Origin of the sequence: Altererythrobacter lutimaris (genome assembly GCF_013371495.1) — a bacterium.
Lineage (GTDB): Bacteria > Pseudomonadota > Alphaproteobacteria > Sphingomonadales > Sphingomonadaceae > Erythrobacter > Erythrobacter lutimaris_A.
Genome location: NZ_JABWTA010000001.1, coordinates 285,249 through 398,150 on the forward strand (window position 1 = coordinate 285,249; position 112,902 = coordinate 398,150).

Sequence of the window (112,902 nt, forward strand, 5' to 3'; positions counted from 1 at the left end):
TGTTCCTGGCGAGCGACGATGCTGTATTCGTGAACGGAGTGAACTTGCCAGTCGATGGTGGGGTGACAGCCTCCAATGGCCAACCGAACTTCTTCGGTGGGTAGTTGCCTACTGCGTTTCTGGTCATCCAGCTGGCTTTCAACACTGAGAATTTCGTGATCCAGCGGAACATGCGACCCGCATTTGCGGGCGTTCGCCATACCTGGATGACGCGGGTCGTGCTGTGAAAAACGAATCGCATTCTGGACAGTATGGTTAAATCAGCGGTTACTTTTGGCGGTTTTCGTCAACTAATCAGGTTAGCTGACTGATGATGGATTAACCAATGGAGCGCCTCTGGACCGATGCGGGCCCTTCGAGAGTTCAAAAAAATTATTTTTTAACAGAGCCTTAGAGGATCATTTTGTCTGGCGAGAGAAAGGAATCGCAGACAATCGCTGCTTCCAAGCAATTTTTCATTAACCGCAGGAATTAGCATCGTTGAAACTGGTTTTAGCACGCATTTGGCAAGAGTTTGGTGGCATTTTCTAACGATTGAATAGTGCATCGATTGGTAGAACCATGACACAACGTAGAACCGGAATCCTGTCACACCTTGCTCGCGATAGCCGCGGCAACACCACGCTTATGGTGGGTGCAGCCTTGCTCCCGCTCATGGCGCTGATCGGTGGTGGCTTGGACATGAGCGTGTCCTACATGGCCCGCGCGAAGCTTCAGAATGCTTGTGACTCAGCCGTACTCGCTGGCCGCCAATCGATGGAAGGCACCGACTGGAAGAACAAGAATAAGCAGGAAGCGCAAAAGTTCTTCGACTTCAACTTCCCGGGTAATGCCTATGGTGCCCGCAATACGAAGTTCGATATCGATCAGAATGCAAGTGATTCCCAAGAATTGATTGGCACTGCGAGCGCGTCAATCCCGACGTCGATCATGAAGATCTTCGGCTACGACACTATCGAGATTGCTGTGTCTTGTGATGCCAAGCGCGAGCAAGGCCACAACGATGTTGTGCTCGTACTCGACACGACTGGTTCAATGAATGACGCACCGTCAGCGGGCGGCGCTTCCAAGATTTCTCGCCTCCGCACAGGCGCCTCTGGCCTTTATCGTGCGCTTGATGATGGTTCGAATTCGGAGACGCGTTACGGGATCGTTTCCTACTCGCACACTGTCAATATCGGCCGATCGCTTCGCAATCGCGATTTTCTCAAAGAACAAGAGTACATCAACTTCTGGTGCAACAATGGCTGGTGTTATTACAACACCAAGCAAGTGCACATCAACAACTCGTCCTGGAACAATGTGACGGGCGATGATCAGGGCAACCTGCAAGCATTCCGCACTAGCGGAGACGCATGTATCGAAGAGCGCTCTACAGTGGGCTATGGCGACTCAGGCATTGAGATCAAGGACTACATCAAGGATGACGACATCGATCTCCTGCCGGCTAATGCCAACGATACAAAGCTGCAGTTTGGTCGCTATGACCCAGCCATTCAGGAAGGCGAATCCCAGTCAGGCTGCCCGTCTGAATCGTCGAAACTACAGAAGTATGCGGACGAAGCCTCTTTCAATGCGGCTATCAATGCAGCTACGGCACGGGTAACCGGCGGTACGTATCATGACATTGGCATGCTGTGGGGCACGCGCTTTATCTCGCGCACCGGCTTCTTTGCATCAGAGAACCCTGACGACATCAATGGAATCCCGGTTCGTCAGCACATCGTCTTCATGACTGACGGTAAGCTGGACACTGGTGGCCGTCTCTACTCGGCGCATGGGATCGAAGATTTCCAGGCGCGCACGCAGGGCACGGGAACCCGCAGCCAGAAGCACATTGACCGCTTCGCATCGGTCTGCGCCCGCGCCAAATCTCGTGATGTCACGGTCTGGGTTATCGCGCTCGATGTGACAGATATTGCGGATATTAAGCCTTGTGCAACTAGTGATGACCATTTTTACACGAGTGACGGGTCTGATCTTGAGCAAGTGTTCGAGCGGATCGGTCAGGGCATTGGCAATTTGAGGCTGACACGATGATTGCAACCTTGGCGAACATCATTCGCGGCAAGCGCAGCGAAGACGGATTGGCGGCGACCGAGTTCGGTTTGATCGCCATTCCGCTCTTCATCATGCTGCTGGGCGGAATGGATCTTGCGCACCAGGCTTACTCGCGAGCGCTATTGCAGGGTGCGCTCAACGATGCCGCTCGTCGCGCATCGGTTGAGGATCCAAGCTTCACAGCCGCGGGATCAACTCTGGAAGAGCGGATCAAGAACACCGTTACATCCCAAGTGAGCTATATCGCGCCAAAGGCAAGTTACAACGTCAAGATCAGCAACTATTTTGATTTTGCCGGGGTAGGTAAACCAGAAAAACTTCTGACGGATGTCGATGGCAATGGCCAGTACGATGAAACTGACGGCGATTGCTTTGAAGACCTGAACGACAATGGAAGTTACGATCTGGATGCCGGCCGGACAGGTGTCGGCGGCTCGGATGACGTTGTCTTCTACGAAGTGACGATGAGCATGCCGCGCCTGTTTCCCATGGCAAATCTGATGGGGCTCGACGACACGATGGAGACCACAGCGGAAGCTGCCATTCGTAACCAGCCCTATGCGACACAAGCTGTTGTCCCGACCGTTTGCGGAGAACCGGCATGAGCTACAAGTTTCTCAAGCGATTGCATGATGCGCGCGAAGGTGTCGCGATGGTCGAATTTGGCCTCGTCGCGCCCATTCTCTTGCTTATGATCCTTGGCGGTCTTGAAGTGGTGAATTATGCATTGTCGCATATGCGGATCAGCCAAATGGCAATGACGGTTGCAGACAATGCCGGCCGCGTCCCAACAAGTATCGACGAGGCGAACATCTATGAGGTGTTTGCTGGTGCTCAGGTGATCGGAGAACCGCTCGAATTCAAGCAGAACGGCCGTCTGATCCTGTCCTCTGTCCAGCTCAACAATGGCAATGGAAACAACAAAGGTCAGATGATCAACTGGCAGCGCTGTTGGGGCGATCTAGCGGTTGAGCCAGCCTATGGTAAGCAGAATAAAGGCCGCAACGACAACAGCCTGAAAGATGGCGTTGGCAAGCCTGGCAAGCGCATCGGTGCATTGGAAGGCACAGCGGTTATGTTCGTTGAAGTGACCTACGACTACCAGCCACTGGTGGCGGGTGACTGGATCCCGACGCAGCAGATCAAGTACGAAAGTGCTTTTAATGTGCGTGGAAGGCAGAACCTCAACATCACCAATGCGCAATCTTTGGCTGTAAACGACTGCACCTGATTGATTGCCATAGACTCCCGGTCAGTCATCGGTCACTGATCGGGGTTTCTTTCAGCCAACAATCGAAAAGCATCACACGATCCTTGACAATAGCTATTTAGCAAATTAGCTAAATAGCTATGACGAGCGTGTTCGAAGCCCTGTCTCATCCAATCCGGCGCGAAGTGCTGGAGCTGCTGAAGAGCGGCGGAATGACTGCTGGCGAATTGTCGGATCGCTTCGATGTTTCGAAGCCCACTATGTCAGGCCATTTTTCCAAGCTGAAGGCTGCCGGGCTGATACTCGGCGAGAACGATGGTGGATCCATTATCTACACGCTTAATCTGTCCACGCTCGAAGAGGCGCTGATGGGCTTCATGTCGCGCGTTCGACGCGAAGAGGACGCAGCGCCGGACGAAGAGCTCAAAATGACAAGGAAGAGTGATTGAAATGAGTTTTAGAGGCCTCTTTTTTGGATCAATGGTCGTCGTGGCAGCTATGGTCGTGTTTGCATTCATAGCTGAATCGCGCCTGCCAGCCGGGACCGAGCTGCCAATCCATTGGAATGCAGCTGGTGTTCCTGACGATTTCGCACCTGCGCTGCAAGCGCTGTTGCTTTCGCCTGCCATCCTTGCTGGAGCGTCTGTGCTGTTTTGGCTGCTTCCTTCACTTGAGCCGCTTCAGAACAAGCTCGAAGGCTCTGCGCCGCTGCTCAAAGTGAGTTGGCTGGGCATCATTCTTCTGATGTGCATCTTGCAGGCCGTTGTCGGTCTGCCTGCGTTTGGCATTGAGATGCCGATCAATGCAGTGTTGCTCGGGGTAGGGCTGCTGTTCCTGCTCATCGGGAATGCTTTGCCAAAAAGCCGTCCCGGTTTCTTTGTCGGCATTCGTACGCCCTGGACTATTACGGACACTGACAACTGGATTGCGACGCATCGTTTGGGTGGCAAGCTCTTCATGCTGGCGGGGGCGATCATTGCAGCCCTATCGCTGGTCCCCGGCATCCTCGAAATGACGGCGGTGGTCGTTGTCACGGCCGTCCTCTTCGCAGCCTTCGTGCCGCTTGTTTACAGTTGGTGGTTCTGGCGTACCCGCGCCAAGACTTCTGGAGGAGACCGTCCATGAGAAAAACACTGATGGGCGTCGCGATGGCGTGTCTCACAGCTTTGGCAATGCCCGCGCCGGCATCGGCCGAGGAGTTGAGTGTCACGCATGAGGGGCTTTCTGGCGCGCTCAAGGGTACATTCCTGCAGAGCGACGTGTCCAATGCACCGGCAGTGCTAATCATTCCCGGATCCGGCCCCACTGATCGCGATGGCAATAGCCCGCTTGGCATCAATGCCGCGAGCTACAGACTGCTCGCGGAAGGGCTAGGTGAAGCAGGCATATCAAGCCTTCGCGTCGACAAACGCGGTATGTTTGGCAGCTCGGCTGCGATCGACAACCCCAACAATGTGACGTTTGATGCATACATCGCTGATACGCTCGCTTGGGCGGAAACGCTGGCAGAGCGAACCGATCAGGATTGCGCCTGGCTCCTCGGGCACAGCGAAGGCGGTGTGGTCGCGCTGGCAACCGTCGCGAGCAGCACAGATGGGATCTGCGGAGTTATTTTGGCTGCGTCACCCGGGCGCCCGGTTGGTGACCTCTTGCGTGAGCAGTTACGTGCAAATCCGGCCAATGCACCGTTGCTAGGCCAAGCTGAGGCGGCGATCTCAGCATTGGAAGCTGGCGAGGACTATGACGCGACCAATCTGCATCCAGCCCTGGTTCCGCTGTTTGGCGCTCAAACCCAAGGCTTCCTAAAGAGCTTCATGGCGTATGATCCTGCAGCGCTTGCCGCTGAATATTCAGGGCCACTGTTGATCCTGCAGCCGGACGAAGACATTCAAGTGGCAATGGCCGACGGGGCCGCGATGCATACAGCGCAGCCGCAATCAAAGCTTGTCGTGCTTGAAGGCGTCAATCACGTGCTGAAGTCAGTGCCCGCAGGCGACCGTGCGGCCAATTTGCAGACCTACGCCAATCCCGATTTACCGCTCGCTGATATGGTGGTTCAAACCATCGCGCGCTTCATCGAAGCGGAAGGCTAAGTCTTACGCTGCTTCCTTCTTGCGCTTCGCTTTCTTGCGCTCATGCGGGCACAAGAGAGCTTTACGCAACCGAATGGATTGCGGTGTCACTTCGACCATTTCGTCATCGTCGATGTAAGCGATCGCTTGCTCCAGGCTCATCCGGCGCGGCGGGGTAAGACGGATAGCGTCATCCTTGCCGGAGCTACGGATATTGGTAAGCTGCTTCGACTTCAGCGGGTTCACTTCCAGATCGTCTGGCTTGGCATTCTCGCCAATCACCATGCCTTCATAGACTTTCATCTGAGGTGCGATGAACAGTTCGCCTCGATCTTCCAATGCGTTGAGTGCGTAGGCGACGCTTTCGCCATCGGAGTTCGAGATCAATACGCCGTTGATGCGACCTTCGATCTGGCCTTTATATGGCCCGTACTTTTCGAACAGACGGTTCATAATGCCAGTACCGCGCGTATCGGACAGAAACTCGCCGTGATAACCAATCAGGCCGCGGGAAGGGGCTGAGAACGTGATGCGCGTTTTGCCTTGGCCGGAAGGGCGCATCTCGGTGAGATCTGCTTTGCGGCGCTGCATCTTCTCGACAACGGTGCCGGAGTGATCATCATCCACATCGATCACAACCGTTTCATACGGCTCCATGCGCTGGCCGGCTTCCTCTCGGAAGAGAACCTTTGGTCGGCTAATGCCGAGCTCGAAGCCTTCGCGGCGCATCGTCTCAATCAGCACCCCGAGTTGCAATTCGCCGCGACCTGCGACTTCGAAGCTGTCTTTGTCATCACTTTCTGTGATGCGGATGGCCACGTTGGTTTCCGCTTCGCGCAGCAAACGGTCGCGGATCATACGGCTGGTAACCTTGTCGCCTTCGCGGCCCGCAAGCGGGCTGTCGTTAACTGCAAAGCGCATCGCCAGCGTTGGAGGATCAATTGGCTGTGCGGCAATTGGCTCGGTCACCGATGGATCGCAGATCGTGTTGGCGACGGTCGCCTTTTCCAAGCCTGCAAGTGCGATGATGTCGCCAGCCTGTGCGCTTTCAACAGGTACACGGTCGAGCCCGTCAAAGCTCATCAGCTTGGTCGCGCGGCCAACCTCGACCACATTGCCGTCCATATCAATAGCGTGGATCGGATCGTTGACCTTGAGTGTGCCGGACTGAACGCGGCCGGTAAGTACGCGGCCCATGAAATTGTCACGGTCAAGAAGCGTCGCAAGGAAGCTGAACTTGCCAGATGTGTCGAGGCCGGGGGCAGGGACGTGCTCTGTTATGAGCTTGAACAGCGGTTCGAGCGAGCCGTCACGTGCGTTCTCGTCTTCGCTTGCATACCCGTCGCGGCCGCTTGCAAACAGTGAAGGGAAGTCGAGCTGCTCGTCATTGGCATCAAGCGAAGCGAACAGGTCGAACACTTCGTCCAGCACTTCTTGCGGGCGGCCATCAGGGCGATCAATTTTGTTAACGACCACGATGGGTTTAAGGCCCAAAGCGAGCGCCTTGCCGGTTACAAACTTGGTTTGCGGCATCGCGCCTTCAGCGGCATCAACTAGCAGGATAACGCCATCGACCATGCTGAGGATACGCTCGACCTCTGCGCCGAAGTCAGCGTGGCCCGGTGTGTCGACGATGTTGATGCGCGTTGTCTCGCCGCCGTTTTCCCACTCAACGCTTGTACATTTGGCAAGGATGGTGATGCCGCGCTCTTTTTCCAGATCGCCTGAATCCATCGCACGCTCTTCCACGCGTTGGTTCTCGCGGAATGTGCCTGACTGGCGAAACAGTTGATCGACCAGAGTCGTTTTGCCGTGATCGACGTGCGCGATAATCGCGACATTGCGAAGCGAAGACATGAGTACAGAAGCCTTTGATACTGCCCAAAGACACCAGCTGACGCTGCGTCAGGGCCGGGGAACGACGTGTTGCGCCGCACAATTTTGCGCGCGCCTAGCGTAATCCTTGGATATTCACAAGGTTTGGCGGTGTGACTCGCTTGCCACACCGCCGTGGCAGCGAAACGTCACCTTTACGATGATTCTTGTACAAATACGGCAGAATGCTAATTTATCAGGTGTTCGGTTGAGCATGAAGGCGTTCTGGGGACGTCGCTTTACCGATTTACTGTGAGAGGAGATCACATGCGTTTTTCTTTTGCCGGCTCTGCCGGTTCACCCCGTTATGCCCTTCTTGCCGGCGTAGCGGCTACAGCCATGTCTGTTCCATCTGTTGCATTTGCACAGGACGAAGCCAGCGATGTTGCGGCTGAGGAAGAGGTCGAGGAGTTTGACAATGTCATCGTTGTGACCGCGACGAAGCGTGAGCAGACATTGCAAGAAACCCCGATTTCTGTGTCGGTCACAAGCGGCGAGACGCTTGAGCAAGCGCAAATTCGCGACGTGCTCGACCTCCAGACTGTTGCTCCTTCACTGCGCGTTAGCCAGCTGCAAAGTTCGTCGAACACCACATTCTTTATTCGCGGTTTCGGCAACGGCGCCAACAACTTCGGACTAGAGCCGTCTGTCGGCGTGTTCATCGACGGCGTTTATCGCTCGCGCAGTGCAGGCGCACTAAGTGACCTTGCAAACGTCCAGCGTATCGAGGTTCTGCGCGGCCCGCAGTCAACGCTGTTCGGCAAGAACGCGTCTGCTGGTGTTATTTCAGTAGTTACCCGTGAGCCGCAATTCGAGTTCGGTGGCAGCGTAGAAGCGAGCTACGGCAATTTCGACGCTCTTATTCTCAAGGCAGACGTAACTGGCCCGCTTGGTGACAGCGTCGCCTGGTCATTGGATGGTTCGTACAACCGCCGCGATGGTTATGCGAATATCGTGAATCTCGACGAAGATTTGTCTGACCGTAATCGCTGGAGCGCTCGCGCTCAGCTGCTTATTGAACCATCGCCAGACCTGAAGGCACGTATCATCGCTGACTATGCGAAGATTGATGAAGTTTGTTGTACGGTTGGGAACATCCTGAATGGTCCGACCGGAGCTGCGATCTTTGGTGTCGGTGGTGCGATCGATCCTGAAAATCTTTTCAGCTATGACACATTCTTGAGCCAGGCTCCCAAGAACACCGTCGACAATTACGGGATTTCAGGTCAGATCGATTGGAACGTCGGCGCGCTTTCTGTCACGTCGATCACTTCTTATCGTAAGCTTGAGAACTTCTTCGATCAGGACATCGACTTCACCAGTGCGGATCTTGCTAGCGAATTCCGCGATCAGGACGTGAAGACCTTTACGCAGGAAGTTCGTGTTGCTTCTGACTTTGACGGACCCTTTAACTTCCTGCTTGGTGGCTACTTCTTCGACGAGTCGATCGAGCAAGAAAGCGAGATCGCAACCGGTGGTGATTTCCGTCAGTATGGTGAGTTTCTTGCCGCAGCGGCAACGGGCGACCCGACGTTTAGCTTCAACACGATTGAAGGGGCACTTGGCCTAGCTCAGGACAGCATCTTCACGACGCCGCTCCTGACTAGCGAGGACTACTCGATGGAGAACCAAGCTTGGTCGATCTTCGGTACGTTCGATTTTGAACCATTCGATGGGCTCGTGCTAACAGCCGGCTTCAACTACACCGATGACAAGAAGGATTTCGCGCTCAGTCAGACGTCATTTGATCCTCTGGCGAACGTCAACCTTGTTGATGCGTTCATTACGATTGCAAGCGGCGGTACAATCACAACGCGCGACCAGTTCTTGGCATTGCCGCAGGCGAATCAGGACGCATTGGCTGCAGGCGCACTCAATCCGCTTGTGAACCCGTTCCTGGGCTTGGCCGACTTCCAGTTCCAGCCTCCATTCCTCAATTTGCCAAATGCGATTGAAGATGGCCGGACACGCGACGATGATTTCTCGTACACGCTGCGCGCAGCATACGATCTGTCTGACCGACTGAACGTCTATCTGAGCTACGCAACGGGTTTCAAGGCGAGCTCTGTCAACCTTTCGCGTGACAGCCGTCCGGCATTTGGTGATTTCATCCCGGGTCCGATCCCGACCAATCCATTGACTATGGATCCACTGAATGCGGTTCTGGGCGGGAGTAACTTCCTTGCCCCATCTTCGCCGATCACTGATGCTGGCCTTCCGATCACGAACCTGACCACAGGATCGCGTTTTGCTGGGCCAGAAGAAGCGACAGTCTGGGAAATCGGCCTGAAGGGCAACCTCCCGGGCGTCGGCTTCAACCTCGCGATCTTCGATCAGGAACTGGAAGGCTTCCAAGATTTCCTGTTCACGGGCACTGGCTTCCAACTGACCAACGCTGGTAAGCAGTCCGTACGTGGTTTCGAATTTGATACGACGATCACACCTGCTGATCCGTTGGTGCTGACCTTCGCAATTACGCACTTGGATCCGCTGTTTGACGAGTTCGTTGACGGTCCTGCTGGCGACCTTTCGGGCACCCGCCCCGCGGGTATCCCAAGCTGGGCGATCTCGACCTCGGCGACATACACGCACGAGTTCAATTCTGGTGCTCGCCTGATCTCACGCGTCGATTACAACCATGAATCGAACGTGCAGATACTGACGGCAGTTGGCGGCTTTGGCTCGCTTGAGAACAACGCGGCAATCGCTCGCAACTACACTCGTGAGATCAACCTTGTGAATGCGTCCATGACGCTGGCCCTCAATAATGGTCTTGAGCTTGGCCTCTGGGGTCGTAACCTGTTCGACGATCAGTACATCTCAACGATATTCCCGAGCGTTGCACAAGCTGGATCGATCTCGGGCTATCCAAGCGTTCCACGTACATATGGTGCGCTCGTCCGCTTCAAGTTCTAAGCTTGAGCAACAAACCTTAGATAAAGGGGTCGGTGAAAACCGGCCCCTTTTTCGTTGTAACGTGTAGTTTTATGTGGTGCATTGCTGTCGCAATCACTGGAGGGAGTGTTTCAATGGAATATGGCGGTTTCTGGATCAGAGTGGGGGCTTATCTCGTCGACTTGGTCATCATGATCATCTTTATGAGCATTGTTGGCTTCATCTTTGGTGAGAATATTTTTGACACGACGTCTGCAGCATCTGTCTCCTACGGCGCGACCGACCTGATCGGATTGATCGTAGGTATTGCCTATTTCGCTGGCTTTGAATCGTCGAGTTGGCAAGCAACACCTGGCAAGCGCGCGCTTGGCTTGATCGTTACAGATTCCAGCGGAGGAAGGATTTCTTTCCTGCGTGCCCTTGGTCGCTACTTTGCAAAAATCCTCTCCGGCCTGATCCTGTTTATCGGATACATCATGGTCGGGTTCACGGAGCGCAAGCAGGGCTTGCATGACTTCCTTGCCAGCACGCTTGTCATCAAGGGGCAGCCAGGTACGGCAGGGGTAGATCCGTCAGTCTTTTCCTGAGGATTACCGGCTAAAGTTCGCGTAGCGCGCGGTTCGGTTTCGCTCTCAGCAATGGGAGCGAACCGGCCAGCGCAAAGCCGACCACCAATGTGAGGCCAAATCCGAGGACAGCGAAGACTTCGCCCCAATTGGGCAGCCAGTCGAACTCGAACAGTTGGGTCACGATAACCCAGGCCAGCAGGGTTCCAAGACCCAGAGCTACGCCTGCCAAAAGCAAGGCGAGCAGACCGTATTCCAGTAATTGCATGAGCAAGACCTGTTTGCGGCTTGCACCGAGCACACGCAGGATGACCGTGTCATACATGCGCGCAGCGCGCGCGGCAGCGATGGCTCCCAAGAGCACAGCTAGGCCAGCCAGCACCGCAACGGATGCGGCAGCTAAAGTCGCCAAGGCAACTTGCTCCAGGATAGTGCGTGCTTCCTTCAGGACTTCGCCCACTTCGATAACGGAGCTTGAAGGGAAAGCGCGAACGAGATCGCGCAACAATGTCCGGTCTTCCGCGCCCGGCGTCAGTTCAATCGTCGCCGCAAGGTTATGCGGTGCGTCCGCCAGCGCATTGCGGCTGAACACGAATACATAGTTGAAGCCCATGCTTTCCCAGTCGATCCGGCGCAAGTTCTCGACCCGTGCTGTGCGTTCGACGCCAAGGACGCCGACGGTTATGTAGTCGCCGATTGCAATGCCTGCAGCGGCTGCGAAATCCGCATCGAGCGAGACCAAAGGTTCACCAGTATGTTCGGCAGCCCACCAATCACCTTCCGTCAGCACATTGCCCATCGGAAGCTCGTCTGCATAGGTGAGGCCGCGCTCACCGCGTAGCGCCCAGGCATTGTCAGGAATGCGATCAAGCTCGGACACGCGTTGCATATTGTCTCGCGGGCCATAGGCAAGGACAGCGCCCCGCAGTGTAGGAACAGCGCGAATGTCCGCTTCCGGCAGCTTATCCAGCACCAACTGCTCGAACTCGGCCTGACGCTCAACCGGGATATCGAGCACGAAATAGTCAGGCGCCTGTTGAGGCACTCGCTGCTCGATATTGCCGTTGATCGCGCTTTGTACAGCGGCGAGCAGGACAAAAGCGGCTAGCCCGAAGCCCAGCGCTGTAACTAGTGCTCCCGTTGGCGCACCAGGGCGATGCAGGTTCGCCAGCGCATTGCGGAGCAGCGGATTGCTAGACCGGGGCAATCGCGTCGCCAGATCGCGGATCGCGACGCCGATTGCAGCCAGCAGAGCGAGCGCAAATGCAGCACCGAGCAGGAAGCCAGCAGATAGACGCACATCAGCTGTAGTGGCCAAAGCCAGCGCGCAAATCGCGCCTATGCCCGCGAGCGTCCAAGCGAGCGCACGTTTGTCACGGCCCAGAGGTGCGACGCGAGCACGCATCAGCGCCATGGCTGGAAAGCTGCGGGCGCGTAGCAAGGGCGTTGCAGCAAAGGCGAACGCTACGAGCAAACCATAAGCTGCAGCGAGCACGAGCGGTCCCGGTTCGATCACCACGCCGCGCTCTACAGGCAAGAGTCCTTCCAAGGCGACCGCGAGGACAGGAGTGACACCAACACCGACGAGCAGGCCTGCGATCGTGCCAACGGCGGCCGCCGCAGCGATCTGAAGCGCGTAGATCCGGACGATGTCGCCGCTCTTTGCGCCTAGCACTTTAAGCGTTGCTATGCTTGTTCGGCGCGCTTCCAGATAGGACGCGACACCGCCGCCAATACCGATGCCAGCGATCACAAGCGCGGCAAGCCCGACCAGCGTGAGAAAGTCGCTCATTTGCCGAACAAAACGGTCAGCACCGGGCGAAGCGCGGTCGCGTGTGCGCGTGTCCAGGCCGCTTTCCGGGAATTGTTCTTCGAGAGCTTCTTCGACGGCTTCAGGTTCCTGTCCGGCATTGTCGAATGCTACGCGCACTTTGCTTTCGTAGAGCGAGCCTGGTGCCAGCAGGCCTGCGCGAGCCGGCACTTCTTCGCGGACAATAACGGTAGGCCCAAGCTGGAAGCCTTCGGACAAACGGTCCGGCTCATTGTCGATCACACCTGCGGCTTTCAGATCGACAGTTCCGACTTTGAAAGTTTCGCCAACACCAATACCAAGCCGGTCCAATGCGCTTTGTGCGACCCAAGCTTCGCCGGGGGAGGGCGCGCCTGCTTCGCTTCCGTCTGCTAGCGTGAGAACGCCGTAAAGCGGCCAATTGTCGTCGATGGCTTTCAGTTCGATCGGTGCAGCACCGTCTGCGGTAGTTGCCATGGCTTGCATACGCGTACCGGTGGAAACGCGGCCCAGCGCTTCCAAGGCGGTCATTTCCTCGGTTGAAAGCGGGCGCTGCCAGACTTCGACTTCCAGGTCGCCGCCGAGCAATTCCTGTCCGCGATCCGAAAGTTCGCGTTCGATGGCTGCTGTCAGCGAGCCAATCGCTGCAAGCGCTGCTGTGCCTAGAAATATGCAAACCAGCAGCAAGCGCAGCCCTCGAAAGCGCGCGTTCAGATCACGCTTTGCGATGCGCCAAGCGCCGCTCCATGAGAGAGTTGTGCTGCTCATCAATGTTACGCCGCGTTGGCTGCGGTCGAGCCGGTTGTAGCTGTGTCAGAGACAATCTGTCCGTCAGCCATGGTCAAAACGCGCCCGCAGCGTTCAGCCAATTCAGGATCGTGCGTGATCACAAGCAATGTCGCGCCGCTTTTCTTGCAGCGGCCGAACAGGAGTTCGATGATCTCGTGGCCGGTTGAGGTGTCCAGGTTGCCCGTGGGCTCGTCGGCAAAGATGAGTTCGGGGCCTGGTGCAATTGCACGGGCAATGGCGACACGCTGCTGCTCGCCGCCCGAGAGCTGGGTCGGGTAGTGGTCGAGCCGGTGGCCAAGCCCAACCGCTTCCAATTCGGCTGCGGCTCGCTCGCGCACGTCTCTTGCGCCATCCAGCTCCATCGGCGTCGTAACGTTCTCCAGCGCGGTCATGGTCGGCAGCAAATGGAAAGCTTGCAGCACGATGCCGATGCGTCCGCGCCTCGCATAGGCCAAGCCATCTTCATCCATGCCTGCAAAATCGGCCCCAGCTACGGTTAATTCGCCGCTATCGGAACGCTCTAGGCCTGACAGAACGGACATGAGCGAACTCTTGCCTGAGCCGGATGGCCCCAGCAAAGCGACGATCTCGCCTTTGTGAATGTCGAGGTCGATGCCTCGCAGCACTTCAACCGGTGCAGCGCTGCTACCCAGAGTCAGAGTGAGATTTCGGGCACGAATGGCGATTTCAGGGCTTGTCACAATATCCCAATGTCATAGGGCGGGGAGATCGAACATGAATAGCACCATCAAGCTACGATGAAACGAGGCTCGCAGATGCAGAACAGGCTTTGGTCGATATGTGTTGTAGGAGCGCTTGCTCTATCCCTTGCCGCGTGTGGTTCCGATGCTCCGGAAAGCTCGCCGGGTGAGGCAAGCACAGCAGAGCGTTCGGTTACGAACGATTCCGAGCTGCCGGAGGTTCCCGTCATGGGGCCGGAAAAGCGTATCCTTGCCTTCGGCAACAGCTTGTTCGCAGGCTATAATGTCGCGCCTGAAGACAGCTATCCATCAAAGCTCCAGCGCGCGTTGAGAGCGCAAGGCATCAACGCGCAGGTCTATAATGCGGGGGTTTCCGGCGATACGACCGCAGCGGGGCTGCAACGACTGGCATTCGCCTTAGATGAGCAGGAGACAAAGCCAGATCTCGCTATCATAGAGCTAGGTGGCAACGATTTGCTGCGAGGTCTCTCGCCTCAGCAATCGCGCGAAAATCTGGCTGCAATGATCGAAGAGCTGCAGTCACGCGATATTGAAGTGCTTCTGATGGGCATGCGCGCGCCGCCAAATTATGGGCCGGAATTCCAATCCGCGTTTGACGGGATGTATGGTGAGTTGGCGGAGCAGTATTCTGTCGATCTCTATCCATTCTTCCTGGAAGCGATCTATCAAGAGCCTTCGCTGTTTCAGTCCGACCGCATCCACCCGACCGAGGACGGGATCGAGCGCTTGGTCGAGGCGACGCTGGAAACTGTGAGCGCTGCTTTGCCTCAAGACAGAGAGTAAGACCTAGAGTCGCTCGACGGTTCCGCCAGAGACACGCCATAAGGCTGCTTCTTCCATGATGTCGGCAAAAGGCGCGGCTTCCGTACCCGTGAGCCAGATTTGCGCTTTGCCCGCGCGTAACCTGTCGAACAAAGCTGTGCGCCGCACCGGATCAAGGTGCGCTGCGACTTCATCTAGAAGCAAGACGCCCGGCCGTCCGGCGACTGCAAGCACGGAATGCGCGAGCGTAATTGCAATCAGCATCGCTTTCTGCTCGCCCGTTGAGCATGACGCAGCGGGCTGGCCAGAGCCTGCCATGATCACTTCCAGCTCATCGCGTTGAGGTCCGGTCAGCGCGCGCCCTGCTGCTCGGTCTCGCGCGCGGTTCTCTGCCAGGGCTTGGGCGAGAGCGGTTGCGTCGTCTGGTCCGCCCGGCCTGTAAGCAAGTACCGGCTTGGCAAAGGGTGCATCAGGCAGGGCCGAGAGTTCATCACTCAGCGCTTCGATCAAAGCGCGCCGCCCCTCGGCTACGGATGCTCCATGTTCGCCTGCTTGTCCTTCGAGCGCGTCAAGCCAAGTCGCATCACTGGTGCGGTTTTGCTCGAGCAGTTTGTTGCGTTCGCGCAGGGCAGTCTCATAGCGTGAGGCATGGCGGGCATGTTCGGGTCTGATCGCGAGCGTCATGCGGTCAATAAAACGCCGCCTTGCTCCCGCGCTATCAGTGAACAGCCCGTCCATCGAAGGCGTCAGCCAGCCAATCGCGAGCCAATCCGCGAGGCTGGCGGCTGTGCTTTCCGCACCGTTCACGCGCACCAAGCGGCGGTTGGCGCGCTCTGCTTCGACATAAGTCCCGATCCGCGCGCTTTCATGGCCTTGCTCCTTGAGGCTCGCACCAACAGCAAAGCCGCCAGAGCCATCAGGACCAGCAATTTCAGGCAAGGCTGCCCGCCTTAATCCTCGTCCTGGCGAGAGGAGCGACAAAGCTTCGAGGATATTGGTTTTTCCCGCCCCGTTCTCTCCTATCAGGAGGTTGAACTGCGAGGTTTCCGTTAGCGCGGATTCCCGGTGATTTCGGTAGTGAGAGAGTGTGATCCGGTCGAGCGCCATGCTGGCCATTCTCCTAGCAGGCGATGCGATATTCGCCATGCCCTGGTTCCGCGAAATCCTCAATCCTGATATGTGGTGAAAATTCCCGAATATTGGCGTTCATTAATGTGGGGTTTATCTTCCAGAATCCCTAAATAATTGAAAACGTGTATGTTCTCAGTTTTGGCACACCTCCTGCAGTGTATTTGGCAACCGGCAGGAACAACCCGCCGGGGCAAGACAAACTCTAAACTGAAAGGTTCACAATCATGTTCGTAGCTTCTGACAACGCCAACAAAGCGACCGCAGCAGTATTCTCACTGGCTATTTCAGCAGTCTTCTTTGCAATGGCCATCGTTCCAGCAAGCCCTGGCGTATTCGTCGCCTAAGCTTCCTCTGAAACACTTCAAGTAAAGGTTCCCCCGACCATGTTTAATTCAGACACAGCCTCTCGCCTTTTTGCAGCCGTCGGCGCTCTCGCAATGTCAGCTGTCGTATTCGCAACCACCATCATCCCGGCATCACCCGGTGTGGAGTTCCTCGTATGACCAATTCACCTATCAAACCGAGTGGTAATGGCACCCCGGGATTTCACCTGGACAAGACTTATGGAAAAATCTTCGGTGTATGTGGCGGTATCGCTAACTATGCCGGCATCGACCCAATGTGGGTCCGCATCGGCTTCGTCGTCGGCGCATTTGTAAGTCTCGGCACGGCCGCATTGGTATACGGCGCGATCGCATTGATCGCTGACTAAACACGCAGCATCAGAAAAGCGGATCCCGGTTTTTTTGAGCCACAGTCTAGTCCGCTGCGTGTCAAAATCGAAATAACCGGGAGGGGCCATTTGGCCCCTCTTGTGATTCTGGAGCGGCTACAGTCGAATAGCCGACAAGTCCGCCATCACATGGCGCTAATGCCGCCATCCAGTTTGAGCTCTGCTCCTGTCATGAAGCGGCTTTCATCACTCGCAAGATACAGCACTGCATTTGCGATATCATTCGGTTCCCCCACGAATTTCAGCGGGATTTGCCGCGCGAGCTTTTCGAGCAAGACGTCCTTCTCCAGCCCAGAATGCTTGGCTGTGCCATCGAGTATTGGCGTATCAACGAAAGTCGGATGCACGGAATTACAGCGAATCTGCATGTTCTTCTTCGCACAATGAAGCGCGATCGACTTTGACAGCATCCAGACAGCAGCCTTGGAAGCATTGTAAGCAGGCATGGTGTCGCTTGCGATAAGGCCGGCGATTGAGCTGATATTGACGATAGAGCCTGGGGCATGCTCACGCATCAGCGGCAAGGCTTTCTGGCAGCCGTGGAAGATCGAATCGACATTGACGGAAAAGCAGCGCTTCCAGTCCTCGAAGTCACAAGTTTCGATGTTGCCTGCAACGCCTATCCCGGCATTGTTGACGAGTACATTCAAACCGCCAAGCTTCTCGCGCGCAGCATCAACCGCTGCCTCCCAAGCGGCCGGATCAGTCACATCGTGCTGAATGGAAAAGGCTGTTCCGTCGCCCAAAGCTTCATTGATCAACGATGCTGTCTCTGCGGCGCCGTCGCCATTGATGTCCGTGCACAGCACTCGGGCGCCTTCTTGTGCGAGCAGGCTCGCATGCGCGCGGCCCAATCCTTGCGCCGCGCCTGTTACGAAAGCGAGTTTGCCGCTTACCCGTCCTGCCATTTCCTCAATCCTCTTCGATAAATCCAGCTGTCAGCAGCATGGCGATACGTACATCCACCGCATGCCCCTTCGCGCGCCAGTCCGCAACGAATTGCGCTAGCGAATTCAGCGGAATGCGGTGGACAGTTATGTTTTCGCCTTCCAATCCGCCGCCTTCGCTCACCTTGTTGAGGCCACGGGCGCGCAGCAAATGAAAGCTTTCCGAGACCATGCCGGGCGAAGAGTAGTATTCGCCCAGATCGTCCATATGCGTCGCGCGATAGCCGGTCTCTTCTTCCAGCTCGCGCATCGCTGCATCTTCGGCGGCTTCGCCTTCGGCTCCGTCATCATCGCCGATCAGCCCGGCAGGAATCTCCAGCGAGACTTTCCCAAGCGGCACGCGGTATTGCTCGACGAGAATGACATGGCGGGACCCGTCAGGATCGGTGTCGATAGCTAGGATAGCTGCTGCACGAATGCCGCGCGCACGGCTCACATATTCCCAGCGGCCGCGTGTCTTCGCGGTAATGAATTTGCCTTGCCAGCGGACCTCCTCTGGCTTGTTGGCATCAGGATCACTCATGGCAGCGGCGTTTAGACTTCAATCAGGCGGTCGGGCAACTCATTCTGATCGTCTTCTTCGCGGGGGAATTGCTCTGACAGAACCTCACCCACATCGCGCGCACCCGCTGCGAGCCCTTCAGCGATTTCGCCGCGCCTGATGTGCTCCAGCATGTCAGCCATCGCTTGGCCCCAAACCTCGGCGTTTACTTTCTCTGCAATCGGCTCGTCCGCCACGATTTCCGCGCGGTGTTCGCGCATCGATAGGTACAGCAATACTCCGGTTCGGCCATGCGTGCGCCGTTCTGCGCCAACCTTAAAGTGGGTGATCGCGGCGTCATGCGCGCGAGCGGTCTTCACAGGGGAGGGGATGAGCGCGAATTTGAGCGGTTGCCAGAGCTGCACGGCCCATGTGAGCGCAAAACTGATAAGCCCAAGTCCGATTGTCATGCTCGCAAGCTGGCCGGTGGTCCATTCATGTGCCCAGCCGCCGAAGATCGGTCCAATCACCAGCGTATCCCACAGGCTCATAAAGGATTGAGGGAAGAGCGCGAACAGGCTCATCACAGTAAACGAGACAGTGACTGCCCAGACGAGCGCTACATCTGTGTAACCATCGCTCCGGTCTGCAAGGACAGTGACGATTTCACCGCTGGTCTTCAGCTCGGCAGCTGCAACAGCGTCTGAAACGATCTTGTGCTGATCCTGATTGAGATAGCGTCCCATCGCCTACCAACCTCCCGAGGCGCCGCCGCCACCGAAACTGCCGCCACCGCCGGAGAAACCTCCGCCAAAGCCGCCACCAAAGCCGCCGCCTCCGCCGCCCCAGTCATCACCGCCGGACATGGCGCCTCGCACGATGGCAGAGCCGACTTCCCAAAGGATGATGTCGCCGACCGTGTCGCCAAAGTCGCGCCCGCGACCGCGATAGCGCCTTTTGCGGCCTCTACCGCGCAGCATGGGCAGGATGAAGAAAAAGAAGAAAATCGCGAACCAGAACAGCGCGCCAATTGGGAAGCCACCATCTTTGCTGCGTTGCTTGCCGGCGTCTTGCGCGATAGCGCGCGCTTGGTCTTCGGGAAGCTGCAATTGTTGAATGATGGCATCTGTACCCGCGACAATGCCGCCGGGATAATCGTCAGCGCGAAAGCGCGGGACGATCTGGTTTTGGATGATCAAGGCAGACAACGCGTCAGTTAAATAGCCCTCAAGGCCATAGCCGACTTCAATGCGTACCTTACGCTCATTTGGAGCAACAATGAGTAGCGCACCGTCATTGCGCTCTTCATTGCCGATGCCCCACTCCCGTCCTAGCCGATAACCGTAATCGCCGATCTCATAGCCTTGCAGGTCGGACACTGTAACGACGACAAGCTGACGCTGAGACTCGTCCTCTAGTATTGCGAGCTTTGCAGTCAGTTCCGTTTCCTGCGTTGGCGTGAGCAAGTCCGCTTGATCCACGACTTGTCCTGTGAGCTCAGGAAAATCCTGCGCTGACAGTGGCGTCGCAAGTAGGGCCGCAAGAGCTGCGGCGAAAATTACGAGGGAACGCAGCACCGCTCAGTTCGACGTCATGTCGAGCTGCGGTGCTTCCTCAGCGCCTTCAGTGACCGACGTGTACGGCTCCAGCGGCTCGGCGCCATGGATGATGTTAGCGCCAATCGTGTCCGGGAAGGTGCGGATGGTCGTGTTGTACTGACGGACCGCTTCATTGTAGTCGCGGATGGCCACAGCGATGCGGTTTTCTGTGCCTTCGAGTTGGCTCTGAAGTGTGATGTAATTCTGTGTGGACGTGATCTGCGGATAGGCTTCAAAGCTTGCCAGCAGACGTCCGAGACCCTGACTCAGCTGCCCCTGTGCGGCGGCGAATTCCTGCATTTTGCTCGCATCGCCAAGGTCGTCAGCCGAGATATTGACGCTAGTCGCTTTCGCGCGTGCCTCAGTAACCTCAGTCAAGATTGCGCGCTCATTTTCCGCCGCGCCCTGAGCAACTTCAGCAAGGTTAGGGATGAGGTTTGCGCGGCGCTGGAATTGCGCCTCGACATCGGCCCATTTAGCCTTCGCGTTCTCTTCAGCTGCAGGGACAGAGTTTATCCCGCAAGCGGACAATGTGAGCGAAGCCGCAGCGACGAGCACGATGCGGCGGACAGCGGTAAACATAAGCGAATTCCCCTCAAAATTTCGGATGCGAACGTTGCGCAAAGCGACACGACCTGTGTTAGCAATATAGGTCACCCTTGTGGATATTCAAGGTGCTGAAAGTCTTGGCAAGTCTGCCAAGGAATGCAATTGTCGGACGTCTTTTGGGAAGAGAGTGAGGGACCCATGCTTACAGAATTCAAGGATTTCATTGCCAAGGGCAACGTCATGGAGTTGGCGGTTGCTGTTATCATTGCAGGTGCATTCGGCGTGATTGTCGCGTCGATGACGTCAGACCTGATCATGCCGCTGGTTGGCGCGATCTTTGGCGAAGTTGACTTTAGCGACAAATATATCGTGCTGAGCGGTGACATCGAAGCCGGCATGAGCCTGGAAGCTGCGCGTGAAGCTGGCGCGAACGTCCTTGCCTGGGGCGCGTTCCTAACATCGGTGATCAACTTTGTGATCCTCGCCTTCATCATCTTCTTGCTGGTTCGCTATGCCAACAAGGCGAAGGCCGCAATGGAGAAGCCGGAAGAAGCACCTGAAGAGGATGCAGGTCCGACGGAGATAGAATTGCTTCAGGAAATCCGTGACGCATTGAAGAAGTAGGTGTCTGGGGGTGGTCAAATCCACCTCAACCACTTTCACTTCACATTAAGCGGGCAGGGCCTATATAGGTCCTGCCCGTTTTTGCGGGCTATGGCGATAAATTGCGCTGTGTAATAGATGCAAGGGACCCGGGGGCAGTACCCGGCGGCTCCACCATAAAGCCCGGAAATCGAACGAGAAATCCGGGCCTCATGAAGGGGCCGAACTAGGATCGACCTGTGTTGAAAAGCAGTGTTTTTGCCCGGGCTGAGTAACCCGTAAAACTGTTCAAAACTCATAAGTGCAAACGATAACGAAGCACTCGCTCTCGCAGCGTAATGTGACGGCCTAACGGCCTGAATTTACAAAGCTAAAGCGCGGTTGGACCCACCGGGCAACAGAAGCGGATTCCGGGGCTCCGGGGGTAGCTAGCAACAGAAACCCCCACTTCCACTTCGCGCAAATTCCGCCAAATCGGCCTGCAAACCGCACTTTGCTGCGCTTCCTGTGCTTACGACCCATGATGGTCGTTGCGCGCCGGTTCTCGCAAAGCACTTTTTTCGGTTCGATGTGACGAAATTTTTCTCGAAGTGGCCATTCACACCGCGACGATGAACTCCACGCCCAGTCGGGTCTGGATATTGCGCTTTTCCAGATCGCCACCGATCGCTTCACCGTTTTCGAACGCTTCGAGATTGGCGTTGGTTTCGCGGCGCAAAAACACTGCAATGTCTGCTTCTCTTTCAATCGCGAAGGGAAACTCATGCCAAGTGCCTAAGTCGAGCATCACGCCCGCGTTCCCGTCGAAAGTGAATGCGCGAACGGCGTCCACATCGGGTACATTCTTCTCATTGGGTGGCGCGACCACAAGATGAAACGCCTGGCCGTTGACCGGCATGAACACTTGCGTGTGTTTGAAGTGCCGCTCCATCCAAATAACACTCAACGGGCGAATGTAAGTGCGAGCAACGGAGATGGTCGCTTCCTCGTCTGTGACCATACCTGGAATGTCCCATACCGCGACCGCATCGTCATAGAACTTGGTGCCGCGACCGGCACTTTCATCGGGACGGATCAGCTTGCCAAATGGAGCGAAGTTGTCTTCATTGGCCGCTACCGGCTCGAGCGTGATTTGCTGTAACGTCATTGTGAGGAAGAAACGCGGCGAATGCCGATCGCGTTCCTCGGCTTAGTTTTGAGCGTCTGCTGCCTCCGCCCGCGCGCTCTCTTTCGCTTCCTGCTCATAGCGCAAGGCATCGAGAATTTTTGCGCCTCCGAGGAAAACGGCGCCTGCAGTGAGTGCAAACAGCACCCAGCCAATCTTGCCGGGATACTCGACCGTATAATGCGCGCCGCGCGTCATCGCGCCAAGGGCCAGCGCGTAGATGATCAAATACGCTTCCCAACGGTTCTTGATCACAAACAGCCGACCAATCTTGCGCAGCATACCCGTCCTTTCGTTAACGATTTGTCCTGCAAACCCCATGCCAAGAACGGTTTTCTGCGGGGTTCGAAGGTTAACGAGGGATCAAGTGTAAAGCGGACCGACGTGGTGTCTAGCGCATTAACCAAGTTCCGTGAGATCGAGCACTTCTAGCAATGCAAAACGTGCGTTGCGGATGGCTTGATCGAGCGCGGGCTGACCAAGATCATCGGGGTCGATATGTTCGGGCCAATGCGCCGCAATGATGGCTTCCATTGCGTCCGCTCTGGCCTCGCTGAGTAGGAAGCGTTGATCGACTTTTGAAGGATCGCAGACCACTCGCAGGCGAAGGCAAGCCGGGCCGCCGCCATTGGCCATGCTCTGACGAACATCGACTGGCACGACTTCGCGGATAGGCCCATTAGTTGCAAGCATGCCTTCAAGATAGCTCCACACACGGGCGTTTTCGCGACATTCTTCCGGCACCACGAGCGCCATGCCGCCCTCCGGCCTCGTGACTAGCTGGGCGTTGAAGAGATAGCTCGAGATCGCGTCAGCAAGGCTCACCGCACTGTCTGGGACTTCGACCACTTGCAGCGCGGGAAAGGCCTCGCGGATCGCATCATATGCGGCCTGACGATCCGCAAAAGCAAGCTCGTGCGCGAAGATCGTGTCGCCATTGGCTACCGCCACAACGTCGTTGTGGAAGGCGCCAGCTTCGATGGCGACAGGGTTTTGCTCGATAAATACCGTTTTTGCCGGGTCTAGGCCGTGGAGCCGCGCAACCGCCCGGCTTGCTTCAATGTGCTGACGTGCGGGGAACTTGCCGCTGCCACGCTCGGCGAGCGAACGACCGTAAACGAACACTTCCACGCCCTGCTGGTCATGATCGGTGCAAAGCCGCATATGGTTGGCCGCGCCTTCATCTCCGAATGTGTCGGGTACAGGGTGATGCACACTGAAATGCTCGTCATCTGCAAAGGCAAGATCGAGCATGCGTTTCGTGTCCGGCCATTCCTGGGCGCGGTGCACCATTGTGACCAGGTTCGCAGGCGTCAGATGACACCTGCCGTCTGCTGTATCGGGCGCCGGGCTGACTGTCGCTGCATTCGCGGTCCACATGCTGCTGGCTGAGTACGCCGCTGCGAGCATCGCTGGATTGTTCTCTGCGCCTTTGCCAAGCTGCTCGAGCAGTGCGCCGTTGGGGCGAGGCAAGGGCAACAGAAACCCTTGATGGCCAAAGCGTGCAAGATTGCCGCGCATCTTGGCAAGGCCCTGCAATGCAGCCGCGCGCGGATAGCTCGTCTGGCCCTGGTGCTTCGCGCTTGCCACATTACCAAGGCTCAGCCCGGCATAGTTGTGGCTCGGCCCGACAATCCCGTCGAAATTGATTTCAACCAATTTGCTCAACGTGTGACGCTCCACACTTTGTCGCCGGTCTTCACATCGAGGAGATCAGCGGCGGCTGAATCAACTGCAATTGAGCCGTCTGCGTTAATCGTTCTTGCGCCGTAGCAAGCGCGGAAGTCGGACAGCTTTCCGCAAGCCAAGATTGCCCGTTCGCCTTCCTGACAATCAACGTCCGAAATTGTGAGCTCTGAGGACTCAGCGACGCTCTTCACGCTGTCAGTGGGTGCGATCATGGTTGGGCCGCCATCGAAAATGTCGACATAGCCCTCATAGCGAAAGCCTTCGTTCTCCAACATCCGCATGGCTGCCCGGCCAGTTGGGTGCGGCACGCCAATCACACTGCGAGCATCATCGTCCAGCATGGCGATATAAACCGGGTGCTTGGGCATCAGGTCCGCGATAAACTGGTTGCCGTTGATCGCGTTGAAATAGTCTGCGTCCTGGAAGCTCATCCCGAAGAAACGCCCTGCCACGCCGTCCCAGAAAGGCGATCCACCGCGTTCATCGATAATCCCGCGCAGCTCTGCCAGCACCCGGTCGGCAAAGCGCGTGCGGTGCATAGCGATGAAAAGGTAACGACTGCGCGCCAGCAATAAGCCAAGCCCGCCGGCGCGTTCATTGGGGTGCAGGAACAGCCCGCCGACTTCGCTTGACCCTTCCAGATCTGTCACAAGGCTCAGCAGTTCGGCGCGGACTGTCCGGTCGAGCTCCTGACTGTACTGGGTGAGTGTGTTCAGGCGATAAGAATAGAACGGCCATTGCTGTCCGACTTGGGTCATCAATTGGCAAGTGCCGCGGATTGCGCCGGTTTCTGCATGCTCAAGCACAAGGACGAATTGCTCATCGACGAGCTCGTCAGCGGTGTTGGCAAATGCGTCTTCCGCGCGCTCCAGCTTGCCGCCCAAAGCCTTGCGATCAGCTGGCAGATTGGTGAACCCGCCGCCGGTCAGCTTCGCCATCTCGTAAAGCGGCTCAAGGTCTGAGGCGCGAGCGGCCCGCAGTCTGAAACTCATAGTCGAAAACTCAATGCATCTCTCCCTCAGCGATGCGATGGATGACGAGGGCGGATAGCCGCGCACGTTCAGCAAGGCTTGGCACGATCAAAAACTCTTGCGGGCTGTGAATTGAGCCTCCGCGAACCCCCATCGTGTCCACCACCGGCACACCGCATGCCGCAATATTGTTCCCGTCGCAAACCCCGCCGGTCGATTGCCAGCGAATATCCTCGCCAAGCTCTGCGCCGCAGCTTTTGACCAGATCGAACAGCCGCTGCGCTTGCGCATCGACGGGCTTGGGAGGACGCGTGACTCCACCATGGAGATGGAGCGAGACGTCATGCTCGGCTTCGATAGCGGCGATAGCTTCGCACAATTGGGTTTCGAACATCTCGGCGGCTTCGGGCGCTTTGGGACGAATGTTGAACCGCAACACGGCATGGTCAGGCACGACATTGTTCGCTGCGCCCCCTTCGATCTTGGCCGGGTTGATGGAGATGTCTCGTGATTGCATTCCCTTTAACCGCACCGCCAGGTCCGCTGCAGCAACCAGCGCGTTGCGGCCATCTTCTGGATTGCGACCCGCATGAGCGGATTGTCCAGTGACGATCACCGAGTAATTGCCGCTTCCGCCGCGCGCATGGGCGAGCGTTCCGTCAGGCAAAGCGGCTGGCTCATAAGTCAGCGCTGCGAGCTTCCCTGCCGCGAGCTCTTCAATCAGTGATGCGCTTGCGAGCGATCCCGTCTCCTCGTCCGAATTGAGCATCACATCATAGCCAATCGCAGACGCGCCTGGAGACTGCTCGAATGCGGAAAGCGCATGGAGGATTACTGCAATCCCGCCCTTCATGTCCGCAACGCCGGGACCATTAAGCACATCGTCTTCGAGCCAGGTTTGATCCTGAAAGGAATGATCCTTTGGAAAGACCGTATCCATATGGCCGGTCAGCAGGATGCGGCGATTGGCCTGCGGGCGCACCCTCATAACCAAGTGCTGGCCATGCGGCTTTTCGAACTCGCTTCCATCCGCTGCGATCGCTGTGACAGGCGCAGGATCGACCAGCTCAAGCTCTCCTGGCAGGGTTGCGAAAGCGTCTGCCAGCACGGTGGCTTGCTTGGCCAGTCCATCAAGATTGGCAGTGCCAGTGTTGATTGCACACCAGTCCTGCACCTGGGCGAGCATGGCGTCATTATCGATAGCTGTGAGGAAATCCGGTTTCATTGGCAACGATCTCTAGCGGGGCGCACCGGCTTTACCAACCCCGCACAATGAGGGGCGTTGCATTTGGTTCGATCGTTGGCCATAGGGCGCTTGTCCTCCTCCCCAGGTCAGCTATCGCAGACAAGAATCCCAATCGGGATAATTTGGAGTTTGAGGACGTATGAGCACTAAGATCGACCGCGCTGGCATTCAGATTGATGCGCCGCTGGCTGAGTTTCTTGAAACCGAAGTTCTGACCCCGCTTGGCCGCGATGTGAGCGCATTCTGGACCGGCTTTGCAAAGCTGCTCGCCGACTTCGCGCCGCGTAACCGCGCGCTCCTGGAAAAACGCGAAGATCTGCAGGTTCAAATAGACGCGTGGCACAAGGAACGCCGCGGAAAGCCGCTCGACCAGAGCGAATATCAGGCTTTCCTTCGCGAGATTGGCTATCTCATACCAGAGCCTGCGGACTTCCAGATCGGCACGGAGAATGTCGATCCGGAGATCGCGACGATGGCCGGCCCGCAGCTGGTTGTGCCCGTCCTCAATGCGCGGTTCCTGCTGAACGCGGCGAATGCGCGCTGGGGTAGTCTGTATGACGCATTCTACGGCACTGACGCGCTGGACGCGCCGCCAGCACGACCCGGAGGCTATGACGAGCAACGCGGCGCTGCAGTGATCAAGCGTGGCCGCGAATTCCTCGATTCAGCGCTGCCGTTGGTCGACCAGAGCTGGGCGGATATCGAAGGTGACCACGATGGAAAGCTGCAGGATGAGAGCCAGTATGTCGGCAAGACCGAGAAGGGCTTGCTGTTTGTAAACAATGGCTTGCATATCGAAGTTGTGTTCGATCCGGACAGCCCGATCGGCAAGACCGACAAGGCCGGGATCGCCGACATCAACTGCGAAGCCGCGCTCACGACCATTTGCGATTGCGAAGACTCGGTCGCGGCGGTCGATGGCGAGGACAAGCTGCTCGCTTACACCAACTGGCTTGGCGTCATTCGCGGCGATCTTGAGGAAAGCTTTGAAAAGGGCGGACAGACGCTGACGCGGAAGCTCGCAGGTGACAAGACCTACACAGCTCCTGATGGCAGCGAGCACAGCCTGATGGGACGCAGCCTGCTGTTCGTGCGCAATGTCGGCCATCTGATGACCAATCCGGCAATCACGCTGGCTGATGGCGGCGAAGTGCCAGAGGGCATCATGGACGCGGTCTTCACGTCGGCGATCGGCGCGATTGATGTCGAGGGCCATGCGAAATATGGCAATTCGCGCCACGGCAGCATCTACATTGTGAAGCCCAAGATGCACGGGCCGGAAGAATGCGCTTTCACCAATGATCTGTTCAATGCGGTGGAGGATCTGCTGAGCCTTTCGCGTCACACGATCAAGGTCGGCGTGATGGACGAGGAACGCCGCACGTCCGCAAATCTTGGTGCATGTATCGAAGCGGTGAAGGACCGTATCGTTTTCATTAACACAGGCTTCCTCGACCGCACGGGCGACGAAATTCATACCTCGATGGAATCGGGTCCAATGATCCGCAAAGCTGAGATGAAGACCAGCGAATGGCTTGCGGCATACGAAGCGCGCAATGTCGGCATCGGCCTGCGCCACGGCCTTTCAGGCAAAGCGCAGATCGGGAAGGGCATGTGGGCCGCGCCCGATTTGATGGGTCAGATGATGGTGGAGAAGATCGGCCATCTGCGCGCAGGCGCCAACACAGCATGGGTGCCATCGCCGACAGCAGCGACGCTTCACGCGCTGCATTACCATCAGGAAAATGTGTTCGAGCATCAGCAGGGGCTGGGCGATGTGCCAGGTCTCGACAAGCTGCTGAATGTACCTCTCGCGGCTGGCACGAACTGGTCGGAAGAGGAGCTGACCGAAGAGCTCGACAACAACTGCCAGGGCCTTCTCGGCTATGTCGTGCGCTGGATCGATCAGGGCGTAGGTTGCTCCAAAGTGCCGGACATCAATGATGTGGGCCTGATGGAAGACCGCGCGACTTTGCGGATCAGCTCTCAGCATCTCGCAAATTGGCTGCACCACGGCGTTGTGACACGCGGACAGGTGCTCGATGCTCTGAAGCGCATGGCCGCCAAAGTCGATGCGCAGAATGCAGGCGATCCGTTTTACGAGCCGCTGCTAGAGAATCCGGATGGCGCGGCGATGACGGCGGCGAAAGAGCTGATTTTCAAAGGTGTCGAGCAGCCGTCCGGTTATACCGAGCCGTTGCTCCACGCTTGGCGCCTCAAAAAGAAGGCCAGCTGACGGGAAGGGCGCGCTTTCATGAAGAGACGAGAGCGCGACCCCTTTTCCAACAAACTTGACAGTGTCACCTACAAAAAAATGCCTTTTTGAAACCTTTTCCTGTGATTTCAGCTATTTGCCAAATCCAACAAAGTTGACACTTTTCCTATTTTTTCAAAACTCTGCGTGTTTTCTCATATGCAAAGTTGCGGGAAATCGACGGTTTCAAAGAGCGCAGGCAAGCTAGCCGGACACGCTTCTGTAGGAAATATCGGCTAAGGCGGCGCGCATGTCGAAAAAGGCACTCAACTTCTATCTGGTCCTGCTGGCCTCGCTGATTCTGTTCGCGCTCAGCCCGTTTGCGTTTCTGGGCGGGTTGCTGGTTGCTCTGCTGCTGGTCGTACCTTTCGGTTTTTTGCTGAAGGCGCTCGGCTTTGAAGTGAAGGGGCAAACCTTCGATGAATATCTTGCCATCGCATTCTTTGCGGTGAGCCTTGTCCTCGCGGTCACTGCGCTCTGGCAGTTCTATCGCGCTGCTTCTGCTTGGGATGCGAAAGAGTTTGAAAGCGGTCGCGCTTCAATCGCAAGCGGTGCAACGCTCATCACCCTGCCGATCCTGGTCTATCTCTTTTACCATGCCTTGCCGGGGATTACCTGATTGGCTGCATGAGGCAGGAAATATCGGGAATTGGGGTGGAAAGCGGACGTTAGCGTTGATCCAATTTGTGTTCGACAGACTTCTCCTTTTGGCGTGCTAGCTTTCGGAGCCGATTAGCACGGCGCTTGAGCCATTTGGGGTCATCTGTGTTCTCTGGATCAGCAATGCGTTTCAGATACTCATCTGCTAACTCATCCAATTCCTCGAAAGTATAGCTGCCCATGCCATAGAGGCCGAACAATCGTCCTTGCTCTACTTTTGGCATAACACACTCCGATCAGACTGATATTCTGACATATCGAATGCTGGCGAACGTCTCAAGCTGGGGTGGAAAGCGGACGTTGCGCAGGGTCGCGAACTCCAATAGTTTTTTCCTATGGAAGCTAATATCCACTTGCACCTGAAAATGGCCATCGAACCGTTTGCGATGACGGCAGACGAGCAACGCGAATACTATTACTCGAGCAATCGTTTGCCTCCGTACGACATGGTTGTGTTTGCGATTGGTCAAAAGAATTTTTTTGAGACTCATCTGGCGAAGGCTAACGCCGACCGTCGGTTGGGAGAAATTTATGAAGACTTTCAAAGACTATTGGCACGTCTCCCGGCAGAGCCGCATGAAATGTGGGACCTCGCTGGACGAGAACATCAAAACTGGGACAGTGTGAGGATCACAGCACAAAGGTTGTTACGCAGACTTGAAAGAATTTAGGTCCGCAATTGGGTCGTTAGCGGACGTTACGAAACTGCTCGCGCGATTGCGATAAATTCCTCCACGCTCAGCGTTTCTGCGCGGCGCGTTGGATCGATGCCGACAGATTCCAGCGCAGCGAGCGCCTCGGGCATGGCCTTGAGGCTCTGGCGCAGCATCTTGCGGCGCTGGCCAAAGGCAGCCTTGGTGATCGCTTCCAGCTTGCGTGCTGAAACCCCTTCAGGCGCTGCGGTCGGCTCGACATGGACTATCGCGCTCATCACCTTGGGCGGCGGGGTGAAAGCGCTGCGATGGACTTTCATCGCGAGCTTCGCAGTAGAACGCCACTGTGCCAGCACAGCGAGCCGCCCGTAAGCAGATGTGCCGGGCTTTGCGACGATCCGCTGTGCCACTTCCTGCTGAAACATCAGAGTGAGCGAGGACCATTGCGGGGGCCAGCTTTCGCCGCCCAGCCAGTCCGTAAACAGCGCGGTCCCGACATTATAGGGCAAGTTCGCGACAACCGCGAACGGCTCGCCGCCCATCAGGTCGCCATGGTCGAGCTTCATTGCGTCGCCTTCGATCACCCGCAGCTTGCCGGGATAAGCCTCTGAAAGTTCGGCCAGCGCAGGCAGGCAGCGTGTGTCCATTTCGATCGCCGTGACACGTGTGCCCGCAGCGAGCAGGGCTCTGGTCAGTCCGCCGGGACCAGGACCGATTTCAAGCACGGCCTGATCATTCAGATCACCCGGAATCGCGGCAATCCGCTCCAGCAATTGCGCATCAAACAGGAAGTTTTGCCCCAGCGCCTTGCTTGCCGAAAGCCCATGTTTTGCAATGATTTCGCGTAGCGGAGGGAGGTCAGGCATCAGTCTCGCGCCGCGCCGCGCATTCGCCCGCCATTCGGATCGCGGCGATCATTGCACCGGCATCGGCGATGCCCTTGCCGGCGATGTCAAAGGCTGTGCCGTGATCGGGGCTGGTGCGGATGATCGGGAGGCCCAAAGTGACATTGACACCTTCATCAAACTCCAGCGTTTTCAGCGGGATAAGAGCCTGATCGTGATACATGCAGATCGCTGCATGATAGCGTACGCGGGCGCGCGGCGTGAACAATGCATCGGCGGGGAAGGGACCCGTCGCATCGATCCCCTCTTCGCATAAAGCCTTGATAGCAGGCGCTATTATGCGATCTTCCTCATCGCCGAAACGTCCGCCTTCCCCTGCATGCGGGTTGAGCCCGGCAAAGGCGAGGCGAGGGCGTTCAATCCCGAAGTCACGGGTAAGTGCAGCCGAGACGATCCGCGCCTTGTGGCAGATCAAATCGTGATTGAGCAGCGACGGCACTTCAGACAGCGCACAATGCACAGTGAGCGGCACAGTGCGCAGACTTGGGCCTGCCAGCATCATCACCGCATCGCGTGAAGGCAAATCGCAGACATCTGCGAGGAATTCGGTTTGTCCCGGATGGGCAAATCCAACCTCCGCAAGTTCAGCCTTGGAAATAGGCGCTGTCACTAGCCCGGAGGCGATCCCGCAACGGGTGAATTCTGCCGCCTGGGTCAAAGATGCGAGCGCCAGCCCCGCGCCGTGCTTGTCAGGCGCGCCAGGCTCATACGGGCCATCCTGTCCTGCAAGCACCGGTAAGCCGCTGGCAAAGGCGCGCTCGGCCTCTGCCGGATCGGCAATTGTCACGATATTGATGTCCAACTCGCGCTGCCCTGCTGCCGCGCGCAATACGTCCGCGCCGCCCACGACAAAAAAAGGCTTCAGCTTCTCGCGATCCTTGGCCGCAAAGGCGCACGCTATGATCTCCGGGCCAATCCCGGCAGGATCACCCAGCGATAGCGTGAGCGGGCTCAATTATACTCGATATAGGCGTCGTTGCGCAGATCGCGCAGATAACGCTGAGCACGCTTGTTGATCCGCTCGTCTTCTTTCTGTGCCATCAGCTCGTCAAAGCTCGGGCCGGAATAGTCTTGCGGATCATCGCGGCCGCACAGCATCAGCACGCGCACACCTTCTGAGATTGAGCCAAACGGCTGCGTAGCCTGACCGACCTGCAATTGCAGCACCAGGTTCTGCAACTGGTCAGGTAGCTGGCGGATCGGGATCTGGTCATTGGTCACGACATCTGCATCCATGGCAGCCGCTGCTTCGTCGGCATCTCCACAGCCGCGCATGGACTGGACACCAGTAACGAACTCATCGACCCGCCGCGCTGCGATTTCCTCTGTCACATTGGCAGGGAAGGTGATGGAGATCTGTTTAAGCGAAGCAATCGCATCGCGTGGATCAGCCATCATCACCTGACGCTTGTCGATCAGATAGAGAATGGAAAAGCCTCCGGGGATCGGCACAGGGCCGACCAGCTGACCGGGCTGCATTTCCTGCGCAACCGTCGCGAGTTCCATCGGCAGCTGACCAAGACGCACAAAGCCCAGCTCACCACCGACCGATGCGGTCGATGCTTCCGAGAACTGACGCGCATAGGCCTGGAACTGGCCGCCCTGACGCAATTGCTCGACAATTTGCTGTGCAAGCTGCAGGCGTTCTTGCTGGTTCTCAGACGTGGCTGAAATATAGATTTCGCCGAGATTGTACTCGTCTGTGCCGCGCGATTCCTCGAGCCGCTTCATCGTCTCGTTCACTTCCTCTTCGGAAACGTTGACGAAGGGCGCGATATTGCGACCGAGAATGTTCTGCCAGGAAAGCTCGCCATGGATCTGGCGCTTCAAAGACTCAGGCGAAGATCCGATGCTACGCAGATATTCATCCATCCGCTGCGTGTCTTGCCCGAAATTCTGAGCCGCGACGCGAGCATAGGTTTGCTCGATCTGTGCGGTCTCGACAGGCATTTCCTGCGCCTCTGCCGACTGAATTTGCAAGGTTTCATCAATCAGGTTGCGCAGAACGCGCTGACGCAGCTGAACCAGCTCAGCCTCTGTGACTTGCCGCTGACTGCTGGAGAGCAGCAGAGCAAGACGATGATCAACATCAGTGCCAGTAATGACATGGCCGTTCACGATCGCAGTGGCCGTGCGCGTATTCGGATCGTTCTCGCCGATCACATTGACTTCATCCGGCAGGCCCAGTGGATTGGGCTCTGCTGCTTGCTGCGCGGAAGCGGCAACGGGAGCGAGTGCCATGCTGACAACGGCCAGAGCTGTCATGCTAACGGAAGCAAAACCGGTCGAAAAACTCTTCAAAATCACGTGTGTATTCCATTTGCGACGCGTAGCTGCGCCAGATCCCGCAAACTCTTTGGCGAAAAGACCCTTAACGCTGGCTGAGTTCAGCGGTGCAGATAGCGGCAATTACGCTCTCTGCCAACGCTCAGCGTGCTTAATTACCCAGCCAATCGGGAAGGTTATCGGAAGCCGAGATTGCGCAGCCTGAAGGAGAGCTGGAAGGTGTCTCCACGCTCAGCATCACCTGCCGTTGTATAGTCGCGCCGCCAAGTGAAACCGAACTCCAGGCAATCATCGGCATAGGCGATACCGAGGCGCGTGCGAATGGGCTCAAAACCGTCGGAGCCGAACAGCGGGTCTTCGTTCTCGTCCGTAAGGTTGAAGACCCCGGAGCCAAACACCGACCAGTGACGCGCAAAGGCAAGGCGACCTGCGGCCCGAAGCTCTTCGCGATCCTGCAAATCCTCAACGGTTTGAATGTCACGATTCAAGCGTAGGTAGCCGACTTCGACATAAGTCCGTGTGCTGCCAACCGTGGCGTCGAACTCATTACGGCGGATTGCGAAGTTGTCTTTGTCCAGGCGGTAGCGGTGCGTGAGCTTCACCCGGTCGCGAAAGCGGACTTCAGTGCGGCCGACAAAATCGCTGACGCGTTCAGAAAGGCCTGTCCCGTCCGGCAAAAGAGCAGGGTCTTTATCGAAACGGTAAGATTGTCCCAGCGTCGTTTTGACACGCCAGCCCGGGCGCTGCAATTCCCAGTCAAATCCATAAGTCAGGCGAACGCCGTCTTCCACTCGGTCGTAGCCCGGAAACCGGTTGAGCGCGAACAGGTTGGAGTCTTCCAAATCGATGGCGCGAGCATCTTCGTTTGGAATATCCAGGTTCTCGATAGCGGGGCTTGCGACCAATTGAACGCGTGGCTTGAAGACCTGCGTACCGCCGAATGCGCGGCCGACAAACGGCCATTCCACATCCACAGCGCCAATCGCGATGCCGCGCGTTTCCCAGCCGGGATTGCCGCGATAGATGGCTGTCGCAGTGAGCTCGTTTTCATCGGAATGATAAACGTCGCCGCGCGCAATGGCCGTCAGCGTTACCACCTGACCCATGCCCGTGAGGCGCTTCAAATCCCATTTTGCCCCTGCAAAGGCACGTTTGGTGTCCTGGCCTTCATCTCGCTCAATCGCGAGCGTATTGACCTGCAGTTCAACTTTCCCGCCCAGCAGCGGATCGGGCAATCGGCGACGATAATCGAGCACCGGTAGTGCCAAAGGAACCTGGCCTTGTTCTTGCCCGAGCCGCAGCGTTTGTGTGGCCCAACCGGCCAGCGAGAAATAGGAATTATCGTCGATCCGCTCGAGATTGACGGTCGAGCGCAAGCGGTCATCGCGGCTGATGTCATAGCGGCGCAGGAATGTACGGTCGCTCGCGAGCCTCACGGAACCTGTGAAGCTCCAATTGGGATCGAATTGGAAGCGGCCATTGGTGAAGAGATAAGCGCGCAAGTCGCGTTCGGTCGTCGGGTTTCCGGTGAAGCTCGAGATGCGCCGGCTGTGGGTCGCATAGCCGGTGATCTGATAGGCGCCTTTCTCTGTCAGATGGCGCCATTCTGCTGAAGCCATTGGCGCGGCATCACTGTAGACGAAAGCGCTCAGCGTTAGATCGCGATTATCCGCCATGCGCCAGTAATAGCTGCCGCTGACTTCGACGCCGTTCGATTCAGAGAAACGCAAATCGGGCACCAGAAAGCCGGAGATTGCGCGGCCGTCAGTGCGTACAGCCAAGCCGGGCAGTGGCAGGATACGCGCTCCGAACAGCTCCAGCACCGCGCCATTGAAGCGCACGCGATTATCGGCGGGGTCATAGATCACGCGGCTCGCTGTAATACGCCAGCTCGGAGTTTTGTCGCAGCCATCAGCGTCTTTGACTGCACAAGCTGAGTATGCGGCATCTGTCAGCACGACAGTACCGTCTTCGCCGCGCTCGCCCGAGCGTGCAGCGAGCCGACCTCCCGCGCGCAAAGCCAACAGCAAGTCGTTCATCGCGCCTGTTTCAAATCGGTCGGTAAGCTCTATCTGGTCTGAATAAAGCTGGTTGCCATCGGCATCGACGAGCCGGACATCACCTGTGGCTGTGATGAGGCCCGCCTTGCGATCCCAGCGGACCTGGTCGGCGCGTACGGATTGGTCATCGCTGGACAGCAGAACATCGCCGCTTGCAATCACGACGTCGTTCTCAGCGTCGTAGGCAAGCTCGCGCGCTTCGAAATCGATGGCCCTTGTATCGTCCGGCTGCTTGGTGTCAGACGCAAGTGATTGCGTTTCCTCGTCAGTGACTATCGGAACGGGCTGAATATCGGGTGCCGGCCGGCCATAAGTGGCCTGATTGCGCTCAAGCTCGAATTGCGCTTCTTCCTCGGGTGAGAGCACGGTGTCTTGCGCAAAAGCAACGCTGCCTTGCGATGCGAGAAGAGAGGCTCCGATGCCAAGAACAACCCGTGGAGCACACGGAATGCGCAAGCGGGCGGACAAAGCTTGCATGCGTGTCGGCGCGGGTCGAAGCATGACTTGCCTATCGCACCGCTCGCGCCTAATCGCAATCGCCATTACCCGGTGCGCGTTTTTCGTCACCAACTGATCCCCAGCGCTGCAGCGTCAGCGCATAGATTTAGCGGAGTTCTCATGCAGATCACCTTCGGCGCGTCAGCCCCTGAAGATTGCCAACTTATTGCGCACGTTGTGAACCAGGGCGAAACGCCTGTCGGACTGGAAGGTGCTTTGGCGGAAGGCGCTGTGGTAGCGCGCTTCAAAGGCAAGCCCGGCCAGGTCTTTGAAGGCTTCGTAACGCGGGACGATGTGACGTACCGCATTGCGCTCGCTGGTCTGGGTGAAGCAGATTCGGACGACCGCACCGCCAATCTCGAGAAGGCAGGCGCAGCGCTAGCTGCGAAATATCTGCGTTCTGGCGAGAAAGCGATGGCGCTTTCGCTGGCAGGTGCGGGATTGTCAGCCGATGATGCAACGTCAGTTCTGCTGGGCTTGCGCTTGCGCAGCTGGCGGCATGATGTTTATCGTACGAAGCTCGCTGAAGATAAGAAAGCGACGCTTGAGCATGTCGCAGTGACCGCTTCACCTGATGGCACATCCACCGCATGGGTCGAGAAAGCTGCGATCGCTGAAGGCTCCGAATTCACGCGCATGCTTGTGACGGAGCCTGCCAACAAGGTGTATCCGGTGAGCTTTGTCGAGAAATGTGTGGCTGCGTTCCAAGGCACAGGAGCCGAGCTGACCGTGCTCGACGAGGATGTGATGAAGCAGCTGGGCATGGGCGCTTTGCTGGGTGTGGGGCAGGGCTCGCGCCAACCCTCGCGTCTGCTCGCAATCCGCTGGAATGGCGGTGGAGATGAATCCCCGACTGTTTTTGTCGGCAAAGGCGTCACCTTCGATACCGGCGGCATTTCGATCAAACCTGCGGCAGGCATGGAGGACATGAAATGGGACATGGGCGGTGCAGCGGCAGTCGCTGGCGGCATGCTCACTTTGGTCAAGCGACAAGCAAAGGCCAATGTCGTGGGCGTCGTCGGGCTCGTCGAGAATATGCCCGATGGAAACGCTCAGCGTCCTGGCGACGTCGTAACGTCAATGAGTGGGCAGACAATCGAAGTTATCAATACCGACGCAGAAGGCCGCTTGGTCTTGTGCGATGCTTTGCATTGGGCACAGGAGAAATTTGCTCCGAAACGCATCGTGGATTTTGCCACGCTCACCGGCGCCATCATCATTTCGCTCGGCCATGAGCATGGCGGCCTGTTCGCGAATGATGATGACCTTGCCGATGACTTGCTGAAAGCGGGCAAGGATAGCGGCGACAAGATGTGGCGGATGCCGATTGGTCCTGCTTATGACAAGCTGATCGACAGCCCGATTGCCGATATCAAGAATGTCGGGCCGCGCGGTGCAGGTTCAATCACTGCCGCGCAATTCCTGAATCGCTTCATCAAGAAGGGTACTGCCTGGGCGCACTGCGATATTGCGGGCATGGTATGGGCGGACAAGCCCGGCGCGACGTGGGACAAGGGCGCTACAGGTTTTGGCGCACGACTGATTGATCGCTTTGTTGCAAACACGCTTGAGGGGTAATTTTTAGTTTTGCTTCAAGCGCCACCGTTCGCGTCCGCTCACTCGGCTTCCGCGCCAAAAGGCGCGACGGGCAGTCGCCCTTGCGGGCCTGCGGCCCGTATCAGCGCTGACAGTTGGAATTGAGCAATGCCGCGGATGCGTAAGAAGTCGGAACTGCCGACGAAGACTTGCGCATCCTGCGGCCTGCCGTTCACTTGGCGCAAGAAATGGGAGCGCGACTGGGACAATGTTCGCTATTGTTCAGAGCGATGTAAGCGGAACAAAGGGGCGTCGGACTAAGCAATGCTTCAAGTAGCCAAGCGGTAGGCAAACAAAATGCGCGTGGACTTCTATCAGCTGAGCCGCGATCCGGTTGAACGGGTCACAGTGATGCTCGCGCGGCTGGTGCTCAAGTCAGGCAACCGTTTGCTCATCGTCAGCGATAATCCGGGCCAACGTGCTGTTATCAGCCGCGAGCTTTGGAGCGCCGGGCCCGAGGAATTTCTGGCGAATGGAGAGGCAGAGAACGCTGGAGCAAGCCAGCAGCCCATCCTGTTGTCTGGCGAAATGCAAGCAGCAAACTCCGCCAGAATGGTGCTCTTTGCCGATGGCAAATGGCGGGAGGAAGCGACAGACTTTGATCGCGCTTTCCTGTTGTTCGGTCCGGACGAGACTCAGGCCGCGCGCGATTTATGGCGCGGTCTCGATGGGCAAGAGGGCGCTGAACGCTTCATTCACAAGCAGGATGAAAATGGTCGCTGGCAAGCGGGCAGCTGACACGAAGACTTGCCCCTTGTGACCATCGGCGCTAGGGGCGCGCGCAACAATTTTTCTACCCCCAATTTCGCAAGGAACTTATACCATGGCGGTTACCCGCACATTCTCGATCATCAAGCCTGATGCAACAAAGCGCAACCTGACCGGCGCTGTCACGAAGATGCTGGAAGAAGCCGGCCTTCGCGTCGTTGCTTCCAAGCGCATCCATATGAGCCGTGAACAGGCTGAAGGCTTCTATGCGGTCCATAAGGAACGCCCTTTCTTCGGCGAGCTGGTTGAGTTCATGATGAGCGAGCCGGTTGTGGTGCAGGTTCTCGAAGGCGAAGACGCTGTTAAGCGCAATCGCGACATTATGGGCGCGACTAACCCGGCTGAAGCAGAACCCGGCACGATCCGCAAAGAGCATGCGCTGTCGATCGGTGAAAACACCGTGCACGGTTCAGACAGCGACGAGAATGCGAAGATCGAGATCGACTTCTTCTTCAAGCCCGAAGAAATCGTCGGATAAGCTTTTAACCACCCGTCGCGAGACGTTTTGAAGGGCCTGCTGCGGAGATCGCAGCGGGCCCTTTGCTTTTAAGCGCTTAGCCAGCGTCTCTGAACTGGTCGAGCTGCGCCGCATGACCTTTGTGCGCGCCGTTCTCGCTTTTCTGCATTTCAGCGCGCATGGCGCGCAGCCCTGTGTCATTGAAGGGCAGGTCTAGCGCAGCATACAAATCGCGCATTTCGCCTTCCCAGTCCGCGCCGAGATGCTCGAAATCGATCATTGCGACAGGGCCGGTCCAATCGGCGAGCGCGGCTTCCAGACGCTGATCGCGCAGCGCAATCTTGCGGCGCCATTCCTGCTCGATCCAGCCGAGATCCACGCTGTCTGACTGGATCACCATCTGGTTTGCGACGAGCGAGACGGAGCTGCGCCATGTTTCCTCGCTGCAACGGCGTGACACGACCAGCCGTGCTTCAGGGAATCGTTTCAACAGAGCAGGCAAGTCTTCGGTGAATTGCGGGACCTTCAGGATGCGAGGCCGCGCGCCATGCCCGTGCTGCCCAGCATCGGTGCGCAGCAGGCGCTCAAACTCGGCATAGATCGGCTGTGCATCGCGCGCTTCGCTAAATGCCAAATAACTCGGAATACGCCATTGCGCTTCGTATGCAGAGTGATCGAACGCGCTCGCCAGCCAGCCCAATTCCTCATCGGCGCGCGCCGCGCCAAAGGGATGAATGGTGTCGAGCCATGGATCGAGTTTGCGCGCCATGAACAGTTTGAAAGTGCCGCGTAAGGGGCGGAAGTCCGGCTTCTCCGGAACGGGGTGCCAGCTGTCGCAAAACCGCGTGGCGCTATGCGCCGGGTCCGCCGCCAGAAGTCGGTGAATGCGCGTCGTACCGCTGCGCATCTGCCCCAATACAATGATCGGCGGGGCAATGTCGGTCTTCGCAAGCTCGGGTTGTTCGCGCCACAGCTTGCCCAATGCGAAGCGTTGCTGAATGGCGCGCGTGATCAGGCCATAGGCAAAGGCCTTGCCCACCGCGTTCAAGTCCGCTTCTTTCACAACCGCATCGACCAATGCGTTCAATCGCAGGCGGAAGTCTTCGACATCCTCCTCACTGCGTCCGGCGATTTCATGTTCGAGCGAGAAACCCTTTGAACCGCGACGAACCAGCTCGTCAGGATCGAGCGGGGGAGGGGGCATCCAGCCCTTGTCCCACCCTGTATCGAGAAAGCGGGCGAGGCGATCGACCATTGGGGCTCTTGCGAGTGGATGCGGTCTTGCAGGGCGGCGCGGCGGGATCATCAGAACATGTCGGCTGCGTCTTGCAGCTTTGTCAGCCGCTTGGGCGCGACGCTCCGCCAACTGCGGGCGAGCCAATAATCGACTTGCTCCCAATCGAGGCCCGGCGCATTCAAGACAATGCCGATCCAGCCGCTCGGACCGTAGAATTTCGGACTGTAGAAACGCTCCGGATCGCCTTCAATCAGCGCAGCTTGCTCGTCCGCGCCGCTTGTCTTGACGAGCAGTGCAGTTGCGCTTTCGCCGTGATGCCGGTCGCTGAAATAGGCGAAGTACTTCCCGCTTTTGCCCGCTGTTCGCCAACCCGGTGCACCGTGGCTTGCGCGCTCTTCAACCTCGGGCAACTGCATCGCCCGGCGGCGCACTTGCTCCAGCAGGAAGTCCGGATTGCTGCTGCGCGAGACATAGTCGGCCACCACGCGCGGGTAGAGTTGATGCTCGGCGACTTTAACGCGTTCCGCCAAGGCATCTGCAGTATCGCCATCGCGGATAGCGACCTTGATCTGGCCGAGCACTTCGCCGGCATCGAGTTCGGGTGTCACCAGATGGACGCTCGCCCCGCCATGGCTGTCACCAGCGTCGATGGCGCGATGGTGCGTTTCGAGACCTTTATACTTAGGCAGCAGCGAGGGATGGATGTTGAGCATCGCGCCATGCCAGCGCTCGACAAACGCGTCGGACAATATTCGCATGTAACCTGCAAGCACGATATATTCCGCGTCTGCGTCGCGAACGGCCTGTTCCATGATCGCGTCATGCTCTTCGCGAGACATGCCTTTATGAGAATGCGCGAAAGTCGTGATCCCTTCGGTCCTGGCGAGCTCTAGCCCGCCCGCCTCGGGACGATTGCTGGCGACGAGCACCACTTCGTACGGCGCATTGTCCAATCGGCTGGCATAGAGCAGCGCGGCCATATTGGTGCCGCCACCGGAGATGAAAATCGCAACCTTTGCCTTGCTATCAGGCAAGATGCGTCGCCTCCCAATCGGCTTTCGCGCCCCAGGTACCTTGCGATCCGCGCACAGTGCAGCCTCGATCGCCGCCTTGGATTTCGCCGACGGTGAGAACGGTTTCGCCCGCATCTTCGAGCAATTGGGTTGCGGTCGAGACCCGGTCTGGCGCCACCGCGAGCACCATTCCGACGCCGCAATTGAACGTGCGCGCCATCTCACCAGGCTCGATATTGCCTTGCGCTTGCAGGAAAGCCATCAGGCGCGGCTGGTCCCACAAGTCGGCATCGACATTTGCATGCGCGCCTTCGGGCAGCACGCGCGGGATATTCTCCAAGAGGCCGCCGCCGGTAATATGCGCGAGCCCATCGATAAGACCCTCACGAACCAGCGGAAGCAGACTCTTCACATAGATGCGCGTGGGCTCGATCAGCGCATCGATCAGCAATGTCTCCGGATCAAACAGGGCAGGGCGATTGAGGCGCCAGCCTTTGTCCTCAGCCAAGCGCCGAACAAGCGAATAGCCATTGGAGTGAACCCCGGACGAGGCAAGGCCGATCAGCGCATGACCAGGTGCGACTTTCTCGCCCGTCAGCTGTTCGCCGCGCTCCACCGCGCCGACACAAAAACCCGCCAGGTCATAATCGCCTTCCGCATACATGCCGGGCATTTCGGCTGTTTCGCCGCCAATCAGCGCGCAGCCAGCTTGCATGCAGCCTTCTGCAATGCCGGCAATGACCCGCTCGGCAATGCCGTTTTCCAGTTTTCCGGTCGCAAAATAGTCGAGAAAGAACAGCGGCTCCGCGCCTTGCACGATCAGATCGTTGACGCACATTGCGACCAGATCAATGCCGACGCTGTCATGCTTGTCATGGTCAATCGCTAGCTTCAGCTTGGTGCCGACCCCGTCATTGCCAGCAACCAGAAGCGGATCCTTGTATCCTGCCGCCTTGGGATCGAAGAAACCGCCAAATCCCCCGATCTCTCCATCAGCGCCAGGCCGCATAGTCGCTTTGACCAATGGACCAATCGCTTTGACCAATGCATTGCCAGCGTCGATAGAGACGCCCGCGCTTTCATAGGTGTAGCTCTCTGGGGGAGGATTGTTACCGGTCATTATTCTTGCACGTTTAGCCTTTCGCGCTTGGAATTCCACTCAGCATTGGGCAAAAGAGCGCCGGTTTTCCCCGATGTCCATGACACTTACACTCCTTCCTTCAGCAACCCACCACTCAAATCGAGTGATTGTGCTGTTTTCAGCAGCGCTCGCAACGTGTGCTTTGCTTGTTCTTGGGCTGGCTGTGTCAGCGCAGGTCGCAGGCGATCGCGGGATCGCACCGGTCGCCAGTAGCAGCGATATCGAAGTGCGCGGCATCAAAGTCGATCGTCGGGGTTCAAGTGGCGCTGAAGCACGCGAGGAAGCCTGGCGCAGCGCACAGCGAGAAGCGTGGAGCAGGCTCAATGGCCCGTCGATCTCCGACAGCCAGCTTTCCGGGCTCGTGTCCGCAGTTATCATCGAAGAGGAGCGCATTGGCCCTAGACGTTACATCGCAACGCTCGGTGTGATCTTCGACCGTGCCCGCGTCGCGCCATTCCTTGGCGGCGCGCAAAGAGGGCGCGGATCAGCACCGATGCTGCTTTTGCCGGTAAGCGTGAGCGGAGGGGCTTACACGATCTACGAAGTGCGCAACCCCTGGCAGCGCGCATGGGCAGAGTTCCAGCCGGGCAATTCCCGGATCGAGTACGTTCGTCCTTCGGGCGTCGGCGGCGACTCTCTGCTGCTCAATTACGGACAGGTCCAGCGGCGTAGCCGGGCATGGTGGCGCGCAATCCTTGATCAGTTTGGCGCAGCAAGCGTGCTGGTGCCGGTTGCAAAGCTTGAGCATCAATGGCCTGGCGGACCGATCCGCGGCGAGTTCACGGCACGCTATGGCCCTGACAGCGAAGTCCTCGACAGCTTTACCATGGTGGCGGAGAATCCTCAGGAACTCCCGGGAATGCTCGGACGGGCGGTTGCTCAGTTTGATACGATTTTTGAGCAAGCCTTTGCAGACGGAAAGCTCCGCGCTGATCCGACACTAGATGAAGGTGGCGGATCGATGGATCCGGCGCTTGCAAGGTTGATTGCGATTGGACGCGCTCTGGAAGCACGCGACGCTGCGATTGAAGCTGGCGCGACACCGGAGCCGACGACGACCATTGCGCCAGCACAACTTCAGACGCACGTTGTTCAGTTCAGCACGCCTGATGCGGCGTCTTTTGATGCAGCCTTGAGCGGCGTGCGCGCGGTTCCGGGAGTTCGCGGTCTGTCCGTCACCAGCACCGCCATCGGCGGGCAATCCGTCATGTCCGTGAACTATGCGGGCTCTCTAAACGAACTTGCAGCTGCCCTCAGTCAGCGTGGCTACACCGTCCAACAGGGCGCAAGCGCGATTGCCATTAGCCGCTGAGGCGCTCTAAGGCGGGTTGATGTCGCAGATTGCTCTGCCTTTATCGATCGAAGGTTCCTCGCAAGCCGCCAATATTGTGATTGGTAATGCTAATCGCGCGGCGATCGACGCGTTGTCTGATCCTTCCAGCTGGCCATTTCGAACGGCTGTGCTTGCTGGTCAGCCGCGGTCTGGCAAATCACTGCTCGGCAAATGGATGGCGGCACAAGGTGTGACGGTGATCGACGGTGCAGATACCTTGCCTGAAGATGACGTGTTTCACCGCTGGAATAAGGCGCAGGAAGACAGCTCTCCACTCTTGCTGATTACTGACAGCCAGCCTTGGGAGATTGCGCTCCCAGATTTGAGATCTCGCCTTGGCGCTGCCTTGCAGCTTGAGATTGGCGTGCCGGATGACGAAATGGCAGCGCATCTGATTGCCAGTTTTGCGCTGCAAAGAGGGCTCGCGCTTGCTGATGGCGCAGGTGATTATCTTGTTCCGCGCGCACAGCGAAGCTTTGCGGCTCTGGAACAACTTGTCGCTGCAATCGACCGGTTAAGCCTTGAACGAAAGGCACCTGCTACCATGTCGGTCTGGAGGGACGCCTTGGATCAAACCCACGGTCCAGAGCAAGCTCGCTTGCTTTGAACTGCGATTGGTGGGAGTAGAATGCCATGTTCAACCGGCTCAAAGCCTATCTGGACTCAATCCGCGCGCGCGATCCCGCGCCGCGCTCTCGCTGGGAAATCCTCCTTTATCCAGGCGTTTGGGCGGTCTTCCTGCACCGCGCCGCGCATTGGCTTTTCGATGCCAAGCTCTATTTTCTAGCGCGCCTCATCAACCACTTGTCGCGCTTCCTGACCGCGATTGATATCCATCCTGGTGCGCAAATCGGCCGCAATCTGTTTATCGATCACGGCTTCACAGTGATCGGAGAGACTGCCGAGATTGGCGATAATGTCACGATTTATCAGTGCGTCACGCTTGGAGGCACCAATCCCACAAATGGCATTGGCGGCAAGCGGCACCCCACGCTGGGTGACAATGTGATTATCGGTTCCGGCGCACAGATAATTGGCCCCATCACCGTAGGCGAAAGGGCGCGAGTGGGCGCAAACGCTGTGGTAGTGGAAGATGTGCCTGCCGGCGCGACCATGATCGGCCTCAAGGCACGCTCGACGCTCATTCCGGCAGAGGAGTGGGCGAAGGAGTTTATTCCTTATGGAACGACAATCGAGTGCGAGGATGCAGAGGGCAACCGCATTGACTGTCTCGAAAAAATGGAAGGTGAGCTGAATTCGCTGAAGGCCGAGATCGAAGCACTCAAAGCGTCCAGGAATCCGGTTCAACCTGATCCTTTGAAGCGAAGCGGGGCCGCTGACTGATGGCCTCAGGCTCTTCGGCTGGATCGACCGGCTCAGTCATTGCCTTTCCGGGACGCGCACCCAATCAGGTCGGCTTTGCGCGCGACGAACTACAGCGCATTCTGGACCTTTACGGACGCATGGTCGCGGCAGGTCAATGGCGCGATTACGCTATGGATTTCACAAAGGATGCCGCTGTCTTTGCCGCCTTTCGCAGGGCTGCTGAGCGCCCGCAGGCGCGCGTCGAGAAAAGGCCGTCACTTCGCAATCGCCAGGGCATGTGGACACTTTACGGCGAGCATGGCCAGGTGCTGAAGCGCGGGCATGAACTGGCCGGCGTGCTCGCGCCGATGGAGCGACGGCTGGTGAAAGCGATCGAGGATTAAGGACAGACCTGAACGAGGGAGCGGTCTTTTTTGAAGCGCCCTCCTATTCGAAGACTTGAGCGTTCATCGCGCCATTCTCATGTGCTGATGTGATTGTTCGTATGATCCTAATAAGAAGTACCGCCGAGACGGCAGTCACGACCAATCCGATCGCATTTAGAGCAAATCCAGCTTGAACCATTCCGTTGGAGTCTGAAGTAAGCATTGGGTCCGCAACCGTCGGGGCGATATATCCAAAGAGCCATGCGCCCCACCACCTTGCAAGCAAGGCACTGTCGTCGCCTTTTATTCCGTCATGCTCTCCGTGACTGACGGTCCAAAGCTCTTTCATAGCGCGGAATGGCATGATGAAGTTCGCCAAAGGCACAAAGTACCAGCCAACCGCCCAGCCAGGCGTGAATTCGAGCGCGAAGCCGGCATCTTCCAAACGCTTATGCGCTCGATGGATCCACATTCCGACGCGTATCATCGAGCCAATGAAGACAACGAGGTAGCCAAGATAAAGGAAACTGACTGCGGCGCTGGGAGCATCAAGCTCGACCGCATCCAAGTTCACCATACCGAGCCAATGCGCTAACTCTCCAAGAACCAGAGTCCCAGACATCGCCGCTACTAACCAGCATGCAAATATCGCCGATTGGGCCTGACGCTTCAGAACCGGTAAGTCGTCCACCTTTGGCTCCTAAAGAAAAGCCCCGCTCGCAATGAACGGGGTTTCTCACGCGAAAGCAAATGCTTTCGAGTTGTGTGACGGGAATCTATCCGCGCGCAGAGCCCGGACCAGATCCGGTCACTTTCTGCATCGCGGTTAGGATCGCGCCGGATTGCTCTTGGCCGCTTTGCGGAGCCTTCAAGTTAGAGAACTCGCTGATCTTGGCCCAATTGGCAGCGAAGCCTTCAACTGTACGCTCGCCGTCGGGCAGCCAAACCGCATCGTTCATGACAGTCCATGCGCTGTGGAAGCCGCCGGCGCCTGCGCCAACGATGGCATTGGTCGGTGCGTCTTCGCTGACGAGGAACAGCGCAGCAGGAACCACGTTGACCGGGTCAAACAGCTTGAACGCTTCTTCCGGGAAGAGGTCTTCAGTCATGCGCGTGCCTGCCACCGGCGAGAGCGTGTTGACCTTGATGTTGTACTTGGCGCCTTCGAGCTGAAGCGTCTTGGTAAGGCCGGCAAGGCCGAGCTTCGCCGCGCCGTAGTTTGCCTGGCCGAAATTGCCGAACAGGCCGGTTGAAGATGCGGTCATCAGGATGCGGCCATAGGCCTGCTCGCGGAATAGCTCCCAGCATGCCTTGGTGGCAAATGCAGAGCCGGTAAGGTGAACCTTGAGAACAAATTCAAAGTCTTCCGGGCTCATCTTGGCGAACGTCTTGTCGCGCAGCACGCCTGCATTGTTGATGAGAACGTGTACGCCGCCCCATTTCTGCTTGGCGTCAGCGACCATCTTTTCCATCTGGTCGAATTCAGTGACGGAACCGCCATTGGCCATGGCTTCACCGCCCATCGCTTCGATCTCGGCCACAACCTGTGCAGCTGCGTCAGAGGAACCGGTGCCATCGCGCGAACCGCCCAGATCGTTCACGACGACTTTGGCGCCTCGACGCGCGAGCTCGAGCGCATATTCTTTGCCCAGACCGCCGCCTGCGCCGGTCACGATGGCTACTTTATCTTTGAAATCGATGCTCATGGGGGCTCTCCAAAACCTTCCGTTTACGTAAATGTGGCCGCTGGGTGGCATTTTGTGTGCTGCATTGCAACAGCGCTGTTGCCAAGGCGCTATGCCGTAGGGTCAGAATACCAATTCTAAAGCCTCTGCAAGGCAGGAATGAGGCCGGACAGCGAATCGATAACGGCTTCCCCGCCGAGTTCATGCGGCGGCTTGTCGCAATAGCCATAGGCAGCGACCACGACCGGCACGCCTGCAGCTTTCGCTGCTTTCACATCGTAGGAGCTGTCCCCAATGAACACGAAGCGCCCGGCGGCGCAGGCCTCGGCAGCCTTCAGGACTGGATCGGGAGCAGGTTTGGCTATGAACGCTCCGTCGGCGTCTTTGCCGAGGCTGTCACCACCGATGACGGTCACGAAGCGATCGACTATGCCCAGCTGGCCTAGGATGTCTCGCGCGAAGGCTTCGAACTTGTTTGTGACCACTGCAGTCTTCACGCCAGCCGCATCAAGCGCTTCAAGTACTTCCAGCGCATGCGGATAGGGCTGCGTGTGGACCGCGTTGTGGTCGGAGTAATAGCGCAACATGGCTTTGTAGAGCTTGCGGAACTCGTCGTCCGGCATCCCGCCCTGCGCTTCGACTGCGCGCGCAAGCATGATCTTTGCGCCGCCTCCGATCAAATCCTTGCTACTGTCCACTGGCACTTGGTCAAACCCGCCAAGCTCCAGCGCGTGGTTCACTGCCGTGCCGAGGTCGCGAAATGTATCGAGGAGAGTGCCGTCCAGATCAAAGCCGACGGCATCAAAAGGAATAGTGTCACTCATCGCGCTGCTGGTGACGGATGCGACTTCAAACCGCAAGCATTTGGTGGCATGGCTAACCACTATGAGTAAAACACGAGAATTTGCAGCGATCATTCTGGCAGCGGGCAAGGGCACGCGCCTGAAAAGCGATCTGCACAAGGTCCTGCATCCAATTGCAGGCCGCCCGATGATCGAACACCTTCTGGCTTCGGTTGCTGAGCTTGGTCCGGCGCGCACGATTGTGGTTGTCGGTGACGAGCGCGAGCAGGTTGAAACGCAAGTTGGGACTCGCGCGGAGTGTGTTCTGCAAGAGCCGCAGCTCGGCACGGGCGATGCGGTGGCGCAAGCCAAAGATGCTTTGAAAGGCTTTTCCGGCGATGTGCTGATGCTGTTCGGCGATGCGCCATTCATCAAAGCGGAAACGATGCGCGGCATGCTTGCGCGCTTGCAAGAAGCGGATGGCCCCGCGGTCGTGGTGCTCGGGTTCGAACCTGACGATCCGCTGCAATACGGACGCGTCATTACCCGTTCGGACGATACCATCGAAAAAATGGTCGAATTCAAGGATGCGAATGAAGCGGAACGTGCGTGCCGCTTGTGCAATTCCGGTCTGATGGCGGCGCGCGCGGACGAGCTGTTCGAGCTGCTTGAGCGAGTGGACAACGACAATGCGCAGGGCGAATACTACCTGCCTGACATCGTAAATGTTGCGGTCAAAGACGGTCGCAAATGCGCAGCCGTGCGCACCGATCAGCCCGATGAAGTGGCAGGCGTCAACAGCCGCGCAGAGCTCGCTGCTGCCGAAGCGCAATGGCAAGCTTTCAAGCGCCGCGAAGCGATGGATGCGGGCGTTACCTTGCGCGCGCCAGAAACGGTGTTTTTCAGTTGGGACACAGAGCTCGAGCGCGATGTGGTCGTCGACCCGAATGTCGTCTTCGGACCAGGCGTAAAGGTCGCGCAAGGCGCTCATATCAAAGCGTTCAGCCATCTCGAAGGCGCTAGCGTTGGGCCAAATGCGCAGGTCGGCCCATTCGCAAGGCTTCGTCCCGGTGCTGTGATGGAAGACGGCTCTTTCATCGGCAATTTTGTCGAAATGAAGAATACGACCTTGGGCGAAGGCGCAAAGGCAAGCCACTTGTCCTATCTCGGTGACACAAATGTAGGGGCAGGGGCCAATATCGGCGCTGGCACGATCACGTGCAATTATGATGGCTACTTCAAATACAAGACCGAGATAGGTGAGCGAGCATTCATCGGCTCGAATTCCGCTCTAATCGCGCCGGTAACGATCGGTGCGGATGCGATTGTCGCAGCAGGCAGCGCGGTAAGCCGCAATGTCGGTGCAGGCGAACTGCGCATGGTGCGGGCCGAGCAGCTGGTGAAGCCAGGCTGGGCCGACCGTTTCCACGACACGATGAAGAAGAAGAAGGCGGCGGAGAAAGCAAAGAAAGAGAGCGAGTGAGTTATTCGGTTTCGGTCACTTTCAACGTATAAGCTATCACCTCGCGGTAGCCGCTCTCTGCACGGCCAAGCTCTTCGTATTCGGTTTCCAGCAACTCACTGAGCGCCTCTTGCACCTGCGCATTTTGCTGAGTGAGCGCGCGCGCCGAGGTGACAATCACGGGTGGACGATCAGCGAGAATGATCAGCGCTTCTCCCGATTGCGACGCGCCCAATGCCGCGTCATTCTCCAGCGCATTGTTCAAGTGATCCGGGTAGATGAAGCGCGTGGGCAGACAGCTGCCTGTCATGGAGTAAAGTGCGGTCGGCCCGTCGTGAACCCACAGACACTGCGGCCCACCGACTAAAGGCTCGATCTTGGTAGCCAATTCCTGAAGCGATGCTGTCTCTTCGCGCGATGTCTTCCAGTCTGCCAGCGGACCGAGCAACCAAGCGGTCCCGGCAATCGCCAGAACCAATGGCACGGCATTGGCAGGCCCCTTCTTGTCGAGCAGCGGTAGCGCAATCAGAATGACGGGCGCGACCAATGCGCCGAAGTAATAGAGGTAGACTGTTCCCGGCATGAACACACTCGCAAGCGCAGCCAGCGTCCATCCCAGCATCAAGGTGTAAAGCGCCGGATCGCGCATAGGCTTGCCGCGAAAGGCGAGATAAACGCCAGCCAAGCCAAGCCCAGCCAATGGAAGCAATCCAATCTGTACATTTGGCAGGAAACGCCCCGCGCTGGCGCGTTCGAAGAAGCTTTCGAAATTGGCGAACCACCACGCATCAAAATGTCCAGCACCTGCATAGAGCGTGCCCACAAGGACGGTCGACAGAACGCCGAGCGCTCCGAACGCGGCTGCCATCGCCGCCAGCCTTGGCAAACCGAAGCCGTGCTTGTGCAACTGCCACAAAGCTACGAAACCGAAAAACAGGCATTGCGGCAGCACAGTGTATTTCACTTGTAGCGCGAGGCCCCCGATCAACATCGCAGCGAGCGTCCGGGTGCTATAATGGGCGGCCGAGCTATCGAGCACGAGCCACGCCATGGCTAACATCATCGGCGCGTGGAAGACCTCGCTCTGGCCTGAGAAACCGCCATAAACAGATATAAGGATGACGTAGAGCAGCGCTGCGCCTGTTGCGGTGATCCAGTCGACTTGGCTGCGCGCAATGCGGTATGTGATTGCGGCGCCAGCTGCCGTGAACAGTCCAGACAAGATCTGGAACCCATACGGCGCGGGCGCGATCCATTCTCCAGTAGCAAACAGCGCGAACAGGCCAAAGGGTTTGCGATCCCACAGCTCGACATAAGGTAGGTCACCTTGTGCAAGAGATCCGCCAATCAAGGCGTAGAGCTGTTCGTCCGTTGTCGCTGCCGGGTTGCCCCACCACAACGCACGCGTCGCAATCACTGCTACGAGCAAGACAATCGCCACCACGACCACTCCAGCGGTCCCGGGCGCTCCACTACGCTCGTCAGCCTGATACATCTGCGCTAATCCCCCGCTGGCGGCTTCTGCCGCGCAAGCCTTGAGAAATCACAAAGAGAAGCGAGAGCGCGCTTGTCAATTGCAGGTGAAGATCAATCCTCAGAGGAATCGTGCTGGCTGTGCAATCGGGGTTTTGAGACGCTCATCCAGTATCACCATCTCGTGCCGAAATCGAAGAAAGGGCGAGAGACTGTGCCGGTGCATCCGATTTGCCATCGCGCGATCCACAAGAACTACACCAATGCGCAGCTTGCTCGTTTCGGACGGGATCGCGAGCGTTTGCTGGATAACGAAACGCTGCGCAATTTTGTCGAGTGGGTCAAAGGCAAACCCCCCGACTTTCACGCGCCAACCCGCTGACAAGGAGTGCGCTCTCAGGCATCCGGGAACCAATTGCACCCGTAACTGCTGATGTATGAAACAGCAAAGGAGCAGCAGAATGGGCGCGGGTAAATGGGTTGCAGCAGGACTTGGTATGGCTGCTTTGGGCGGTGCTGTGGCCTTCGCGCAGTATCGCAGCATTGAAAAGCCACCTTATGAAGCGCTCGTAACCGAAGAAGCGTTTGAGCTGCGCGATTACGAACCCATGATTGTCGCGGAGGTTACGCATACAGGCGACCGCCGCAGAGCGATGAATGCGGGTTTCAGGCGGCTTGCAGCCTACATTTTTGCAGAAGACCGTCCTGGTGCAAACAAGGACAAGATCGCGATGACATCGCCAGTCATTTCCGACCGTCCGGACAATGCCGTTGCTGAGGATGAGAAGATCGCGATGACATCACCGGTGATACAGGATGGTACTAGTAGCGACACGTGGCGCACGCGCTTCGTGATGCCGGCGAAGTACACGATGGAGACGCTGCCGCAGCCGCCTGCCGATGTCACACTGGTTGAAGTTCCGGCGCGCCGGATGGCAACGATTACCTTCAACGGGTTTGGAGAACAGCGCGATCTCGTCGCAATGGAACTGATGCTGCGCGAATGGATGTCGGACAAGGATTTGCAGCCGGTCGGCGATGCCGAGTTCGCCTTCTATGACGCACCCATGGTGCCAGGTCGCTTGCGCCGTAATGAAGTCATGATCCCCGTTGCGAGCGACTGAACAAGCTCGCTTCGGGGACCCTGTCTCACATCAATCAAGCCTCTTCGAGGCGGCGGCGATCATGCGCACCGACAGAAGGGGCTTTCGTCTTGTCGACTTCCGCTTCCCAGCTGCGAAACTCACTCTGGCTCAAAAGATAGCGCCAGCGGGCTTCGTCAAAGCTGATCAGTTTGTCACGTACAGCATGCACGACTTCGGCCTTGCGAGCCTTAGACCAGTGAATGTCATGCGACTTGGGAAGGCCTGCCTTCTTGATGGCCTCAGAGACTGTAGAATTACGCGGGTACGCCATTTCAAACTCCTGTTTTTCATCACGCTTTGGTCCCCCGTCGTGAGAAAAACTGGGTTTCGAAGGTTAATTCCGACTTTCCATTCATGCTTAATTTGAGGTTAAACATGCAGTCCGTGCAGGCGTTGCGATGAACTGAGTTGGTCGGTGATTATCGAGGCGACCTGCATCAGGCCGCCTCGATTAATCGTTAATTGACAAGGCTTTACTCGGCTGCCTCGCTGGCCGAATCCGCCTCTGCAGGAGCGTCGATCAGTCGCTGCTTCAGATAGACATATTGCAAGGCCTGAAGCTTCGCGCGCTGCTCGTTATCAACGCCGCCAGAGTGTCCGCCAGTCATGTCTTCGAAGTAGTAATAAGGCTGTCCCAGCTCTTTCAGCTTCGCAGCACCTTTACGCGCATGAGCCGGATGTGTTCGGTCATCGGCAGTCGAAGCCCACAGGAACGGGGTGGGGTAGTCCACCCCTTCCACGATCTTCTGATACGGCGAATAGCCTTGGATCCACTCATTCTGCTCAGGAATGCGCGGATCGCCATATTCGCCGATCCATGAAGCGCCGCGCCCGATCAGGTGATAGCGCAGCATGTCAAACAACGGGATCTGGACGATCGCAGCGCCAAACAGGTCCGGACGCTGCGTAAAGGCTGTGCCGACCAACAGGCCGCCCTGGCTGCCGCCCATAATGCCCAGATGCTTTGGCGAGGTGAAGCCTTTGTCCACCAGGTCTTGTCCCACAGCGATGAAGTCATCCCATGTGCGCTGCTTGTTTTCGCGGATCGCGGTCTGGTGCCACATCGGTCCGAACTCGCCGCCACCGCGCATATTCGCAAGGACGAAGGCATTGCCTTTCTCAAGCCAAAGCTTGCCCGTAACGCCCATATAGCTCGGCAGGCGTGGGACCTGGAAACCGCCATAGCCGGTCATCAGCGTAGCAGTTGAACCGTCCATCTCCATGCCTTCAGGCTTGACGATGAAATAGGGAATCTTGGTCCCGTCAGCGCTGGTTGCCTCATGCTGCTCGACCGTCATTCCAGCTTTGTCAAAGCGGCTGGTTTCCTGCTTGATTGCAACCGGGTCGCCGCTTCCATCAGAGTAGAACAGCGTGGTGGGATTGAGGAAATCCGTCGCAGTGAACATGATGTGGTCAGATTCGTCGGACGAAGCTGCGATGCTAAGCGTAGCATTGTCAGGCAGCGCAACTTCGCTTTGCTGCCATTCGCCATCTTCAAAATCGAACTTCACGATTTTGCCGACGACATTGTCCAGCATGCTCACAAATAGCGAGCTGCCTGTGGTTGCCGCACCGCGCTTGGTTTGGCGATCACCCGGTGCCCAGACAAGAGTTTTGGTTGCGCCATTGGGATCGGCCTTGAACGCATCGAGATCGACAGCCACCAGGCTGTCAGCCGGGAAAGTGCCATCGGCCGTTTCCCAGTCAACGTCGGTTGAAAACAGCATCTGTCCGTCGATGATGCCGTAAGGCGAGGCTTTCAATGGAATGTCGAGACGCAGCCATTCGCCTTGATGCTGCCAATAGTATTCAGTTTCATGGAAGCTGACCGCACGGAAGGCGGACATACCATGCACAACTGATTTGTTGTCGCGCAGGAGGCTCGCACCGGACCATACGTCTTCGCGCGTTCCGCGGAAGATTTCCTCTGCTTCATCAGTGCTTTGACCGCGCTTCCACAGACGCGTGGTGTAGGGATATTCGCTCTCTGTTTGCAGCTCTTCGCTGAAGTTGCGCGTGACGAGCATGGTGTCTTCATCAACCCATTGAATGCCGCCTTGGCTCTCAGGAAGTTCGAAACCGCCTTCGACGAACTGCTTCGTAGCGGAATCGAACTCGCGCAATACGGTCGCATCCTTGCCGCCGTCCGAAAGCGCGATCATGCACTTGTTCATCGCAGGCGGCAGGCAGGTCGAGCCCTTGTAGACCCATTCACGCCCTTCTTCTTCTGCAAGCTTGTCGACATCGAGGACAAGCTCCCACTCGGGATCATCGGTTTGATAGCTTTCTAGAGTCGTCTTCCGAACGATACCGCGCGGATTGTCCTTGTCCTGCCAGAAATTGTAGAGCCCGTCCGGACGGAAGCTCACATAGGGCACGCGATCTTCGCTATCGAGGATTGCAAGCGCTTCGTTCTTCAATTGCTCAAAGCGCGGATCGGCTTCCATGACGGCAAGCGTACGCTCATTCTCGTTTTCAACCCAAGCGAGCGCTTCGTCACTGCGCGCTTCTTCCAGCCAGATATAGGGATCCTGTTCCGGGCCGGGGACGAGCGTCTCGGTCATAGGTGATGTCTTCTCTTCGCTGTGATCGTCGGCAGATGCGCCAGTGGCTGCGGTCATTGAGATGGCTGCCGCAAGAGCCAGTGTCGAAACCAGTTTCAAAGGTCCTCTCCATGGGGGATTCGTGGATAGGAATACCATGGCGATTTGCGCCTGAAAGTGAAGTGAATTCGGGTCGATCTGCTCACCGGAGCGCGTATGTTGGATACGCATGTTACACAGTCCTAGAGAAGAAAACGCGGGGCGAAATTCAACACTCGAGAAAGCGGGTGGGGAGAGGCGTGGTTTCAAAGGCATGTCCTCTAATTGACATGCGCTGTTTGAGTAGGAAAATTCGGTCTTAGCTGGCGACACCGGGGAAGGTCGCAAGATAGTCGCGATATTCTTGCGGCAGCTCAACAGGCTGGAAGGCACCGCCATAGCCGAACACGAAGGTTATGCCGAGGAGCGGGCCAATCGCTAGCGCCGGGACTTGCCAAGGACGCGGTCTGCGGAAATGCATTGCAGCGAGCAGATGGCTCGCAATGGCGGTCACTGCGAGCACGTAGTAGGGGGTGAAACCGTATTTGAGCGGCGCCAGGACCACTGTGCCGGCGGCCCAATAGAAATTTGTGTCGAGGCCCACAAAAAGCCGCGTGATCACAGCAGCGCTGGTGTGCAGGATAATGAAGAACGCAAGATACGCGCCGCTCGCGAACTGCACCTTGTGCCACAAACCTTTGCGCACCCTTTTGCGGATCAATGTGAGGAGCCGAATGCCGAGCACAATCTGCGTGGCCAGAGCCATCACCAGCGCGATCTCAACCAGCGGGAATTGATAGACAGGGCGGGCTAGGTCCAGAGCCGCCGCGTGTGCCTGTGCGCCTCCCAATGCGGCGAAGTGGGTGGCGAAATGGACAACGATGAAGATGAGGATGAACCCAGCGAGAATGCCATGCGCGCGTTTGGCAGCGGCGGCTGAATGGCTGCGACTACGTGGGGCTTGTGCAGTGCGGGCTTCCATGTCACTTCTCCTAAACCGGATGTTTGTTATCCGGATAAAGAATATCCGATTAAGGAGTCAAGCGTGCAAATAGCCAAAGGTGTTGAATGGACCGCGCATATATGCACCTTGCTTGCGTTGCTGCGCGAAGGGCAGGGCCTGAACGTTGACGCGCTTGCGGAGTTCTTTGAAGTCCCGTCCGCCTATCTTGCAAAGCAGATGCAATTGCTCCGTCGTGCCGGGATTGTGGAGTCAGTGCGGGGGAAGGGCGGCGGCTATCGTCTTGGACGGAGTGTCGATGCAATCACTTTGCTTGATATCGTGACGGCAATTGAAGGGCCGATGCCCGCCTTTCGCTGCACGGAAATTCGCCAGAATGGGCCTTGCGGCTTGAAGCGATCAGACTGCAAGCGGCCTTGCGAGATCGCCGCCGCTTTTGCTGTTGCTGAGGATGCCCATCGCGAGGCTTTGGCTGCAAAGACAGTCGCATCGATCATGCAGGATGCCGCGATCAACTCAACACCTGAACACATGATGGAAATCGCCGAATGGGTGCAGCGACAGACTGCCTAGAGGCCCCCTGAATCAAAAAGGGCGGCTCGTTTCCGGGCCGCCCTCTTGATGTTTTGTATGAAGCGTGAGGCTCAGCCTTCGACATGCTCCGCAAGGACTGTCAGGCCATTTTCGCCGACTTCGGCAAAGCCGCCGCGCACTTCAATGCTTTCCGGCTCGCCGCCTTCAGTCTTGTAGACCTGCACCGCACCGTCGCGGATGGTCGACATGAAAGGCGCGTGGCCTTCAAGCACGCCGAATTCGCCTTCCGTGCCAGGGACGACGACCATGTGGACGTCTTCGCTGCGCACCAGCTTGGCGGGCGTTACGAGTTCAAAGTGCAGTGCCATCGGCCTGTTCCTTCGCGTGCCTTAAGCGTCTTCAGCCAGTTTCTTGGCTTTTTCGACTGCCATGTCGATGCCGCCAACCATGTAGAAGGCTGCTTCAGGCAGATGGTCATACTCGCCGTCAACAACCGCCTTGAACGACTTCACGGTGTCTTCCAGCTGTACGAACAGGCCCGGAATGTTGGTGAAGACTTCTGCGACGTGGAACGGCTGGCTGAGGAAGCGCTGGATCTTACGCGCACGCGCAACGGTCAGCTTATCTTCTTCGGACAGCTCGTCCATGCCGAGAATGGCGATGATGTCTTGCAGAGACTTGTACTTTTGCAGCGTTTCCTGGACGCGGCGAGCAGTCTCATAGTGCTCCTGACCAACGACGCCCGGCTCAAGAACACGGCTTGTAGAATCGAGCGGGTCAACCGCAGGATAGATGCCGAGCTCTGAGATCGCGCGCGACAGCGTGGTCGTCGCGTCCAAGTGAGCGAATGAAGTTGCAGGTGCAGGGTCGGTCAAGTCATCGGCAGGAACGTAAATCGCTTGAACCGAAGTAATCGAACCTTTGGTGGTCGAGGTAATACGCTCTTGCAGGTTACCCATGTCCGTCGACAGTGTTGGCTGATAACCCACAGCTGACGGGATACGGCCGAGAAGTGCGGACACTTCTGAACCAGCCTGCGTAAAGCGGAAAATGTTGTCGACGAAGAACAGCACGTCTTGGCCTTCCTGGTCGCGGAAGTATTCTGCCATCGTCAGACCGGAAAGAGCAACACGAGCACGTGCGCCTGGAGGCTCGTTCATCTGACCGAAGACGAGAGCCACTTTTGAGCCTTCGCTGGTCGCAACGCCGTTTTCGTCCTTCGCGATAACCTTCGCGTCAAGGAATTCGTGGTAGAGATCGTTACCTTCACGGGTACGCTCACCAACGCCTGCAAACACGGACACGCCGCCGTGACCTTTCGCGATATTATTGATGAGTTCCTGAATAAGCACGGTCTTGCCAACGCCGGCACCGCCGAACAGGCCAATCTTGCCACCCTTCGCATAAGGCGCGAGCAAGTCGATGACCTTAATACCGGTGACAAGGATCGATGCGTCGGTCGACTGATCAACGAAGGCAGGCGCTTCAGCATGAATTGGAGCGGTCTGTTCAGCGCCAATCGGGCCGAGCTCGTCGATTGGCTCGCCCACGACGTTCATGATGCGGCCGAGAGTCTTCGGGCCTACGGGCACAGAAATCTGCGCGCCGGTGCTCACGACTTCCTGACCGCGAACGAGACCGTCCGTGCCGTCCATCGCGATGGTGCGAACGGTGTTTTCACCAAGGTGCTGCGCAACTTCGAGCACGAGCGTGTTGTCGCCATTCTTTGTTTCAAGTGCAGTCAGAATTGCCGGCAGTTCACCTTCGAACTGCACGTCGACGACAGCGCCGATGACTTGGCTGATTGTGCCATTGGTCGTCTGGTTGAGTACGGGAGCGGTGGCCATGTCTTTCAGTCCTACCTAGCGGGTGTTGTGTTTGTTACTATGCGTCTGCGAGCGCTCACGCGCCCTGCTTGCAGACAGTGTCTGTGTCGGTCAGCGTCCAGTCGGCCTCACCTGCAGTGAGAACAGCTTTGTGACGCAGGAATTCATCTTCGCCGAGGCCGTATTCGCACACGACATCAGGCGAGCCCATGCCAGCGCGCTTGCACACAGCGGTGTTGACCGGCTTGAGGCCCGGGCAGCTTTCCGCGAGCTTGCCAGTGAAATAAGCCTGATCAGGTGCTGGCAGACTTGGTGTCGGCTCTGGCTCTGGCGTTTCAACCGGAGCAGGCTCAGGAGCAGGCTCTTCGCCGCAAGCAGCGGTGATTGCGAAAAGGGGGAGCAGGGAGAGGGCGAGTTTCTTCACGGGGATTTCCTCGTTAGGGTTACAGCGCCTCAGCGCCGGCAATGATTTCGATAAGTTCAGTGGTAATCGCGGCCTGGCGGCTGCGGTTGTACTGAATGGTGAGCTTGTTGATGAGGTCGCCTGCGTTGCGCGTGGCGTTGTCCATTGCAGTCATCGAAGCGCCTTGCTCCGATGCTTCACGCTCAAGCAGCGCGCCGAACAGCTGCGTCTTCACATAACGCGGGAGCAGCTCTTCGAGGATTTCCTCTTCGCCAGGCTCGTACTCGACAACCGCATCGCTGCTTTCTGTTTCCTCAGGCGAGGGGACAGGGATGAGCTGTGACGTTGTCGGTGTCTGGACGAGTGCAGACTGGAACTTCGGGGCGACGAGATGGGCGACATCGAACGCGCCCTCTTCGAACATTGCGACAAGCTCGTCTGCGATCGCATCAGCTTCATCGAAGCCCGGCGTCTTCACAGTCGATGTATCGAAATGCTTTGCAATGCTGTCAGCATAATCGCGCTTGATCGGCGCGCGGCCTTTCTTGCCGACGAGATAGAACGCAACCGTCTTACCCTCAGCAGAAAGCTTCTTCGCTTGAAGCTTGGCTTCCTTGACAATGTTCGAATTCAGGCCGCCGCACAAGCCCTTGTCCGTGTTGACGACGACCAGAAGATGCTTCTGGTCAGAGCCGGTGCCAGCAAGCAGCTTAGGTGCGCTATCGCCGGAAACCTTGCTTGCAAGCGAGGCCATCACAGCGCTCAAGCGCTCTGCATAGGGACGCGCAGCCTCTGCCGCAGCCTGAGCACGGCGCAGCTTTGCTGCTGCAACCATCTGCTTGGCCTTTGTGATCTTCTGAGTCGATTTGACTGAGTTGATCCGACCTTTGAGTTCTTTAAGCGAGGCCATTTCGGCTCCTTAATTGGCTCTTGCGTCTCAGGCGAACTGCTTCGCGAATGCTTCGAGAGCGGCTTTCGTCTTGTCTGCCGTCTCGCCTTCGAACTTACCGCTTTCGCGGATGTCCGTGAGAACATCGCCGTGTTCGCTGCGGAAGAAGGCAAGCATCTGCTCTTCGTAATCGGTGACTCGGTCAACCGGCACAGCATCGAGGAAGCCGTTAGTACCCGCATAGATCGACACTGTCTGCTCTTCGAACGGCATTGGCGAGAACTGAGCTTGCTTCAGCAGCTCTGTCAGGCGCGCACCGCGGTTCAGAAGCTTCTGCGTTGCGGCATCAAGATCGGAGCCGAACTGCGCAAACGCTGCCATCTCGCGGTACTGCGCCAGGTCCAGCTTCATCGAGCCGGAAACCTTCTTCATCGCCTTGGTCTGAGCGGCACCGCCCACACGGCTAACCGACAGACCCACGTTAATCGCAGGACGGATGCCCTGGAAGAACAGGTCGGTTTCAAGGAAGATCTGGCCGTCAGTGATGGAGATCACGTTGGTTGGAATATAGGCCGACACGTCACCCGCCTGAGTTTCAATGATCGGCAAAGCGGTCAAAGAACCGTGCCCGTTCTCTTCATTCATCTTCGCCGCACGCTCAAGCAGGCGTGAGTGAAGATAGAACACGTCACCCGGATAGGCTTCGCGGCCTGGAGGACGACGCAGCAGGAGCGACATCTGACGATAGGCAACAGCCTGTTTCGAAAGGTCGTCATAGACGATCACGGCATGCATACCGTTGTCGCGGAAGAACTCGCCCATGGTGCAGCCGGTGTAAGGCGCCAGATACTGTAGCGGAGCAGGCTCAGAGGCGGTTGCGGCAACCACGATGGAATATTCCATCGCGCCATTTTCTTCGAGCTGCTTTACGATCTGAGCAACGGTCGAACGCTTCTGACCAACCGCAACATAGATACAATAGAGCTTCTTCTTCTCATCGCCCGAAGCGTTTGGACCCTTCTGGTTAATGAAAGTGTCGATTGCGACAGCGGTCTTACCGGTCTGACGGTCACCAATGATGAGCTCGCGCTGACCACGACCAACTGGGACGAGGGCGTCAATCGCCTTGAGGCCGGACTGCACCGGCTCGGATACGGATTCGCGCGGGATGATGCCCGGCGCTTTGACTTCTACGCGCATGCGCTTGTCGGCGACGATCGGGCCCTTGCCGTCGATCGGATTGCCGAGAGCGTCAACCACGCGGCCGAGCAGGCCCTTGCCAACCGGGACGTCCACGATGGTGCCGGTACGCTTAACGCTGTCACCTTCCTTGATCTCCGCGTCAGAGCCGAAGATCACGACGCCGACATTGTCAGCTTCGAGGTTCAGCGCCATGCCCTGAACACCGTTCGCGAACTCGACCATCTCACCAGCCTGGACCTTGTCGAGGCCGTGGATACGGGCGATGCCGTCACCAACGGAGAGAACTGAGCCGACTTCGCTGACTTCAGCTTCAGTGCCGAAATTGGCGATCTGGTCCTTGATGACCTTGGAGATTTCTGCGGCGCGGATTTCCATGATTGTGGTTCCTTTAAGCCTTCATGGCCTGAGCAAGTGAATTGAGACGGGTGCGGATCGAGCCATCAATGCGCTGCGATCCAATGGTGACGACGAGGCCGCCCAGCAGGTCAGGGTCGACTTTGCTGGTGAGCTTCACCGTGCGGCCCTGACGGGCGGTAAGTTTATTACGAAGCGCTTCGAGCTGGCTTTCGCTAAGCGGATGCGCGCTGGCGACTTCTGCGCTGACTTCGCCGCGCTGTGCCGCCGCGATCATCTGGAATGCGGCAATCACGTCCGAAAGCGCAGAAAGCCGGCGGTTCTGCGCGAGCACGCCGAGGAAGTTCTGCGTGAGCTCGCTAAGGCCGAGATGTTTTGCAACAGCGGCGAGCGCTTTCTCTGACTCAGCACGTGATACCTTCGGGTTCGTGGTGAGATGCGCAAGCTCAGCCGATTCGGCGAGCGCGCTCTTTAGAGATTCAAGGTCCGATTCGACTGCAGTCACTGTTCCTTGCTCGGAAGCAAGATCGAACAATGCCGAGGCGTAACGACCTGATAGGCTAGCCTGAATACCGGCGGAAATATCCACGCGCTTTATGTCCTCTAGGATCGAAGAGAGTAACGATGCATCGCTTAAGCCAAATGGAGCGAGTTGGACTCACCCCGGCAAAGCTGGCGCGCGCCTAGCATCGGCCCCTGTATAAGGCAAGCCGAGTCCGTGGCGTTTTACGAGAGCAATGTTTCACTATCTGCATCTGTGCGCTATTGTGCCTCAAAGAAAGCGCGGACAGCGCTCAGGGAGAGGATCAAAATGCAACTCACACCCATGTCGCCGAAATGCGGCGTAGAGATTTCCGGCGTTTCGCTCGCATCATGCAGTGATACAGAGATGGAAGCAGTCAAGCAGGCCATTTACGAGCACGGCGTTGCGGTCTTTCGCGATCAGGAATTTACGCCGGAAGATCACATCACTTTCGGCAAACGCTGGGGCGGGATCGATGTGAACAACTATTTCCCGCTGCAAGAAGACTTCAACGAAATCGCTGTGGTGAAAAAAGAGCCGGACCAGCAGACCAACATTGGCGGAGCCTGGCACACGGACCATTCCTATGACCAGATCCCTGCGATGGGCTCTGTTCTCGTCGCGCGCGAGCTTCCCCCGTCAGGTGGCGACACAATGTGGGCGCATATGGGTGCGGCTTACGATGCGCTCTCCGACGAGTTGAAAGCAGAGATCGAAGGGCTCGAAGCCTTCCACACCGCCGACCATGTATATGAAGAGGGCGGGCTCTACGCGCAGACAGACATGGGCGATTCCCTGCGCGGTCAGGATCTGAAAACCGGTGCTGTGCATCCGGTTGTCATCCGTCACCCGCATACGGGTCGCAGGCTGCTCTATGTGAATGGTGCTTTCACGATCAATTTCGTCGGCCAGACGCGCGAGGAAAGCCTGCCGCTGCTGCAGAAACTGCTCGATGCGGCTGTGATGGAAGACAATCAGTGCCGCTTGCAATGGAAGCCGGGTACGATCGCGATCTGGGACAACCGGACGACGTGGCATAATGCGATGAACGACTATCAAGGCCATCGCCGCGAGATGCACCGGATTACTCTATCGGGTGAGGCGCTGGCGGCCTGACATTTACTCCTCAGCTGCTAGCGGCGTCGCAGCTGTAACTTCACGCGGGGCACACGCGTAGACCAATCGTTCGTTCGGGCGGTTCGGCAGCATGGACGTAATGGCCTGCTGCTGATCGCCAAGCGAGAGCGCGGCATCTGTCACACCACATACCGGAGGCTCGTAGCTCGAGCGCGCCTCGCGCACGCTCTCCATTTCGGCGCGGCCAAGCAGGTAGCGATCCGTGCGGAAAGTCCGCGTTTCTGGATCGTAGCGATTGATGGCGACGGCGTTCTGATCCTCAGGCACCAGCACGCGGCTCCATTCGCCATTCAATTGGCCATATTGCGTGCGACCATTGACGCAACCATCCGCCGCCCAGTCGAATTCCACATCATCGGTACGCGCGCCTGTCACGCGGCTGCGTTCAGGCACGAAAGAACAAAGCAGAGTGCCATCGCTCGCTTGCTGGGGAGGGCTAGCGGGATCATCGGGCGTTGCCTGATTGAGCTTGATCGCGACAAGTTCGTCGATCCGGTCGATCCCGGGCCGCATCAACCATGCGACAATCGTGCCTCCCAACGCAATCAGCGCAATGCCGAAGGCCACTTGCATGGCCGTGCGCTGATCTGGCTTCTCGCGGTAGCGCAAGCCGATGAAGGCCGCGCCGATCCCGGCTAGCAGGCACAACATTGCGAGTGCCATCAGGTTTTCGCGAGCTTCCATAACCTCGAGCTGCGCTTCAAGCAGTGCGCGTGCACGAGCTTCGCGCAGCTCCGCTTCGCGTGCGGCCATGCGCTCGCGAGCCTCCGTGCGCTGTTGCTCCAATCGATAGCGTTCTGCGAGATCGACTTCAGCAAGGCTGCGACATTCGGTTCCGCTCGGGCTGATTTCGACTTCGTTTTCGCGCAGGAACGGCAGCAATTCGCCCAAAGATACCGCGAAATAGAATTCCGCATCCGATCCATCGGAGTCTGCTCCGAAAGAATTCACGCCGACGACGCGGCCGCACGGGTCAAGCAGAGGTCCGCCAGAATTACCGCGCGCAATCGGAGCGGTATGAAGGATCGTATCAAACTGGCGGCTGGGACGCGCGCCGGACAAGAACCCGCGGCTTTTTACTGGTGGCTGCGAGCGGAAGATGTCACCAATGTCTAGGCCTTGTGCGCGGTCGACATTCATGGGGTAACCGACCGCAGAAACTTCGCCCAAGTCTCCGGTGACGCCTGCTGCAAGCGTCAGCGGAGGCAAGCGCAGGCTGCCTTCCGTAATCTCGACCAACGCGAGATCATTGCGGGGGCTGACCGCCGCTGGTTTGCCGTAAGCGGCTTCTGCGCCGTCGGACGGGACAATCCCGATCCGCAGCGTGTCGTCCTGCATAGCCTCGCGAATAACATGCGCGTTCGTGACAATCATTGTCGGCGTGACGGCGAAGCCGCTACCATGGCTGACGGGAAACACTTCTGTGCCATCTGTGCCGATGATCACAACGCGTACGACTCCACGCGCCGCTGCGTCAATGTCGGCAGGCTCTGCCTTGGCAGCGAGCGGCATCAGCAACGCAGTCAGCATTGCGAGAACTGTCAGAAATCTTCCCATTGCGTCGGCTTTATACAAAGGCTTGCGCTTTGGCCGCAAGCTTCGGGATGCAGTCATGCGCAGGCTTCGCTAAAGAAACTTGCATGAACGAAGTTAAACCCTTGGATGAAGCAACCGCATGGCAAGCTGTCTTACTGCGCGACCGCAGTTTTGACGGGCGCTTCGTGACTGGCGTGCTCACAACCGGAATCTATTGCCGGCCGAGCTGCGCCGCGCGCCATCCTGCGCGAAAGAACGTGCGTTTCTTCACAACGGGTGCGGAGGCGAGGGCAGCAGGTCTGCGCGCGTGCAAACGATGTCTGCCCGACGACGTCGGACGCGATGAGGCCGCGGTGCTTGCGGCCATCGCTGAATTGCGCGACGGCAAGGGACGGGCATCGCTCGCGGAATTGGCAGCAATTACAGGCTATTCCCCGACACACTTCCAACGCGTTTTCAAGCGCGCGACAGGCCTATCACCTGCAGCTTATGGGCGCGCCTTGCGCGAAGAAAGAGCGCGTGCAGCCCTGTCTGGCGGTGAACGGGTGAGCGATGCGATTTATGATGCGGGGTATGAAGCGCCAAGCCGCTTCTACGCTGATATGGAAGGGAAACTGGGCATGCAGGCGAGCGACTGGAGCAAAGGCGGGGCAGGGATCACTATCCATTGGACGGTAGTGAAGACTTCGCTGGGCGCAATGCTGGTCGCGGCGACAGACAAAGGCGTGTGCTGCCTCAGCTTCAATGAAGGCGAAGAACAGCTGCTGGCCCGTTTTCCCAACGCGGAACTGGTGCAAGGCAGCAAAGCTTTCGCTGAATTGCTCTCGCAAGTGATCGCAGCAGTCGAGCAGCCTCAGCTCGATAATCGGCACATCCCGCTCGATGTGAAAGGGACTGCCTTCCAGCAGCGGTGCTGGGAAGCCTTGCGAAAGATTCCGGCTGGCGAGACGCGCAGCTATGGCGAGCAGGCCGCGATGCTGGGCAATCCGAAGGCTAGCAGGGCGGTCGGCAGTGCGAATGGCGCGAACAATATCGCGGTGCTCATCCCCTGCCACCGAGTGGTCCCGGCGAGTGGCGGCGTGGGTGGCTATGCCTACGGACCGGCGATCAAAGCTGAATTGCTCAAACGCGAGGGTGGAGAATACTCATGATCAAAGACGCGTTCGCAGCGCTTCATACAGGCGCTGATCCGCTTGTGCTGTTCAACATTTGGGATGCAGGAAGCGCAAAAATCGTGGCTGAGGCCGGTGCGACGGCAATTGCAACAGGAAGTCTCTCTTTGGCCGGTGCTCAGGGATTTGAAGATGGAGAGCAAATCCCCTTCGATGTTTTGCTTGCCATTGCCGAACGGATCGCGGGAGCAGTCCGATTACCTCTCAGCGTCGATATCGAGAGCGGTTATGCCGATAATCCTGAATCGCTCTCAGCGAATGCACAGGCGCTGCATCAAGCAGGCGCGGTGGGATGCAATCTGGAAGACCAATTGATCGGTAGCGAGGCTTTGCGAGAGCCGGCTGAACAGGCTGAACGAATTGCGGCGGTCGATGAGGTCGGCCTCTTCGTCAATGCCCGCACCGATCTGTTCCTCAGACACCTCATGAGGGGTGATGATCCCAATCAGGATGAATTGGTTGAATCGGCGATCGAACGTGCATCGCTCTATCGTGAAGCTGGGGCTGGCTGCCTGTTTGTACCCGGGCTGAGCGATCCCGACCTTATCGCGCGCTTGTGTCGGGCGGTCGACCTGCCGGTCAATGTCATGCGATTGCCCGGCATGATCTCAAATGCCGATTTGGGAAACCTAGGCGTTGCCCGGATAAGCTATGGACCAGGTCCGTGGCGTGACGCCATGCGCGGACTGGCTGATGCCGCGCATGATGCACTGAGCAGCTAATTGCTCGACGATAAAAAGGAGCGCTCGAGACCTAAGCCTCAAGCGCTTTTCCCAATTCTAATATGAGCAGGTCTCAGAGCTGGCCCAGCATATGCTCAGCGCTGGAAACCTTGAAGTCGCCTGGCGCTTCAACGTTGAGCTGCTCAACCACGCCGTCATTGACGACCATGGAAAAACGCTGGCCGCGCTTGCCCATGCCGAAGCCTGAGCCGTCCATGGTGAGGCCAACCGCCTCTGCAAAATCGGCATTGCCGTCTGCCAGCATAGTGATGTCGTCAGAACCAGCTGCCTGATTCCATGCGCCCATTACAAAAGCATCGTTGACGGCTGTGCCGACAATTTCGTCCACGCCTTTGGCTTTCAGCTCTTCAGCTTTTTCGACAAAGCCCGGAAGGTGCTTGGCTGAGCAAGTCGGCGTGAATGCGCCTGGGACAGAAAACAGTGCCACTTTCTTGCCTGCAAAATATTCCGAAGCCTGAACCTGCTCGGGACCCTCAGCGGTCGCTTTGACCAGTTTTACGTCAGGAAGTTTGTCACCCACAGAAATAGTCATAGCGTCATGGTCCTTCATTAGTTGAGGCGGAAAGCTTGTGTGCATCACTTAATGCGCGGGGCCGCAGCTTCAAGCATGTTCTGTATCCTTAAGACCCCTTTACCTTGGGTATTGAAGCTTCGGTAAATCCTGTCCCTGAGATTGCCTCGTGCTGGTGGGGCGAAAACAGCACGATAACGATCAACGGGGCAGACATGGATTTGAGGACAACATTCACGCGGCGCGCAGTGGCATTGACTTGCAGCGCCGCATTGGCGATTCCGGCAGTCGCACAGGCGAATTCAACGCAATCGGATGAAGAGCAGCTGCGCGAGCTCAACATCATGCTGATGGTAACCAGCTTGCGATGCCGCAACACTGAGCATGATTTCCGCACGGAATATCAGCAGTTCAACGCCGCGCATCATCGCCGCATCAATAGTGCAAGCTTGAATGTGAGGCGGCAGATGGAAGCGCGTTACGGTAAGCGCGGTAGCAAGCGAGCGCTCGACAAAGTCGATGTGCGGATCGCAAACTCTTACGGTTTGGGTCACCCCTGGCTGAGTTGTGCAGAGCTTAAGCAGCTCGCCGCAGAGCTGAGCGCTGAACGCGACTATGTGCGCCTCTCAGCGACGGCGCGTGAAATGCTCGGCGAAGAGCCACGGCAAGTGGCGCTGCTTGATACAGCAAGTACATCCGCGCAGGACTGAACGGCAACTGCTCCAAGGTGAACTTGGAAGGTCAGATATAAAGATAGCTTTATATTTGCAAATGAAGTGATCTCCAGCTAGAGGCGGCAGCCAATGGCCCGTGCCTTCGCGCGCGGGCTTACACTTATCATCCATCAGGAGAATGTGCGTGGCTGAAGCTGCACAAGATTACGTCATTAAAGATATCGCACTGGCACAATACGGCCGTGACGAGATCGCGATTGCTGAGACTGAAATGCCAGGCCTGATGGCTCTGCGTGAGGAGTATGGCGCATCGCAGCCATTGAAGGGCGCGCGCATTACCGGCTCGCTCCATATGACGATCCAGACCGCAGTTCTGATCGAAACGCTCGTGGCTTTGGGTGCTGAAGTGCGCTGGGCGACTTGCAATATCTTCTCGACACAGGACCACGCGGCAGCGGCGATTGCGGATCAGGGTATTCCGGTTTTCGCGATCAAAGGCGAAAGCCTTGCCGATTACTGGGACTATGTTGGCCGCATTTTCGACTGGTCAACGGACAGCGATCCAGACCTCACTTCCAACATCATCCTCGATGACGGCGGCGATGCGACGATGTTCGCGCTTTGGGGTGCGCGCATCGAAGCAGGCGAAGAAATGCCTGCTCCAGCCAACGCGGAAGAAATTGAGTTCCAGCGCGCGTTGAAAGCGTTCGTTGCGGCAAGGCCGGGCTACCTCACTAAGAGCGTCCAGAACATTAAGGGCGTGTCCGAGGAGACAACCACAGGCGTAATGCGGCTTTATCAGATCGCCAAGCAAGGCAAACTTCCATTCCCGGCAATCAACGTTAATGACAGCGTGACCAAGTCGAAGTTCGACAACCTTTATGGTTGTAAGGAATCGCTGGTCGACGCGATCCGTCGCGCGACCGACGTCATGCTCGCCGGCAAGGTCGCTTGCGTCGCTGGTTACGGCGATGTCGGCAAAGGCTCAGCGGCTTCGCTCCGCGACGGTGGCGCGCGCGTCATGGTCACGGAAATCGACCCGATCTGCGCATTGCAGGCGGCGATGGACGGCTATGAAGTTGTGTCCATGGAAGAAGGCGCCAAGCGCGCTGACATCTTTGTGACGGCCACAGGCAATGAAGACGTCATCACCGGCGAGCACATGAAAGCCATGAAGAACATGGCAATCGTTTGTAACATCGGTCACTTCGACAGCGAGATCCAGATTTCCGCGCTCGACAATTACGAGTGGAAGGAAATCAAGGAAGGCACTGACATGGTGACGATGCCTGATGGCAAGTCGCTGCTGATACTTGCCAAGGGCCGCCTGGTGAATCTTGGCTGTGCAACCGGTCACCCAAGCTTCGTCATGAGCGCAAGCTTCACCAACCAGACGCTTGCTCAGATCGAGCTGTTCACCAAGTCGGACGAGTATGAGAACGACGTTTACGTTCTTCCGAAGCACTTGGATGAAAAGGTTGCAGCGCTGCATCTTGAAAAGCTCGGCGTTGAACTGTCGAAGCTGAGCCAGAAGCAAGCCGACTATATCGGTGTGCCGAAAGACGGTCCATTTAAACCGGATCATTATCGCTACTGATTTGGCGCGATGAATCGCACAATAGAAGAAGCCCTCGCAGATCATCGTATTTGCGGGGGCTTTTCGTATCCTCGCCAGTTGCATCGCAGCGCCTGCGCGCATAGCTGGAAGATATGACTGTTTCACCCGACGTCCTGGCGCTTATCGGCCTGCTGCTTGCTGCCTGGACGATTGGTGCAGCGGTCCTGATGATGCGGGCCTCGCGCACATCGCGAAAAGTAGAGGCGATGCGCGAAAGCCTGAAGCGCAGCCAGCGCATGATCGACGCAGCACCAGCGGTTCCTGTGCTTGTGCGCAACGATGGCGGGATCGAAGCGGGCGAACGGCTCGCGGCCTGGCTGGGCCTGGACAGTGTGCCGCATTTCCTAAGCGAGCTGCATGGCGATGAAGAAACTGGGCTAGGGCGCGGGCAAGTCGAACAGATTTCGCAAGCGGTGAAGGCTGCGCAGACCACCGCACAGCCCTTCCGGCTTGTCATGACGCCGCCGGGTTCGAAGCGCAGTCTGGCGGTGGCCGGGACGCGGGCGGATCCGTCCGTATGGCCGGGCGGTGCTGCGCTGCTGTGGATTTTCGACTTCTCGGATAGCGAGCGTGAATTGGCTCAGCTGCGCGAAACAGCACACCGCGCGCAGCACGATTTTGCAGCGCTTGTCGGTTTGATCGAAGCGGCTCCCATTCCGATGTGGTTCCGCGGGCGCGATACGAAGCTGCGGCTGGTCAACCGCGCTTATGTCGATGCGGTCGGAGCAGAGGATGCCGAGCAAGTCATCGACAAGCAGATCGAATTGCTTGAGCCTGCCGACGGAATGGAACCCGGCCAGCTCGCAGCCGAAGCAGCCAAAGCGGGTGGCGCAGAAGAACGCATTGTTCCCACAACTGTGAGCGGTGAGCGCCGGTCCTTGCGGGTTAGCGATCTCGCAGTGGGGCGCGAGGGCATTGCCGGCTATGCCATCGATATCGAAGAGCTCGAGCAGCAAGCACGCGAATTCCGCGCGTTCCGCGATGCGCAGCGGGCGATGCTCGATCAGCTCTCGGTTGGCGTGGCGCAGTTCGATGCGCAGCAGCAGCTTGTGTTCGCAAACCTGCCGTTTCAACGTCTGCTTGATCTGAGCGGCAGCGCGCTCACGGAACGACTGCCCTTCGACCGCTTCCTTGCCGATGCACATGACAAAGGGCGTACCCCCGGAGTGCGCGATTTCCCGGCTTGGCGCGAAGAGCATCTGCAATGGTTCAATGCGCGCGAGAGCCAGGAAGAATATTGGACGCTCGGCAGCGGTGAGCATTTGCGGATCGTTGCGCAGCCGATGCCTGATGGCGGTCTCGTGCTCATTGCAGAGGATCAGTCTGAACAGCTCGCGCTGTCTGCCACCCGCGACACTTTGCTGCGTACACGCACAGCAACGCTCGACAGCCTGTTTGAAGCGATTGCTGTGTTTGCGCCTGATGGTTCGCTTCAGCTGTGGAACCGCAGCTTTGGCGGAATCTGGGGGCTGGAGCCGGAGCTGCTGGACTCGCACCCGTCCGTCGATGATTTGCTAGCGGCCATCGAGCCGAACTTGGCGCAGCCGGAGCAAGCGCAGGCAATCGGTGAAATCATCCGCACAGCAACGCTTGACCGCAAGGAGAAAGGCGGACGGATCGATCTCGCGGACGACCGCACGCTCGAATTTGCAGGTGTTCCGCTGCCAGACGGCAATGGCCTGCTCACAGTGCTGGACATCACAGACTCGCAAAATGCCGAGCGGGCCTTGCGCGATCGGGCGCAGGCGCTGGAAGATGCGGACGCGATGAAGTCACGCTTCCTGGCCAATATGTCCTATGAATTCCGTACGCCGCTGACATCAATCGGCGGTTTTGCCGAGCTGATCCAGTCTGGCGCTGCCGGACCGGTCTCCGATCAAATGGCGGAATATATTGCGGCGATCCTCGATTCTGTCGCGCGGCTGGGCGAGCAGGTCGAGAACGTGCTGGACCTCTCGCAAAGCGAAGCGGGCTTGCTGCCGCTGAAACGCGAAGAGACCGATCTGCTCGCATTCCTGACCGACGTTGTTCGCGAGCGCGAGGACGACATTGTCGCGGCCAATCTGCGGCTCGATCTGCGCGGTGATCCGGCCGTCATGGCTGAGATCGATCCGCGCCAGATGGGCCGCGCGATCAGCCACTTGCTCGACAATTCGATCAAAAGCACGAAAAGCGGCGGCAAGATCTTGATCGATCTTGCCACGCTCGAAGACGGCAAACGGATCGTGGTGTCGGACAATGGCTCCGGCATGACGAAGAGTGAACTTCAGCGTGTTCTGGATGGCAGCCGGCGCGATGATGCGGACCGGAAAAACCCCCGCGATGGATTGGGCATTCCGTTGGCAACGAGGCTGGTCGAAGCGCATGGTGGAACGCTGACTATCGAAAGCCAGAAGGGCGTGGGAACGGCTGCGGTGATCTTGCTGCAATGAACGAGGTTCAATCGACGATAGAGTTGCCCGATCTTGCGGCGATGGCAGAATTTGGAGCGCGCATTGCCGCTCAGTTGCAGCCGGGCGATGTGGTCGAGCTGCGCGGCGATCTGGGTGCTGGCAAGTCGACGCTGGCGAGGGCGGTGCTCGCGGCCTTGGGTCATAAGGGCGATGTGCCTTCGCCGACTTTCACACTTATCGAACTGTATGATGATGCGGCGATGCGCATGCCGGTGGCGCATGCCGATTTCTATCGCTTGGATGATGCTGCAGAAGTGCTTGAACTGGGGCTGGATGATTACCGCGAAGGTGCTGCATTGCTGGCTGAGTGGCCGGAAAAGGGAGGCGGTTTTGCGCATGAGCTGGCATGCCTGACAATAGAGCTGGAAATTGCGGAACAAGGTCGGCGCGCAATTGTCAGCGGCGGCAAGGCTTGGCAAGGACGTATGCCATGAGCGACGCTGCTGAAACTCTCCCTTACGGGCTGATGGAATTCCTTGCGAGCGCGGGCTGGGCCGAGGCCGATATCGACCCGATACCCGGTGATGCTTCGTTCCGGCGCTATTTTCGCATTGCGAAAGAGGGGAAGCCGGCCATGCTGATGCATGCGCCGCCGCCGCATGAAGACCCCAAGCCGTTCCTTCATGTGGCAGAGTGGCTCAACCGCAAAGGCATGCGTGCGCCCGAAATCTTCGCTGCTGATGCAAAGCAAGGCTGGGTCCTGCTGGAAGACTTCGGTAATGACCGGATGCGTGACTGGATTGACGACAATCCTGCGGGCGAGACTGCTTGCTATGAAGGCGCAATCGACACTTTGGTGGACTTGCACCAGCATGAGGCCGGGCCATTCGCGCCCTATGATATGGCAGTCTATCTGCGTGAGACGACGCTGTTCACTGAATGGTATTGTCCTGCCGCAGGGCAAGATGTCGACGCGGATGGCTACGAGGCCGCATGGCGCGCAGTGCTTACCCCGTTGCATGAACGTCAAAAGCCAAGTGTTACAGTGCTGCGCGATTATCATGCAGAAAACATCATGCTGCTGGGCGGCTCGCCAAGCGCGCCGCAAGGTCTGATTGATTTTCAGGACGCTCTTGTGGGGCATCCCGCCTATGATCTGGTCTCGCTACTGCAGGATGCGCGGCGCGACGTTTCCGAGGAGTTGGAGGCCGCGATGCTGGCGCGTTACGCGGAAGCAGCGCAGACAGACGAGCACTTCGCAGCCGACTATGCGCTCCTCGGCGCTCAGCGCAACGCGAAGATTGTCGGCATTTTCACGCGGCTCTGGAAGCGCGATGGCAAGCCGCGCTATCTCGATCTTATCCCGCGCGTGTGGCGCGCTATGGAGCGTGACTTGCAGCATCCCGCGCTAGCTCCCGTCGCCGCTTGGTTCGACGCCAACATTCCGCAGGAATTGCGTGACGCGAAAGGAGGCAAGCTCGCATGAGCGACAGCGCAAAGGGACTCGCCAGCGATACCGCGATGGTCATGGCAGCTGGTCTTGGCAAGCGCATGCGGCCGCTTACAGCGAGCCAACCAAAGCCTCTCGTGCGCGTTGCAGGCAAGCCTCTGATCGATCACGCGCTGGACCGGCTCACAGAAGCAGGCGTCGCAAAGGCTGTCGTCAATGTGCATTATCTCGCCGATGCCCTCGAAGCGCATGTGAAAGAGCGCGCCAAGCCAGCGGTGACTATCTCTGACGAACGCGAGGTCCTGCTGGAAACCGGCGGAGGCATGATCAAGGCCCAGCCGCATCTTCCCGATCCGTTTTTCTGCCTGAATGCGGACAATATCTGGCTCGATGGGCCGCGCAACGCTTTCGATGATTTGTCGCGCGTGTGGGACGCAGAACGGATGGATGCATTGCTGCTGGTTGTCCCGCATTCACGCGCTGCCAATTTCACCGGCCCTGGTGACTTCCACATGGATGCGCAAGGCCGTTTGAGCCGCCGTCAGACTGGCCGGATCGCGCCTTTCATCTACACCGGTATCCAGCTGGTTTCGCACCGGCTCTTGCGCGATGCGCCTGACGGCAAGTTCTCGACCAATGTGCTGTGGACCCGCGCGATGGAAGAAGACCGCTTGTTCGGGACGAGCTTCACCGGCCAATGGTTTGAAGTCGGCACGCCTGACGCGATCAAGCCGACGGAGATCGCCTTAGGTCGTGGCTGAGCGCGAAGGTCCCAGCGTCTATTCCATTGCCGCACATCGCGGCTTTGCCGATGCGCTCGTGGCGGGGCTGGTGCCGCGATATGATGAAGGCGCACTCGGTCTCGCCAATCTGACATTACTGCTGCCGAGCGCGCGTGCTGCGCGGACTGTATCGGAAGCCTTTATCCGCCACGCGGGAGAGCAAGGCCGCAAGGGCCTGTTGATGCCGCGTATGGCGATGGTCGGCGATCTCGATCTGGACGAGACGTTGGGTGCTTTGCTCGACCCGCTGGGCACGTCGGACATTCCGCCTGCGGTGGAGCCAACGCGGCGCTGGCTCGAGCTGGAGCGCATTCTGGCCACAGAATTGGAGGCGGAGGAGGGCGAGGCTCCTTCTCGTGCAGCGACGCTGCGTATGGCACGCGAATTTGCCAGTACGATGGACCGATTGCTGGTCGAGGAAATTGCGCCTCAGGACTTGCTAAGCGAGCGCGTGCTGAGCCTCATTCCCGAACTTTCAGAGCATTTGAAAGAAAGCACACGGGTTTTCGCACGCGTTCTGGCCCGCTGGCAGGCGTGGCTCGATGAGCATGGTCTGGTCGATGCTGCCGAGCGCCGCAATCGCCTGTTTGAACGCGCTGCGCGGCAATGGCGCGCCGATCCGCCGGAAGGGCCGATTGTTGCAGCCGGCGTGACCAGTGCTGCCCCTGCATTGGCGAAGCTGTTGCGCGTGATTGCGGACTTGTCTCAGGGGGCGGTTATCCTGCCGGACCTGGATTTAGCGATGGGCGATGAAGCGTGGGAAGAACTGGGCCGAGCAGGGCGGCCATCGCCTGATAGCGATGAAGTGTTCGCGCGCTCTGATGCGGTTACGCATCCGCAATACCATTTGAAGCTGCTGCTCAACCGGATGAGTGTCAATCGCAGCGAAGTGCAAGCCTGGCACAGGCGCGGGCTCGGCGCTTCCGCTCCACAGCGATCAAAAGCGGTCTCCGCGCTGTTTTTGCCTCCGCAAGCGAGCAAGGTCTGGAGCACCATGCCCGCAGAGGAACGCCGCTTTTCCGATCTGCGCTTGCTGGAAAGCGCAACCAGCGAAGAAGAAGCGCAGGCGATCGCGATCCTTGTGCGCGAGGCGTTGGAGACGCCGGAAAAGCGTGTTGCAGTCATCACACCTGATCGCGGGTTGGCGCGGCGGGTCTCGCAGCATTTGCAGCGTTGGAACATCGCTGCAGACGATACCGCCGGTCGCCCGCTTGATCTGACCCCAGCCGGGCGGTTGTCCCTGCTGCTCGCCGAGATTGCGAGCGAAGGGCCGCTACCCGTTCCGCTTGTTGCGGCGCTGGGGCACCCCTTAGTGCAGCGCGACGGCAATCGCGGTGCGTGGCTCGCTAGCCTGCGGGCGTTCGAATGCAAGCTTCGAGGACCGCGGCCAACTCCGGGGCTTGCGCCTTTGGGAACGCTGGCAAAGCTGGCGGGGCAAGAGGAATGGTGGAGCGCAGTTGAAACCACTCTCTTGCCACTCGTCGCGCTTTCAGAACGCGATGATGTGACGCTGGAAGAAGCGCTCAACCTCATTGCCGAGGCGGCAGAGGCGCTGGCGGGTGAAGCGATCTGGAGCGCGGAAGATGGCCGTGCACTGAGCGCATTTGTCGAGGATTTGCGTGCACAGGCGAGCGTGACTGAAACGCGGCTTGCGCCATCGGATTTGCACTCAGCTCTTAGCGATGCAATGGCTGAGATTGCTGTGCGTCCTCCTTATGGCGGCCATCCGCGCGTTGCGATCTACGGCCTGCTGGAATCGCGCATGACGCGCGCAGATCTTGTGATTTGCGCAGGCCTCAATGAAGGGACCTGGCCGGGGGTTCCGGGACCTGATCCGATCTTAGCTCCGGCACTGCTGCGCGCTTTGGGTGTGCCGGCCAATGACTTCCGCATCGGTCTTGCCGCGCACGATCTTGCAGGCGCACTAGGCGCGCCGGAAGTGGTGGTGAGCCGGGCGCTACGCGATGCCGACGGACCGACGATACCGTCACGGTTCCTGTCCCGCATCGAAGCTCTGCTCGGCGAAAAAGGCGTTACCGCGCATCGCGATGTCGAGGTCCCTCAGCTCGCGCAACAACTGGACCGCGCTGTGCAGCGGGGAGAGGATTATCCTCGCCCGAAACCAGACCCGTCTTCCGAGCTAAGGCAAGTCGACATTCGCGTGACAGCTTTGGACCGGTTGCTGGGCGATCCGTACCAGTTTTACGCGCAGTCGATCCTCGATCTCCGCAAGCTCGACCCGCTTGATGGCGATGTGACGCAGGATCCCGCATGGAAGGGTACGCTCGCGCATGACATGATCGAGGAATGGCACAGGGTCAGCCGCAAAGATCCGGATGTATCCATCGAGACTGTCGCGCGCGAAGTGCTCGCGCGGGAGAATGCGCATCCGCTGCTGCGCGGCCTATGGTTGCCGCGCTTGCTGGAAGGCCTCAAATGGGCGGAAGAGACAGTCAATGCACAAGAGGGGCGCGAGGTTCTCGGTGTTGAGCTCGATGGCGCAATGCAGGTCGATGGCGTCAAGATTTACGGGCGCGCGGACCGGATCGACCGGCTTGAAGATGGCAGCCTTGCGATCATTGACTACAAGACCGGTAAGCCGCCTAGTCGGATGCAAGTTTCAGAAGGCTTTGCTCTGCAATTGGGATTGCTGGGGCTTGTCGCCAGCGCTGGATCATTCGAAGGCGCAGGTGGTCAATTGCTGACAGGTGATGCGTCCAAGTTCGAATATTGGTCGCTCGCAAAAGACAAGGATACATTCGGCTACATTTATCCCGCCACGAAAGAAACAGATCGACAGATGGGGCTTACGGCTGAAGAGTTCCTGCCCAAACACGAGGAGTATCTCCACGCAGCGATCCGCGATTACATCAAGGGTCGCGAGCCTTTCACAGCCAAGCTCAATCCCGACTATCCCGGTTATGCCGATTACGATCAGCTGATGCGGCTGGAAGAATGGCAGATTTCGCTCGCCGATGATGGGGATGATGCATGAGCGGCGCGGTCTATCCTCTCGCAGGCAATCAGCAGCACGCGGTCGATCCGGAGGAGAGCGTCTGGCTCTCTGCCTCGGCCGGAACAGGCAAGACGCAAGTCTTGTCCGCACGTGTGCTTCGCTTGCTGCTGCAGCCGCGCGTCGATCCGAGCGATATTCTTTGCCTCACGTTCACCAAGGCAGGCGCTGCGGAAATGGCGGTGCGGATCAATGACGTGCTCGCGCGCTGGGTCCGGCTGGAGGATACTCTGCTCTCGCAAGAGCTAGCCCATCTGGGCGCACCGACCGACCCAGATACCCGCGAGAAAGCGCGCACTTTGTTTGCTAGCGTGCTCGATTGTCCGGGCGGAGGCCTCAGGATCGATACGATCCACGCCTTCTCGCAATGGCTGCTTGCAAACTTCCCGCAAGAGGCCGGATTGCAGCCCGGGATGCGGCCAATCGAAGACCGCGAGCGGGAGATCCTCGCGCGGGATGTCCTGGCCGATATGCTGGTCGATGCCGAGCGGGCGAGCGATGCTCAGACGCTTGACGCGGTTGCGGAGTTTACACGCCGCAAGGGGGCGGATGCGCTGCGCGGCTGGTTGATGCGCTGCGCATCACACGAAGATCTGTGGTTTGGCCAGAGCGCATGGCAAGCGCCGATGCGCGCGCAGGTGATGCAGCTGCTGGGTTTGCCGGTTGATGCGGATGAAAACTGGGTCGCCGAAGCGCTTTCACCAGAGGTTTTTCCAGACGAAACGCTGCGTGCCATGCTCCCGACATTGCAGGGCTGGAACGCGAAAAACGGGCAAAATAGTGCAGAGTTTATAGGTGTTTGGCTCGCGGCGGATTTGACTGCGCGCGGCGACTTGCTCGAGCAGTTTTACGACACGATCCTCAAGAAGGACGGCCTTCCGCGGGTGATGAAAAAACCCTGCGATACGGACCCGAACTTTGCGAATTATCAGGATCGCATCGCTGAAGGCGTGGCGGAAGTCGCTGAGCGGAAAAGGCTTATCGAGCTATCGGGTTTCCTGACGCCGGCGCTTGAATTGGCGCGGCATTTTGCGATTTCCTGGCGTGATGCAAAGCAGCGTGAAGGACTGCTCGACTTCGACGATCTCATTGCGATGGCGGCTAAGCTCCTGTCGCAAAAGGATTCTGCAGCATGGATCCGCTATAAGCTCGACCGCCAGTTTGACCATATTCTCGTCGATGAAGCGCAGGACACCAATGCGAGCCAATGGACAATCATCCTTGACGGGTTGATCGACGACTTTTTCGCAGGCGAAGGCGCGCGCGATGACCGCGTGCGAACCATCTTTACCGTCGGCGATTACAAGCAAGCAATCTTTGGTTTTCAAGGCACTAGCCCGGAGAATTTTGAAGCGGCCAAACGGCGTGTAAAAGCCATGATGGCCGGCGCGGCAGAAAATGCTGGCAACTTGCGCGGCGGTAAAAAGCCAAGCGAACTCAAGGACATGGATCTAGCGCGCAGTTTCCGCACGACGCAGCCTGTGCTCGACTTCGTAGATGCGGCGATTGCAGCGATAGGGTCTGAAACACTCGGCCTTTCCACCCCCGCAGAGCGCCATCAAGGCTTTGATAAAGCAGGGCTCGTGACGCTGTGGGAGCCGGTCAGATCGGACGCTGGAGATGACCCCGAGACAAGCCGAGATGAGGGCGAGATCAGCCAAGATAGCTGGCTTGCAAGGCATGATAGAAAGCTTGCGGACAAGATAGCCGAGCAAGTCCATCGCTGGCTAAATGACGAGCCATTCATCCTCGAGAAGGGCACGCCGCGCCGCGCCACCGCTGGCGACATCATGGTGCTCGTCCGCAAGCGCAAGGAGCTCGCTTCGCTGATTGTTGGCCGCTTACATGCACGCGGGGTTCCGGTAGCCGGCGTTGATCGCTTGCGCCTCGGCGCGCCGCTTGCCGTCAAGGACGTTCTCGCAGCGCTGCGTTTTGCTTCGCAGCCGTTGGACGACCTGAGCCTCGCAAACCTGCTGTCCTCGCCGCTCATCGGTTGGAGCCAGGACGATCTGCTTGAGCATGTCCCGCGCAAGCCCAAGCAACGCTTGTGGGATCACTTGCGTGCGAGCGAAGACCCCAAGGTGGAGCAAACCGTCGCGCAGCTTCGCGAGCTGCTCGCGCGGGCTGACTTCGACACACCACAAGCGCTGATCGCATGGCTGCTGACCGGACCGTGGCAAGGCCGTGCAAGGCTTATCGCGCGGTTGGGCCGCGAAGCCAATGATCCGCTTGATGAGCTGCTTAACGCATCCTTCGCATATGAAGCGACCGCGACGCCCAGTCTGGCAGGCTTCATCCAGTGGTTTGACGCAGGCGACGGCGAATTGAAGCGCGATCCCGGAGGAGATGCCGATCAAGTCCGCGTCATGACGGTGCACGGGTCGAAAGGCTTGCAAGCGCCGATTGTCATCCTTGCCGATGCGACGGGCAGTCCGGGGCAGGGGAGCGATATCGCTTTGCCCGAACGATTGCCTGAAGCGCTCTCGGGCCGATCAGAGCCGCGCCAGATCCCGATCCCTGGTCTTTCCAAAGCCGAGCGCGCAGGTCCGGTCGAAGAAGCCTTTGAGCGCGCGACAATCGAAGACATGAAAGAGCATTGGCGGCTTCTTTACGTCGCAATGACGCGCGCGGAAGAAGCACTATTCATCGGCGGATCGCTGGGGCCGCGCAACAAGGAAGGCCCGCCGGAAGACAGTTGGTACGCGCGTCTGGCGCCGCTGTTTGGCGAAGAGGCACTGAGCTATGATATATGGGGCGCGCGGCGTGAAAGAGGCTATCGCGCTGAGTGGATGCCTTCAGACGATGCAGTGGAGGCCGAACAAACGACAGAGCCTGAGCTCCCGGCATGGCTGCGCAAGCCCATTGGTCCTGAACCGCGTCCGCCTAAGCCGCTTGCGCCGTCCTCGGCTGGTGAGGAAGCAGGCGCTGATCCTCCGTTGAGGCCCGCCGATGCCAAGATTGCCGCGCGGCGCGGGGTGATCCTCCACCGCTTGCTCGAACGCTTGCCCGATGTGGCGGTAGCCGAGCGTGAAGCGAAAGCCGCGGCATGGCTTGCGCAACAAGCCTGGGATTTAAGCGAAGCGGAACGCGCTGACATCCTCGCAAGCGCGCTCAGCGTGATTGCAACGCCCGAATTTGCAGAGATTTTCGTGCCGGGCTCGCTTGCCGAAGTCCCGCTCGCTGCGACGGTAGGCGGAGAAGTGATTGCGGGTATCGCGGATCGTCTTCTGGTGACTGACGAGGCGGTGACAGTCGTCGATTTCAAGACCACGCGTCGTCCTCCAGCAAGTGAAGCGGAAATCGCTCGGCCTATCCTCAAACAGATGGCGGCCTATGTCGCAGCGCTGGAAGCGATCTATCCGGATCGGCCCGTCCGTGCAGCGGTGCTTTACACCCACGCGCCGCGCCTCATTGCGCTGTCCGACGCTGCATTACAGCCGCACAAGGCCGCCTTTGTGGACAGTGAGTAATCCTTGTGAGCCGTAACCGTTGTGCTCGCGCTCACGAAGCTTACATTGAACGCAACACGAATAAGGAGAACCATCATGGCTACTGTCGAAGTAACCGATGCAAGCTGGCAGAGCGAAGTGCTCGAAGCGGACAAGCCCGTTCTGGTCGATTTCTGGGCCGATTGGTGCGGTCCGTGCAAGATGATCGCGCCTGCGCTGGAAGAGATCAGCGACGAACTGGGTGATCGGGTCACGATCGCCAAGATGGACATTATGGAGAACCCCGATACGCCTGGTAAGCTTGGCGTGCAGGGCATCCCTTACCTCGCGCTGTACAAAGGCGGCGAGATTGTCGCTCAGCTGCAAGGCGCCCGTCCGAAAAGCCAGCTGAAGCAGTGGCTTGAAGGCGAACTCTAAGACCTCATTTGAGGCCTGATTTCAGGCTTCAATACATACCCTGCATGCGCGCGGCGAGCTCGTCCCACAAGGCCGGACTCGCTGCGCCAAGCATGCCTTTGCGGTCCCATTCATCGACACGATAGGGGCTGCCATCGGGGCGCGCGACCTTGCCGCCCGCTTCATTAAGCCACAACACGCCAGCTGCATGATCCCATGCGAGCGTGCGTTCAAAAAACGAGACATCGTTCTGGCCCAGCGCGAGCCGCGGATATTGCTCTGCTGCGCAGCGCGGCGTTTCCACACAGGCATAATGCGGCATCAGCCGTTCATCGACTTGGACCTGTTGTTCTTCGGTCAGGAAGATGCGCGAGATCGCCGCGACGGGTTGATCCCCGCCTGTCGGCTTGGCGGTCACTCGGTCGCCATTCACGAAAGCGCCTTCGCCGCGCCTTGTGTGGCACAGACGGTCGGCTTTGGGGTCATAGAGCCACCCAGCAATCGCTTCGCCAGCATCGGCGAGCGCAATGATGATCCCGAACGGGTCTTTGCCTTCGGAGAAATTCATCGTCCCGTCGAGCGGATCGATGATCCAGCAAGGGTCTGACAGATGGTCGAGCACAGACTTGTCTTCGTGCACCGCTTCTTCGCCGACGACCGGCACATCGGGCGCAAGCTTGGTGAGCGCGTCAGTGAGGAAGGCTTCGACTTCGCGGTCAACGATAGTGACAGGGTCGTCTTCGCCTTTTTGCTCGATCTCGCCTTCGGCAAGGTTCTGGAAGCGTGGCAGCATGCTGCGCTCGGCTGCAAAGCGGAGCAGGTCGTGGATCTCGCTGTCGAGGGCGGTCATGCCACTATCGCTCATGATCGATAATCCGCATTGATGGAAATATAGCCGTGCGTGAGATCGCAGGTCCAAACGCTCGCGCGCCCTTCGCCTAAGCCAAGGTCTACAGCAATATCGATCTCCTGCCCCTTCAAATGGTCAGCAACTGGCGCCTCGTCATAATCCTCGACCGGCAAGCCATCGCGCGCCGCCCAGACACCGCCAAATCCGATGGAGAGCTTGTCGCGGTCTGCTGGCTCGCCTCCCTTGCCGACCGCCATGACGACGCGGCCCCAATTGGCGTCTTCACCCGCGATGGCGGTTTTGAGGAGCGGTGAGTTCGCTATGGCGAGCCCGACTTTGCGCGCGCTGTCATCGGAGACTGCACCAGATACACGCACTGTGATGAACTTGCTCGCGCCTTCGCCATCGCGCACCACCAGATGCGCGAGCTGGCGGCAAACATCATGGAGTGCTGCGGCAAAGGCGTCTGCGCCGGGGCTGTCCCAGCCGGTGATCCGCGCATGAGCTGCTTTGCCAGTCGCGAACGCGAGCACTGTGTCGCTGGTCGAAGTGTCGCCATCGACTGTGATGCAGGAGAATGTCTTCTCATTCGCTGCGCTGAGCATTTCCTGCAGGAAAGCAGGCTCGACCGCTGCGTCAGTGAACACATAGCCGAGCATTGTTGCCATGTCGGGCGCGATCATGCCCGAGCCTTTGATGATGCCTGCAAGATGCACTTTCGTGCTGCCGATCATCGCGCTGGCGGTTGCGCCTTTGTTGAAAGTGTCGGTCGTGTTGATCGCGCTTGCAGCATCTTCCCATCCGCAGGGCTCTGCTGTGAGGGCGTTAGTGACGCCTTCGCGGGCCTTATCCTTGGGCAAGGGCACGCCGATTACGCCGGTGGAGGAGACAAACACTTCAGCGGGCGCGCAGCCGAGATGCTCTGCCACCTGGCCCATGATCTGCTCGACCGCTTCGCGCCCGCGATAACCGGTGAACGCGTTGGAATTGCCAGCATTGACGATCAGCGCGCGCGCGGAGCCGGATTTGACGTGCTCGCGGCCGAGTTCGACTTCGCTCGAGGCACAGGCGCTTTGGGTGAATACCCCTGCGACAGCGGTGCCTTCAGCGACCTCGACATAGGTGAGATCACAGCGGTCCCATTGCTTGTAACGCGCTCGCGCCACGCGCAGCGTCACGCCATCAATGGCGGGCATGTCAGGGAAAGGGAGCGACAAAGGCGAAACGTCGAGATCCATGGAGGAGCCTCTAAGTCACAAGGCGTTCACAGTAAATGCGTATTGCAGGTGGACGATTCGCTGCTGAATCGCTATGTAGTAAGGCAATATGCGACGCCAATTGCTCGCCTTTTTAGCCCTTTTGACGGGCCTTGCCGCTCTCGGTGCACCGGCGCATGCGTCGGTGGTAGAGGCGTTGAGCTGCGAAATTGGTGCATCCGCTCACGATCATGACGGCACTTCGCAAGAGCGTGCCGTGTGCGAAGACGATAAGGTCCACGCGCCAACAAAAGGCCCTGGCGAAGCGCAAAAGCCGGTCAAGAAGACCGTCCGCGTCATCCGCCCGCCAGTGCTGTTCGGGATCGACCGCGCTTACGAATAGCGCGCGCACTCTGACAATCTGGCCCCGTTTTTTGGGCAGTCGGCGCATATCGAAGCGCGGCTGTCCTTTTCTCACATATATTTGCAGCCCGTGCTGCGAGAATTCAGCAGGAACCTCTCCTCATGTTTCAGAACATTGCCAAGTCGATCTTTGGATCTTCCAATGATCGCTACGTCAAATCGATCGGCAAGATCGTCAATCAGATCAACGCGCTGGAGCCGCAAATCCAGGCGCTTAGCGATGACGAGCTAAAGGCGCAGACGGACAAGTTCCGCCGTATGCTCGATGACGGGGCGAAGATCGACGATGTACTGCCAGAAGCCTTTGCGACGGTTCGCGAAGCCTCTGTCCGAGTGCTCGGCATGCGCCACTTCGATGTGCAGATGATCGGCGGAATTGTGCTTCATCGCGGCGAAATCTCCGAGATGAAGACAGGTGAGGGCAAGACGCTGGTGGCAACGCTTGCGACCTATTTGAACGCGATTGAAGGCAAGGGCGTCCACGTCGTTACCGTCAACGACTATCTCGCGCGTCGCGATGCTGAATGGATGGGCAAGCTGCATAATTGGCTCGGCCTTAGCGTCGGCGTGATCGTGCCCAACATGAACGAGTTCGAGCGCCGCGAAGCTTACAATGCCGACATCACCTACGGCACCAACAACGAATTCGGCTTCGACTATCTACGCGACAATATGAAGCACTCGCGTGACCAGATGGTCCAGCGCCCGTTCAATCACGCGATCATCGACGAAGTCGACTCGATCCTGATCGACGAAGCACGGACGCCGCTGATCATTTCCGGCCCGACGGAAGACAAGTCCGACCTGTATGTCGCGCTCGATGAAATCGTGAAGGAAGTGCCGGAAGACTGGTTCGAGAAGGACGAGAAGACCCGCAACATCCAGCTAACCGAAGACGGCACGGAAGAGATCGAGAAGCTCCTGATCGAGAAGGGCCTGCTGGAAACCGACAACCTCTACGATGTCGAAAACACGCAGGTCGTGCACCACATGGACCAGGCCTTGAAAGCCGTGCACATGTTCAAGCGCGACACTGACTACATCGTCAAGGACGACAAGGTCGTGATCATTGACGAGTTCACCGGCCGCATGATGGACGGTCGCCGGTGGTCCAACGGTCTGCACCAGGCGGTGGAAGCGAAGGAAGGCGTGAAGATCGAGCCGGAAAACCAGACCATGGCTTCGATCACGTTCCAGAACTATTTCCGCATGTATCCCAAGCTTTCCGGCATGACCGGTACCGCTGCGACGGAAGCGGCGGAATTCTGGGACGTTTACAAGATGAACGTTGTTGAGATTCCGACCAACGTTCCGGTCCAGCGGATCGATGAGGATGACGAGTTCTACAAAAACACGATGGACAAGTTCCAGGCCATTGCGAAAGCGATTGCCGAGAAGTCCAAGATCGGTCAGCCGGTCCTGGTCGGTACGGTCTCCATCGAAAAGTCCGAATTGCTGAGCCAGTTCCTCGAGAAGGAAGGCGTCGCGCACGAAGTGTTGAACGCCCGCCAGCACGAGCGTGAAGCGCACATCGTTGCGCAGGCGGGCCGCCTGGGCGCTGTGACCATCGCGACCAACATGGCAGGCCGCGGGACAGACATTCAGCTCGGTGGTAACGTTGACTTCCGCATCGGTGACGAGCTTGGCGATCTGGAAGACGGACCCAAACGCGATGCCGAGATCGAGCGGATCAAAGCCGAAGTGGCTGCTGAAAAGCAGAAAGTGCTCGAAGCGGGCGGGCTGTTCGTGCTGGGCACGGAGCGTCATGAAAGCCGCCGGATCGACAACCAGCTGCGCGGCCGTTCGGGCCGTCAGGGTGACCCGGGCCTATCGCGCTTCTACCTGTGTCTTGAAGACGATCTGCTGCGCATCTTTGGCCCGGACACCCTGTTCGCCAAGATGATGAATTCAAACCTTGCTGATGGTGAAGCGATTGGCTCGAAATGGCTCTCCAAAGCCATCGAGACCGCGCAAAAGAAAGTCGAATCGCGCAACTATGACGCGCGTAAGCAAGTCGTTCAGTACGACGATGTGATGAACGACCAGCGCAAGGTCATTTACGAACAGCGCGGCGAAATCATGGAAACCGGTAGCGTCGAAGATGTGGTCACTGACATGCGCCACGATACCATCAATGCGCTGGTCACAGCCGCATGTCCTCCGGGCTCTTACCCTGAGCAATGGGATATCGAAGGCCTTAAAGAGAAAGTGGACGATGTCTTCGGCATCCAGCCGCCGATTGATGAGTGGCTGGAAGAAGACGCGGTTGAACCGGAAATCTTCGAAGAACGCATTCAAGCCGAAACCGATGCAATCATGGAAAAGAAGATCGCAGAGACAGAAGGCGGCATCTGGCGCCAGATCGAGAAGTCGATCCTGCTTGAACGGCTCGACTATCACTGGAAGGAACACTTGGCGACGCTCGATGCGCTGCGTCAGGTCGTCTACCTGCGCGCCTATGCGCAGAAGCAGCCCATCAACGAATACAAGCAGGAAGCGTTTGGCCTGTTCGATTCCATGCTCGACAATCTGCGCGAGGATGTGACGAAAATTCTGGTCAAAGCGCAAATCCAGCCGCAGCCAGCTCCGATGGAGCAACCGCTGCCGGACTTGCCTGACTTCCTAACCGGGCACATCGATCCGCTAACTGGCCTCGACAATTCGAATGACGGTGACGGATCGGCTGAGCGGCCTGAGCTGTTCGGCGCCCTTGCTGGCAGCCCGCGCGCAGCGGCGGGGCCGGGCGGAGCCTTTGTGGAAGATCCCTATCGCGATCAGAATGTCAGCCGCAACGCGCCTTGCCCGTGCGGATCAGGCAACAAGTACAAGCATTGCCACGGTGCGATTGGCGGGAAAGCTCCGGCGTGAGGAGCGAGGGTCTTTTAACGCGGCCCGGCTTTCTCTCTCCGGATGTGGAAGCGGTGACTTTGCCCTCGAGCAGCGCATTGCATGACCGCGTGGCCGCTTCTGACTTCTGCGATTGCTTCGCGGTTCCGGCTGATGTGCCAGTTCGCCGCGCTGCCGGGATCATAACAAGCTGGCCCGGCTGGGCCAGTGCGCTTCTGGCTTTGCGTAAAGTCGTGACAGCACCATTTGGCCTGTCTCAGGACGGGCCGCCGGCAGAGGACAAGATTGGCCCATTCCCGGTTGAGCTGGAGACAAAGGACGAGATCATCGCTGGGTTTGACGATCGGCACTTGAACTTTCGCGTGTCGGTTCTCGCAGACCAAGGCAAGGTGCATCTCGCAACCTGGGTCCATCCCCATAATTGGGCTGGCAGACTGTACCTTGTCGCGATTATGCCTTTCCATATCGCCATCGCTCGCGATGCTTTGGCGCGGGTTGCTGCGTTCGAAGACGATCGCCTGATCGCTTGATTAAAGCGCTCTGGAGGTCCGGTCCTCGCTGTCCTTCTTGCCGATGCGCCGTGCCGAAGTGAGCTAAACCAGGGCGCGTGGCTTTCTCACCATCGGCACCAGCGGCGGGCTGTCTGTAGTCGGATGGATCGGCTCGCCCAGCTGCGTGAATCCGCAGGAATTGTAGAAGCCTGTGTTGGCCGGATTGGAGTTTTCCAGATAGGCGCGCAGGCCTTTGCGATCACACGCATCCAGCACAGGCTGGATCAGCTTGCGCCCCAGACCCTTGCCTTGCGCAGAGGGCCGAACGCCAATGCTGAAGAGATAGGCGTGCGCGAAATCGGGGTGACGCGCTTCCATGGCTTGGCCCGTTTTGATCCCGCGAGCAATGGCTCCGCGACCCGACGCCAAGAACGTGTTCATCGCGAAGATCGCATAATCCATGCCGCTGAAACTCGCGCTCCCGCCCGGCAGCATCCACATGCACGCGCCGTCATCGCCTGCGCGGTAGCAATAGCCCCGCTGCGTGTAGATGCGCTTGGCTTGCATCCGGAATAGCGCCCTGATCCCGGCAAAATTGCCGAACAGCCACGCGTTGAACGGATCATTACGGAAAGCATCGGCGGTAATGTCACCGATCCGCTTGCCATCGCGCGGACCTGCAATGGTCAGATCAGGTCCAAGCTCGATATCATCCGGTCCCATCGGATATTTCCCCCTCGATCCAGGCAGCGACGGCCTAGCACTCCATCGCGCGCGGAGATAGAGAGCGATCATGCCATGGCTTGCCGCTGCCTTTCTTGTAACCGCTTTGCTCTATGCGAGCGTCGGGTTCGGCGGCGGATCGACCTATGCCGCGCTGCTGGCGCTGTCGGGGCTTGATTACCGTATCCTTCCACTGATCGCGCTCGCGTGCAACATCGTGGTTGTCGCAGGCAGCAGCGTTCGCTTTGCAAGGGCAGGGGTCACGCCGTGGCGGGGCGCGTTGACTGTCACAGCGCTTGCTGCCCCAGCGGCTTTGCTCGGCGGGCTGACGCCGATTGGCGAAGGGCTGTTCTTCTCGCTGCTCGGGGCGAGTTTGCTTCTGACAGGCGCGACCATGCTGCTGCCGGTGCGAGAGGCGCTGGAAGGAGAGCCTGCAAAGCTGGCGCGCTTCATGCCGGTCATTGCTGCGCCGATGGGCTATCTTGCCGGATTAGTGGGCATCGGGGGAGGGATCTTGCTCGCGCCGCTGCTTCACCTGATGCGCTGGAACAATGCGCGCAGCATTGCTGCAACCGCGAGTTTCTTCATTCTGGTGAATTCGCTGTTTGGCCTCGCAGGCCAGCTGCTTAAACGAGGGCCGGAGGCCTTTGCAGGCGCGCTCTATGAAAGTCTGCCGTTGCTGATCGCGGTCGCGATTGGCGGGCAGATCGGCAGCCTGATGGCGCTTAAGCTGCTGCCGCCACGCTGGATACGTTGGCTGACGGCAGCTCTGGTGTCTCTAGTGGGTATCCGTTTGCTCTTGGGAGCCTGAGCGGAAATTAGGCGGCGTTCTCACACCGCGCGCAGCAAGCGCTCGAACAGGCCGGGGCGTTCCATCGGTTGGATCCGGCCATATTTGCGCATCCGCAGATTCGGGTCCGAATACGGGCGCGGGGCAACCCAGCTATCGGGTTGGCTTGAACGAAAACTGTAGCGTGTCATGTCTGGCACTCCTTTGTCTCTCCATTCGTTTTGAGCGAGAAAAAGGTTACGCGCCAGCGCGCGCTCGGGCATGTCCGCAAGCGGGATTGTCGATAACCTAGAGGTTAACGCGCTTGATGAACTAACTGTTAGGTAAGGAAAAAGATGGCTCCCCGAGTTGGATTCGAACCAACGACCAAGTGATTAACAGTCACCTACTCTACCGCTGAGCTATCGGGGAGCAGCCCTTAAGGCGAGCGCGAGCCTATATGGGCGTGTGCGCGGCTTTGCAAGTGGGTTTTCATGCCACAAGCAACAGTTTTGCAAGAATTGGGATGGCCGGCGCTGAAACGCGCTCAGACCACGAATTGCTCAGCAACAATGCGTTCATCCAGAGCATGGCCGGGATCGAATAGCAGAGTAAGCTCTGTCTCGCGGTCGATCTTCAAGGAAACCTCCGCGATGTCGCGCAATTCCTTCTGGTCGGCAACAGCTGAGACCGGGCGCTTTTCATGCTCGAGCACGCGGAATTTGACAGAGCTGCGGTCCGGCAGGATCGCGCCGCCCCAACGGCGCGGGCGGAAAGTCGAGATTGGGGTCAGCGCAAGCAGTTCCGAATCGAGCGGCAGGATAGGCCCGTTGGCTGACAAGTTGTACGCAGTCGATCCGGCAGGCGTTGCTAGCAGCACACCGTCGCATACCAATTCCTTGATCCGTACACGATCATCGACAGAAACTTCGATCTTCGCGGTCTGACGTGTCTCACGCAGAAGCGAGACTTCATTGATCGCGCGCATCGCGTGGCTCTTGCCGTCTTCTGTCACAGCTTCCATCGCGAGTGGGGCGATCTTCAATGCGCGGGCCTTGGCAACTCGCTTGGCAAGCGTCTTGCCGTTGCGATAGCGGTTCATGAGGAAACCAACTGTGCCGAGGTTCATGCCATAAGCCGGGATGATGCGGCCACTATCAATCATTGCATGCAGTGTTTGCAGCATGAACCCGTCGCCGCCGAGAACCACCACCATATCGGCTTCGTCCTGCGGGACCCAGTCATGCGCTTGCGCCAGCTCGGCAAAGGCTTCCTGTGCGCGCTCGGTATCCGAAGCGATCAACGCCAGACGCGAAGCTTCCGGCGATGTTTGCGAATTGGGCATTCAGGCCCCCTTTTGTGATGCTCAGAGCGTAAACCCGCTTTGCGCCTAAGGGACTGTCCTAGGTTTGGTTGTGCCATTTTTCAACGCTTCGCATTCTCCGCATGCAGGGGCGCGCGGTTGAGCTAAGGCGACGGACATGAAGTCGCAAACACCTCTGTCGCCAACGATGCGACCCTCCGGGATTCACCCCGCGCTGGAGAAAGCGCTCAGCCGCGATGTCGCGCGCGCGATGGAAGCAGGGCAGATAGAGCTGCGCTTCCAGCCGCAATTCTGCGCGAAATCGGGCGCGATGCTGGGTGCCGAAGCGCTTGCCCGCTGGCAGCATCCGGTGCTGGGCGAGATTGGCGCAGCAGAGCTGTTCAGCATGGCCGCGCGCTGCAATTTGTCCGGCGAGCTGTCACAGCATATGGTTTCGCTTGCGGTTGCCGCTGCATCGGAATGGCCGCAGGAGCTGCGCCTTTCTGTCAACATCACACCGGACCAGCTGGCTGATCCCGCCTTTGCGAGCGAGCTCACCTTGCTGCTTGTGTCGCACGGATTTGCACCATCAAGACTGACTTTGGAAATCACTGAGCAGACCCTGCTTGGCAACCTCACGGCAAGCGCAAGAGCGCTGACTGCTGTCGCGGCGACTGGCGTTCGGATTGCGCTCGATGATTTCGGCGCGGGCTTCTGCAACTTCCAATATCTCAAGCGATTGCCGGTTCATGCTATCAAGCTCGACCGAAGCATGATGCATGGCATCACGCGCAGCCAGCGCGATTTGGAAGTGCTGCGCGCAATCCTTCGGCTTGCGGAAGCGCTGGAGCTTGAGACGGTGGCTGAAGGTATCGAGACCGAAGGCCAGCGTCAGGTCGTGATCGATGAAGGCTGCGACGCGTGGCAGGGCTATCTGTGGGCTGAGCCGCTGGGCGTGCACCAGATGTACACGCTCTCAAAGGTCTAGGCCTCGCGGCTCACGCGGGGGCTTTAGAGCGGGCCTTGCCTTGCTTTTGTGCACGCCGCACGATGTTCGACAGCCCCTTGGTGAGCTGAAACAGTCCATTCAAGCGGCTTTGCGGATCACCCCATGCGCGGTTGATGACGAGCTTCATGTCCGGACGCAGCTTGGCAGTTCCTTGCAGCTTGTCGACATAGGCGATGAGACCCGGCCCATCGGGGAAATCGTCATTGTGGAAAGTGACAAGCGTGCCGCGCGCGCCGACATCGATCTTTGCGATATTGGCAGTGATCGCCTGATGCTTGATCTCGATCAGCTTGATGAGATTGCTCGTGGCTGATGGCAGATCACCAAAGCGGTCGATCATTTCCGCAGCCAGCGCTTCGATTTCCGCCTTGTCCTTGGCGTCGTTTAGGCGCCGGTACAGCGCCATGCGAACGGCGAGATCAGGCACATAGTCTTCAGGAATCATGATCGGCGCGTCGACCGTGATCTGCGGGGAGACCTTCTCGCGATCGGGCTCAAGCCCCATCTCGCCAGCCTTGGCCGCGAGGATCGCATCCTCCAGCATGGACTGATAGAGCTCGAAACCGACTTCCTTGATGTGGCCGGATTGCTCATCGCCCAGCAAATTGCCTGCGCCGCGAATATCCAGATCATGGCTCGCAAGCTGGAAACCTGCGCCAAGTGAGTCGAGATCACCCAGAACCTTCAGACGTTTCTCTGCGATTTCAGTGAGCTGCACGTCTTTTGCGTAAGTCAGGTAGGCATAAGCGCGCAGCTTCGCGCGGCCTACACGGCCACGCAGCTGGTAGAGTTGAGCAAGCCCAAAACGATCGGCGCGGTGGATGATGATGGTATTTGCGCTTGGAATATCGAGCCCGCTTTCCACGATCGTCGTCGAGAGCAGAACATCGTACTTCTTGTCATAAAAGGCGCTCATGCGCTCTTCCACTTCGCCTGGCGCCATTTGGCCATGGGCGGTCACGACTTTCACTTCCGGGACAGTTTCATGGAGCCATTCCTCCAGTTCGCTCATATCCGAGATGCGCGGCACGACGATGAAGCATTGCCCGCCGCGATGGTGCTCGCGCAGCAAGGCCTCGCGCATGACCATGTCGTCCCATTCCATCACGTAAGTGCGCACTGCAAGCCGATCGACTGGCGGCGTCTGGATGGTGGAGAGTTCGCGCAGGCCCGTCATTGCCATTTGCAGAGTTCGCGGGATGGGCGTTGCGGTCAGCGTGAGCACATGGACGTCCGCGCGCAGCTGCTTCAGCTTCTCCTTATGCGTGACGCCGAAGCGCTGTTCTTCATCGACGATCACAAGGCCAAGATTCCGGAATTGTGTGCTCTTGGAAAGGATTGCGTGGGTCCCGATGACGATGTCGATGTCACCGCTAGCAAGGCCCTCGCGGGTTTCCGTCATTTCCTTTGCGGGGACAAGCCGCGAAAGCCGCCCGACTTTCAGAGGGAAGCCTGCAAAACGCTCGGAGAAGTTCTGGAAGTGCTGGCGCGCGAGCAGAGTTGTTGGCGCAACGACTGCAACCTGCTGGCCGCACATCGCAGCGACGAATGCCGCGCGCAAAGCGACTTCGGTCTTGCCAAAGCCAACATCGCCGCAAACCAATCGGTCCATCGGGCGACCGCTCTCCAGGTCACGCAGGACGTCGGCAATTGCGCGGTCCTGATCGTCGGTTTCTTCCCAAGGAAATTTCTCGACGAACTGGTTGAACGCGCTTTCTTCCGCTTCGAGCACCGGCGCTTTCTTGAGCGCGCGGGCTGCGGCCACCTGCATGAGCTCGCCAGCGATCTCGCGGATGCGTTCCTTGAGGCGCGCGCGACGTTTCTGCCAGGCCTCACCGCCGAGCCGGTCGAGCATGACGGCATCTTCAGCTGAGCCATAGCGAGAGAGAACGTCGATATTCTCGACCGGGATGTAGAGTTTGTCGCCGCCGCGGTACTCTAGCATCACACAGTCATGCTGGCTCTTGCCGACTGCGACCGGCTCAAGCCCGAGATATTTGCCGATCCCGTGCTCGACATGGACGACAAGATCGCCTTTGCCGAGTGCCTGCAGTTCGGCGAGGAAAGCGTCGGAATCCTTGCGACGCTTCTTGCGGCGGACGAGCCTGTCACCCAGCACATCCTGCTCAGTCAGCAGCTCCAGCTCGTCATTGGCAAAACCCGTCTCAAGCGGGAGGACGGTCGCGACTGGCTGGCCTTTTGCAGCAAGGCCCAGCGCTTCCTGCCAAGTGTCCGCAAGCTTTGTCTCGCAACCTGCTTCGGACAGGATCGAAGCGATCCGCGAGCGACTGCCGCTGGAATAAGCGGCAAGCAGCGGCTTCTTGCCCGATTTAGCGACGGCCTGAAGGTGCTTTGCAGCGGCCTCATAGACATTGTCGCCACGCGCGCGTTCAGGCGAGAAATCGCGCGCTGAGGAAAACCCGAAATCGACGGTGTTTGCGTTTTCAGGCTCCGCAAAAATCACGGACTTGTGTGCAGGGTACGCGGTCAATGCATCGCGGAATTCATCGCCGCTAAGGTAGAGCGCATCCTGCGCGAGCGGGCGATAGCTCCCTGCGGCTTGTCCTGCCGCCTTTTGGCGCGCCTGATGATAATCCGCGACGTCTTTCAAGCGTTCATCAGCGGCCTGTTGTGCCGCGCTGTCGATCACCACGACATCGTCATCCGACAGATGGTCGAACAATGTCGCGAGCTTATCCTCAAACAGCGGGAGCCAGTGCTCCATCCCCGCAAGGCGCCGCCCGTCACTCACCGCTTCGTACAGCGGGTCTTGCGTGGCCGTCGCGCCGAATTGCTCGCGATAGCGGCTGCGGAACCGCTTGATCGTTTCTTCGTCAAGCAGCGCTTCGGATGCGGGCAGCAGCAAATGCTCTCTGAGCGTGCCGGTGCTCATCTGCGTGGTCGGATCGAACAGGCGCAGGCTTTCCAGTTCGTCGCCGAAAAAGTCGAGCCGCAAGCCTTGATCGAGGCTCGACGGAAATACATCCACAATCGAGCCACGCATCGCAAACTCGCCATGATCGACGACAGTATCCGTGCGCGAATAGCCCTGACGCTGGAGCAAGGCCGCAAGGCTCTGATGGCCGATCTCTGTACCGGGGGCGAACGCGCGCACGCTCTCGCGAATCCGAAACGACGTAAGCACGCGCTGCAAGACAGCGTTTGCGGTCGTGACCAGAAGCTGCGAACCCGCTTTGCCAGCTTGCAGCTTGTAAAGCGCCGACAGCCGCTTGGCGCTCACGGACAGGGCAGGGCTCGCGCGGTCGTAAGGCAAACAGTCCCATGCGGGAAACTCGATGACTTCCAATTCCGGCGCGAAGAACTGCGCTGCCTCTGCAATCGAGCGCATTGCCGCTTCGTCCGGCGCAATGAAAACCGCGCGCGATTTTGACGCACGCGCCAGATCAGCAAGCACAAGCGGCTGCGCGCCTCTGGCAAGCGAAGAAAGCGTCAGCGGAGCGTCCGCGGCAAGGATGCGAGAGAGGTCGGGCATGCGTGTCAGATCAAATCATGGCGAGGGCGGGCGTTCCCTCAGGCCGCGTGTTTCCTAGCGCGGGATCTCGACATAATCGAGTTTCTGCATCTTTTCGATCAGCTCGCCTTGAAAGCGTGGCGGGACAGGCTCTGTCCCGAACGCCCATGCAAGAATGTGAACGTCGTCTTCCTCCAGCAGCGCTTCGAACCAAGCGAGCTCCTCTGCTCCCCATTGCTCATGGTAGCGGTCGAAAAAGCCGCCAATCGTGTAGTCGGCTTCGCGCGTGCCGCGATGCCAGGCGCGGAACTTGCAGCGCTGCTTGCGGCCATCAATTGTCAGTGCTTCGGGCATAGCGAGCGGGTAGGGGACTCGCACCCTCCGCGCAAGCCGCTATAGCGACCAAATGCGCCCAGAAATCCTCAATCCGCTATTTGTCGAGACTGATGCTCTCGATGGCGTAGGGCCCAAGCTGCAAAAGCCGCTTGGCAAGCTCGGCCTGACGCGGGTGAAGGACCTTGCCTATCACATGCCGGAACGCTTCGTGTCGCGTCGCGCGGTCGGTAATCTGGACGAGGCCGGTGAAGGCGAGCAGATCATCATCGCGCTCACTCCGACCGAGCATCGTGCGAGCCGCAATCAGCGCGGGCCGTACCGTGTGCTCGCGCAGGATGCAGTGGGCAATATTTGCGCGCTGACTTTCTTCGGGCGCGCGTCCTACACTGCCAAAAAACAGCTTCCGACGGGCGAAGAGCGCTGGGTTTCGGGCAAGCTCGAGCGCTATGGCGACATGCTGCAGATCGTCCACCCGGATCATGTCGAAGAGAAAGCGGATGCGGGCCTCCAGCGGCTAAACGAACCGGTTTATGCGCTATCCGCCGGGCTCACGCAGCCACGTATTGCGTCGCTGTGCGCTCAGGCACTGGCGAAGCTGCCGGATCTGCCTGAATGGATCGAGCCGGGCCAATTCGACAAGGAAGGATGGCCCGCTTGGCGTGATGCGTTGATGCTCGCACATAAGGATGTGAACGCCAGCGCGCGCGACCGGCTGGCCTATGACGAGCTGTTCGCGAATGCGCTGGCGCTGATGCTGGTGCGGGCGAGCAACAAGCAGCGCAAGGGCCAGTCCTTGCAAGGCGATGGATCGCTACGGGATAAGCTTGACCTGCCGTATTCGCTCACCGGCGCGCAGGCGCGATCCGTGCGTGAGATCGAAGGCGATCTAGCCCAAGAGTCGCCTATGCTGCGGCTTCTGCAAGGTGATGTCGGCGCGGGTAAAACCGTGGTGGCACTCTACGCGATGCTGATCGCGAATGAAGCGGGCAAGCAAGCAGCCTTGCTTGCACCCACAGAGATTCTTGCGCGCCAACACTATGACAGCCTGCGCGCGATGGCTCAGCCAACTGGTGTCGAGGTCGCGCTGCTGACCGGACGCGACAAGGGAAGGGCGCGCGAGAGCATTCTGATGGGACTGCTCGATGGCTCGATTGACATCGTCGTGGGCACACATGCGATCTTTCAGGACAGTGTGAACTATAAGGATCTGGCGCTGGTCGTGATCGACGAGCAGCACCGCTTCGGGGTGCAGCAACGTCTGGCGCTTGCAAGCAAGGGCAAGGCCGCGCCGCACACACTCGCCATGACTGCAACGCCAATCCCGCGCACGCTCACGCTCGCGCAATATGGCGAGATGGATGTCAGCAAATTGGACGAGATGCCGCCGGGCCGTCAGCCGATCGACACGCGCGTGGTCGCGCAGGAGCGGATGGAGGATGTGGTCGCAGGCGTCGCGCGGCATGTCAGCTCAGGCCAGCAAGCCTATTGGGTCTGCCCCATGGTCACGGAAAACGAGACCGACGATATCGCCGCCGCCGAAGCGCGCTATGCGACGCTGAAGGAGCGGTTTGGCGAGGATGTTGTGCTCGTCCACGGGCAATTGAAGCCGGAATTGAAAGATGCTGCGATGGAGCGCTTTGCAAGCGGAGCGGCCAAGCTGCTGGTCGCGACAACCGTGATCGAGGTTGGCGTGGACGTTCCTGCTGCAACGCTGATGGTGATCGAGCAGGCCGAGCGCTTTGGTCTGGCACAATTGCACCAGCTGCGCGGACGCGTGGGGCGGGGTAGCGAGAAGAGCGTGTGCCTGCTGCTACGCGGCGGCGCGCTGTCGGAAACCGGGCGCAAGCGGCTCGCCTTGATGCGCGAGACGCAGGACGGTTTTCGCATTGCGGAGGAAGACCTTGCCTTGCGCGGTGGCGGCGAGCTGCTCGGCACTCGTCAGTCGGGCGAAGAAGCCTTCCGCATTGCGAGCCTTGAACAGATCAAGCGGCTGCTCCCTGCAGCCCATGCCGATGCGCGCTTGCTGATGGAACGCGATGGTGGGCTTGATTCAGACCGCGGCCAGGCGGCGCGCATCTTGCTCTATCTATTGGAACGTGACTGGGGCGTGCAATTGCTGCGCGGCGGTTAAGCGCGCAGCTTCGCGACCAGAGCCTCTGCGGCCATGGTCACATCTTCCCACGTATCGCGGAAATTCTCTTCACCGCCATAATAGGGATCAGCCAAGGCTGCCCCTTCGCGGCCCTTTACGATGTCCAGCAGCAGCGAGACATGCGCTGTACTGCTTTGCGGTTCCACAGCCTGCACATTGCGCAGATTGTCGTGATCCATTGCGAAGATATGCGTGAAACGGGTGAAGTCGGCAGGCTCCAACTGACGCGCGCGAAGTTCGGAGATATTGATACCCCGCGCGGCCGCCGTCTCCACCGCTCGCGGATCGGGCGGTGAGCCTCGATGGTAGGCGGCAGTCCCACAGCTATCAATTGTGACGCTAAGTCCCGCTTTGTCTGCAGCAGCGCGAAATGCCCCCTCCGCCATAGGCGAGCGGCAGATATTGCCGAGACAGACGAACAGAACGGAAGGCGTGCTCACGCGGGTATTATCTCCAACATCTCTTCAACGATCCGGCGCAAATTGATGACGGCGCCCATGCGCGCGCCCAGCATCGCCGTACCGCTGACCTTGCGTTGGACGAATAATGTCTCAGCCGGCGGAATATGCCAACTGCCTTTGTCGCGTGCGATTGACATGCCTTCTTCGCGCAGGACCGGCACAAATTCGCGATTACCAAAGTCAAACGGTGCATCGCGGCTCATCTCGTCCGAGATGATTTTGATGATGCGATCGAGCGTTTCGCCCTGCCGTTCGATCACCGCTTCGTTGATGAAGCCTGCATTGAGCGCCTCTTGCTTGATCCGCACGGGATCAGCGTCGAGGCCCGCCTCCAATAGCTTACGATAGGCCTGAGTGACTTGCGGCTCAACATCACGTGCGGCGCCAAAGTCGAGCAGTACAATCTTTCCATCCGCCTTGCGATAGCGGAAGTTCGCAAAATTGGGGTCTGTCTGCATGACGCCAAATTCGAACAATTCGCGGGTCACGAGCCGGACCAGCTTTTCGAATGTTGCGTTGCGCAGCTCTTGCGGCTGGCTCACCAGATCCTCGATCGGGCCGCCTTCTTCGAAGCTCATCGCAAGGATGCGCGGCGTGGTGAGCGCTTCGTTGAGGCTTGGAACGACAAAGCTGTCATCATGCGCAAGCCGCTTGGCATAGAGCCGCATCTGCTCGCCTTCGCGGAGATAGTCAGCCTCTTCCTTGAGCTGTTCCTTCGCCGCTTTCAGCAGCGGCTCGATGTCGAGCTCCTTAGGCAGCAGGCCGGAGATCGACAGAAGGCTCGCGACATTATCGACATCGCTATCGATGCTGTTCGCCACGCCTGGATATTGCACTTTGACCGCGAGCAGTTCGCCTTCGCGGGTGAGCGCCTTGTGGACCTGCCCGATAGAGGCCGCTGCAATGGGGCGCGGGTTGAACCATTTGAATACCCCACGCCAATCCTTTCCCCATTCCGCCTTCAGCACACCATCAAGCTGCTTGGTCGGCATGAAGTTTCCGCGATCGCGCAATGCGGCGAGGATCTGGGCAAGCTCGGGCGGCAGCATGTCATTCGCGTCCATGCTGATCATCTGGCCCATCTTCATGGCCGCACCGCGCAGATGCGAAAGCCGGTCGGTCAGGCGCTGCGCATTGCCGGGGGTCAGGATCAACTCGTCAAGCGAAGGGCGCTCGCCTGCTGCGAGACGTTTAGCGCCTTCACCAATGACAGAGCCAGCCACGCCTGCTGCAAGCCCGCCAAAGCCGGCAAGGCGTGACAAGCGGCCGCTCGGCACAGCGCGTTGGCGCCCCCAGGAAGTGTCATCTGTCATAGTTTCGACCACGCGCTTGATTGCGTGGAATAGAAACGGCGGGGGCAAGCGCAGGTTCCATGACGTCAGGAACACAAGCGTTGCCCGCGCTTTGATGCGTGCATGAGTGACAATTCCACATCATCGCGGCTCGGTACGCCCGCACTTGCACTGGGCTATGCCGGATTATTGCCGCAAGGGATCGCTTTGGCGCTGGCATTGAACGGCGGCGAGTGGGGTTTCGTCGCGATCGCTGGCGGCTTTGGCTATGCGGCGCTGATCTTCAGTTTTCTGGGCGGCGTGTGGTGGGGACAGGCGCTTGCAGCTGATCAAGTGAGCGCAGAACCATTCCTGTTCGCTGTCGCGCCGAGCCTGATCGCGTTGGCGCTGTTCCTGCCATGGACATTCGGCTGGGAATGGCCGGGACCACAACTCATCATCCTCGGATTGCTAATCGGATTGTCGCCGATTGTGGACCGCATATTGGGTTTCGCAGATCGCGCGTTCATGCGGCTGCGCTTGCACTTGTCTGTAGGGCTTGGGGCTTTGACAATCGCGCTCGGGCTCGCTGCGCGCCAGATGGTCTAGCTGAAGGACCGACCGCTTACCGTCCGGTCAGGGGCTCGACCACTTTTGCACGCAAGCGGCTTTTGATGGTGCGCTTCGCTTGCCAGTTCGCATCGCCCTTGCTCGATTCTTCACCGCGCTGCAAAATGGTGGCCGTCATTGCATCCATTGCGTCGCCCATAAAAGCGCTCTCCCATGCGCGCCATGCTTCCAGCACTTCGGAGCGGAGCGGGACACCGGCGATTTCGACACCGATCTTTGAACGCACATAGGCATTCGTGGTTGCCTCCGCTGTCTCGCGCAGTTCTGCGAATTTGGCCTGATTGGCGTCTGCAATCGGCGGTAATGTCGCATCGAAGCGGTCAGCCAGCTGCGCCATGACAGCTGACATGTCTCGCGGCCATTTGGCAGGAACATTTGGAAAGTCGGAGTCCTTCAATTGCCCGCAATAGGCATCAATCTCATCGAGGAGAAACTCGGTAAACAGCCGGTGCTCCATACTATTATCTGCCGTTACCAACGTGGCGTAAGACTCCCACAAGGCCAGAGCCGGGGGTAAGTCCATGCGCACGTTGGCAAATGCATCGTCCGTTACCGGAATGCCCTCCGGACCGATTTCGAGGATGCTGGCAATCTCATCCCATGCTTCTTGCGCGATCAGGCCGTAAAGTTGCGGGACCTGATCTAAAGCAATCGAAGCAAATGGCTCTCGATGGATACCCTTGCGATAGATGCGTTTAAGAAGCGGATCATCGACAATGGCCTGCTGAAGCTCAAAGCGCCCAAATTCCCTTGCGAGCTTCGTCAGTAATTGTGCTTTGCCTGGATCAGACGCGCGCGCCGGTATACAGACGCGCAACAAGTCCCACTCGCCCAGCAGGCGCGCGGCAGAGAAAGCCAGTTCACGTTGAAACGGGGTCGAGTCCGCGGCGTAATGCGGCAGCAACAAGTCCGATGCCTTAGTGATGGAATCGATCAGAAACTCGAACTGCTCGTCGCTCTCCGCTGACGTAGACATTGATGCCCCGCGTCTGCGCCAAATATGCGGATAACGGTCAAATGTTGCGAGCTGGCGAGCCTTCTGGAGCGCATCGAGTGCGAACACGTGATCGACATATCTTTGCTGCGTCGCATCAAGGCGGACGCCGGTTTCGATCAGGAAATCGCGCCTGAAAATCCATGACCACGTCGCGACCGTGTAACGCATCTCCGGCGCGTCATCGATTGTCATTCCAGAAGCGCGTTTTGCCAGAATACGGCGGTCGCGCTCGAATCGCTCCCACGCTCCAAAGCGCGGGCGATAGCTAAGCGTTGGCAGATGCGTAATGTCCGCTTGGCTCTGCTGGGCAAATTTGACCCCAGAAAGCATGCAGTTAGGGACGAGCCAGTCATCCGCGTCGAGGAACATCAAGAGCTCGCCGCTTGCATGTTCAATTCCGACATTGCGGCTGCCCGGATGACCCAGATTGACCGGGTTCTTGATCACGCGGACCTTTTCTGCACCCGCGAGATCGTCCCAATGTGCCGCGATGAGATCTTTCGGGCCATCATTGACGATGATTACTTCATGCAGCGCATTGCCCAACAACAGGCATGAGGCCACGGTCTGACGAATGAAAATCGTCTCATCATAATAGGGAATGATGATGCTCAGTGTCATTGCGCGGCTTGCACCTCAAATGCCTTGTGTTTCTGATTCCTACGCCAGTTTTGGCGGCAATCCTATGACATGCTTAAGGCATGAAGCGAAAACTCGCGCGTAGCGTGCTTCAATGTGGCACGATCAGGGCAGATCACATTGTACGGGTGCGAGCCAGGAGATTTGGTCGGGGAGAGAGGATTCGAACCTCCGGCCCCTGCCTCCCGAAGACAGTGCTCTACCAGGCTGAGCTACTCCCCGACCTTGTCAGGCTCAAACAGCTGTCGATAAGCTGCGAGCCGAGGCAAGGGCGGCGCTATAAGGGGGCGCTCACGGGGTGGCAAGCCGCGATTTGCCGCGTATAGTTTGCGCCATGGCAACGCTTGAAACTGCACAAACGACTCCCTCTGAGCTGATTGGTCCAGGCCATCCCGAATGGCAGTATCTCGACCTGATGCGGCGCATTTGGGAAGAGGGAAGCGAGCGCATCGACCGCACCGGCATTGGCACGCGCTCGATTGCAGGCGCGTTGCTGCGGTACGATCTGGCTGACGGCGCAATGCCGCTGCTCACCACCAAGCGCGTCTATTGGAAGACCGCAACGCGCGAGATGCTGTGGTTTCTCACCGGCGAGACCAATATCCGCCCGCTCGTGCTGCAAGGCGTGAAGATCTGGAATGAATGGCCGCATGCACGCTACGTCAAGGAAACGGGCGAAAACATCGCTCTGGAGGATTTTGTCCAGCGTATCGCTGATGAGGAGGCTTTTGCGGCGCGCTGGGGCGATCTCGGCCCGGTCTATGGCAAGCAATGGGTCGATTGGCCGACCTATCGCTATCGCAAGGACGGGCTTTACGAAAAAGGGGAAGGTATCAATCAGGTCGCGCAGGTGGTGGAGAGCCTCAAGGCCAGCCCCGGCAGCCGCCGGCATATCATCGAGGGCTGGAACGTGGCTGAGCTCGACCGCATGGCACTGCCGCCATGCCACAAGACATATCAGTTCCATGTTGCGGGCGAAGGTGCAGACGCGAAGCTCAACTGCATACTCTATCAGCGCAGCTGCGATGTCGCGCTAGGCCTCCCTTTCAACCTGTGGTCAGCGGCATTGCTCCAGCGCATGATTGCGCAGCAGGTTGGCATGCAACCGGGCGAACTCGTGTGGATGGGCGGGGATGTGCATCTCTACCTCAATCATGAGCATTTGATCACGGAGCAATTGAGCCGCGAGCCGCAAGGCAATCCGCGCCTTGAAATATTGCGCAAGCCAGAGAGCATCTTCGACTACAAAATCGAGGATTTTGCAGTGCACGACTATGCACCCCTTGCGCCGATCAAAGCCCCCGTTGCGGTCTAGTCCATTTGCTTGACCGAATCTCGCGTTTGAAATAAAATAACGCCTTCGCGAAATTTATGCATTGACCGCGCGCGGCAAGAGCGAGCGGCAAGCGCGGGAGAGCATTATGGCCGCAAAGGCCCCCCAAAAGTCTAATGCAGCGGGCAGCAACAAGCCTTCGCTCGCGCTCCACGTGCCGGAGCCGAAATTCCGGCCAGGCGACCAGGCAGACTTCAGCCATATCGATATCGGCGAAGCGGGCGCGATGCCGCGTCCCGATGAAGCGACTGCGCCAGCAGAGATGAGGGACTTTGCCTACGGGCTCGTCCGCGTGCTGGGTGAGGACAACAAGGCGCACGGGCCCTGGGACCCGAAGCTTGATCCGGAAACGCTCCGCGCCATGCTTGGCCATATGGCGATGGTGCGTGCATTCGATGAGCGCATGTTTCGCGGCCAGCGTCAGGGCAAGACCAGCTTCTACATGAAATGCACGGGCGAAGAGGCGACAAGCGTTGCCGCGTCCATGGCACTTGCGAGCGATGACATGGTGTTCCCCAGCTATCGCCAGCAGGGCATACTGATTGCGCGCGGCTATCCGATCGTCGACATGATCAACCAGATCTATTCAAACAAGGCGGACAAGCTGAAAGGCCGCCAGTTGCCGATCATGTATTCGGCGCGCGACCACAGCTTCTTTACGATCAGCGGCAATTTGGCGACGCAGCTCCCGCAAGCGGTTGGCTGGGCGATGGCTAGCGCGATCAAAGGCGATAGCCGCATTGCTGCGACGTGGGTCGGCGAGGGCTCCACAGCGGAAGGCGACTTCCACTCAGCCTGCACTTTTGCGACGGTTTATAATGCACCGGTTATCCTCAATGTTATCAACAACCAGTGGGCGATCTCCAGCTTCTCGGGCTTTGCCGGGGCAGAACGAACAACCTTCGCTGCACGCGCACTCGGATACGGCCTCGCGGGCCTTCGCGTTGACGGCAATGACGCACTCGCGGTCTTTGCCGCTCAGCAATGGGCTGCGAACCGCGCGCGGGCAAACCAGGGCCCAACGCTGATCGAGTATTTCACTTATCGCGCTGAAGGGCACTCCACGTCGGATGATCCATCTGGCTACCGCTCCGCGCAAGAGCGCGAGGAATGGCCACTCGGCGATCCGATCATGCGCTTGAAGAACCATCTGATTGCGATCGGTGAGTGGGACGAAGATCGTCAGGCCGCGATGGACAAGGAATGCGCCGAGCAGGTCAAGGCCGCGACCAAGGAAGCCGAAAAGAACGGCATTCTCGGCCACGGTCTGCACCATCCGTTCCACACCATGTTTGAGGACGTGTTTGAAGAGCTGCCCTGGCATCTCGAAGAGCAGGCAGAGCAGGCAACGCGTGAGCGGCAGATCAAGTGGCCTGACCAGCATCCAAAGGACTTTGCCGGAAAGGGGGCGGGGCAATGAGCGCGACAACCGACACCACTACCCCGCCCCAAGCAGAGGCTGAAACAGAACGCCGGATCAACATGATCGAAGCGATCAACGACGCGCTCGACATCATGCTCGAGCGTGATCCAGACGTGATTATCATGGGCGAAGACGTCGGCTATTTCGGCGGTGTGTTCCGGTGCACGGCAGGCTTGCAGGAAAAGCACGGCAAGACACGCGTATTCGATACGCCGATTTCCGAATGCGGCATCATCGGTGTCGCAGTGGGGATGGGGGCTTACGGCCTGCGCCCAGTCCCGGAAATCCAGTTTGCCGATTATATCTATCCGGGGCTTGATCAGCTGGTCAGTGAAGCAGCGCGCCTGCGCTACCGCTCGGCGACGGAATTCATCGCGCCGATGACAGTCCGCTCGCCCTTTGGCGGCGGCATCTTTGGCGGGCAGACGCACAGCCAAAGCCCTGAAGCGATGTTCACGCATGTTTCAGGCATGAAAACAGTCATTCCTTCAACGCCTTACGATGCGAAGGGTCTGCTAATCTCCTGCATCGAAGACAATGATCCTGTGATCTTTTTTGAGCCCAAGCGCATCTATAATGGCCCGTTCACAGGCTATTATGACAAGCCGGTCGAGCCATGGAAGAAGCACAAGGATAGCGTCGTGCCAGAGGGATATTATAAGATCCCGCTCGGTAAAGCGCGCCATGTGACAGAAGGCGAGCAACTCACGGTGCTCGCATACGGCACCATGGTGCATGTGGCTGAGGCGGTTTGCGCCGACAAAGGCGTGGAAGCTGACATTCTAGACTTGCGCACGCTTGTTCCGCTCGACATCGAAGCGATTGAAGCCTCGGTTGAGAAGACTGGTCGCTGCCTGATTGTACACGAAGCAACGCGCACGTCCGGCTTTGGCGCTGAATTGTCCGCGCTCGTCACCGAACGCTGCTTCTATCACCTGGAAGCGCCGGTCGAACGCGTGACCGGTTTCGACACACCCTATCCACACAGTCTCGAATGGGCCTATTTCCCGGGTCCTGTCCGCATCGGCGAGGCAATCGACAAGATCCTTAAGGACTGACGCCATGGCGACATTTACATTCAACATGCCCGATGTGGGCGAAGGCGTGGCGGAAGCCGAAATCGTCGAATGGCAGGTCAAGGTTGGCGACACTGTGAGCGAAGACCAGCACCTGGTCGACGTGATGACTGACAAAGCGACGATCGACATTGAAAGCCCCGTCGACGGCGTGGTGAAGGAAGTCGCAGGCGAAGTGGGCGACACGATCGCAGTGGGCGCAATGCTGCTGGTAATCGAAGTGGAAGGTGAAGTTTCGGAAGAGGCTGCCGAGGAAGCTGCGCCTGAGCTGAAGGCAGCTCCGGAGCCCGAACCAGAAGTAGCACCAGAGCCTGCTCCGGAACCTGAACCGGCTTCTGAGCCAGAACCGGAACCAGCGCCACAGCCTACGTCTGTTTCTAGCGAACCTGCAGCCAAGGTCCTCGCGACCCCTGCGGTTCGCAAGCGTGCGCGCGATCTCGGGATTGATTTGGCCCAAGTCAAACCGGCCGAAGATGGCCGGGTGCGTCACGGCGATCTCGATCAGTTCCTTAGCTACAATTCAGCCGGGGGCTTCTCTGCCGCTGGCCGCACGCGCGAAGATGAAGCCATCAAGGTCATCGGCCTTCGCAAGCGCATCGCGCAGAATATGAGCGCGGCAAAGCGCAACATCCCGCATTTCACCTATGTGGAAGAATGCGATGTAACCGAGCTTGAGCGGATGCGTGCGCAGCTGAACTCCGCCCGCGGCGGCGCTGACGATTCTCGGCCCAAGCTCACCATGCTGCCGCTCCTGATCAGCGCGATCTGCAAGCTGATCCCGGACTATCCGATGATCAATGCGCGTTATGACGACGAGGCCAATGTGGTCACACGGCACGGCTCGGTCCATCTCGGTATGGCGACGCAGACAGGTACCGGCCTGATGGTGCCGGTCATTCGCGATGCGCAAAGCCGCAATCTCTGGCAGCTCGCGATGGAGATTGGGCGTCTCGCCAGTGCAGCGCGCGATGGTTCTGCCAAGTCAGAGGAACTGTCCGGGTCCACCCTGACGGTGACATCGCTCGGTCCGCTTGGCGGCGTTGCGACCACGCCGGTCATCAACCGGCCGGAAGTTGCGATTATTGGTCCCAACCGGATTATCGAACGGCCGATGTTTGTCACTGGTCCTGATGGTCAAGAGCGGATCGAGAAGCGCAAGCTCATGAATATCTCGATCAGCTGCGATCACCGCGTTGTCGACGGTTATGACGCAGCAAGCTTCATTCAGGAGATCAAAAAGCTTATCGAAACGCCGGTTCTGTTGCTGGGCGATTGATCGGGTGAATAAAGTTTGAAGTTTCGCGCAAAGGGCCGTTGACAGCATATGCGCTCGGCCCTATTTGCGCGGCTCCCAAGTGGCTGCGCGGGTGTAGCTCAGTTGGTTAGAGTGTCGGCCTGTCACGCCGAAGGTCGCGGGTTCAAGTCCCGTCACTCGCGCCACTTGGGGATTTCCCTTTCCGTCGCTTTCTCAGCACTCTGTTGCGTCCTCGCCGCGTCGGCGAACCCATTCGAACGCGTTGATCAGAAATTTGCGATAGTGTTCGTTCTGATAACTGCGCGGGTGATGGCCGAGCGCTGAGTAAATCGTGCGTCCATTCCCGATGCATCTCACCCAGGCAACAGGGTGGTCTTGAGGCTCTTCACCCATTCGCAGATCGACAGTCCCACTTTCGCGGCGAAGCTCGGGAATGTAAGTGCTTTCGTCGAGGCCGAGCAGAGGTGTCGCACCGGCCAGCAATTCAAGCCGGTTGAAGCTGTACCACTCATCCTCTTTGATCCAGTCTGCCGGTAATCCGGCCAGGATAGGGTGGTCCGGAGTGAGATTGACGACCCGTGCTTCCTGGAATTGCGGATCCTGCGGATGACCGATGAATTCCGGTCCGATCACCCTGTCATCATACCATGGCCAGTCAGTGTGCGAAGCTGCTCCGGACCCGTGCAGAGCAATCAGCGACCCGCCGTCTTCCAGCCAGGATTGAAATACTTTCTCTTGTTCTGGGCTGAGTGTGTCTCCCGTCATATTGTTGAATACGACGACTTCGAAACGGCTCAATTGTTCATGATTGAAAACGGCTCCATTTACGGTCGTGAAAACACCCATGTTACTGGCTTCGGCGAGCTCGACGAAAAACAGGTCTGCACCGGCAATCCCTTCATTATGGCGCCAGCCCCTTGTCTTTGAAAAAACGAGGATCGCCGGGTGACGCATCCACTGAGTAATTTCAGGCCTTTCGGTATCATAAGTGACAGGCGGATCGATCGGTGCGGAAGTCGCAAGGTTAAGGAGCGGTGCGCATAGCCCGGTCACCGCCGCTATGAGAAATGCAGGCTTGAACATTTGGCAAGCTTAAGCGTGACTCAGTCATGCGCAAGCACTTGTGCAGCCCGCTTGGCTTGAGCGAAGACGTGCGATGACGTCGCAAATCATGAATTTCTGTCTTTTGGGACAGCTTTACGCGAATTGAGACGCTTGGCGCTCACTCGTCAATTAACGCCTCACGCCTTCGCGAAATAAAAGCTAGAGGCAGCGAGATTATGGATGATGCACAAGACTTGCTGGTGAATTGGCGCAGCGTCGCCATCGCAGGTCTGCTTGTATGCGCGCTTCTGACGCAGCTGTTTTGCCTGTCGAAAGGCATAGAACGCAGAGCCAGCTTTTGGCTGTTGCTGTTCTTTTTGGCGGTCGCGATCGACTCCATTCCGATGATCATCGGTTTCGCCGGTGCCTATGATATTTGGCCGGGCCTGACTTTTCTGCCGGTGGGGATGGCTCTGTTCTTTGGGCCATTGGTCTATTTCCACGCACGACACTTGATGGAAGGCGTTGCATCGCTCGAGCAATATGCGCTGCTCGTTCCCGGCTTTCTCTATTGGCTTTACCAGCTATGGGCTTTCACCATGCTGGGCGATTACCGCGCCAAATGGGCCTATAACAATGCGTTTCATGAGCCGGTGATCATCCCGTTCTATGCGGTTTTGACTGTGACTTTAACCGCATGGTGCTTCCTCAAGATCTGGCAGATGCGACAGCGGTATATCGACTGGCTCAACGCGAACCGATCGGATGGCGATGCGTTTGATCCGCGCTGGATCACGCATCTGATGGCGCTTGGCATCTTTGCAGCGCTGCTTTGGGCGGTGGAATTTGCGCTCTATCTTACGCTCGAAATCAGCTATTTCGAGCAATTCTGGTGGGATATCGCGATGCTGTTTTGCGTCTTGCTGATCTCGCTCGAAGCGCTCACCCGGATCACGCAGCCCTTTCCCAAGATGCTCGCGCCGGACGCTGTTTCTGTTGAGGAATTGCTCGATGCAACTGCGGCAGAGCGTGACTGGGTCACGGAAGGCGAACGATTGCAGGCCATGGTACTAGAGAATGGCTGGCATCTGGAATCGACGCTCTCGCTGCAAACACTCGCCCGGCGGTTTGGCATGAACCAGGCTTATGTCAGCCGCGCGCTCAACAAGGGGCTTGATCTCAGCTTCAGCAGTTTCGTGAACGGATTACGAGTGGAGTATGCAAAGTCCATGATCATGCGCGAAGACGTCAATCTTCTGGATGTCGCGCTGTCTTCCGGCTTTGGTTCGAAAGCGAGCTTCAACCGCGCATTTCAAGCGCATGCAGGGCTATCGCCGAGTGAATATCGACGTCTCAATTCATGAATTTCACAAGAAAAACGCGAATTTGCGCCGACTGAGTGCGGAAATTCAGCGAGGGGTGCGGCAACCAAAGGAGTTACCCATGCCTGTCCCCGCTATCAAATCCCTCTCTATCCTTGCGGCGAGCGCTTTGCTGCCATTCACTGCATGCGTTGCTCAAAAGGCGGAGAAAGCTTCGCAGCCAATCACTCTCGTTGCCGCCGATGCCCGCCTGACGCCCGAGCAAGTCCGCGCGGACATCGAGCTCGCCCGCGAAGCCTTCTCTCGTGTGCATCCCGGATACACGCGCTATGCAACCGAGACAGAGATGGATGCGCTGTGGCAATCGATAATCGACCGGGCTGAAGCGCAAGGCGGAATGAGCTTGGCTGAGTTCTATCTGGCTGCCGAGCTCGCATTGGTTGCAATCCGTTGCGATCATACCAAAGCAGAACTGCCGAAAGCGCTGCGCGAGGCGAGGGCGGGCAAGGCGCTCTACCTGCCGATGCGCTGGCGGATTGTCGAAGGCCGGGCGTTTGTTGAAGCAGGCGCTGAGGGGCAAGGTCTCAATTTCGGCGACGAGATCCTCAGCATTGATGGACGCTCGATGGACCAGTTGTTCGCAGAAGTCAGCGGTTTCATCCCTGTCGATGGATACACCAACTGGACGCGACCCACTGGAATGACAGCGTCGCTTGAATTCATGGGTGGCGCGGTCGATCATTTTGGCGCGCTCTTGTGGGACGTTCCGTCCTCAGCGACGCTTATATTGCGCAATCGCGAAGGTGAAGTGCGCACCGCTTCGGTTGATCGCATGGACTTCGACGCTTGGAGCGCAATGAACAGCGCCGGCGGTCAGGTGAGCAATTTCAAGGACGCTGCAACGTTCGAGCGGATCAGCGATGATGTCGCCTATCTGCGCGTCGATACTTTTGTGAACTACCGTGATCCGGTCGACCCTGCGACGATTTATGAACCCATTTTCAAGGCTTTGCAGGACGAAGGTCAGACCACATTGATCCTGGACCTGCGCAAGAATGGCGGCGGGTCATCGGACGCGAGCTATGGCTTGCTGGAAAATGTACTGACGCAGGATTATGCGCCGCGCAAAGGCATGTTCGCTAAGACGCTTGATCTGGACGGTATCCGCCAGCACCTTTGGACTTGGGACAAGCGCGCGCTCGACCCTAATCCGCTGGGATTTTCCAAACAGGACGATGGCACGTACGCGCTTCGAAGCTTTGTAAGCGATGATTTGAGAACACTCAAACCAGCGAAATATGCTTTTGGAGGGGATTTGATCGTTTTGACGAGCAATTCGAACTCATCGGGCAGCACCAATTTCATTAGCTGGATGACGGAAATGGGCCGCGCGACCACTGTTGGAGAGAAGACGGGTGGAAGCAAGGAAGGGCCGACCGCGGGCATTCAGTTCACACTGACCTTGCAGCATAGCGGTGTGCGCATGCGGCTGCCGTTTTTCCACGTGAAGAACAATGTAGCAAGCTTCGAGAAGGGACTCGGAATTACGCCAGATGTTCCTGCGCCGATGACGGTTGAGGACTTTCTTGAAGGTCGCGATCCGGCAATGGAAGCGGCCATCGCTTTGGCATCTGCCGGCTGAGGCGATTCCACATCTGATCAAGGCAAGTCTGCAGGTGGTGAACTCAAGCGGTTGCGTAAATATTTAACCAATCAGTTGACTATTCTCCGGCTATGTGAATATTTAACCGAATGGTTGAGTATCGAGTCGATCAGGATGCACTCTTCAAAGCGCTGGCCGATCCGTCCCGCAGGCGGATTGTCGAGCGCTTGTCGCAAGGCGAGTGCACCGTGGGGGCGCTGGCCGGGCCTATGAATATGAGCCTTGCAGGCGCTTCCAAACATATTGGTGTGCTTGAAGAGGCAGGCGTGCTGCACCGCGAGAAACGCGGCCGCGAGCGTGTCTGCAAGCTGGATCCAAACGCGTTGTTTGCGCTGCGCGATTGGGTCGAGCGCTATGCGGTGTTCTGGGATCAACGGCTCGATGCTCTGGACAAAGCGTTGAAGGAGGATCGCGATGAGTGACTATGGCAAGCAGACTGCACCGGGCACGCTGGAATTTCGCCGGCGTTTCGACGCGGATATCGAGAAGGTCTGGCAGTTCCTCGTCGATCCGGAGAAACGCAAATTGTGGTTCTGTGGCGGCTCAACCGACGATCATGTCGGCGGCAGGATTGTGATGCAATTCGATCATCGCAGGCTTGCTGAAAGCACGCCGCCCGAAAAGTATGCCGATGAAGTTATTGCAACGCATGATGCTGAGATCCTCGCCTATGATCCGCCGCACTCCTTGGCATTTACTTGGTTCGAAGCGGAGGGCGATGGCTCTAGCCGGGTGGACATCACGCTGAGCGAAACAGGTCATGGCGTGACCGAGCTACTTCTGGTTCACACCGGGCTGGAAGGGCGCGAGGTTATCATCAGTGTGTTTGCCGGTTGGCATGGGCACTTTGACTTGATGGCCGAGACGCTTGCGGGGCCTCGCAAGACCGACTTCTGGCTTCGCGATCAGCAGCTTGAAGCGGAGTATGCAGAACGGATCTAATTGTCTTCAGTGGAGGCAGGCGGGCTCCAGCTCCCGGTCTCCATCCAGATGAGGAACCTGCGCAAGGGCAGTAACCAGATTATGCCAAGGATCAGGTACACTATCGTCTGGACCAGTGTTGGCCACTCGCCGATGATTTCCGGGGCGTAGCGCGCGATGACAACGCCATAGGCAATGAGCGCCACAAGCAGGCCGAGAATGCCCACAGGAATTCGCCAGGTCGGGGTATCACGCATTGAAAGGTCCATACATCCGGGTTGGTGTGACAATCGCATGGAGCGGCATGTCATGCGGCTCGGTTGGTAGGGCTTCGCATAGCTGCACATCCCATGCGAGCCCAATCCGCAGGGCTTGCGAATGTTCCGCACAGTATCGGTCGTAATGCCCGCCGCCTTGGCCCAGTCTCGCGCCGTCCGCTGTGAATCCCACGAGCGGCATGAAAAGCACAGTGGGCGCGACTTCCAAGGCTTCAGCCGCCGGTTGCATCATGCCGAAAGCGCCCTTTTCAAGATCGCTTTCCTCGAATGGATCGGTGAACTCGGCAAAGTGCATCGGCGCGTTTTCGTCCGCAAAGCGCGGCAGGGCGAGCGTATGTCCCGCCTCTTGAAAGAACTTCGCATAGCCGCTTGTCGGCGCCTCTGAAGCGCTCGCATGATAGAGCCCAATCGCCGCGTTGGGCGCGATGATATCCATCAGCGGAGCAGGCGGACGATTGAACAGCAGCGCGCGGATCGCCGCTGGCTGCGCGGCAGCATGCTCGCGGCGGGCAGTGCGGAGTGATTTCCGGAGTGATTGTTTGTCTAACACCGCGCTCAAGTAGCGAAGCGGTAGCGCAAAAACAAACACGCTCAAGTAGCGAAGCGGTAGCGCAAAGAAAAGTGACGGAACCACCATGGGTCGTTTGCCCGAGAAATCCTCTGACGCCTAAACGTCAGGTGGGCGCCGTATACCCTAGTCCCCGGGTTCCATTCCGAAGAATGCAGTGGCCCGTAAACCAAGGCAGGGACAGCTCCCTAGGAATTGCTTATAGCCTCAGGGATGTTCAAATGGCTCGTACCGGGCAGTCCCGCCAGCATGCTACTTAGGATGCCGGGAGCGGCTCCTCAAGCTTCTGGCTGAGTTTTTCGATCCGTTCAGCCACTTTCTCGAGCGCCATGGCTGCTTTTTCCTCTGCAGATGGACCGGATGCCTGCTCCAAGGTCTCCGAGCGCGCTTCGATCAACTCATCAGCGAGAAACAGCGCGGCAAAAAGCAAGTTCTGCGCGTCGTAATTGGTGCGGCTGCCATTGAGGCTGGCGATCTTTGCATCGATCATCGAGCCAAGCTTGGTGATGTGCGCTTCCTGACCCGCTGCGCAAGCCACTGTGTAGTGCTTGCCGCCGACAGAAAGTGTAACTTCGCTCATTTCTCCAACCCCGAGATAAGCTCGTCGAGAGCTGCCAAGGTATCGCGCACTTCGGACTGCATTTTCTCGTGCTGCGAGATCAGTTCGAGCTCGTGCTGTGAGGACTGTTCTGAGGCCATCGGTGCGGCCGCGGCTGTGGCACGCGAAACGAGCGCCGCTTCCAAGCGGTCCATTGCAGTGCTTACGCGTTGCACCGCGTCGTCAAGGCGGGCCTCTCCCATGCGCAGAATAATATCAGCAGGCTCTACCCTGCGCAAAGCCGTAGAGACACGTTGTTGATAACTGTCGTCCAACTGCCTTTACACTCGGAAAATCGGGCAAAGTCTCCGCTGTTTGGGCAAGGGCGGGGAATGCGCCCACCCGCCGCTTGACCTCGTCCCCTTGCTCCGCGAAGGCTTCCACCGCGACGAATCGCCCAAAAAATGCGGCTGAGGCGGTGTCCTTTGGCCAACAGACCAGCAGGAGCCTTGCCGACCATGAGTCTCGATCCCGCCCGCTTGCAGAATATGGCAAACGCCATCCGCGCGCTTTCGATGGACGCTGTGCAAGCCGCCAATTCCGGACACCCCGGCATGCCGATGGGGATGGCCGATGTCGCGAGTGTGCTGTGGTCGAAATATCTGAAGTTTGATCCGGCGAACCCGCAATGGGCTGACCGCGACCGTTTCGTGCTCTCCGCAGGTCATGGTTCAATGCTGATTTACAGCCTGCTGCATCTGTCGGGTTACGCGGCGCCGAGCATGGATGACATCCGTAATTTCCGCCAGCTTGGCAGCCCTTGCGCCGGTCACCCAGAGAATTTCCTGCTGGACGGCGTCGAATGCACGACAGGCCCGCTGGGTCAGGGGCTTGCGATGGCCGTGGGCATGGCCATGGCAGAGCGGCATTTGAACTCTGTCTTTGGCGACGATCTGGTCGATCACCGCACTTGGGTGGTCGCAGGCGATGGCTGCCTGATGGAAGGCATCAACCACGAAGCGATCGGTATTGCAGGCCACTTGAAGCTCGGCCGCATGATTGTGCTTTGGGACGACAACAACATCACCATCGATGGCGGCACCGACCTGTCGACCAGCGAAGACATCAAGGCGCGCTATGTCGCGACCGGTTGGCATGTCGCAGAATGCAATGGCCATGACTTTGCAGACATCGAGCGTGCGATTGACGAAGCGGTGGCCGATGGCCGCCCAAGTCTCGTCGCTTGCAAGACGGTCATCGGCAAAGGTTCGCCTAACAAACAAGGCACCAGCGCAACCCACGGTGCACCGCTCGGGCCGGACGAGATTGCTGCAGCACGCGACGTGCTTGGCTGGGAAGCGGAGCCATTTGTCGTTCCAGATGCGATCCTTAGCGATTGGCGCGCAACGGCCGAGCGTGGCCGTGCTGCTTCAGCTGAATGGCTGACGCGCTTGAATGCCTCATCCGACAAGGGCGAGTTCGAGCGGCGCATGGCGGGCGACTTGCCCGATGGCGATGCGATGAAGGACTATGTCGCCTCGCTGATTGCGGAACCTGTGAAGGTGGCGACCCGCAAGGCGAGCGAGATGGCGCTCGCCAACATCAACCCGCGCCTGCCCGATACCATCGGCGGCAGCGCAGACCTGACCGGCTCAAACAACACCAAGGCTGGCGGTATCGAAGCGATGACCGCTGACGATTATTCGGGCCGCTATGTATATTACGGCATCCGCGAGTTCGGCATGGCCGCGGCCATGAACGGCATGGCCTTGCATGGCGGGGTGATCCCTTATGGCGGCACCTTCCTCGTGTTCACTGACTATGCACGCGGTGCGATCCGGCTGTCTGCGCTTCAACAGAAGCGCGTGATTTACGTGATGACGCATGACAGCATAGGCCTTGGCGAAGATGGACCAACTCACCAGCCGGTCGAGCATGTCGCGTCTTTGCGCGCGATGCCGAACTTGCTTGTTCTGCGTCCTGCCGATGCGGTCGAGACAGCAGAGGCGTGGGAGATCGCTCTGAAGCAGAAGGACCGGCCAACGGTGCTTGCGCTTACTCGCCAGGGCTTGCCGCAAATGCGCTTGGAAGATGCGGGCGAGAACCTCTCTGCGAAAGGCGGCTATCGGATTGCGTCGGCCACTGCTGATCGCAAGGTCGTAATCGTCGCGACCGGCTCCGAGCTGCATGTCGCTGCTGAATGCGCCGCGCGCCTTGAAGAGCAGGGCATTGGTGCCGATGTGGTCTCCATGGTTTCGACCGAGCTGTTTGACGAGCAGAGCGCAGACTATCGCGCGGATATTCTCCCGACGGATTGCCTGACCGTCTCGATCGAGGCCGGCACGACATTCGGCTGGGAGCGCTACACAGGCCGCGACGGGCTCAACATCGGGTTGGACCGTTTTGGGGCATCAGCTCCGGCAGGGCAGCTTTTTGAGAAATTCGGATTTACCGCGGACGCGATCGTTCCGCAGATCATGAACAAATTGAACGGATAAGCAGGAGTTCCTCTCATGGCGACGAAAGTTGCAATCAATGGTTTTGGCCGCATCGGACGGCTTGTAGCGCGCGCTCTTCTTGAGCGGACAGATCACGATTTCGAGTTGGTCGCGATTAACGATCTGGCGGATACGAAGTCGAACGCATTGCTGTTCCAGTATGACTCAACCCATGGCCGCTTCCCCGGCACCGTCGAAACGGGCGACAACACCATCACAGTGAACGGCCAGACCATCGCAGTGACGAGTGAGCGTGATCCGGCGAACTTGCCGCATGGTGAAATGGGCGTCGATATCGTTCTGGAATGCACT

The 112,902-nt window shown here is 58.3% G+C and carries 108 protein-coding genes, 3 tRNA genes and 2 other RNA genes (2 of these 113 running past the window's edge); 58 read left to right on the plus strand and 55 right to left on the minus strand.

Translation table 11 applies throughout. The annotated features are described in order from the left end of the window. From HUO12_RS01360 to HUO12_RS01390, 7 genes are all read left to right on the plus strand, one after another. Window positions 1–104, plus strand: the end of a protein-coding gene (locus HUO12_RS01360) for an SDR family NAD(P)-dependent oxidoreductase (protein ID WP_176271902.1). 676 nt of this gene lie to the left of the window's left edge; the window shows 104 of its 780 coding nt (coding positions 677–780); its start codon lies beyond the left edge, outside the window; its stop codon occupies window positions 102–104. A 457-nt stretch (window positions 105–561) separates the two neighbouring features. Beyond that, the gene (locus tag HUO12_RS01365; protein ID WP_176271903.1) at window positions 562–2,040 is read left to right on the plus strand and encodes a pilus assembly protein; all 1,479 of its coding nucleotides are present in this window, start codon (window positions 562–564) and stop codon (window positions 2,038–2,040) included. Further along, window positions 2,037–2,666 carry a TadE/TadG family type IV pilus assembly protein gene (locus tag HUO12_RS01370; protein WP_176271904.1) on the plus strand — a complete coding sequence of 210 codons (630 nt, stop codon included), beginning with the start codon at window positions 2,037–2,039 and terminating at the stop codon, window positions 2,664–2,666. Before HUO12_RS01365 ends, HUO12_RS01370 begins: the two co-directional genes overlap by 4 nt. Next, the gene (locus HUO12_RS01375; RefSeq protein WP_176271905.1) at window positions 2,663–3,292 is read left to right on the plus strand and encodes a TadE/TadG family type IV pilus assembly protein; all 630 of its coding nucleotides are present in this window, start codon (window positions 2,663–2,665) and stop codon (window positions 3,290–3,292) included. The genes HUO12_RS01370 and HUO12_RS01375 overlap by 4 nt, the downstream gene beginning before the upstream one ends. A gap of 119 nt (window positions 3,293–3,411) precedes the next feature. Beyond that, entirely contained in the window at window positions 3,412–3,720 is a 309-nt protein-coding gene (locus HUO12_RS01380) for a metalloregulator ArsR/SmtB family transcription factor (RefSeq protein ID WP_176271906.1), read from the plus strand. Between the two features lie 31 nt (window positions 3,721–3,751). Beyond that, entirely contained in the window at window positions 3,752–4,396 is a 645-nt protein-coding gene (locus tag HUO12_RS01385) for an SdpI family protein (RefSeq protein ID WP_232367271.1), read from the plus strand. Continuing rightward, complete coding sequence (locus tag HUO12_RS01390) at window positions 4,393–5,364, plus strand: alpha/beta hydrolase (protein ID WP_176271908.1); 972 nt, start codon at window positions 4,393–4,395, stop codon at window positions 5,362–5,364. The genes HUO12_RS01385 and HUO12_RS01390 overlap by 4 nt, the downstream gene beginning before the upstream one ends. Before the next feature lie 3 nt (window positions 5,365–5,367). On the opposite strand, the gene typA is transcribed toward HUO12_RS01390, so the two are convergent. After that, window positions 5,368–7,200, minus strand: a complete 1,833-nt coding sequence (gene typA / locus HUO12_RS01395) for a translational GTPase TypA (RefSeq protein ID WP_176271909.1) — start codon at window positions 7,198–7,200, stop codon at window positions 5,368–5,370. A 285-nt stretch (window positions 7,201–7,485) separates the two neighbouring features. Here typA and HUO12_RS01400 point away from each other — a divergent pair, with 285 nt between their 5' ends. Both HUO12_RS01400 and HUO12_RS01405 read left to right on the plus strand, forming a co-directional pair. Beyond that, entirely contained in the window at window positions 7,486–10,134 is a 2,649-nt protein-coding gene (locus HUO12_RS01400; RefSeq protein ID WP_176271910.1) for a TonB-dependent receptor, read from the plus strand. A gap of 113 nt (window positions 10,135–10,247) precedes the next feature. Beyond that, the gene (locus HUO12_RS01405) at window positions 10,248–10,700 is read left to right on the plus strand and encodes an RDD family protein (protein WP_176271911.1); all 453 of its coding nucleotides are present in this window, start codon (window positions 10,248–10,250) and stop codon (window positions 10,698–10,700) included. A 10-nt stretch (window positions 10,701–10,710) separates the two neighbouring features. Here HUO12_RS01405 and HUO12_RS01410 read toward each other — a convergent pair whose 3' ends face one another. Beyond that, window positions 10,711–13,236 (minus strand): ABC transporter permease, encoded by a 2,526-nt coding sequence (locus tag HUO12_RS01410; RefSeq protein ID WP_176271912.1) that lies wholly within the window; start codon window positions 13,234–13,236, stop codon window positions 10,711–10,713. Between the two features lie 5 nt (window positions 13,237–13,241). Then, window positions 13,242–13,958, minus strand: coding sequence for an ABC transporter ATP-binding protein (locus HUO12_RS01415; protein ID WP_176271913.1), 717 nt, complete (start codon window positions 13,956–13,958; stop codon window positions 13,242–13,244). Between the two features lie 75 nt (window positions 13,959–14,033). Between HUO12_RS01415 and HUO12_RS01420 the strand changes: the two genes are divergently transcribed. Further along, on the plus strand, window positions 14,034–14,762 hold the full coding sequence (locus HUO12_RS01420) for an arylesterase (protein ID WP_232367272.1): 729 nt from the start codon (window positions 14,034–14,036) through the stop codon (window positions 14,760–14,762). Window positions 14,763–14,765: 3 nt separating this feature from the next. Here the strand turns inward: HUO12_RS01420 and recF are convergent, their stop codons facing one another. Further along, the gene (gene recF / locus HUO12_RS01425) at window positions 14,766–15,848 is read right to left on the minus strand and encodes a DNA replication/repair protein RecF (protein ID WP_176274235.1); all 1,083 of its coding nucleotides are present in this window, start codon (window positions 15,846–15,848) and stop codon (window positions 14,766–14,768) included. A gap of 523 nt (window positions 15,849–16,371) precedes the next feature. Here recF and HUO12_RS01430 point away from each other — a divergent pair. Continuing rightward, window positions 16,372–16,584, plus strand: a complete 213-nt coding sequence (locus tag HUO12_RS01430) for a PspC domain-containing protein (RefSeq protein WP_176271915.1) — start codon at window positions 16,372–16,374, stop codon at window positions 16,582–16,584. A gap of 146 nt (window positions 16,585–16,730) precedes the next feature. Here HUO12_RS01430 and HUO12_RS01435 read toward each other — a convergent pair whose 3' ends face one another. From HUO12_RS01435 to HUO12_RS01455, 5 genes are read right to left on the minus strand one after another with little or no spacing between them, the layout of a single operon-like run. Next, window positions 16,731–17,513: an SDR family oxidoreductase gene (locus HUO12_RS01435; RefSeq protein WP_176271916.1), complete on the minus strand. Its 783-nt coding sequence runs from the start codon at window positions 17,511–17,513 to the stop codon at window positions 16,731–16,733. Window positions 17,514–17,517: 4 nt separating this feature from the next. Further along, window positions 17,518–18,075, minus strand: a complete 558-nt coding sequence (locus tag HUO12_RS01440; protein ID WP_176271917.1) for an NUDIX hydrolase — start codon at window positions 18,073–18,075, stop codon at window positions 17,518–17,520. An 11-nt stretch (window positions 18,076–18,086) separates the two neighbouring features. Beyond that, window positions 18,087–18,779: a TPM domain-containing protein gene (locus HUO12_RS01445; protein ID WP_176271918.1), complete on the minus strand. Its 693-nt coding sequence runs from the start codon at window positions 18,777–18,779 to the stop codon at window positions 18,087–18,089. A gap of 3 nt (window positions 18,780–18,782) precedes the next feature. Beyond that, window positions 18,783–19,610 (minus strand): TPM domain-containing protein, encoded by an 828-nt coding sequence (locus tag HUO12_RS01450; RefSeq protein ID WP_176271919.1) that lies wholly within the window; start codon window positions 19,608–19,610, stop codon window positions 18,783–18,785. 3 nt (window positions 19,611–19,613) lie between these two features. Next, complete coding sequence (locus HUO12_RS01455; protein WP_176271920.1) at window positions 19,614–20,213, minus strand: LemA family protein; 600 nt, start codon at window positions 20,211–20,213, stop codon at window positions 19,614–19,616. Between the two features lie 165 nt (window positions 20,214–20,378). Here HUO12_RS01455 and mscL point away from each other — a divergent pair, with 165 nt between their 5' ends. Beyond that, window positions 20,379–20,804, plus strand: coding sequence for a large conductance mechanosensitive channel protein MscL (gene mscL / locus HUO12_RS01460; RefSeq protein WP_176271921.1), 426 nt, complete (start codon window positions 20,379–20,381; stop codon window positions 20,802–20,804). A gap of 35 nt (window positions 20,805–20,839) precedes the next feature. Then, window positions 20,840–21,195: a transfer-messenger RNA gene (gene ssrA, locus HUO12_RS01465) on the plus strand. A 186-nt stretch (window positions 21,196–21,381) separates the two neighbouring features. On the opposite strand, the gene HUO12_RS01470 is transcribed toward ssrA, so the two are convergent. The 5 genes from HUO12_RS01470 to HUO12_RS01490 form a co-directional block, all read right to left on the minus strand. Then, entirely contained in the window at window positions 21,382–21,930 is a 549-nt protein-coding gene (locus HUO12_RS01470; RefSeq protein WP_176271922.1) for an ureidoglycolate lyase, read from the minus strand. Between the two features lie 42 nt (window positions 21,931–21,972). Beyond that, entirely contained in the window at window positions 21,973–22,230 is a 258-nt protein-coding gene (locus tag HUO12_RS01475; protein ID WP_176271923.1) for a hypothetical protein, read from the minus strand. Between the two features lie 117 nt (window positions 22,231–22,347). After that, the gene (locus HUO12_RS01480; RefSeq protein WP_176271924.1) at window positions 22,348–23,616 is read right to left on the minus strand and encodes an N-succinylarginine dihydrolase; all 1,269 of its coding nucleotides are present in this window, start codon (window positions 23,614–23,616) and stop codon (window positions 22,348–22,350) included. Continuing rightward, entirely contained in the window at window positions 23,613–24,629 is a 1,017-nt protein-coding gene (locus tag HUO12_RS01485; protein ID WP_176271925.1) for an arginine N-succinyltransferase, read from the minus strand. The genes HUO12_RS01480 and HUO12_RS01485 overlap by 4 nt, the downstream gene beginning before the upstream one ends. A gap of 10 nt (window positions 24,630–24,639) precedes the next feature. Continuing rightward, complete coding sequence (locus HUO12_RS01490) at window positions 24,640–25,833, minus strand: hydrolase (protein WP_176271926.1); 1,194 nt, start codon at window positions 25,831–25,833, stop codon at window positions 24,640–24,642. A 160-nt stretch (window positions 25,834–25,993) separates the two neighbouring features. On the opposite strand from HUO12_RS01490, the gene HUO12_RS01495 reads away from it, so the two are divergent. Both HUO12_RS01495 and HUO12_RS01500 read left to right on the plus strand, forming a co-directional pair. Next, window positions 25,994–28,090 (plus strand): malate synthase G, encoded by a 2,097-nt coding sequence (locus HUO12_RS01495; RefSeq protein ID WP_176271927.1) that lies wholly within the window; start codon window positions 25,994–25,996, stop codon window positions 28,088–28,090. Between the two features lie 268 nt (window positions 28,091–28,358). Then, complete coding sequence (locus tag HUO12_RS01500) at window positions 28,359–28,727, plus strand: hypothetical protein (protein ID WP_176271928.1); 369 nt, start codon at window positions 28,359–28,361, stop codon at window positions 28,725–28,727. 49 nt (window positions 28,728–28,776) lie between these two features. Here the strand turns inward: HUO12_RS01500 and HUO12_RS01505 are convergent, their stop codons facing one another. Further along, window positions 28,777–28,992 carry a hypothetical protein gene (locus HUO12_RS01505; RefSeq protein WP_176271929.1) on the minus strand — a complete coding sequence of 72 codons (216 nt, stop codon included), beginning with the start codon at window positions 28,990–28,992 and terminating at the stop codon, window positions 28,777–28,779. Between the two features lie 111 nt (window positions 28,993–29,103). Between HUO12_RS01505 and HUO12_RS01510 the strand changes: the two genes are divergently transcribed. Beyond that, the gene (locus HUO12_RS01510; protein ID WP_176271930.1) at window positions 29,104–29,439 is read left to right on the plus strand and encodes a hypothetical protein; all 336 of its coding nucleotides are present in this window, start codon (window positions 29,104–29,106) and stop codon (window positions 29,437–29,439) included. 26 nt (window positions 29,440–29,465) lie between these two features. Here the strand turns inward: HUO12_RS01510 and rsmA are convergent, their stop codons facing one another. The 4 genes from rsmA to HUO12_RS01530 all read right to left on the minus strand — a co-directional run bounded on the left by rsmA (window position 29,466) and on the right by HUO12_RS01530 (window position 35,173). Next, complete coding sequence (gene rsmA / locus HUO12_RS01515; RefSeq protein WP_176271931.1) at window positions 29,466–30,287, minus strand: 16S rRNA (adenine(1518)-N(6)/adenine(1519)-N(6))-dimethyltransferase RsmA; 822 nt, start codon at window positions 30,285–30,287, stop codon at window positions 29,466–29,468. Beyond that, the gene (pdxA, locus tag HUO12_RS01520) at window positions 30,280–31,281 is read right to left on the minus strand and encodes a 4-hydroxythreonine-4-phosphate dehydrogenase PdxA (protein ID WP_176271932.1); all 1,002 of its coding nucleotides are present in this window, start codon (window positions 31,279–31,281) and stop codon (window positions 30,280–30,282) included. The genes rsmA and pdxA overlap by 8 nt, the downstream gene beginning before the upstream one ends. Further along, window positions 31,278–32,567 carry a peptidylprolyl isomerase gene (locus HUO12_RS01525; protein ID WP_232367273.1) on the minus strand — a complete coding sequence of 430 codons (1,290 nt, stop codon included), beginning with the start codon at window positions 32,565–32,567 and terminating at the stop codon, window positions 31,278–31,280. Before HUO12_RS01525 ends, pdxA begins: the two co-directional genes overlap by 4 nt. Before the next feature lie 221 nt (window positions 32,568–32,788). Next, window positions 32,789–35,173, minus strand: coding sequence for an LPS-assembly protein LptD (locus HUO12_RS01530; RefSeq protein ID WP_232367274.1), 2,385 nt, complete (start codon window positions 35,171–35,173; stop codon window positions 32,789–32,791). A gap of 117 nt (window positions 35,174–35,290) precedes the next feature. On the opposite strand from HUO12_RS01530, the gene HUO12_RS01535 reads away from it, so the two are divergent. The 4 genes from HUO12_RS01535 (at window position 35,291) to ndk (ending at window position 38,012) form a co-directional block, all read left to right on the plus strand. Further along, a complete protein-coding gene (locus HUO12_RS01535; RefSeq protein WP_176271934.1) occupies window positions 35,291–36,748 on the plus strand; it encodes a leucyl aminopeptidase in 1,458 nt (485 codons plus the stop codon). Between the two features lie 126 nt (window positions 36,749–36,874). Next, window positions 36,875–37,027 (plus strand): DUF2256 domain-containing protein, encoded by a 153-nt coding sequence (locus tag HUO12_RS01540; RefSeq protein ID WP_176271935.1) that lies wholly within the window; start codon window positions 36,875–36,877, stop codon window positions 37,025–37,027. Window positions 37,028–37,063: 36 nt separating this feature from the next. Beyond that, entirely contained in the window at window positions 37,064–37,504 is a 441-nt protein-coding gene (locus HUO12_RS01545) for a DNA polymerase III subunit chi (RefSeq protein WP_176271936.1), read from the plus strand. A gap of 85 nt (window positions 37,505–37,589) precedes the next feature. Continuing rightward, window positions 37,590–38,012: a nucleoside-diphosphate kinase gene (gene ndk, locus HUO12_RS01550; RefSeq protein ID WP_176271937.1), complete on the plus strand. Its 423-nt coding sequence runs from the start codon at window positions 37,590–37,592 to the stop codon at window positions 38,010–38,012. Window positions 38,013–38,088: 76 nt separating this feature from the next. Here ndk and HUO12_RS01555 read toward each other — a convergent pair whose 3' ends face one another. From HUO12_RS01555 to purM, 3 genes are read right to left on the minus strand one after another with little or no spacing between them, the layout of a single operon-like run. Continuing rightward, window positions 38,089–39,246: a sulfotransferase family protein gene (locus tag HUO12_RS01555; protein ID WP_232367275.1), complete on the minus strand. Its 1,158-nt coding sequence runs from the start codon at window positions 39,244–39,246 to the stop codon at window positions 38,089–38,091. 50 nt (window positions 39,247–39,296) lie between these two features. Further along, complete coding sequence (gene purN / locus HUO12_RS01560; RefSeq protein WP_176271939.1) at window positions 39,297–40,262, minus strand: phosphoribosylglycinamide formyltransferase; 966 nt, start codon at window positions 40,260–40,262, stop codon at window positions 39,297–39,299. Beyond that, entirely contained in the window at window positions 40,255–41,361 is a 1,107-nt protein-coding gene (purM, locus tag HUO12_RS01565) for a phosphoribosylformylglycinamidine cyclo-ligase (RefSeq protein WP_176271940.1), read from the minus strand. Before purM ends, purN begins: the two co-directional genes overlap by 8 nt. Before the next feature lie 79 nt (window positions 41,362–41,440). Here purM and HUO12_RS01570 point away from each other — a divergent pair, with 79 nt between their 5' ends. From HUO12_RS01570 to HUO12_RS01585, 4 genes are read left to right on the plus strand one after another with little or no spacing between them, the layout of a single operon-like run. Then, window positions 41,441–42,694, plus strand: coding sequence for a heavy-metal-associated domain-containing protein (locus HUO12_RS01570; RefSeq protein WP_232367276.1), 1,254 nt, complete (start codon window positions 41,441–41,443; stop codon window positions 42,692–42,694). 19 nt (window positions 42,695–42,713) lie between these two features. Then, on the plus strand, window positions 42,714–43,322 hold the full coding sequence (locus HUO12_RS01575) for an HdaA/DnaA family protein (RefSeq protein WP_176271941.1): 609 nt from the start codon (window positions 42,714–42,716) through the stop codon (window positions 43,320–43,322). A 26-nt stretch (window positions 43,323–43,348) separates the two neighbouring features. Beyond that, complete coding sequence (gene epsC, locus HUO12_RS01580) at window positions 43,349–44,059, plus strand: serine O-acetyltransferase EpsC (protein ID WP_176271942.1); 711 nt, start codon at window positions 43,349–43,351, stop codon at window positions 44,057–44,059. After that, window positions 44,059–44,424, plus strand: a complete 366-nt coding sequence (locus tag HUO12_RS01585) for a DUF2794 domain-containing protein (protein ID WP_176271943.1) — start codon at window positions 44,059–44,061, stop codon at window positions 44,422–44,424. Before epsC ends, HUO12_RS01585 begins: the two co-directional genes overlap by 1 nt. Before the next feature lie 43 nt (window positions 44,425–44,467). Here HUO12_RS01585 and HUO12_RS01590 read toward each other — a convergent pair whose 3' ends face one another. From HUO12_RS01590 to HUO12_RS01600, 3 genes are all read right to left on the minus strand, one after another. Beyond that, window positions 44,468–45,028 carry a DUF4328 domain-containing protein gene (locus tag HUO12_RS01590; RefSeq protein WP_176271944.1) on the minus strand — a complete coding sequence of 187 codons (561 nt, stop codon included), beginning with the start codon at window positions 45,026–45,028 and terminating at the stop codon, window positions 44,468–44,470. Between the two features lie 154 nt (window positions 45,029–45,182). Further along, a complete protein-coding gene (locus tag HUO12_RS01595) occupies window positions 45,183–46,112 on the minus strand; it encodes an SDR family NAD(P)-dependent oxidoreductase (protein WP_176271945.1) in 930 nt (309 codons plus the stop codon). A 116-nt stretch (window positions 46,113–46,228) separates the two neighbouring features. Then, window positions 46,229–46,915 carry an HAD-IA family hydrolase gene (locus HUO12_RS01600; RefSeq protein ID WP_176271946.1) on the minus strand — a complete coding sequence of 229 codons (687 nt, stop codon included), beginning with the start codon at window positions 46,913–46,915 and terminating at the stop codon, window positions 46,229–46,231. 61 nt (window positions 46,916–46,976) lie between these two features. Between HUO12_RS01600 and glmU the strand changes: the two genes are divergently transcribed. Next, on the plus strand, window positions 46,977–48,356 hold the full coding sequence (gene glmU / locus HUO12_RS01605) for a bifunctional UDP-N-acetylglucosamine diphosphorylase/glucosamine-1-phosphate N-acetyltransferase GlmU (RefSeq protein WP_176274238.1): 1,380 nt from the start codon (window positions 46,977–46,979) through the stop codon (window positions 48,354–48,356). A 1-nt stretch (window position 48,357) separates the two neighbouring features. Here the strand turns inward: glmU and HUO12_RS01610 are convergent, their stop codons facing one another. Continuing rightward, window positions 48,358–49,830: a hypothetical protein gene (locus HUO12_RS01610; protein ID WP_176271947.1), complete on the minus strand. Its 1,473-nt coding sequence runs from the start codon at window positions 49,828–49,830 to the stop codon at window positions 48,358–48,360. A 72-nt stretch (window positions 49,831–49,902) separates the two neighbouring features. Here HUO12_RS01610 and HUO12_RS01615 point away from each other — a divergent pair, with 72 nt between their 5' ends. Next, window positions 49,903–50,190 (plus strand): HNH endonuclease, encoded by a 288-nt coding sequence (locus HUO12_RS01615; protein ID WP_232367277.1) that lies wholly within the window; start codon window positions 49,903–49,905, stop codon window positions 50,188–50,190. 79 nt (window positions 50,191–50,269) lie between these two features. Continuing rightward, entirely contained in the window at window positions 50,270–50,932 is a 663-nt protein-coding gene (locus tag HUO12_RS01620) for an SOUL family heme-binding protein (RefSeq protein WP_176271948.1), read from the plus strand. Between the two features lie 34 nt (window positions 50,933–50,966). On the opposite strand, the gene HUO12_RS01625 is transcribed toward HUO12_RS01620, so the two are convergent. From HUO12_RS01625 to HUO12_RS01635, 3 genes are all read right to left on the minus strand, one after another. After that, complete coding sequence (locus HUO12_RS01625; RefSeq protein ID WP_176271949.1) at window positions 50,967–51,224, minus strand: DUF1153 domain-containing protein; 258 nt, start codon at window positions 51,222–51,224, stop codon at window positions 50,967–50,969. Between the two features lie 202 nt (window positions 51,225–51,426). After that, window positions 51,427–53,574, minus strand: a complete 2,148-nt coding sequence (locus HUO12_RS01630) for a prolyl oligopeptidase family serine peptidase (protein ID WP_176271950.1) — start codon at window positions 53,572–53,574, stop codon at window positions 51,427–51,429. Between the two features lie 280 nt (window positions 53,575–53,854). Beyond that, window positions 53,855–54,517 (minus strand): hypothetical protein, encoded by a 663-nt coding sequence (locus HUO12_RS01635; RefSeq protein WP_176271951.1) that lies wholly within the window; start codon window positions 54,515–54,517, stop codon window positions 53,855–53,857. Window positions 54,518–54,580: 63 nt separating this feature from the next. On the opposite strand from HUO12_RS01635, the gene HUO12_RS01640 reads away from it, so the two are divergent. Further along, a complete protein-coding gene (locus HUO12_RS01640) occupies window positions 54,581–55,069 on the plus strand; it encodes an RrF2 family transcriptional regulator (RefSeq protein WP_176271952.1) in 489 nt (162 codons plus the stop codon). Window positions 55,070–55,140: 71 nt separating this feature from the next. Here the strand turns inward: HUO12_RS01640 and HUO12_RS01645 are convergent, their stop codons facing one another. Genes HUO12_RS01645 through HUO12_RS01670 form a run of 6 tightly spaced genes read right to left on the minus strand, consistent with a single transcriptional unit; the run spans window position 55,141 to window position 60,294 of the window. Next, window positions 55,141–55,398, minus strand: a complete 258-nt coding sequence (locus HUO12_RS01645) for an ATP synthase F1 subunit epsilon (RefSeq protein ID WP_176271953.1) — start codon at window positions 55,396–55,398, stop codon at window positions 55,141–55,143. Between the two features lie 21 nt (window positions 55,399–55,419). Further along, the gene (gene atpD, locus HUO12_RS01650) at window positions 55,420–56,877 is read right to left on the minus strand and encodes a F0F1 ATP synthase subunit beta (RefSeq protein ID WP_176271954.1); all 1,458 of its coding nucleotides are present in this window, start codon (window positions 56,875–56,877) and stop codon (window positions 55,420–55,422) included. A gap of 55 nt (window positions 56,878–56,932) precedes the next feature. Continuing rightward, window positions 56,933–57,280, minus strand: coding sequence for a hypothetical protein (locus HUO12_RS01655; RefSeq protein WP_176271955.1), 348 nt, complete (start codon window positions 57,278–57,280; stop codon window positions 56,933–56,935). 19 nt (window positions 57,281–57,299) lie between these two features. After that, entirely contained in the window at window positions 57,300–58,169 is an 870-nt protein-coding gene (locus HUO12_RS01660; protein WP_176271956.1) for a F0F1 ATP synthase subunit gamma, read from the minus strand. Window positions 58,170–58,196: 27 nt separating this feature from the next. Continuing rightward, entirely contained in the window at window positions 58,197–59,726 is a 1,530-nt protein-coding gene (gene atpA / locus HUO12_RS01665) for a F0F1 ATP synthase subunit alpha (protein ID WP_176271957.1), read from the minus strand. A gap of 13 nt (window positions 59,727–59,739) precedes the next feature. Continuing rightward, the gene (locus tag HUO12_RS01670) at window positions 59,740–60,294 is read right to left on the minus strand and encodes a F0F1 ATP synthase subunit delta (protein WP_176271958.1); all 555 of its coding nucleotides are present in this window, start codon (window positions 60,292–60,294) and stop codon (window positions 59,740–59,742) included. 222 nt (window positions 60,295–60,516) lie between these two features. Here HUO12_RS01670 and HUO12_RS01675 point away from each other — a divergent pair, with 222 nt between their 5' ends. Further along, window positions 60,517–61,344, plus strand: coding sequence for a TauD/TfdA dioxygenase family protein (locus HUO12_RS01675; RefSeq protein WP_176271959.1), 828 nt, complete (start codon window positions 60,517–60,519; stop codon window positions 61,342–61,344). 3 nt (window positions 61,345–61,347) lie between these two features. On the opposite strand, the gene HUO12_RS01680 is transcribed toward HUO12_RS01675, so the two are convergent. Further along, complete coding sequence (locus HUO12_RS01680) at window positions 61,348–62,922, minus strand: S1 family peptidase (RefSeq protein ID WP_176271960.1); 1,575 nt, start codon at window positions 62,920–62,922, stop codon at window positions 61,348–61,350. A gap of 83 nt (window positions 62,923–63,005) precedes the next feature. On the opposite strand from HUO12_RS01680, the gene HUO12_RS01685 reads away from it, so the two are divergent. Together HUO12_RS01685 and HUO12_RS01690 are read left to right on the plus strand one after the other, a co-directional pair. Continuing rightward, the gene (locus HUO12_RS01685; protein ID WP_176271961.1) at window positions 63,006–64,052 is read left to right on the plus strand and encodes a bifunctional transcriptional activator/DNA repair enzyme AdaA; all 1,047 of its coding nucleotides are present in this window, start codon (window positions 63,006–63,008) and stop codon (window positions 64,050–64,052) included. Next, entirely contained in the window at window positions 64,049–64,795 is a 747-nt protein-coding gene (locus tag HUO12_RS01690) for an isocitrate lyase/PEP mutase family protein (protein ID WP_176271962.1), read from the plus strand. The genes HUO12_RS01685 and HUO12_RS01690 overlap by 4 nt, the downstream gene beginning before the upstream one ends. Before the next feature lie 73 nt (window positions 64,796–64,868). Here HUO12_RS01690 and HUO12_RS01695 read toward each other — a convergent pair whose 3' ends face one another. Further along, window positions 64,869–65,348, minus strand: coding sequence for a peroxiredoxin (locus HUO12_RS01695; RefSeq protein WP_176271963.1), 480 nt, complete (start codon window positions 65,346–65,348; stop codon window positions 64,869–64,871). A 194-nt stretch (window positions 65,349–65,542) separates the two neighbouring features. Between HUO12_RS01695 and HUO12_RS01700 the strand changes: the two genes are divergently transcribed. The 9 genes from HUO12_RS01700 (at window position 65,543) to trxA (ending at window position 79,123) form a co-directional block, all read left to right on the plus strand. Continuing rightward, window positions 65,543–66,037 (plus strand): S-adenosyl-L-homocysteine hydrolase, encoded by a 495-nt coding sequence (locus tag HUO12_RS01700; RefSeq protein ID WP_176271964.1) that lies wholly within the window; start codon window positions 65,543–65,545, stop codon window positions 66,035–66,037. 142 nt (window positions 66,038–66,179) lie between these two features. Beyond that, complete coding sequence (gene ahcY / locus HUO12_RS01705) at window positions 66,180–67,598, plus strand: adenosylhomocysteinase (protein ID WP_176271965.1); 1,419 nt, start codon at window positions 66,180–66,182, stop codon at window positions 67,596–67,598. A 113-nt stretch (window positions 67,599–67,711) separates the two neighbouring features. After that, on the plus strand, window positions 67,712–70,051 hold the full coding sequence (locus tag HUO12_RS01710; RefSeq protein ID WP_176271966.1) for a PAS domain-containing sensor histidine kinase: 2,340 nt from the start codon (window positions 67,712–67,714) through the stop codon (window positions 70,049–70,051). Then, window positions 70,048–70,506 (plus strand): tRNA (adenosine(37)-N6)-threonylcarbamoyltransferase complex ATPase subunit type 1 TsaE, encoded by a 459-nt coding sequence (tsaE, locus tag HUO12_RS01715; protein ID WP_176271967.1) that lies wholly within the window; start codon window positions 70,048–70,050, stop codon window positions 70,504–70,506. Before HUO12_RS01710 ends, tsaE begins: the two co-directional genes overlap by 4 nt. After that, the gene (locus HUO12_RS01720; RefSeq protein WP_176271968.1) at window positions 70,503–71,498 is read left to right on the plus strand and encodes an aminoglycoside phosphotransferase family protein; all 996 of its coding nucleotides are present in this window, start codon (window positions 70,503–70,505) and stop codon (window positions 71,496–71,498) included. The genes tsaE and HUO12_RS01720 overlap by 4 nt, the downstream gene beginning before the upstream one ends. Next, window positions 71,495–72,223 (plus strand): nucleotidyltransferase family protein, encoded by a 729-nt coding sequence (locus tag HUO12_RS01725; protein WP_176271969.1) that lies wholly within the window; start codon window positions 71,495–71,497, stop codon window positions 72,221–72,223. Before HUO12_RS01720 ends, HUO12_RS01725 begins: the two co-directional genes overlap by 4 nt. After that, window positions 72,216–75,239: a double-strand break repair protein AddB gene (gene addB, locus HUO12_RS01730; RefSeq protein WP_176271970.1), complete on the plus strand. Its 3,024-nt coding sequence runs from the start codon at window positions 72,216–72,218 to the stop codon at window positions 75,237–75,239. The genes HUO12_RS01725 and addB overlap by 8 nt, the downstream gene beginning before the upstream one ends. After that, on the plus strand, window positions 75,236–78,727 hold the full coding sequence (gene addA, locus HUO12_RS01735; protein ID WP_176271971.1) for a double-strand break repair helicase AddA: 3,492 nt from the start codon (window positions 75,236–75,238) through the stop codon (window positions 78,725–78,727). The genes addB and addA overlap by 4 nt, the downstream gene beginning before the upstream one ends. A 75-nt stretch (window positions 78,728–78,802) precedes the next feature. After that, entirely contained in the window at window positions 78,803–79,123 is a 321-nt protein-coding gene (gene trxA / locus HUO12_RS01740; RefSeq protein ID WP_176271972.1) for a thioredoxin, read from the plus strand. 28 nt (window positions 79,124–79,151) lie between these two features. On the opposite strand, the gene HUO12_RS01745 is transcribed toward trxA, so the two are convergent. Continuing rightward, complete coding sequence (locus tag HUO12_RS01745; protein ID WP_232367279.1) at window positions 79,152–79,967, minus strand: inositol monophosphatase family protein; 816 nt, start codon at window positions 79,965–79,967, stop codon at window positions 79,152–79,154. Continuing rightward, window positions 79,964–81,190, minus strand: coding sequence for a bifunctional glutamate N-acetyltransferase/amino-acid acetyltransferase ArgJ (argJ, locus tag HUO12_RS01750; protein ID WP_176271973.1), 1,227 nt, complete (start codon window positions 81,188–81,190; stop codon window positions 79,964–79,966). Before argJ ends, HUO12_RS01745 begins: the two co-directional genes overlap by 4 nt. 88 nt (window positions 81,191–81,278) lie before the next feature. On the opposite strand from argJ, the gene HUO12_RS01755 reads away from it, so the two are divergent. The 3 genes from HUO12_RS01755 to HUO12_RS01765 all read left to right on the plus strand — a co-directional run bounded on the left by HUO12_RS01755 (window position 81,279) and on the right by HUO12_RS01765 (window position 84,948). Continuing rightward, window positions 81,279–81,551, plus strand: coding sequence for a hypothetical protein (locus HUO12_RS01755; protein WP_176271974.1), 273 nt, complete (start codon window positions 81,279–81,281; stop codon window positions 81,549–81,551). 122 nt (window positions 81,552–81,673) lie between these two features. Further along, a complete protein-coding gene (gene secA, locus HUO12_RS01760) occupies window positions 81,674–84,439 on the plus strand; it encodes a preprotein translocase subunit SecA (RefSeq protein WP_176271975.1) in 2,766 nt (921 codons plus the stop codon). An 89-nt stretch (window positions 84,440–84,528) separates the two neighbouring features. Then, window positions 84,529–84,948, plus strand: a complete 420-nt coding sequence (locus tag HUO12_RS01765) for a DUF2867 domain-containing protein (RefSeq protein ID WP_217905161.1) — start codon at window positions 84,529–84,531, stop codon at window positions 84,946–84,948. Between the two features lie 63 nt (window positions 84,949–85,011). Here HUO12_RS01765 and HUO12_RS01770 read toward each other — a convergent pair whose 3' ends face one another. Then, window positions 85,012–85,632, minus strand: coding sequence for a GNAT family N-acetyltransferase (locus HUO12_RS01770; protein ID WP_176271976.1), 621 nt, complete (start codon window positions 85,630–85,632; stop codon window positions 85,012–85,014). 70 nt (window positions 85,633–85,702) lie between these two features. On the opposite strand from HUO12_RS01770, the gene HUO12_RS01775 reads away from it, so the two are divergent. Next, the gene (locus HUO12_RS01775; RefSeq protein WP_176271977.1) at window positions 85,703–86,443 is read left to right on the plus strand and encodes a sulfite exporter TauE/SafE family protein; all 741 of its coding nucleotides are present in this window, start codon (window positions 85,703–85,705) and stop codon (window positions 86,441–86,443) included. A gap of 20 nt (window positions 86,444–86,463) precedes the next feature. On the opposite strand, the gene HUO12_RS01780 is transcribed toward HUO12_RS01775, so the two are convergent. The 3 genes from HUO12_RS01780 to HUO12_RS01790 all read right to left on the minus strand — a co-directional run bounded on the left by HUO12_RS01780 (window position 86,464) and on the right by HUO12_RS01790 (window position 87,746). Then, the gene (locus tag HUO12_RS01780) at window positions 86,464–86,613 is read right to left on the minus strand and encodes a hypothetical protein (protein WP_176271978.1); all 150 of its coding nucleotides are present in this window, start codon (window positions 86,611–86,613) and stop codon (window positions 86,464–86,466) included. A 145-nt stretch (window positions 86,614–86,758) separates the two neighbouring features. Beyond that, a tRNA-Asn gene (locus HUO12_RS01785) sits at window positions 86,759–86,833 on the minus strand. A 115-nt stretch (window positions 86,834–86,948) separates the two neighbouring features. Continuing rightward, on the minus strand, window positions 86,949–87,746 hold the full coding sequence (locus tag HUO12_RS01790; protein WP_176271979.1) for an NAD kinase: 798 nt from the start codon (window positions 87,744–87,746) through the stop codon (window positions 86,949–86,951). A gap of 136 nt (window positions 87,747–87,882) precedes the next feature. On the opposite strand from HUO12_RS01790, the gene HUO12_RS01795 reads away from it, so the two are divergent. Then, on the plus strand, window positions 87,883–88,692 hold the full coding sequence (locus HUO12_RS01795; RefSeq protein ID WP_176271980.1) for an EAL domain-containing protein: 810 nt from the start codon (window positions 87,883–87,885) through the stop codon (window positions 88,690–88,692). Between the two features lie 10 nt (window positions 88,693–88,702). On the opposite strand, the gene mfd is transcribed toward HUO12_RS01795, so the two are convergent. Together mfd and HUO12_RS01805 are read right to left on the minus strand one after the other, a co-directional pair. Further along, the gene (gene mfd, locus HUO12_RS01800) at window positions 88,703–92,206 is read right to left on the minus strand and encodes a transcription-repair coupling factor (protein WP_176271981.1); all 3,504 of its coding nucleotides are present in this window, start codon (window positions 92,204–92,206) and stop codon (window positions 88,703–88,705) included. A gap of 54 nt (window positions 92,207–92,260) precedes the next feature. Then, window positions 92,261–92,539, minus strand: a complete 279-nt coding sequence (locus HUO12_RS01805) for an FAD assembly factor SdhE (RefSeq protein WP_176271982.1) — start codon at window positions 92,537–92,539, stop codon at window positions 92,261–92,263. 52 nt (window positions 92,540–92,591) lie between these two features. Here HUO12_RS01805 and recG point away from each other — a divergent pair, with 52 nt between their 5' ends. Next, window positions 92,592–94,652 carry an ATP-dependent DNA helicase RecG gene (gene recG / locus HUO12_RS01810; RefSeq protein ID WP_176271983.1) on the plus strand — a complete coding sequence of 687 codons (2,061 nt, stop codon included), beginning with the start codon at window positions 92,592–92,594 and terminating at the stop codon, window positions 94,650–94,652. Here the strand turns inward: recG and HUO12_RS01815 are convergent. Together HUO12_RS01815 and HUO12_RS01820 are read right to left on the minus strand one after the other, a co-directional pair. Beyond that, window positions 94,649–95,113: a low molecular weight protein-tyrosine-phosphatase gene (locus tag HUO12_RS01815; RefSeq protein ID WP_176271984.1), complete on the minus strand. Its 465-nt coding sequence runs from the start codon at window positions 95,111–95,113 to the stop codon at window positions 94,649–94,651. The genes recG and HUO12_RS01815 overlap by 4 nt on opposite strands. Further along, complete coding sequence (locus HUO12_RS01820; protein WP_176271985.1) at window positions 95,110–96,447, minus strand: ABC1 kinase family protein; 1,338 nt, start codon at window positions 96,445–96,447, stop codon at window positions 95,110–95,112. Before HUO12_RS01820 ends, HUO12_RS01815 begins: the two co-directional genes overlap by 4 nt. A gap of 102 nt (window positions 96,448–96,549) precedes the next feature. Between HUO12_RS01820 and HUO12_RS01825 the strand changes: the two genes are divergently transcribed. Continuing rightward, window positions 96,550–97,014 carry a DUF3429 domain-containing protein gene (locus tag HUO12_RS01825; RefSeq protein ID WP_176271986.1) on the plus strand — a complete coding sequence of 155 codons (465 nt, stop codon included), beginning with the start codon at window positions 96,550–96,552 and terminating at the stop codon, window positions 97,012–97,014. Between the two features lie 16 nt (window positions 97,015–97,030). Here HUO12_RS01825 and HUO12_RS01830 read toward each other — a convergent pair whose 3' ends face one another. Next, window positions 97,031–98,653, minus strand: coding sequence for a glycosyltransferase family 2 protein (locus tag HUO12_RS01830; protein WP_176271987.1), 1,623 nt, complete (start codon window positions 98,651–98,653; stop codon window positions 97,031–97,033). Between the two features lie 163 nt (window positions 98,654–98,816). Beyond that, window positions 98,817–98,893: transfer RNA gene (locus tag HUO12_RS01835), tRNA-Pro, on the minus strand. Window positions 98,894–99,005: 112 nt separating this feature from the next. Between HUO12_RS01835 and thyA the strand changes: the two genes are divergently transcribed. From thyA to HUO12_RS01860, 5 genes are all read left to right on the plus strand, one after another. Continuing rightward, window positions 99,006–99,986, plus strand: a complete 981-nt coding sequence (gene thyA, locus HUO12_RS01840; protein WP_176271988.1) for a thymidylate synthase — start codon at window positions 99,006–99,008, stop codon at window positions 99,984–99,986. A gap of 106 nt (window positions 99,987–100,092) precedes the next feature. Then, window positions 100,093–101,424 (plus strand): 3-methyl-2-oxobutanoate dehydrogenase (2-methylpropanoyl-transferring) subunit alpha, encoded by a 1,332-nt coding sequence (locus HUO12_RS01845; protein ID WP_176271989.1) that lies wholly within the window; start codon window positions 100,093–100,095, stop codon window positions 101,422–101,424. Then, window positions 101,421–102,485, plus strand: coding sequence for an alpha-ketoacid dehydrogenase subunit beta (locus tag HUO12_RS01850; protein ID WP_176271990.1), 1,065 nt, complete (start codon window positions 101,421–101,423; stop codon window positions 102,483–102,485). The genes HUO12_RS01845 and HUO12_RS01850 overlap by 4 nt, the downstream gene beginning before the upstream one ends. 4 nt (window positions 102,486–102,489) lie before the next feature. Beyond that, window positions 102,490–103,779, plus strand: coding sequence for a dihydrolipoamide acetyltransferase family protein (locus HUO12_RS01855; protein WP_176271991.1), 1,290 nt, complete (start codon window positions 102,490–102,492; stop codon window positions 103,777–103,779). An 87-nt stretch (window positions 103,780–103,866) separates the two neighbouring features. Then, a tRNA-Asp gene (locus HUO12_RS01860) sits at window positions 103,867–103,943 on the plus strand. A 28-nt stretch (window positions 103,944–103,971) separates the two neighbouring features. Here the strand turns inward: HUO12_RS01860 and HUO12_RS01865 are convergent. After that, window positions 103,972–104,841, minus strand: coding sequence for a ThuA domain-containing protein (locus tag HUO12_RS01865; RefSeq protein WP_176271992.1), 870 nt, complete (start codon window positions 104,839–104,841; stop codon window positions 103,972–103,974). A 197-nt stretch (window positions 104,842–105,038) separates the two neighbouring features. Between HUO12_RS01865 and HUO12_RS01870 the strand changes: the two genes are divergently transcribed. The 4 genes from HUO12_RS01870 (at window position 105,039) to HUO12_RS01885 (ending at window position 108,729) form a co-directional block, all read left to right on the plus strand. Beyond that, a complete protein-coding gene (locus HUO12_RS01870; protein ID WP_176271993.1) occupies window positions 105,039–106,166 on the plus strand; it encodes a helix-turn-helix domain-containing protein in 1,128 nt (375 codons plus the stop codon). 79 nt (window positions 106,167–106,245) lie between these two features. Then, a complete protein-coding gene (locus HUO12_RS01875; RefSeq protein WP_176271994.1) occupies window positions 106,246–107,766 on the plus strand; it encodes a S41 family peptidase in 1,521 nt (506 codons plus the stop codon). Between the two features lie 110 nt (window positions 107,767–107,876). After that, window positions 107,877–108,209: an ArsR/SmtB family transcription factor gene (locus HUO12_RS01880; RefSeq protein ID WP_176271995.1), complete on the plus strand. Its 333-nt coding sequence runs from the start codon at window positions 107,877–107,879 to the stop codon at window positions 108,207–108,209. Next, on the plus strand, window positions 108,202–108,729 hold the full coding sequence (locus tag HUO12_RS01885; protein ID WP_176271996.1) for an SRPBCC family protein: 528 nt from the start codon (window positions 108,202–108,204) through the stop codon (window positions 108,727–108,729). The genes HUO12_RS01880 and HUO12_RS01885 overlap by 8 nt, the downstream gene beginning before the upstream one ends. On the opposite strand, the gene HUO12_RS01890 is transcribed toward HUO12_RS01885, so the two are convergent. From HUO12_RS01890 to HUO12_RS01910, 5 genes are all read right to left on the minus strand, one after another. Continuing rightward, complete coding sequence (locus tag HUO12_RS01890; protein WP_176271997.1) at window positions 108,726–108,965, minus strand: DUF2842 domain-containing protein; 240 nt, start codon at window positions 108,963–108,965, stop codon at window positions 108,726–108,728. The genes HUO12_RS01885 and HUO12_RS01890 overlap by 4 nt on opposite strands. Then, a complete protein-coding gene (locus HUO12_RS01895; RefSeq protein WP_332310423.1) occupies window positions 108,958–109,536 on the minus strand; it encodes a 5-formyltetrahydrofolate cyclo-ligase in 579 nt (192 codons plus the stop codon). Before HUO12_RS01895 ends, HUO12_RS01890 begins: the two co-directional genes overlap by 8 nt. A 73-nt stretch (window positions 109,537–109,609) precedes the next feature. Next, a non-coding RNA gene (ssrS, locus tag HUO12_RS01900) (6S RNA) lies at window positions 109,610–109,799 on the minus strand. 11 nt (window positions 109,800–109,810) lie between these two features. Continuing rightward, window positions 109,811–110,134: a cell division protein ZapA gene (locus HUO12_RS01905; protein WP_176271999.1), complete on the minus strand. Its 324-nt coding sequence runs from the start codon at window positions 110,132–110,134 to the stop codon at window positions 109,811–109,813. Continuing rightward, window positions 110,131–110,355 carry a hypothetical protein gene (locus HUO12_RS01910; protein WP_176272000.1) on the minus strand — a complete coding sequence of 75 codons (225 nt, stop codon included), beginning with the start codon at window positions 110,353–110,355 and terminating at the stop codon, window positions 110,131–110,133. Before HUO12_RS01910 ends, HUO12_RS01905 begins: the two co-directional genes overlap by 4 nt. A 255-nt stretch (window positions 110,356–110,610) precedes the next feature. On the opposite strand from HUO12_RS01910, the gene tkt reads away from it, so the two are divergent. Both tkt and gap read left to right on the plus strand, forming a co-directional pair. After that, window positions 110,611–112,590 (plus strand): transketolase, encoded by a 1,980-nt coding sequence (tkt, locus tag HUO12_RS01915; RefSeq protein WP_176272001.1) that lies wholly within the window; start codon window positions 110,611–110,613, stop codon window positions 112,588–112,590. Between the two features lie 15 nt (window positions 112,591–112,605). Then, window positions 112,606–112,902: the start of a type I glyceraldehyde-3-phosphate dehydrogenase gene (gap, locus tag HUO12_RS01920; RefSeq protein ID WP_176272002.1), read on the plus strand. It continues 711 nt past the right edge of the window; only the first 297 of its 1,008 coding nucleotides appear in the window; the start codon lies at window positions 112,606–112,608; the stop codon falls past the right edge of the window.

Bases quoted from the DNA above. Each gene is read 5' to 3' on its own strand.
- HUO12_RS01365 (WP_176271903.1), top strand. From the start codon at position 562: ATGACACAACGTAGAACCGGAATCCTGTCACACCTTGCTCGCGATAGC.
- HUO12_RS01370 (WP_176271904.1), top strand. From the start codon at position 2,037: ATGATTGCAACCTTGGCGAACATCATTCGCGGCAAGCGCAGCGAAGAC.
- HUO12_RS01375 (WP_176271905.1), top strand. From the start codon at position 2,663: ATGAGCTACAAGTTTCTCAAGCGATTGCATGATGCGCGCGAAGGTGTC.
- HUO12_RS01380 (WP_176271906.1), top strand. From the start codon at position 3,412: ATGACGAGCGTGTTCGAAGCCCTGTCTCATCCAATCCGGCGCGAAGTG.
- HUO12_RS01385 (WP_232367271.1), top strand. From the start codon at position 3,752: ATGGTCGTCGTGGCAGCTATGGTCGTGTTTGCATTCATAGCTGAATCG.
- HUO12_RS01390 (WP_176271908.1), top strand. From the start codon at position 4,393: ATGAGAAAAACACTGATGGGCGTCGCGATGGCGTGTCTCACAGCTTTG.
- typA (WP_176271909.1), bottom strand. From the start codon at position 7,200: ATGTCTTCGCTTCGCAATGTCGCGATTATCGCGCACGTCGATCACGGC.
- HUO12_RS01400 (WP_176271910.1), top strand. From the start codon at position 7,486: ATGCGTTTTTCTTTTGCCGGCTCTGCCGGTTCACCCCGTTATGCCCTT.
- HUO12_RS01405 (WP_176271911.1), top strand. From the start codon at position 10,248: ATGGAATATGGCGGTTTCTGGATCAGAGTGGGGGCTTATCTCGTCGAC.
- HUO12_RS01410 (WP_176271912.1), bottom strand. From the start codon at position 13,236: ATGAGCAGCACAACTCTCTCATGGAGCGGCGCTTGGCGCATCGCAAAG.
- HUO12_RS01420 (WP_232367272.1), top strand. From the start codon at position 14,034: ATGCAGAACAGGCTTTGGTCGATATGTGTTGTAGGAGCGCTTGCTCTA.
- recF (WP_176274235.1), bottom strand. From the start codon at position 15,848: ATGGCGCTCGACCGGATCACACTCTCTCACTACCGAAATCACCGGGAA.
- HUO12_RS01430 (WP_176271915.1), top strand. From the start codon at position 16,372: ATGACCAATTCACCTATCAAACCGAGTGGTAATGGCACCCCGGGATTT.
- HUO12_RS01435 (WP_176271916.1), bottom strand. From the start codon at position 17,513: ATGGCAGGACGGGTAAGCGGCAAACTCGCTTTCGTAACAGGCGCGGCG.
- HUO12_RS01440 (WP_176271917.1), bottom strand. From the start codon at position 18,075: ATGAGTGATCCTGATGCCAACAAGCCAGAGGAGGTCCGCTGGCAAGGC.
- HUO12_RS01445 (WP_176271918.1), bottom strand. From the start codon at position 18,779: ATGGGACGCTATCTCAATCAGGATCAGCACAAGATCGTTTCAGACGCT.
- HUO12_RS01455 (WP_176271920.1), bottom strand. From the start codon at position 20,213: ATGTTTACCGCTGTCCGCCGCATCGTGCTCGTCGCTGCGGCTTCGCTC.
- mscL (WP_176271921.1), top strand. From the start codon at position 20,379: ATGCTTACAGAATTCAAGGATTTCATTGCCAAGGGCAACGTCATGGAG.
- HUO12_RS01470 (WP_176271922.1), bottom strand. From the start codon at position 21,930: ATGACGTTACAGCAAATCACGCTCGAGCCGGTAGCGGCCAATGAAGAC.
- HUO12_RS01475 (WP_176271923.1), bottom strand. From the start codon at position 22,230: ATGCTGCGCAAGATTGGTCGGCTGTTTGTGATCAAGAACCGTTGGGAA.
- HUO12_RS01485 (WP_176271925.1), bottom strand. From the start codon at position 24,629: ATGAGTTTCAGACTGCGGGCCGCTCGCGCCTCAGACCTTGAGCCGCTT.
- HUO12_RS01490 (WP_176271926.1), bottom strand. From the start codon at position 25,833: ATGAAACCGGATTTCCTCACAGCTATCGATAATGACGCCATGCTCGCC.
- HUO12_RS01495 (WP_176271927.1), top strand. From the start codon at position 25,994: ATGAGCACTAAGATCGACCGCGCTGGCATTCAGATTGATGCGCCGCTG.
- HUO12_RS01500 (WP_176271928.1), top strand. From the start codon at position 28,359: ATGTCGAAAAAGGCACTCAACTTCTATCTGGTCCTGCTGGCCTCGCTG.
- HUO12_RS01505 (WP_176271929.1), bottom strand. From the start codon at position 28,992: ATGCCAAAAGTAGAGCAAGGACGATTGTTCGGCCTCTATGGCATGGGC.
- HUO12_RS01510 (WP_176271930.1), top strand. From the start codon at position 29,104: ATGGAAGCTAATATCCACTTGCACCTGAAAATGGCCATCGAACCGTTT.
- rsmA (WP_176271931.1), bottom strand. From the start codon at position 30,287: ATGCCTGACCTCCCTCCGCTACGCGAAATCATTGCAAAACATGGGCTT.
- HUO12_RS01525 (WP_232367273.1), bottom strand. From the start codon at position 32,567: ATGGCACTCGCTCCCGTTGCCGCTTCCGCGCAGCAAGCAGCAGAGCCC.
- HUO12_RS01530 (WP_232367274.1), bottom strand. From the start codon at position 35,173: ATGCTTCGACCCGCGCCGACACGCATGCAAGCTTTGTCCGCCCGCTTG.
- HUO12_RS01535 (WP_176271934.1), top strand. From the start codon at position 35,291: ATGCAGATCACCTTCGGCGCGTCAGCCCCTGAAGATTGCCAACTTATT.
- HUO12_RS01540 (WP_176271935.1), top strand. From the start codon at position 36,875: ATGCCGCGGATGCGTAAGAAGTCGGAACTGCCGACGAAGACTTGCGCA.
- HUO12_RS01545 (WP_176271936.1), top strand. From the start codon at position 37,064: ATGCGCGTGGACTTCTATCAGCTGAGCCGCGATCCGGTTGAACGGGTC.
- ndk (WP_176271937.1), top strand. From the start codon at position 37,590: ATGGCGGTTACCCGCACATTCTCGATCATCAAGCCTGATGCAACAAAG.
- HUO12_RS01555 (WP_232367275.1), bottom strand. From the start codon at position 39,246: ATGGTCGATCGCCTCGCCCGCTTTCTCGATACAGGGTGGGACAAGGGC.
- purM (WP_176271940.1), bottom strand. From the start codon at position 41,361: ATGACCGGTAACAATCCTCCCCCAGAGAGCTACACCTATGAAAGCGCG.
- HUO12_RS01570 (WP_232367276.1), top strand. From the start codon at position 41,441: ATGACACTTACACTCCTTCCTTCAGCAACCCACCACTCAAATCGAGTG.
- HUO12_RS01575 (WP_176271941.1), top strand. From the start codon at position 42,714: ATGTCGCAGATTGCTCTGCCTTTATCGATCGAAGGTTCCTCGCAAGCC.
- epsC (WP_176271942.1), top strand. From the start codon at position 43,349: ATGTTCAACCGGCTCAAAGCCTATCTGGACTCAATCCGCGCGCGCGAT.
- HUO12_RS01585 (WP_176271943.1), top strand. From the start codon at position 44,059: ATGGCCTCAGGCTCTTCGGCTGGATCGACCGGCTCAGTCATTGCCTTT.
- HUO12_RS01590 (WP_176271944.1), bottom strand. From the start codon at position 45,028: ATGTCTGGGACTCTGGTTCTTGGAGAGTTAGCGCATTGGCTCGGTATG.
- HUO12_RS01595 (WP_176271945.1), bottom strand. From the start codon at position 46,112: ATGAGCATCGATTTCAAAGATAAAGTAGCCATCGTGACCGGCGCAGGC.
- HUO12_RS01600 (WP_176271946.1), bottom strand. From the start codon at position 46,915: ATGAGTGACACTATTCCTTTTGATGCCGTCGGCTTTGATCTGGACGGC.
- glmU (WP_176274238.1), top strand. From the start codon at position 46,977: ATGAGTAAAACACGAGAATTTGCAGCGATCATTCTGGCAGCGGGCAAG.
- HUO12_RS01610 (WP_176271947.1), bottom strand. From the start codon at position 49,830: ATGTATCAGGCTGACGAGCGTAGTGGAGCGCCCGGGACCGCTGGAGTG.
- HUO12_RS01620 (WP_176271948.1), top strand. From the start codon at position 50,270: ATGGGCGCGGGTAAATGGGTTGCAGCAGGACTTGGTATGGCTGCTTTG.
- HUO12_RS01625 (WP_176271949.1), bottom strand. From the start codon at position 51,224: ATGGCGTACCCGCGTAATTCTACAGTCTCTGAGGCCATCAAGAAGGCA.
- HUO12_RS01630 (WP_176271950.1), bottom strand. From the start codon at position 53,574: ATGACCGCAGCCACTGGCGCATCTGCCGACGATCACAGCGAAGAGAAG.
- HUO12_RS01635 (WP_176271951.1), bottom strand. From the start codon at position 54,517: ATGGAAGCCCGCACTGCACAAGCCCCACGTAGTCGCAGCCATTCAGCC.
- HUO12_RS01645 (WP_176271953.1), bottom strand. From the start codon at position 55,398: ATGGCACTGCACTTTGAACTCGTAACGCCCGCCAAGCTGGTGCGCAGC.
- atpD (WP_176271954.1), bottom strand. From the start codon at position 56,877: ATGGCCACCGCTCCCGTACTCAACCAGACGACCAATGGCACAATCAGC.
- HUO12_RS01660 (WP_176271956.1), bottom strand. From the start codon at position 58,169: ATGGCCTCGCTTAAAGAACTCAAAGGTCGGATCAACTCAGTCAAATCG.
- atpA (WP_176271957.1), bottom strand. From the start codon at position 59,726: ATGGAAATCCGCGCCGCAGAAATCTCCAAGGTCATCAAGGACCAGATC.
- HUO12_RS01675 (WP_176271959.1), top strand. From the start codon at position 60,517: ATGCAACTCACACCCATGTCGCCGAAATGCGGCGTAGAGATTTCCGGC.
- HUO12_RS01680 (WP_176271960.1), bottom strand. From the start codon at position 62,922: ATGGGAAGATTTCTGACAGTTCTCGCAATGCTGACTGCGTTGCTGATG.
- HUO12_RS01685 (WP_176271961.1), top strand. From the start codon at position 63,006: ATGAACGAAGTTAAACCCTTGGATGAAGCAACCGCATGGCAAGCTGTC.
- HUO12_RS01690 (WP_176271962.1), top strand. From the start codon at position 64,049: ATGATCAAAGACGCGTTCGCAGCGCTTCATACAGGCGCTGATCCGCTT.
- HUO12_RS01695 (WP_176271963.1), bottom strand. From the start codon at position 65,348: ATGACTATTTCTGTGGGTGACAAACTTCCTGACGTAAAACTGGTCAAA.
- HUO12_RS01700 (WP_176271964.1), top strand. From the start codon at position 65,543: ATGGATTTGAGGACAACATTCACGCGGCGCGCAGTGGCATTGACTTGC.
- ahcY (WP_176271965.1), top strand. From the start codon at position 66,180: ATGTGCGTGGCTGAAGCTGCACAAGATTACGTCATTAAAGATATCGCA.
- HUO12_RS01710 (WP_176271966.1), top strand. From the start codon at position 67,712: ATGACTGTTTCACCCGACGTCCTGGCGCTTATCGGCCTGCTGCTTGCT.
- tsaE (WP_176271967.1), top strand. From the start codon at position 70,048: ATGAACGAGGTTCAATCGACGATAGAGTTGCCCGATCTTGCGGCGATG.
- HUO12_RS01720 (WP_176271968.1), top strand. From the start codon at position 70,503: ATGAGCGACGCTGCTGAAACTCTCCCTTACGGGCTGATGGAATTCCTT.
- HUO12_RS01725 (WP_176271969.1), top strand. From the start codon at position 71,495: ATGAGCGACAGCGCAAAGGGACTCGCCAGCGATACCGCGATGGTCATG.
- addA (WP_176271971.1), top strand. From the start codon at position 75,236: ATGAGCGGCGCGGTCTATCCTCTCGCAGGCAATCAGCAGCACGCGGTC.
- trxA (WP_176271972.1), top strand. From the start codon at position 78,803: ATGGCTACTGTCGAAGTAACCGATGCAAGCTGGCAGAGCGAAGTGCTC.
- HUO12_RS01745 (WP_232367279.1), bottom strand. From the start codon at position 79,967: ATGAGCGATAGTGGCATGACCGCCCTCGACAGCGAGATCCACGACCTG.
- argJ (WP_176271973.1), bottom strand. From the start codon at position 81,190: ATGGATCTCGACGTTTCGCCTTTGTCGCTCCCTTTCCCTGACATGCCC.
- HUO12_RS01755 (WP_176271974.1), top strand. From the start codon at position 81,279: ATGCGACGCCAATTGCTCGCCTTTTTAGCCCTTTTGACGGGCCTTGCC.
- secA (WP_176271975.1), top strand. From the start codon at position 81,674: ATGTTTCAGAACATTGCCAAGTCGATCTTTGGATCTTCCAATGATCGC.
- HUO12_RS01770 (WP_176271976.1), bottom strand. From the start codon at position 85,632: ATGGGACCGGATGATATCGAGCTTGGACCTGATCTGACCATTGCAGGT.
- HUO12_RS01775 (WP_176271977.1), top strand. From the start codon at position 85,703: ATGCCATGGCTTGCCGCTGCCTTTCTTGTAACCGCTTTGCTCTATGCG.
- HUO12_RS01780 (WP_176271978.1), bottom strand. From the start codon at position 86,613: ATGACACGCTACAGTTTTCGTTCAAGCCAACCCGATAGCTGGGTTGCC.
- HUO12_RS01790 (WP_176271979.1), bottom strand. From the start codon at position 87,746: ATGCCCAATTCGCAAACATCGCCGGAAGCTTCGCGTCTGGCGTTGATC.
- HUO12_RS01795 (WP_176271980.1), top strand. From the start codon at position 87,883: ATGAAGTCGCAAACACCTCTGTCGCCAACGATGCGACCCTCCGGGATT.
- mfd (WP_176271981.1), bottom strand. From the start codon at position 92,206: ATGCCCGACCTCTCTCGCATCCTTGCCGCGGACGCTCCGCTGACGCTT.
- HUO12_RS01805 (WP_176271982.1), bottom strand. From the start codon at position 92,539: ATGCCCGAAGCACTGACAATTGATGGCCGCAAGCAGCGCTGCAAGTTC.
- recG (WP_176271983.1), top strand. From the start codon at position 92,592: ATGCGCCCAGAAATCCTCAATCCGCTATTTGTCGAGACTGATGCTCTC.
- HUO12_RS01820 (WP_176271985.1), bottom strand. From the start codon at position 96,447: ATGACAGATGACACTTCCTGGGGGCGCCAACGCGCTGTGCCGAGCGGC.
- HUO12_RS01825 (WP_176271986.1), top strand. From the start codon at position 96,550: ATGAGTGACAATTCCACATCATCGCGGCTCGGTACGCCCGCACTTGCA.
- HUO12_RS01830 (WP_176271987.1), bottom strand. From the start codon at position 98,653: ATGACACTGAGCATCATCATTCCCTATTATGATGAGACGATTTTCATT.
- thyA (WP_176271988.1), top strand. From the start codon at position 99,006: ATGGCAACGCTTGAAACTGCACAAACGACTCCCTCTGAGCTGATTGGT.
- HUO12_RS01845 (WP_176271989.1), top strand. From the start codon at position 100,093: ATGGCCGCAAAGGCCCCCCAAAAGTCTAATGCAGCGGGCAGCAACAAG.
- HUO12_RS01850 (WP_176271990.1), top strand. From the start codon at position 101,421: ATGAGCGCGACAACCGACACCACTACCCCGCCCCAAGCAGAGGCTGAA.
- HUO12_RS01855 (WP_176271991.1), top strand. From the start codon at position 102,490: ATGGCGACATTTACATTCAACATGCCCGATGTGGGCGAAGGCGTGGCG.
- HUO12_RS01865 (WP_176271992.1), bottom strand. From the start codon at position 104,841: ATGTTCAAGCCTGCATTTCTCATAGCGGCGGTGACCGGGCTATGCGCA.
- HUO12_RS01870 (WP_176271993.1), top strand. From the start codon at position 105,039: ATGGATGATGCACAAGACTTGCTGGTGAATTGGCGCAGCGTCGCCATC.
- HUO12_RS01875 (WP_176271994.1), top strand. From the start codon at position 106,246: ATGCCTGTCCCCGCTATCAAATCCCTCTCTATCCTTGCGGCGAGCGCT.
- HUO12_RS01880 (WP_176271995.1), top strand. From the start codon at position 107,877: ATGGTTGAGTATCGAGTCGATCAGGATGCACTCTTCAAAGCGCTGGCC.
- HUO12_RS01885 (WP_176271996.1), top strand. From the start codon at position 108,202: ATGAGTGACTATGGCAAGCAGACTGCACCGGGCACGCTGGAATTTCGC.
- HUO12_RS01890 (WP_176271997.1), bottom strand. From the start codon at position 108,965: ATGCGTGATACCCCGACCTGGCGAATTCCTGTGGGCATTCTCGGCCTG.
- HUO12_RS01905 (WP_176271999.1), bottom strand. From the start codon at position 110,134: ATGAGCGAAGTTACACTTTCTGTCGGCGGCAAGCACTACACAGTGGCT.
- HUO12_RS01910 (WP_176272000.1), bottom strand. From the start codon at position 110,355: ATGGGAGAGGCCCGCCTTGACGACGCGGTGCAACGCGTAAGCACTGCA.
- tkt (WP_176272001.1), top strand. From the start codon at position 110,611: ATGAGTCTCGATCCCGCCCGCTTGCAGAATATGGCAAACGCCATCCGC.